Raw genomic sequence first — 111,692 nt, 5'->3', positions numbered from 1 at the left:
CGGATGGGCAACAGTACTGAAAGCTGACCTTGTCTCAGCCCACCGCCAAGTTCGACCGTCAGTTCAAAAACTCGGTATTCCTCTTCCACCATCGCTAGGGTCAAAGTTCGCAGATCCGCAAGGCGCGAAGCATATTCAAAACCGATCAGGCACATGCGGTCACTCGTCGTTTCGACAAGTGATGCCGCGCGGGACAGCCCCTCTTCGATCCAAGGGGACACCATGGCCGCGTCCGTATCGGTGAACCCCCGCGCAGAAGGCGCTTCGGGCATCACCTCGCCTATTGTCTGAGCCTGCACGACAGCCGACACTAACCCTATATCCATGCAGATCGCAGCCAAGCTGCTGTCTGAGCCTGAAAAGAGCAGCAATATCCAATCCTCATCCAAAGACTGTGTCAGCCCACCTGGTGGCCGACAGGATTGTTTGGCGCCAATAACCGACAACGGCATCTGCAAACGATCTTCTGCCGCGCGCGCAAAAGCCAGACGCAGCGCACGGAGGATCGAGCGAGGCTTGTCACCCTTTTCCTCCTGACTGATCGAAAGCTTGCGCGCCAGAGCCGCGCTGACAGATTGCGTCATGCCTAAAACCGCTGATTGTTCCTGCATTCTCTTTCAGGTCTAACCCGGCGATAGTTACCAACCTGTTTATACAGCCGTCACTGCGCAGCCTGTCGGTAGGCCTGTGGCAGCCTGACCCGGAACGCAGCCCCACCATGGCCGGGCAAGTAGCTGATATCGCCCCCCAGTCTTTGCATAATCTCACGGCAGATCGCTAATCCCAGCCCCGCACCACCTGCCTTGTCGCCTCCGACGCGGGCAAATTTCTCAAAAACCATCTGCCGGGCATCCGGGGGAATGCCGGTGCCGTTATCAGCAAAATCAATGACGACCTGTCCGCCGACATCATGCGCGGAAATCGTCAGAACTGGTTCTTTGGCATCACAATACTTCTGAGCGTTCGAAATCAGATTGATAAACACCTGCCCCAGACGGTCCAAATCCGTATGCAGGAGAACGCGTTCGGAGGTTTTAGACCGCCGAACGGTCAGTCTTTGGCTGTTTCCAGCCAAGGCGCTGGACACGGCACGGTCCAAGACCGACCGCAGGGTGTCACCGCTCTTGTTCAAATTGACTCGTCCACTTTCCAGAACGCTCAGGTCCAGCAAGTCATCCAGCAGCCGTGTCAACCGAAGCGCCTCGTCATGGATGATGGCAGCGTAACGCGTTCTTTCTTCGCTGGTCAGACCTTCGGTATCCCGCATGATCTCGGAAAATGCTCGGATCGAGGTCATGGGGGTTCGCAATTCGTGGCTGACTTGGCTGAGGAACCCGTCCTTCTGTTCGGAAATTTGCGTCAGCTTGGTGTTCGCCTCACGCAACTGACGCGCCGTACGGCTGAGTTCAGCGGATTTCGCTTCCAGTTGGCTGGAGTATTCCAACATCTGCGCGGATTCGTCAGCCACAGCGAGCAAATCCTCGACCGAAACGGAGGAACCACCAACAATCTGCCCGATCATCGCATGCGCTGTCGCCGCCCCGACCGAGCCGCTGAGTTCACGTTCCAACCGCTCCAAAAACCCTGGCGTAGGTTCGGGCAGGCTGGACCGCCCACCCTGCTGTTCGGCCTGTGCCTGAAAGAACTCTTGCGCCGGACCTGCGCCCAAAATGCGCTGGGTCATGATCATCAGGTCTTCGCTTTGCGCTACCGATCCGGTCCAACCGCGCAGCGCGACCGAATGGTCGAATACGTTGACGAATTGCGCCCCTTGCAAACGTTCGAGCGGGCTTGGAAAACTCAGCAAAGAGGCCGCGCAAAATGCCAATGTGTTCAGAGAAAGCGACCATAACACCGCGTGCACCATCGGGTCCATTCCGTCGATCCCGAACAAGGCCTGCGGGCGCAACCAGCCCCATCCGAACGGTCCGTTCTGCAGGACACTATCCGACATAATCGCGCTGCCCATGCCGGGCAACAACAGCGTGTAGATCCACAACAAGAACCCGACCGTCAGCCCGACCAAAGCGCCTGTTCGCGTCGCCCCGCGCCAGAACAGCCCCCCAACCAGCGAGGGCAAAATCTGGGAAATCCCGGCAAAGGCCACCAGACCGATCGACGCCAGCGCAGCCCCGCCGCCGGAGATGCGGTAATACGAAAACCCAAGCACCATGATCACGGCGATTGAAATCCGCCGGGACAGCAAAACCACATTGCGGACATCACCGGATACGGCGCCAGCGCCCTCCTGCCGGCTAAACCAGATCGGCATCACGACGTGATTTGACACCATGGTCGATAGGGCCATTGCCGTGACAATCACCATCGATGTGGCGGATGAAAAGCCGCCAATAAAGGACAGCATCGCCAGCCATTCATTGCCCTGCGACAGGGGCACCGTCAGCACGAACAGATCCGGATTCGATCCTTCGGGCAAAAGGTCCAATCCTACGACCGCGATTGGCACGACAAAGAGACTCATCAACAGCAGATACAGGGGGAAGGCCCATGCGGCTGTCCTCAGATGCCCTTCATCGGCGTTCTCCACCACCATCACCTGAAACATCCTCGGTAGACACACAAAGGCCGCAGCCGATAGAAAAATAAACGTGGTCCAGCGTCCGGCATTCACATTCCACTGCCCGATCTCAGAGGCATCGATGCGGTCCATCATCGGACTGACTCCTCCGGCTATACCCCAGACAACGAAAATGCCCACGGCCAGCAGCGCAAAAAGTTTAACGACAGATTCCAATGCGATGGCCGTGACAACGCCATGATGGCGTTCGTTGGCATCCAGATTGCGGGTACCGAACAGAATGGCGAACACCGCCAGCCCCGCCGCAACCCAGAACACACTGGACCCTTCGCGGTAAAGACCGCTTGGGTCGGCCTCGGCAAAGATTGAGAATGACAGCGTAATGGATTGAAGTTGCAGCGCAATATAGGGTGTCCCGCCCAACACGGCCAGAATTGTGACGCAAATCGCCAGAGTGTTCGACTTGCCATAGCGAGACGAAATCAGGTCAGCGATTGAGGTCACCCTCTGGCTGCGGCCAACCCGAACCAGCTTGCGCAATCCCCACCACCAACAGATCATGACCAGCGTGGGGCCCAGATAGATCGTTACGAACTCCAGCCCCGACCGGGCGGCGTTCCCTACCGCGCCATAAAAGGTCCAGGCGGTACAATAGATCGACAGCGACAGCGTGTAGATCAACGGAGATCGCAGCCACGCCCCCCTGCCCGCCGCGGCCATTCTGTCGGCGGCGAATGCGACGCTGAACAACAGCACCACATAGCCCAAACAAACCAGGATCAGCACGTTCAGCGTTGCCATCAGTCTTGACCTGGCTCGGAATCATCGCCGGTTGATATGCGTCTTGCGGCGAACCCAAAGAGGACGCTGGCAACGATCAAAACCGCCCAGCATGTGAAGATATAGAGAATCGCAGAAGACAGCGGCACTCCGTCCGCTGCATCGCCCCCACGCGGCCACAGCAACGGAATCGCAATCAGCGCGGCCCCCAATATGGGCAATAAACGGGCGGCGTCGGTTAGCCTGCGTCGGCGGTAACTTTGACGCTCAAGAAACAGCGACGGCCGCGCACCAGATGGTTGGCGGTCGTCCTGCATGCTCATGACCGCGAGGCCTGCGCATGCAAATCGCGGACGGCGGTCAGAACTTCTGCATTGGAAAACGGCTTTGTCATGAACCGGCTGACCCCTGCATTCTCGGCCATCTCACGATCTTTCGATTGGCCACGAGCCGTTAGCATCAGAACCGGAAGATTTCGCAGCTCTTCGAGTTCGCGCAAGTCGCGCAAAATCTCCATCCCGCTTTTGCCCGGCAGCATCACATCCAGAATCACAAGATCCGGCTTCGCGCCCTGTATCACCAGCAGCGCATCCGTCCCTTCAGCATGCGTTTCAACCTGCCATCCCTCGCGGGTCAGCAAAAACCGAATGGCTTCAGCAATGTTCGGCTCATCCTCGATCAACAGAACCTTTCGGCTCATATATTTCATTCCTCCCCGAGACGGGCTGCACCACTGTCAACCTGTCCGAAACAGCTTATGCGCAGTGTCACGAAACTGTCAAAAACCTTCGCTCAAAATCGAGGGCTCTCGGCGCGATTCACAGTCCTTATTGGGGCAGACCCGGCAACTTGGGCCAACATGGGCAACCGCCTGACTGCCCTGAGGGCTTTCTTCGACGGATCGAACCAGCATGACCGAACGATAAACCGGCGCATCTTCATAGCCGGAAATGGATTGCGGCCAGGCATAGGCATAACAATCGAATTCCGCGGCCGTTCGCCCCAACTGAACGATCCGTTTTCGGATCGGAACCAGCGGCCGGTTCAGCGCCTGAAACAGCGGCCACAGAGGACACGCCTCGCCGAACCTGGGCATGGCAAAACCGGGCACCGATTTGCTGAACAAAATGCTGCCTGAGGCATCACATATCACCAGCCCGGTCGGGCGCGACAAATACCCTTTGGGCAAGGCGGCCAGCCGCCTCAGCACGGTGGCGATGTCGACTGAATACTCTGTTGCCAAAAGCAAAGGATCTGTAACTCCCCGATCCAAAGCCCCTTTGAGCGCATCCAGAGGCAAAAGCCGAGCGTCGGATTCGTAAACGTCCAGAATATCCCGCGCCACTTTTCGCGCGGCAGAGGAATCAATCTCATTCAGATTAACATCTGCGCTTCCGCCTCCGGATTCGATTTCCGGGAAATGGTGATCATGCCTGTCAAAAAATGCTTCGACATCTTCCAGAGGGACCCCGCGACGATCCTCGGCCCCCTCGGAATCATCCAGATAGGCCACCAGCGATTTGGAGCTATCGGCCAGGCGTTCGGCATCCTGGTGCAGGTTCCGGTGGAATCGGTCTTGCCACTCGGGTTCAATCTCTTGCGTTTCAGCAAGAATGGCAGCGGTGGAACGAATCGCGGCGGCTGTCGAAAGGACCTCGTGCATGGATGCCGCCAGATGCGGATCGTGGGTCAAACGATCCGACAGGGTTTCAATCGTTCGCTCTAACGACACCACTCGGCTGTGCATTTGCGCCAAAACGCCCGCCCACCCTGGAAACCTACTTGCGAACTCCTCAAGCCCGTCCACTTCGGCTTTCTGGCCAACTGCATCTGCCGCAGCCTCGCGCAGCGCAGAAATCAGCGTCGCCTCGATCCCCTGGGTTAGCACCGAAGGCTCAACGGTCAGGGCCGCAGCGATATCCACCAGCAGCTTTCCTCCGATCCTGCGGCGGTTATGCTCGATCAGGTTCAGATAGGATGCCGAGATTCCAACCTGCCGTGCAAGCTGGGCCTGACGCAATCCTGCGATCTGCCGCCTTTCGCGAATACGGCTGCCTGTTAACGTGTCCCGCAAAATTTCCTCTTTTTCCGCTGCCTCCTTTGGTCAACCTCAGAAGCATTTTCAAAACTATTATTTAAATATAAGTCTTTAGCAATTAGTTTTCTTGAGCAATTTACTTTCTTCACAAACGCATCCCGCAGTTCCAAACACCCGGACCACGGTGTAACCCATTTGCATATTTCGAAAATCACAGGCCTTCCCCTTCTATTTTCGGAAAAACACCTGCACCATGGACATATGAGCGACCCAGCCTTTGAATATGCGCCGATCGGATTGGTCGAGTTGGAGAACCGCGTGATCCGCCGGTGCAATCTGCAGTTCGCACGCACTTTCGGCGGTGAAGAGGCCGATTACCGCAACATGCCCCTGCTACACCTCTACCCTTCTGTCGCAGATTGGGAACGTATCGGCGCACGGAGCCTGCAAATCATGCGCGACACCGGATATTATACGGATGAGAGGGTCATGCGTCGCCGCGATAGCGACTTATTCTGGTGCCGCGCGCGTGGACGTTCGCTAACGCCTGAAGATCCATTCCGCCATGGCATCTGGAGTTTTTCGGATATTTCCGAGGAACGCCCTTTGGTCGAGCTAACCAGCCGTGAGCGCGAGGTTGCCATTCTGTCCTGCAAGGGCTTGTCGGCCAAGGAAATCGGTGCGGAACTAAACCTGAGCTATCGTACAATCGAAGCCTACCGTGCGCGGCTGCTTGAAAAATTCGGGGCACGTAAACTGCCTGAACTGGTTGCGAAACTCTCCGGAATGCCGCTGTAACGCTGTTTACCACTGGTAATCTTCAGCAAAACCCCCATCTGACAGGCCGAGACTGTGCTTTTCATGGCCGTACGCTTAGCTTATAACGCTGCGTAATCAGACCAAAGCCCGCGCGAAACAGACGGGCCAAAGGGGAACCGTCGAGGACACTCATGACAGATACCAAACACGAAGCGGATGTGGCGTTTATCAAGGCACTGGCCGAACTGCTGCGGGAAAACGACCTGACCGAGTTGCAGGTAAAGCGTGATTATGGCGAAGATGACAGCTTGAACGTACGCGTTAGCCGCATGTCACCCGTCGCCGCTCCGGTCCAGGTTGCGGTCCCGGCGGCCGCGCCAGCCGCAGCCCCGGCAGCCGCACCAGCAGCAGCTGAAGCACCCACAGCAAGTGACGATCCAGCCAGCCATCCGGGCGCTGTGACTTCGCCCATGGTCGGCACCGTGTACATGCAGCCCGAGCCGGGTGCGCCGTCCTTCATCTCCGTCGGTGCCAGTGTTTCCGAAGGCGACACGCTGCTGATCGTCGAAGCGATGAAAACCATGAACCACATCCACGCGCCTAAATCCGGCACTATCAAGCGTATTTTGGTGGGTGATGGCGATGCTGTGGAATTCGGCACTCCTCTGGTCATTGTTGAGTAAGGCGGCCCCATGTTCGACAAGATCCTGATTGCCAACCGAGGCGAGATCGCCCTGCGCGTCATCCGCGCCGCCCGCGAGATGGGGATTAAGACAGTCGCCGTCCATTCAACCGCAGACAGTGACGCGATGCATGTACGCATGGCGGACGAATCGGTCTGTATCGGCCCCCCGCCCAGCCCTCAAAGCTATCTGTCGGTGCCTGCGATCATCTCAGCCTGCGAGATCACTGGCGCTCAGGCGATCCACCCGGGCTACGGCTTTTTGTCTGAAAATGCCGAGTTTGTGCAGATCGTCGAAGATCACGACATCACCTTCATTGGCCCCACCGCTGAACATATCCGCGTGATGGGGGACAAGATCACCGCCAAGGACACGATGAAGGCCTTGGGCGTTCCCTGTGTGCCTGGTTCAGATGGTGGCGTGCCGGATCTGGCCGCAGCCAAGCGGATCGGTGAAGAATTCGGCTATCCTGTCATCATCAAGGCCACCGCCGGTGGCGGCGGACGCGGCATGAAAGTCGCGATGAGTGCGGATGAGATGGAAAGCGCCTTTATGACCGCGCGCGCCGAAGGCAAAGCCGCATTTGGTAATGACGAGGTCTATATAGAGAAATACCTGACCACACCGCGCCACATCGAGATTCAGGTCTTTGGCGATGGCAAGGGCCAAGCGGTTCATCTGGGCGAGCGCGACTGTTCCCTGCAGCGCCGCCACCAAAAGGTATTCGAAGAGGCACCCGGCCCCTGCATCACCCCCGAAGAACGCGCAAGGATCGGTAAGGTCTGTGCCGATGCGGTTGCCAAGATCAACTATATCGGTGCAGGTACGATCGAATTTCTGTACGAAAATGGCGACTTCTATTTCATCGAGATGAACACCCGCCTACAGGTCGAGCACCCGGTCACTGAGGGCATCTTTGGCGTAGATCTGGTGCGCGAACAAATCCGCGTTGCGGCTGGTCAGCCAATGTCATTCGGTCAGGATGATCTGAAAATCAATGGTCACGCCATCGAGGTTCGGATCAACGCCGAGAAATTGCCAAACTTCTCGCCCTGCCCCGGAAAAATCTCGGCCTACCATGCGCCGGGCGGTCTGGGTGTGCGGATGGATTCAGCGTTGTATGACGGGTACACGATCCCGCCCTACTACGACTCACTGATCGCCAAACTGATCGTGCAGGGCCGCGACCGGCCCGAAGCACTGGCCCGTCTCGAACGCGCATTGGGTGAGTTGATCGTGGACGGAATCGACACGACGGTTCCCTTGTTCCACGCACTTCTGCAAGAAAGTGACGTCCAAAGCGGTGATTATAACATCCACTGGCTGGAGCACTGGCTTGCGGAGAATATGGCCGACTAACTCTGCTGGGTCGGAAGGTTACCGCTTTCCGACCCTGAGGCGCCTGGCATGAGCCTTTCCCCGGAATTACTGCTCCATGGATATTCCATCGGTATCTTCCCGATGGCTGAACATCGCGATGATCCGGACCTGTTCTGGGTTGATCCTAAGTTTCGCGGCATCTTCCCTCTGGACGGATTTCACATCTCACGCAGCTTGGCCCGCAGGATTCGGAACTGTGGGTACACGGTGTCAATCAACAGGGATTTTGCCGGCGTTGTTGATGGCTGCGCTGATCGCACGGATACCTGGATCAATCAGGAACTTCGCACCCTTTACCAAAAGCTGAACCAATCCGGTCACGCCCATTCACTGGAAATCTGGGACGGCCCGAATTTGGTTGGGGGCGTTTATGGCGTTACTCTTGGCGCTGCCTTCTTTGGTGAAAGCATGTTTTCCCGACGCAAGGATGCCTCAAAAATTGCACTGGCTTATCTGGTCGACCGGTTGCGGTCCTGCGGGTTCAAACTGTTCGATACACAGTTTTTAACCGCGCATCTCGCCTCGCTCGGCGCGATCGAGGTGCCGCGGGCACAGTATCGGAACGCGCTGGAAGAGGCAGTGACTATTGCAGCAGATTTCTCTGCTGATCTCGATCAATCGCCGGATGGCGTGATACAGCGGATCACCCAGACGTCATAGCGCGAATGATCAAGCGCATTCAGGGCTGGCGATGTGGCAATCATCCACCCGTCAAACAGCTGATCCGTTCCGCCTTGTTCCCAAATGGTCAGGTAGGCAAACGCGTCCCCTGTTGGGTTATCTGCAGGATAGCGGCAATCACCCAGCGCGACATCCAGCCCAAAGACTGTCTTGGATTGGCCGTTTTGCAGTTCGACATCAACGGTCTGGCCATTGACCTTATCCAGCCCTCTGAGCATTGCACCCGGTCCAGATTGAACCTTTTGCTGTGCCGCTACCCCAGAGGCTGCCAGTATTGCCGCGATCAGAGCATATCGCTTCATTCGCCGCCATCTCCGGCGACGAACTTAACCAAAAGCGAAATCAGGCTGACTGCGCCCTGTGTATCCTCGACCTGATCGCCCGGTTCAAAGTTAAAGAGCGATCCGCCTGGCATGACTTCTACAAAGTTACCACCCAGCAACCCTTCGGATGAGATCACGATAGCACTGTCATCGGGGACTAAAATTCCATCAGAAATCGCAAAAGTCGTGTCCGCCCGGTAGGTTTCCGGGTTCAGGGCCACTCCTGTCACGGTGCCGATTTTGACCCCGGCAAGCCGCACGTCCGTTCCGACGCCGACGCCTTCGAGCGAGCGGAAAGAGGCGTTAAGCTCATAACCAGAACCGCCCTGGGACAGGCCTGTCGACTGGCTCGCATAGACGCCAAACGCTATTGCCCCGGCCAGGACGGCGCCTCCGACCAAAACTTCTGAAACTTTGTAAGATGACATTGCTCGCCTCGTCTTATTCCGGGTTCCAGGCCTCATAATCCGAACGCTCGACCGGATCCGGGCGGCGCAAAGACCCCGCCGGTGCATAAGCAAGCGCGGTTCCTGTCAGGTTTTCCTGATGCGGTTTTTCCCAGGATTTATGTGCCAGAGGTTTATCGGTTGGCGGTTCGTCCCAGGTGCGGTGCAACCAACCGTGCCAATCGGGATCAACCCTGCTGGCCTCGGCCTCACCGTTGAAGATCACCCAACGCCTGCTGTCATCCGCGGTACGATAAAACATATTGCCTTCATTATCTTCACCGACTTTCACGCCTTTGCGCGCGGTGTAAATCTGGGTGTTCAGGGTGGCCCCGTTCCACCAGGTCACGGCGCGCAAAAGACTGTTCAGGATTCCCATCGGCTGCCTCCGGCATTTTTGTCTCTGCAGATATGGACCAAAGGTCCGCCAAGGTCCAGTGCTAGGGTAACGTTGCGCATCAATCCGGCAAAACTGCGGTCACTTCAATCTCGATGCGGTCCTCTGGCGTGATCAGGTTGCATTCGGTCACTGTCGCCGCCGGCGGGTTTTCACCAAATGCCTCAACCAGCAAGGGCCAGCACAGTTCAAATTCCGACATGTCCGGAAGGTAGTAGTTTACCCGAACCACATGCGCCAAATTTGATCCAGCCTCATCCAAGGCCTTTTCAATCGCCTGCAGCGCGGATTTGCACTGTCCGACGATATCTTTGGGAATGATTTCGCCTTGTGCGCAGGTTCCGGCAACAAAGACAAAACCGTTTGCAACCACTGCCCGGCAATAGCCGACTTTGGCCTCATATTGACCGCCCGAGGAAATTCGCCTTATCGTCATCCTGCCCTCCCAAACACAAAATGGCGCGGGATCACCGCGCCATCTGTTGCAATTCAAATTCAGTGATTACCCGGCCGAAGCTGATTCCGCCGCATCCGCATAGATGATCAGCGGCTGCTTGTCCGAAGAAACAGCCTCTTCATTAACGACAACTTCGGTCACGTTCTTCATGCCAGGTAATTCGAACATCGTGTCCAGAAGGATGTCTTCAAGGATCGAGCGCAGCCCGCGTGCACCTGTCTTCCGTTCAATGGCGCGTTTGGCGATAGCCTTGAGCGCATCGTCGGTAAAGCCCAGCTCGGCATCTTCCAGTTCGAACAGACGCTGATACTGTTTGACCAGCGCGTTCTTGGGTTTTGTCAGAATGGTGACCAGCGCATCCTCGTCGAGATCCTCAAGCGTGGCCAGAACTGGCAGACGTCCGACAAATTCCGGGATCAGACCGAATTTCAGCAGGTCTTCAGGCTCCAGCTCTTTGAAAATCTCACCGACGCCGCGGTCATCATTGTCCCGCACATCGGCACCAAAGCCCATGGCCGAGCCTTTGCCGCGCTGTGCGATAATTCTATCCAGACCCGCAAAGGCACCACCGCAGATGAACAGGATATTCGTCGTGTCCACTTGCAGGAATTCCTGCTGCGGATGCTTGCGTCCACCTTGCGGCGGAACACTGGCGACGGTGCCTTCCATCAGCTTCAGCAGCGCCTGCTGCACGCCCTCGCCCGACACGTCGCGCGTGATCGAGGGATTCTCGGATTTGCGCGTGATCTTGTCGACCTCATCGATGTAAACGATGCCGCGCTGCGCGCGTTCGACATTGTATTCGCTGGCCTGCAACAGCTTGAGGATGATATTTTCCACATCCTCTCCCACATAACCGGCTTCGGTCAGCGTGGTCGCATCGGCCATGGTAAAGGGCACATCCAGAATGCGCGCCAGAGTTTGCGCCAACAACGTCTTGCCGCAGCCTGTCGGGCCGATCAACAGGATGTTGGATTTGGCCAGCTCGATATCGCTGCCGGCCTTCTGAGCGTGATTCAATCGTTTATAGTGGTTGTGAACCGCCACTGACAGAACCCGCTTGGCCGTAGCCTGACCGATCACATAATCGTCCAGAACTTCGCAGATGTCTTTCGGCGTCGGCACTCCGTCAGAAGATTTCAGCCCGTTGGCTTTCGTCTCTTCGCGGATGATGTCCATACACAGCTCGACGCATTCATCACAGATGAACACGGTCGGACCTGCAATCAGCTTACGCACCTCATGCTGGCTTTTGCCACAGAAGCTGCAGTAGAGCGTGTTTTTGCCGTCACCGCCTGAATTCGTCGCCATGATCTACCTTTCGGGCTCCATCCTATGCCCCTTGCGGGGCCGCGCTTGCGCCTGTTCGTGCAGCTTAGGCCAGCACTGTGGCGGCTACAATCTCAAAATACCCCCCGTATCGGCGACACGAGGGGTCTGGGCTTAGCCCTCTTCGCCGCTCATCTTGGCGCGGTTTTCAACGATCTCGTCGATGTGACCCCATTCCTTAGCCTCTTCCGGGCTCATGAAGTTGTCACGGTCCAGCGCCTTTTCAACGGCCTTTTTGGTCTGTCCAGTATGGCGTACATAGATATCATACAGGCGATCCTTCAGCTTTTGCGTCTCAGCTGCGTGGATCATGATATCGCTTGCCTGCCCCTGATATCCGCCACTGGGCTGGTGCACCATGATGCGGCTGTTCGGCAGGGAAAAGCGCATGCCCTTCTCACCACCGGCCAGCAGAACCGACCCCATCGAGGCCGCTTGACCGATCACCAATGTGGAACATTTCGGCTTGATATACTGCATTGTGTCGTAAATCGACAAACCGCTGGTGACTACGCCACCCGGCGAGTTGATGTAGATCGAGATTTCCTTGTTCGGGTTTTCCGCCTCAAGGTGCAGCAGCTGAGCAACCACAAGATGGCTCATCCCGTCGTGGATCGGGCCGTTGATAAAGATGATCCGCTCTTTCAGAAGGCGCGAGAAGATATCATATGCGCGCTCACCCCTGCTGGTCTGCTCAACGACCATTGGGACAAGCGTGTTCATGTATGTGTCAACGGGATCGAACATAAGAAACCTGCCTGCTTTGCTATGGATCGGGACACTACCCGAAAATCTGTTACCTGAGTCTTAGTATCGCCACAGTGGGGCTGCAAGGGGTGCAGGAAACTTCATGCCCTGCAAATGCAAATAGATATTCAGCGGTGACTAAAGCGATACGCTCTTCAAAGTCGAAATCTGCGTCGAACTCTCACAAGTTCCCCTTTTCCCCTCACCTCATTTTGATTCATGCATATGAGAGTAAATGTTCATAACTAGCTGACTTGCGACCTTCTCCAGGCAGCAACACAAACAGGCGCCCAAAGTGTGGGCTGGTAAGGAAACAGAGGATGGCCCTTCCACAACTTTCTCAGGAAACATCTCCGGAAAATTTCGACAAAATGGTTGAAAATGCAACGCATGCTGCAAATTTCCTCAAGGCCATCAGCCACGAAGGGCGTCTCATGATCCTGTGCCACCTGGTATCGGGAGAAAAGTCAGTAACAGAACTGGAAGAGCTGCTTTCGGCGCGGCAAGCCGCTGTTTCGCAACAACTGTCGCGGTTGCGACTTGAAGGGTTGGTGACGCCTCGCCGCGAAGGCAAGGCGATCTTTTATAGACTTGCCGATGAACGGCCACGCCGGATGTTAGAGGTTGTCTACGAACTCTTTTGCAACGAAGAATAAGAGCAATCCGCTATCCCGGCTACTTACGACTTACTTTTGGAACAGTCTTGATAGCCGGCGGACATGGCCATTAGCAAACTGTCATAGTGCGAAATTCCCGTGTCAAAACTCACGCCTACGGGGTCCAATTCAAAGATCGTGGCCCCGGTTCCTTCGATCGCTGTCCGTACCAGCCTTGTGTCAAATTGCGGCTCAGAAAAGGCACAAACAATTCCTTCATGCTCAACCTTTTCACGCAAAGCCGCCAATCGCGCCGGCCCGGGAGAGGACGCATCGCCAAGACTGACTGCGCCGGATGACTCCAGCCCAAATCGCTTTTCGAAATACTGATAGGCATCATGAAACGTTATGAATGACAGCGTCTGCATATCTGTCAGATCTGTCATAATTTTTTCTTTCAGCTCAACCAGTTCCCGATCTGCGGTTGCAGCGTTCTGCTGATAAGTTTCGGCGTTTGAGGGGTCCGCCTGTGAGAGTGTTGCAGCAATCACTTGAACCCAGATACGCGCATTCTCGGGATCCAGCCAGGCATGAGGATCGATCCCTTTGTGATCATGGTCATGTTCGTCGTCATGATCTGCGTGGTCCGCATGGTCGTCATGATCTGCGTGGTCCGCATGGTCGTCGTGATCTGCATGGTCATCATGATCCGCACCATCGGTCGCATCGCGAAAATCATAGAGTATCGTTCCATCGGCATCCAACAAAGAGACATGCAGTGCATCCGGCGACAGCGCACCCAAGGGTTTAGCCAGCCAAGGGGTCAGCTCTTCTCCAGTCCAGAATACGATCTCGGCGGACTGCAAAGACCGCGCCTCAGAAGGCCGCATCGCGTGATCATGCGGAGACGCGCCGGGTGGAATGATCAAGCTGGGCTCACCCACGCCGTCCATCACCCGGGCGACCAGCGAATGGACAGGCGCAATATCGACGGCCACGCTTGGCGCCTCGGCGATTGCCTGGCCCGCAAACGCAAGTGAGCACACATATAGTGTAGATCGGAACATTTTCCCTCCAAATTGATATGTTATTACATTCGTTGAGCGCTTGTTAATCCGGACGTTATTACATATCAAGTTCAAAATCATTGGAGCCCCGTCATGAGCACCGTTGGATTCAGACAACACGATCACGCCCACTGCGTTCACACTGCGCTGTCTCAGGCCGAAAACAAGTGCAGAACAAAGCGCCTGCAGTTCACCACTGTCCGACGCCGTGTTCTTGAGATCCTGTTGGAAAAGCACCGGGCAATGGGCGCATATGATATCCTGGCTGTGCTAGCTGCAGAAGGGCTCGGGTCGCAACCTCCGGTCGCGTATCGTGCACTGGATTTCCTTGTGCAAAACGGGTTCGTGCATCGTATCGAGCAACTGAATGCCTATACAGCCTGCGCCCACCCGACCCATGACCATGTCCCCGCGTTTCTGATCTGCAGGTCCTGCAAAGCAGTGGCTGAAACGGAAACCGAGCTGACACAGGGTCGATTGGGCGCTGCGGCGAACACCTCGGGGTTTCAAATCGAACGAGTAGTGGTCGAGGCCGAGGGCCTATGTCCCGAATGCGTAGGGTCGGCGGCATGAATACCCCCCTTATTTCATTGAAAAACATGTCCATTCGGATCGACGGCCGCACGATCCTTGAACATGTGAATGCGGCAGTTTCCGAAGCAGAGATCGTAACCATTGTGGGGCCCAACGGATCTGGTAAGTCGACTCTTTTACGGGCGATCATTGGGGCCATTACCCCATCAGAAGGCCAGGTAAGCCGCGCACCCGGCCTGCGCATCGGTTATGTCCCGCAAAAACTGGCTTTGGACGCCGCTTTACCGATGACCGTGCAACGTTTCCTGGGCTTACCCAAACGGATCTCGGCCCGCAAAGCGCTGGATGCACTAGAACGAGCGGGCGTCCCGGATCTGCGCAACCGGCAAATGACCCAACTTTCGGGCGGTCAATTTCAACGAGTTCTGCTGGCGCGCGCACTCCTTGATGATCCTCAGGTCTTGCTTTTGGATGAAGCGACGCAAGGCCTGGATCAACCGGGTGCAGCTGCCTTTTATCAACGCATTGAGCAGGTCAGACGCGACCTTGGTTGCGCGATCGTGATGGTCAGTCACGATCTGCACGTTGTCATGGCGGCCTCAGACCGTGTGCTATGTCTGAACGGACATATATGCTGCGAGGGGTCGCCTCATACCGTCGCGGACGCACCCGAATACCGGGCCCTATTTGGCAGCGGAACCAAGGGCATGATGGCCCTTTACCAACATCAACACAGCCATTCGCACGACCATGACCACCACCACGATCAGGAAACAACCAACTCATGTTAGACGATTTTATGGTTCGTGCGGCGCTGGCGGGTATTGGTGTTGCACTCGCGGCGGCCCCTTTGGGGTGCTTTGTGGTATGGCGCAGGATGGCCTATCTGGGCGAAGCCACAGCGCACGCGGCTGTTCTGGGTGTGGCACTGTCTCTGGCATTTTCGCTTCCGATGCTGCCGTCGATTGTGGCGTCAGCGCTTGCCATGGGGCTTACCGTCACGCTTTTGCGTGGCAAGGGGTTGGCGATGGATACATTACTAGGCGTAATAGCGCATACAGCCCTGGCCGCAGGGCTAGTCACAGTCGCCTTGCTGTCCGACGTCCGGCTGGATTTAAATGCCTTTCTGTTTGGTGATATCCTGGCTGTCACCAAAGGCGATTTGGCAACCATTTGGGGTGGCGGCGCGTTGATCCTGGCAGTCATGATCTGGCGCTGGTCAGCCCTACTTGTCGCCACGCTGAACCCGGACATGGCCTATGCATCCGGCATTGACCCAAAGCGCGAGGAGGTGTGGTTGACGCTGACCATGGCGCTGGCCGTTGCCGTGGCAATCAAAGTGGTAGGGGTTCTGTTGATTGCCGCCCTGCTCGTCATCCCGGCAGCCGGCGCGCGGTCTTTGGTGAAAACACCTGAAAATATGGCGTTCGGGGCCGCCATCATCGGATCAGCTGCCGCCCTTGCCGGGCTGTGCGGTGCGTATCTTGCCGACACTCCGGCCGGGCCCAGCATCGTCTGCGCCGCAGCTGTGATCTTTCTGGTAACCGCCGCCATCGGGCCGCTTTTTCGTAAAGAATAGATTGCCGGTTCAAAACTCTGGTTCACCATTAGCAAAACTGCTACGAAAATCGGGACTTATACAAAAGGAGAGACCTATGATCCGAGCCGCACTTATTGGACTGGCCCTTTGCACACTCGCCGCATGTGAAACCGCTAAAGGCGCCGGTAAAGATATTGAAAAAGCAGGTGACGCAATTCAGGGCGCAGCCACCGAGGTTCAGGAAAACATCTGATTCCTTTCGGAATGTAGCGATTAAAATCGGGCGACATACAAGATATAGTTGCCCTCTGCACCCGCACCCGCTATCCTTGCGGACACAGGTGCATAGACGCGGCATTGCATTTCTGACACGATCACGGGGTTCTTGCTTAAACGCAAGAACCCCGTTCCCGTTTTAGGGGGAATTAAATTGCTGCCTGTATGAATCCGGGGCCCGGAAAAAGGAAAAGGCGTCAGGTGCGCAGACGCGGTCTTTGCACGTGCCCAAAGGACACCCCTGACGCCTTACCGGTTCGACACGCCCGAGGGACGTCCCGATCCAGTTGCTTTGTCCCCCTAAGGGGCCACAGCCGCTGAACAGAGCCCGAGGGCCCCGCACAGCACGCATTAACCTTCTGAGAGCTTGATCACCTGTTTCAAACTTGACGCCCAAATCAGCGGATCACGCACCGGTAAGTCTATGCAGTAGAACAAAATCCTAAGATTTCCCTTCACCGCAGCGACCCCCTTGGCCTTTGCGTCCCACCCAGGATCCTAAGAACCTCTGCGGTAACCTGACTGTTACATCGCGGTCATAATCGGGCAAGAAAATAGCACTGCAGCATAAAAAATAGTCGGGGATAAACTGTTGATATCTCGCTGGAGAGTGATGTGGATAACTCTAGATTTTACGTTCCTGCGCAGAGTTGCGATTGGACAAGTGAAATTGCGTGCTTGCCCCGGGGTTTTGGACTCTTTCTGCAGGCGCAAACGGGCTGCACGACCCTTCTGGGGGTTTTGGTGAGCGATTGCGCCGATCCGATCCCTGATATTTCGAATCAAACCCGCCGTGAACGGGTCGCTCTTTGGCCACGGCCTCCGAGGACCGAGGCATTTTCTGACCAATCAGGGCCACCTGCCCGCATTTTGCGCTGAAAGCCTGTTCTGAATTTGAGAAGCGCTCCGACCCGGTTGAGTTACCTACTAAGCGCTGCGGCAATTCGCAGCCAGTACCCCCTAAATTCCAACCGGACCAGAGACGCTTCAGTTCACCTGGAGACCAGAGACGAGCCCGGAACTCGTTCGATCGCGCAGGCTACGCAAATTCAAGATTACATACAGCCCAAGGATCTTGCGCCAGCCCACGCAGCCAACCTAAATGAAGGGGCATTTACCGCTTCGATAGTTGAATTTGCTGTCACTGGCTCACCTCCTGCACTGGGCCTTTCGCTGGCCTTTTATACAGATTGGGTGGCTGAGGGCCGGTTGCAACTTACCTAAAGGAAGCTTCATGAAGGCTTTAAAAAAGCCTAACCAGATTGTCGCGCTTAGGCCCAGGCCAGCGCGGTGCCGATCACGACCAGGGAAATGCCAAACACTTCGCGATGCGAGAAGTTTTCGCCAAACAGAAAGAATGAGGCGATGGCGATCAGAACGACCTCGGCCCCCAGAATGCCGGTATAAATGATGCCCAACCGTTCGTCGCGCAGGGCGGCGAGTTCCAGCGTGGCCCCGGCCAGCAGGGTCGCGACGATCAGCAGGCCAAGCCCCAAGCCGGGGATTTTCCACCAGAACTTCATCGCGACCATGGCAACGGAATAGAGACCCGCTGACCCGAGGGCAATGAAGGGGATCATGGATGTGGACATCTGCGCCTCCTGCTAGGGTACCGCAGGGTAAACTCTAGCAGGCCAGCCGGGATGCGGCTGTGAGGTTGGTCACAATGGGTCGAACAGGCCTTATCCCGCGATCTTTCGGGTCACCAGATACGAAACCGGAAACGCCGCAATAAAGCCAGCTCCGGCAGCGATCAGGATAGGGTATAGCGTCGTATACCCCATCGACAGAACCGCAATGACAGCGGACCCGGCAAAGGTGGAGCCAAGGAAGATATGTACGATCAACATCAGGGGAAGCATGGGGGCCTCATATCAGGGATTCAACTTCCGCGGATCCTAGGATTGAGCGCACACGCGGTCTTTGATCTGGGTCAGAGTGAGGTCCGCCTTGGAATTCTTCATTGAACCCAGGGCAGTTAGGTCAAACAAAGAATGAGGGCGCGGTCGAAGCTGTGGGGTTGGTCTCGTTGGATGAACGATTTTCAACCCACCAAACTTTATCCTGTGAAGCGAAAGTCTTGTATTTAATCTACTCTCTGCGTTTCCGCCGGTAATGAAAATAGCAAGCCCCAAACCCGACAAGAGCACAGATACTATCTGCGATGTACCAAGGTTCGTAGTGCGCCCACCGGTATGCAACGATTGCAACCAGTAGCAGGCAAGCGACAATGAACTCAATTTTTGGATCGTACCTAAACATCTTCGCTATAGGTTCGGTTACCACAATGTAAATTGCAACGGTCGATCAAAAAACTGAGGGCCGCGCCGCCACATGGGGGCGGGTCGGCGAGGTCCGGCGGTGCCGCCGGGCGGGTGGGTTGATTAGAATGCGAGATAAAATATACGGGTTACAGCAAGTTCTTACGGCAGCTAATCTTTTCACAACCAACCAGTTTTTGACACAGCAACAGTTCGAGCAAATGTATGAACGATCATTTTCCTGAAAGAGGCACGGCTATGGAAGGATTACTTCCAAAAGAGTTCGCATATGATTTGGGGCTTTATCTACAAACCTGTGCTCATATCGAATTTTTGGCAAGCGCGCTAATCGTTTGCCTTAATGGGTTGAAGCCAGAGGACAATGACTGGTTTGATCGGTACTGCCAAGTGAGAAAACTCTCTACTACAAAACTCATCAAAGAACTTAAAAAGTCTAGTGAGCCCGCGAGAAACTTCGGTTTCGATGAAGACTTGTCAGCCTTGTCAGATTGGATAGCAAAGTTTATTCAAAACCGGCATATGGCTGCACATGGCGCTTTTTTCGGGTCGCCAAACGGATTCCTACGTGTCGACTATGTGATGAACACTGGTCCTAGAAAGGAACCTAACTTCAAGCGTGCTACTAGTGCCGTGACGCAAGAGAACATCGACGAGGTGCTCCAAGACGCAGATCGAATCTACCACATTGTCCTTGGAATGATTGGCCGAATCCGAGAAGATTTGCCGATAAGAATACATCGAGTGATCGTGCCGATAGTTGAACACCCTTCTTAGGAAACTCGCCTGCTCTCCCTGCCTCACACTGTGGGGACGCAGTCACTTGCCGCGTAGCACAAAATAGTACCAATAGCTGACTCCGACACCAATCGCCAAAAGAACTGGATCGATCACAGCGTGCAGATTCCCCGAATGCCAGCGCTGAGCCAAAATCAACAGCAGCACTGCGCTGGTCAATCCAAATTTTACATTCGCGTCATTCCACATAACCGTCAAACCCGCAGGTTCAGGCGAACCATTAGCTGTCCATCTTCAACGCGCTAATAAACGCCTCCTGAGGTATATCAACCTTCCCGAACTGACGCATCTTTTTCTTACCCGCCTTCTGCTTGTCCAGCAGTTTGCGTTTCCGCGTGGCGTCGCCTCCGTAGCACTTCGCGGTCACGTCCTTGCGCAGGGCCGAGAGGGTCTCGCGGGCGATGACCTTGCCTCCGATGGCGGCCTGGATCGGGATTTTGAACATGTGGCGCGGGATCAGGTCCTTGAGCTTTTCGCACATCGCCCGGCCCCGCATCTCGGCCCGGTCACGGTGAACCATGGTCGACAGCGCATCGACCGGCTCGTCATTCACCAGCACCGACATCTTGACCAGCGCGTCCTCGGTATAGCCGGTCATCTGATAGTCAAACGAGGCATAGCCCTTGGTCACCGATTTCAGGCGGTCGTAGAAGTCAAAGACGACCTCATTCAGTGGCAGGTCATAGACGACCATGGCGCGGCTGCCCGCATAGGTCAGGTCCATCTGGATGCCGCGGCGGTCCTGACACAGTTTCAGCACGTCGCCCAGGAATTCGTCCGGCACAAGGATGGTCGCCTTGATGCGTGGTTCCTCGATATGGTCGACCTTTGACGGGTCGGGCATGTCGGCGGGGTTGTGCAGTTCGATCATCTCGCCGTCTTTCATGAAGACGTGATAGATCACCGAGGGCGCGGTGGTGATCAGCTCGATATCATATTCGCGCTCAATCCGGTCGCGAATGACCTCAAGGTGCAGCAGGCCAAGGAAGCCGCAGCGGAAGCCAAAGCCAAGGGCGGCCGAGGTTTCCATTTCAAAGCTGAAGCTGGCGTCATTCAGCGCCAGTTTGTCGATCGCGTCGCGCAGGTCTTCGAATTCGGAACTGTCGACGGGGAAGAGGCCACAGAACACCACCGGTTGCGCGGGTTTAAAGCCGTCCAGCGCGATTTCTGCGCCATTGCGGTCATTGGTGATCGTGTCACCAACGCGGGTGTCGCGGACCTGTTTGATCGAGGCGGTGAGAAAGCCAATTTCGCCGGGACCGAGGCTGTCGACCATCTCCATCTCAGGCCGGAAGACGCCGACGCGGTCGACATGGTGCAGGGTGTTGTTCGACATGAACTTGACGCGCATGCCCTTTTTCAGGGTGCCGTCCATGATGCGGACCAGAACGATGACGCCGAGATAGGCGTCGTACCAGCTATCGACCAGCATCGCCTTGAGCGGTGCATCCAGATTACCCTTGGGGGCCGGCAGATGGGTGACAATGGCCTCCAACGTCTCATGGATGCCCTGCCCGGTCTTGGCGCTGACCTGAATCGCCTCGGACGCGTCGATGCCGATCACATCCTCGATCTGTTCGGCCACGCGGTCACAATCGGACGCAGGCAGGTCGATCTTGTTCAGCACCGGCACGATGTCGTGGTCAGCGTCGATGGCTTGATACACGTTCGCCAGCGTCTGCGCCTCGACCCCCTGGGTCGAGTCCACAACCAGCAGAGAGCCTTCGACCGCGCGCATCGACCGGCTGACCTCATAGGCAAAGTCCACGTGGCCGGGGGTGTCGATCAGGTTCAGCACGTATTGCTCGCCATTGTCAGCGGTATAGTCGATGCGGACCGTGTTGGCCTTGATGGTGATGCCGCGCTCGCGCTCGATATCCATGCTGTCGAGCAGCTGTTCCTTCATGTCACGATCCTTGACCGTACCGGTCTCTTGGATGAGCCGGTCAGCAAGGGTGGATTTGCCATGGTCGATATGCGCGACGATGGAGAAATTGCGGATATGAGCGAGGTCTGTCATGGATTGGGGATATGTATAGATTTTAAGGTTTGGTCAATGGCTGCTGAAACAACAGCGGCGATCAAATTTGAAACAGAGAACAGCTAAGGCGCAAATACATCAGTATGCTCCATCTTGGGCCTGCTAAATCTTACCTAACGCTCCTACCCATGACCTTCGACTAGCTGCAGTTCTTTCATACTTCGTTTGAAACATGCGTCGGGAACCTTGGCATCACTGTCAGCCTCCACGATGATTTCCCAAGTGGACCTAGCAAGATCGCCGGTGACACGCTTACTGGCCCAATAAACTTCGTTCGAAATTACACTTTCCAACGGGCTGCGCGGTGACAATGGCGTCGTAAGGTAACTTCCGCCGGTTGCAGTACATTCCGAAATAGAGTCCGGGCATCGATCTTCACAGAAATTTCGAACCGGCGTCCAAGCTCGGATATTGCCGCTGTGTTTAATTGCCGCTTCACGCGCTTCGCCATCTTCGACCAGTGCGCGTGGCGAGAGATGGCCCCAAGCAAACTCAGACAGTCGGAAATGCTCATTACCAGTCAAAGTTCTAGGAACACTAGCCGATCCTGCATATGGGCTGTCTGAGCCTTGTGAAGCTTGAAAAAGCGCCCATGCCAATAATACATCAGCCTCTTCGGGAAGTTTGTCATCCAGACCCTGCAAGACAGAAACAAGTTCTTCAGCCTCACCATTTAACAGCATAGATTGCGCAGCAATTATTGCTCTCTGCGGCTCGCCCAACTCTATGAGCGTTGCAATTGCCGGAGCCTTCTCTCCTATCTTGGACGCTTGAAGAAGCGCCAGGGCTAAGGCCTCTGAGTTCTGTGCTTCGGTCAGCCAAGATTTACCAGATAGACCGCCGGGTTTGCGCAACAAAGCAATGCGCTCCTTGCGCTCCATATCTGTAGTAACATGAGAGTGGTATTTGCTGCCGCTTGCTATACTCGCCAGCAAGATTTGCGCCGCAGTATTGCCTTGTTGCGCCTGTCCAGCCAGATTTTGCAATGCGACCAAATCATCGCCATCCAACCATGCTTGAACCGCCTCGTTGAATTCCGGCACGTCTTCGCCTTGCAGAGAACCAGAATCTGACAAAGCTGCTATCGGAGACAAACAGACTGCGATCGAGAAGAAAAACGTTTTGATCGAAACCACAAAATTGCTCCTTGAATAAGCTGCTTTTATTCATTTCCGACGCACCTCAGTGCGTAGTTGTGCCCTCGTCAAATCAACACCGTTTGATTTGCCTGTCAAAACAATTGATCCCTCCCCCCGTTTGATTCATAATCCGCCACAGACCGAGAGGGGCATCAGACCCGTCCGGGCAGGCAAAAACGAGGCAAGAGCATGAAACAGTTCCTCTTAATCGCATTCTGCGCGGCATCGCTGACGGCAGTGACTCCGGTTGCGGATGCAGCGCAGATCAAACGGGCGTGTCTGGCGTCGGACCGGTCGGCGGCTACGCGGGCACGGTGCAGTTGCATTCAGCGCGTCGCAGATCAGGCGTTGACGCGGGGCGATCAGAAGACCGTCGCCAAGTGGTTCACCGACCCCCATCAGGCGCAGGAGTTGAAGATGTCGCAGACTTCGCGCGATGATGCGCTGTGGGATCGGTATAAGAACTTTGGCCAGATGGCGCAGGCAATCTGCAACTAAGCCGGTCACGCTGCTTGACCTGATGCGCACTGCACCTCAGAAATGGCGCAGCGAAAGGTGTATCAGATGGTAATGAAAGGGCTGACCCTGCGGGGCCTTGAGGTGTTCGAGGCTTTGGCGCGGACAGGATCTGTGGCACAGGCCGCCGAGATCACGGGGCTCAGCCAGCCTTCGGTTTCTCAGCAGTTGCGCAATCTGGAAAAGGCATTGGGCACTGATCTGGTCGATCACGGGCGACGACCAATGCGTTTAACGCAAGCCGGCCGCAGCTTTCTGGCGCGGGCCGAGGTCGTGCTGGCCGAACTGCAAATGGCCCAAAGCGAACTGACCGTGATGGATCTGGGGCATCTGACCACCCTCTCCATCGGTTTGATAGACGATTTCGACAACGATCTGACCCCGCGGCTGGCGACCTTGCTGGCCGACAGCCTGACCCGGTCGAAATTCAAACTGATCACGTTGCCCAGTCTAAACCTGTTCGCCGAGCTGGAGGCGCAGAGGCTGCATATGGCTGTATCCGCGCATTCCGGAGAGGTCCTGAAGGGTGTGATTGAATACCCTCTGGTTCAGGACCCTTTCATTCTGGTGACCCCAAAGGGTATGGGGAATTCAATACAGGACCTGCCCTTTCTGCGATACGCCCGAGATCAGCTGATCAGCCGCCAGATCGAGGCGCATCTGGCGCGCCAGCAAATGGAGTTCGAGGAACGGTTTGAAATCGGCTCGCACCTGGCGCTGATGGCAATGGTCGCACAGGGGCTTGGCTGGGCGATCACAACACCACTGGGATATATGCGTGCGACGCGGTTTCATGACGGGATGGAGGCGCATCCGGTCCCGTTCGGTGACTTCGCCCGCACAATTTCGCTTTTCACCCGCTCTGACTGGTCAGACCAAGTACCCAAAGAGGTTGCAGACATGATCCGACGGCTGATGCGGAGCCAGATTGTTGATCCGGCAGTCGCGCAGGTGCCGTGGCTGGGCGGGCAGTTGAAGGTGATGAGTTAGTGTAGGGCACCGCAGATATTGGAAGCATATTTACTAACGCGCCGTGTGTTTCTGCCACCAACTTCATACAGAACTGAACCAGGGTTAGCTTTGCGAACCGAAGCAACCGCTCGACGAATCTCTGCTACAGCAGTCGCAAACCTGTGATAGCAAATTGGAATGGCAACGATATCAACACAGACGAGACCAACTATTCCCTATCCGATTGCGGTTGCCGGCGTTCTTTTCGCCTCAATTTGTTTCGGGTTGGTTCCCTTTTTTAGCCGAGGGCTGACCGAGCAAGGCGTCGCGCCTTATGCCGTCGCGTTCTATCGCTACATCGTTACGGCAATTCTGCTGCTGCCTGTTCTTATTATACACCGAAACGCTTGGCGCGAGATTGCTTGGGGGCTTTCGGCAGGCGCGGTAATGGGCCTTGGATGGATTGGATATGTGACGGCGCTGGAGACATTGCCCGCATCGACTGTGGGCGTTCTCTATATGACCTATCCGGTTTTCACGCTGATCATTGCCTGGGCTTTGTTCGCCGATACACCCACAAGGCGCGCATTGTTCGCCTCGGGCCTCATTACGTTGGCGGCACTCATTGCAGGATCGCCCGCATCTGTTCCGATACAGCACATACCAACGCTTCTGATGTCGCTGGCAGCCCCAATCGGGTTCGGCTTCGGCATATGTGTCTTGGTTCACAGGTTGTCCCGCATCGCACCGCTTGCGCGCATTGCTTCGGTTTCCTTGGGATCGGTTCTCGGGCTGTTGCCGCTGATGTTGAACGCCGATGTTGCCAAGTTGCTCCCGCAAGGGCAATCCGACTGGATTTTGATCGTCGGAATTGGCCTGGTCACAGCGCTTGTGCCACAGCTCATTTATACGATCTGCTCGCCGTTGATCGGCGCTTCTCAAACTGCGGTCGTCGGCAGCATTGAATTGCCGACAATGTTTGCTGTGGGCTTTCTTGCCTTTGGCGAAGCAATCACAACACCACAGGCCGTAGCCTGCGCTTTGGTTTTGGGTGCGATTGCGATCACCAGAAGCCGGACGACACGCACCTTATCCACTGTGATTGCGAAAGAACCAAACAGGTGAGCTTGGCCCCGATGCAGGCGTCGATTGATTTTACACCTGAATGTCGAAGACATCAGAGCGTCTACAACTAAGCCCTCAGATGTGCGTCAAGACCTGCGACGGCCTTTTCGATCAAATCCAGCGTGCCCTCGAAATCACGGGTGTAATACGGATCGGGCACATGATCCGCGCCTGTCTCAGTAGCGAAATCAGTCAGCAAGCGAACCGGAGTTTCGTTGCCACGGGGGCGCAAGTTTTCGATATTGATAAGGTTCTCTGCATCCATTCCGATGATCAGGTCAAAGTGGTCAAAATCTTCGGCCACGAATTTGCGCGCGCGCAGATCGCTGATGTCGATACTACGGTCATGAGCAGCCTGCTGCATTGGGCCATAAGGCGGGTCTCCGATGTGCCAGCCAGAGGTTCCGGCGCTGTCGGTGGCATGATGCGGCGCACGGGCGCGAAAGGCACCTTCGGCGGCCGGAGACCGGCAGATATTGCCCAAACAGACGAAAAGGATACGGTGTGTCATACAACCGGGTGTAACGCGTGAGGCGGAAATGGAAAAGATCGTCATTCTGACCGGTGCCGGGATTTCCGCCGAAAGCGGGCTGGGCACATTCCGCGACGAAGGGGGTCTGTGGGCGCAGCACAGGATCGAGGATGTCGCCACGCCCGAAGGCTTTGCCCGCAATCCGGCGGTGGTGCACAAGTTCTACAACGCGCGCCGTGTGCAGGCTGCACAGGCGCAACCCAATCCGGCCCATACCGCGCTGACCCATCTGCAACGCAACTGGCCCGGCGAGGTTATCATCGTGACCCAGAATGTCGACGGCCTCCACGAAGCCGCAGGATCCGAGAATGTGATCCATATGCACGGCACCCTCGCTGGGGCCTTATGCACCACCTGCGATCACCGCTGGGTCGCCCCGCCCGAGATGTCGGTGGGTGAACCCTGCCCCGCCTGCGGTGGCCCAACCGCCCGACCCGATGTTGTATGGTTCGGTGAGATGCCCTATTTTATGGACCTGATCTACGATCACTTGGCCAATGCTGCAATCTTCGCTTCAATCGGCACCTCGGGTCAGGTCTACCCCGCCGCAGCATTTGTGCACGAGGCGACAATGTCAGGCGCACGAACCGTCGAGTTGAACCTAGATCCGTCATCCGGCGCCTCGAGTTTCGATCAGGTGATACTTGGCCCTGCATCCGAAACCGTGCCACGCTGGGTTCAAAAGCTGTTGCGCGAATCTTAGCCCGCCAGACCGGCACCAAAATTATTGACACGACAATCGAAATAAGAGGCTCCCATGACCGACCCCCACCACACGCGCGAAGAAATCCTGGACGATTCCAGTATGGAGGGCCGCGATACATTTGGCGACCAACTGGCAAATCTGTGGTGGACCTTCCTGTTGCGCGGATGTCTGGCCGGAGCATTGGGGATCGCCGCGCTGTTTTGGCCAACGGGCAGTATCTCCTTACTGTTGCAGCTGGTCGGCCTGCTTTTGGTTCTAGATGGCGGCCTGACCCTACTAGGCTTTGGACGGCGCGGATTGATCGGCGGCGTCGGCATCGGGGCGCTGTTGATCGGACTTGTCCTGTTGATCTGGCCCGAGGGTGTTGCGCGGCTGACGTTTTTCCTGCTGGGTGCTTGGGCGCTGATCGTCGGCATCGGTTCGTTGCTGGCATGGCGGCAGATACCCAGCAACAACCCGGATGCCGTGATGGTGCGAAACTCGGGGATCATTGCGCTGATCATTGGGTTGGTGCTGTTGTTCTGGCCCGGCAGTGGCATGGTCGCACTAGGGTGGGCCATTGCCTTTTCCGCTCTGGCTTTCGCCGCCGTGATGTTCTTTCTGGCAGTGCGCTTCAAACGGGCGCATGACCGCGTTTCGATACGGGTTGTTAACCGTTGAAGCGATAGGCAAACAGGCCGGGCAAAGCCCGGCCTGACGCGTGGATGACGGCTGCATAGCGGCTTGAAGGATGACGTGACCTTAGTTCGAGTGTGCGCCCATGTCTTTTCGTTCCATATCAACCGGCACGTCGATCTCAACCTCACCGGCTTTTTCAAAAACCAGCGTTACAGGCACAGTTGCACCATGTTCAAACGGAGCAACCAATCCCATGAACATCACGTGATCGCCCCCGCGCTTGAGCGCATGCGCACCACCGGCAGGGATGACGAATCCCTCTTCGACATGGGTCATCTGCGCCACGCCATTGGCATCGATCAGATGCGTGTGCAGCTCAACCCGTGCAGCCGCCTCCGATTCCGCGCGAACAAGACGGTCATCCGCCTCGCCCGTGTTCTGAATCACCATAAAGGCCGCGCCCGCTTTCGCCGTTTTGCCGGCGGAGCGCGCATAGGCATCTTCTAGTGTGATGGTTTCCTGCGCCATTGCAGTGGTGGCAAATGCGGCCGCAGCCAGGGTTGCCAAAAGTTTGGAAGTGAGGGACATTACGCATCTCCTATGTCAAGTGTCTGAAAAATTTAAATTTAATCAGGCTCTTGCAGGTGGCGCGCGGGCGGGCTGAAACGGAACGGGCGCTGCTATTAGGCTCCTGTCGCCGCGCTCTAAAAATGGCCCGGCACAACTCGGTGCATCGGGCAGCACATGTGAAACGACAGCAATAGCACCCAGCAACGTCAGCGCATAGTCGGGGCAGAAATGCGGGGGCTTTGCCGGTTGCCCCTCGGCATCCATATAGATCAAAACAGGACCAACACCAGTACACAGCACCATCTGCCCGACTGCGGTATCAACGCCACGCGACGCAGCCACCCCCTGACCGGTCAGAATGACCAGCAGCGACAGGGCAAATGATAGAAATCTGTTCCGAAAGTGTTTCATCCTGCCTTCGGTATACGCCCGAGACAAAAAGGGCTTCAAGCACAATCGAATGCGCCAGAAGCCCTCGGGTCATTTTGGTCAGTACGAGGTCAGTTGTCCAGTCCGGGACGTTTGACAGACCCTTTTGTCAGGCTGGTATGCAACCTGTTCACCTGACGCTGCATCCGCACACATGTCCCAAACGTCTTGCCAAAAAAGGCCGCCAACAGGGAGAGGGAATCAAAGGATTTGAAAGACATGAGATCGAACTCCGCCAATAGAATATGAACAAACATATTCAAACATCAGAACACTGTATGTGAACAAGATCACGCTCTGACGGCGAAATCGTCTAAACTCAATCAGACAAAAGAAAAGACCCTGCACCGTTCGGGTACAGGGTCGAAATCTTTGATGAAAAAGAACGTTTAGACCGCAGCTTGAGCCTTGGCGATTTCTTTTTTCACTTTCAGTGCGTTGGTGGACAGCTCGTCATCCTTGGCTTTGGCCAGGAACGCATCCAGACCACCACGGTGGTCAACTGAACGCAGGGCAGCGGCCGAGATACGCAGCTTGACGCCACGACCCAGGGTTTCCGACTGCAGGGTTACGTCGTTCAGGTTGGGCAGAAAACGACGACGAGTTCTGTTTTTGGCGTGGCTGACATTGTTGCCAGTCATCGGGCCTTTTCCGGTCAGTTCGCAACGGCGCGACATGGTTTCTTCCTTTGTATCTGCGGGCTGGGTACAGGACCCGTGGCCAAATCACAAGGGGCGCAACCCGAAGTCGCGCCCGAAAACTGGTTGGATGCGTTTAGTGGGAATCTCAGGAAGGGTCAAGACGGGCTGTGCGAAATCTTTGCACCCATCTTAAACTCTATAAGACCTAGGCGCCATTGCGTTGAAGCAAGGGTTTGTTGTTCTTCAAATGCCGCTGGATCAGGTGGGACTGTTGGCGTCCACATGGTATGAACCGGGCCGGGTTTTCACCATGATTTTCGATCAGTTCCGGAAAGATTTCGAAAATTTCTTGCCGCGCCTCCGATCCGAGGGATTTCAGGGCCTCGACTCCGGTGAACAGGCTTTCGGTTGGGGCATCTTCGGCAAAGATGACATGATGGCGATCAAATAGCAGGTGAAAATACTCAACCGATTGCACGGCCTCATCGATATAGATTCCCGGCAGTGAGGTCAGTTTGATCGCCGGAATCAGAACTTCGGTGGTGCCGAACATGCGTTCCGCGATTCTGGACTGCACCAGCATCCTGTGCTGGCGTGAGACCAGAAGATCGCGATGCGGCAAACCCTCGCCCAGCGCACCTGCAAGGATTCGTACCGGCAAGAGCCTGGGATTTACCAGCAAGGCGGCGCGGTCAAACTGTCGACGACCGATCCAGCGTATAGGCTGAGGGTCGCACCCCATGGTCGGGACCATGTCCCCGATCCGCAGCGCTTGGATTGCTTTCATGCCGTCCTGCGTCAGGATGTGCGTGTCACGGGTAAAACAAGGAACGCCACTTCCGTTCTCAAAGGCAGAATATGTGACCGTGATACCGGATGGTAGGGTGAATGTCCCGCTGGACAGGGTATAGCCTACGCCATCTACGACGTTAATGACGCCAAAATTGGTATCGGTGATGACGGTACCCACAGGTAAGTTCAACGTGTCGGTCCCGCCGCCACCCCGCAAATCGCCACTGACGCTGGTGCTGGTGAAATTCAGGGTATCGTTGCCGCTCCCCAGCCGGATGTTTCCAACACTCGAGCCACCGATATCGACAGTGTCGTCATCCGACCCACTGGCAATCCTGCCACCAATGGTGCTACTGGTGACGGTGATCGTGTCGGAGCCGGCATTCCCGATGACATTCCCGGTAATCGTGCTGTTATTGATGTCGACGTCGTCGTCGCCACTCCGGCCGCGGATATTATCAATCGGAGTTCCAGCCGGTGAACCGTTCAGGGTCCCCGTGTCATTGTTAACGTCGATATCGTCGTTGCCGTTGGTCCCAGTAATATCGGGCATAGCTGACGGTTCCCGCATATCCGGCCTGGCGACAGATGCGCGGCCTTAACCTGAGTTTGCATCAAGTTTGGGTCAACTTGCAACCTATGGGCGATAACCCACCGATCCGAAATCAGAAAGGGAATGAGATCAAAGGCTTGAATAAGGCCTTAGCCAGCGACTAAAGCAGACAACATATGTTCCGCCGCAACCGACGGACTGAGCTGACCAGTGCTGACCTGCGAGCCCAGACGCTCCATTTCCGAGCGCGCTTGTGGAGTCGCCAGGCGTGCCAGAAGGGCAGACCGAACCTCTTGTTCGAACCAATATTGTGCTTGCGTGGCGCGGTTGACCTCCCAGTGGCCATTTTCACGGCGCCATTTGCTGAGGGACTGCATCTCCTCCCAGGCTTGAGCCAGCCCATGTTCCTCGACCGCTGAGACAGTCATCGCCTTGGGAAACCCTTCCGGGTCCTGGGGTCGTTTACGCAACAGACGCAGCGCCCCGGAATAGTCGGCGCAGGTGCGAGTGGCAGCAGATTTCAGGTCACCATCCGCCTTGTTGACCAAGATCATGTCGGCCATTTCCATGATACCGCGCTTGACGCCTTGCAGTTCGTCACCGCCCGCCGGGGCAAGCAACAGCATAAACAGATCCGACAACTCGGAGACAACCGTCTCCGATTGCCCGACACCAACTGTTTCGATCAAAACAACATCGAACCCAGCGGCCTCACATAAAGCGATGGCCTCACGTGTGCGGCGGGCAACGCCGCCCAGGTGCGACTGGCTGGGTGATGGACGGATAAAGGCGTTTTTCTCGCGGCTCAGGCGTTCCATCCGGGTCTTGTCCCCCAGAATGGACCCGCCCGACCGAGTTGAGCTGGGATCTACTGCAAGAACTGCAACACGCAGCCCCTGCCCTGTCAGCATCATACCAAAGCTTTCGATGAACGTGGACTTGCCAACGCCGGGCGTTCCTGACAATCCGATCCGCAGGGCCTGGCGGCCCTCTTTGGTCAATCTGGTCAGCAGTTCCGTCGCCTGCGCACGATGATCGGCGCGACCGCTTTCCACCAGCGTGATACCACGGGCCAGCGCGCGCCGGTCTCCGTTCAAAATCCTGTCACTCAGGCTGTCCAGTTCCATTTCGCCCCCAATCAGTTGCGGCAGTTCTAGTTGCCGTCCCAACGAGGGGTTTGTCCAGACCAGAGCGCACAAGAATTTACCTCTGGGATATGCGCTCTTCGGGCATAAGAGACGGAACTGGACCTTGTCGTACCGTTGGCTGATAAAGCCCGCATGATACGCCTGCCCATCGACGACGCCATTCCTGACCTTCTTGCCGCCCTAAAGGCTTCGGGCCGCGCAGTGCTGCAGGCACCTCCGGGCGCGGGGAAAACAACACGAGTGCCGCTGGCGATATTCGAGGCGGGGCTATGCGATGGCAAGATCGTGATGCTGGAACCCCGCCGCTTGGCGGCCCGGGCTGCTGCTGAGCGCATGGCCGATACGCTGGGACAGCGCGTGGGCGACACAGTTGGTTATCGCGTGCGGGGTGAGGCGAAGGTATCGAAATCGACCCGGATCGAGGTCGTCACCGAAGGTATCCTGACCCGGATGCTGCAAGTCAAACCCGATCTGCCCGGCATTAGTGCGGTGATTTTCGATGAATTCCATGAACGGTCCCTGAACGCGGATCTCGGCCTGGCCTTGTGCCTTGAGGTCGCCGGGGCATTGCGGGACGATCTGATCCTGCTGGCAATGTCGGCAACGCTAGACGCTGAGCCTGTGGGACGGTTGATGGAGGCCCCCGTTGTTACGTCCCAAGGGCGCAGTTACCCGGTCGAAACACGTTGGCTGGACCGACCGCTAGGACAACAGGCGCGAAAGCTGGACGCATTGGTTGATCTTGTGGTTCAGGCCGAGCGCGAAACAGAAGGTGGGATGTTGGTGTTCCTGCCCGGAGAAGGCGAAATCCGCCGGGCAGAGGCCGCCTTGGCTGGCCGGCTATCCAGCAAAGCTACGGTGCGACCACTATTCGGCGCGATGCCTTTTGCTGCCCAGCGCCAAGCGATTGCACCGGTCGAAACCGGTCGCAAAGTGGTTTTGGCTACGTCCATTGCCGAGACCTCGTTGACCATTCCAGACATTCGCGTGGTCTTGGACATGGGACAGGCTCGGCGGGCGCGTTTCGATCCGGGTTCGGGTATGTCCAGACTAGTGACCGAGCGGGTGACGCGCGCCGAGGCAACGCAGCGCGCTGGCCGCGCTGGTCGTGTCGCCGACGGCACGTGCTATCGCTTGTGGTCCAAGGGCGAAGAAGGCGCGCTGGCGGCCTACCCCCCGGCCGAGATCGAGGCCGCTGACCTGACCGGGTTGGCGCTGGAACTGGCCCTTTGGGGGGCTGAACCTGACGACCTGTCCTTTCTGACCCCTCCACCCGAGGGCACGATGGCAGAGGCCCGCACGTTGCTGACAATGCTGGGCGCGCTGGATGGGAAGGGACGGATCACCGACCACGGGCGGTCACTAGCGGCGCTACCTCTGCACCCGCGATTGGGACATATGCTGGAACAGGTCGGCCCCGGCGCTGCGCCCTTGGCCGCCCTGATGGCCGAACGCGACCCCATGCGCGGTGCGCCGGTGGATATGCTGCTCCGGCTCGAAGCCATGCGGGATGTGCGCGCCTTTCAGCGTAACCGTGTCTGGCAGGTAAACATTGGTGCGTTAGAACGGATAAAAACCGAGACCAAGCGGCTGCAAACCAAAGGCAACCTGTCCGACTTCAGCCCAGCGGCAACAGCTGCACTCGCCTATCCCGATCGCATTGGACAACGGCGCAAAGGGGATGAGCCGCGTTATGTGTTGTCAGGAGGGAAGGGTGTTGTGCTGGATGGCAGCGATACGCTGGCTGCCGCGCCTTATCTGGTTGTGACCGATACCGATGGCAACCCCCGCGAAGCAAAGGTGCGCATGGCCGCACAGATCTCGGAAAAGGAAATTCGTGACCTGTTCGAGGATCAGATCACCTGGATCGAGGTCTGCGACTGGTCAAAACGTGACCGCCGTGTCGTTGCGCGCAAACAAGAACGGCTAGGCGCAATCACGTTGAGTGATCGTGTTTGGAAAGAGGTTCCGGACGAAGCAGTTGCATTGGCGATGCTGGATGGCGTCCGTGATCTTGGCCTGCGATTGAACGGGGCCGCTGCGCGATTGGCGGCACGGGTGGAACTGGTCCGGACCGAAGGCGCAGAGCTGCCTGATTTCTCGATCGAGGGGTTGACCGACACGCTGCAAGACTGGCTGTTGCCGATGCTTTCCGGCGTCCGCAATGCTGAAGACTGGAAACGGTTCGACCTGTTGCCAGCGTTGCGCGCCCGACTGGACTGGGCCCAGACGCAGGAACTGGACCGGCGCGCTCCAGGGTCGTTTGAAACTCCTCTGGGGCGAAAGGTGCCGATAGATTATGGCGGTGCAGTACCGGAAATCTCGGTGCGGCTGCAGGAACTGTTTGGCGTCACGCACCATCCGGTCATCGGCGGCGAGCCCCTTAAGATCACGCTTCTTTCCCCGGCCCAACGACCCATCCAGATCACGCGCGACCTGCCCGGTTTCTGGGCTGGGTCATACGCGGATGTGCGCAAAGATATGCGCGCGCAATATCCCAGACACCCTTGGCCCGAAGATCCGACCAAGGCCGACCCCACCCTGCGCGCAAAACGTCGAAATTAGGCGGCCGTCGGGAATTTTCGTCGAAAATTCTTGGCATGAAGATGCGGAAAGCACGGCGATTCCGGGCGTTCATTGAAGATTATCTGTTTCATTGCTATGTGGGCTGCTCAGGTAAAACCCGGGTACGCGAACGACAAACATGACAAAATGGCTGCGAAATATTTGGGAAGAGGTCGCCCGGCCTCTGTTCCTGCGCCCCCATCGGGTGCAGTTTGGCGCCTTGTGCACCCGCGAAACACAGGACGGGCTGCAGGTTCTTTTGATCACCAGCCGGGACACCGGACGCTGGATCATCCCCAAAGGTTGGCCGATTGATGGCCTGGATGGCGCCGAGGCTGCCCGGCAAGAGGCCTGGGAAGAAGCCGGCGTGCGCGCCCAATCCCTATCCAAAGACCCAGTTGGGCAATATACTTATGACAAGATCCTGAAAGACGGGGCCAGCCAGACTGTGGTGACCAATGTCTATCGGATCGAAGTGCAGGAACTGGCCGATATCTACCCCGAGGCCGAGGAAAGGACCCGCGAGTGGGTTTCGCCCGTGATAGCGGCCGGACGTGTTCAGGAGCCCGAACTGCGCGCTTTGCTGCTGCAGCTGTGACACCTCCACAAAAAGTGATGACGCCACGGTTGCTCGTCTGAGCGAAACCGTATAGCCGCGGGTGTTCTTTTGGAAACCGCCCGCAATAGCCTGATGTCGAACCCAAGCTCCAAACCCCGTTGGCAATCGCTGGACAGCGATCTGGCGCGCATCTCACGCGTTGAGTATGCCAATGCCCATGTGGCACGCCCCATGCTGGCGCCGGGTATCGCCTTCGCCTTTATTGCGCTGGCCGGGCTGACGGCCGCAGTGGTTTTTGGGCGGGCTGATGGCGGGTTGATCGTTGTCGCGGCAGCGGGTTTTGGGGCCTATATGGCCATCAATATCGGCGCAAATGACGTTGCCAATAACATGGGCCCCGCTGTCGGGGCCAACGCGCTGACCATGACCGGCGCAATCGTCATCGCCGCCATCGCAGAAAGCGCGGGGGCCTTGCTGGCAGGTGGGGATGTCGTGTCGACGATTTCGAAAGGGATTATAGACCCGGCATCGGTTCACGACAGCACCGTCTTTATCTGGGCGATGATGGCGGCCCTGATTTCTTCGGCCATGTGGGTCAACTTGGCCACCTGGGTCGGCGCGCCGGTGTCGACCACACACTCTGTCGTGGGGGGCGTCATGGGTGCGGGCGTCGCAGCAGCTGGCCTAAGCGCGGTCAGTTGGACCACGATGAGCGCCATTGCCGCCAGTTGGATCATCTCTCCTGTGTTAGGTGGAACTATTGCCGCTGGCTTTCTGGCTTTGATCAATGCCAAAATTCAGTATCAGGACGACAAGATCGCCGCTGCCCGCCGTTGGGTGCCGATACTCGTTGCTGTCATGGCTGGTGCCTTTACCACCTATTTGGCCGTCAAAGGCCTGAACAAGCTGGTCAAAGTTGAGCTTGAAGTCGCTTTGCTGTTCGGTCTGGCCACCGGATTTCTGACATGGCTGGTGACAGTCCCTTGGGTGCATCGTAGATCAGAAGGACTAGAAAACAGAACGAAGTCTCTGAAAACGCTGTTTGGGCTACCACTTATTATTTCAGCAACATTTCTTAGCTTTGCCCACGGCGCCAATGACGTGGCAAATGCGGTTGGTCCGTTGGCGGCAATCGTGCATACGGCGCAGTTCGGGGATTTCGCTGCACAAATCGCAATTCCAACCTGGGTGATGGTGATCGGAGCGCTGGGAATTTCCTTTGGGCTGTTCCTGTTTGGCCCAAAATTGATCAGGATGGTCGGCAGTCAGATCACCAAGCTCAACCCAATGCGCGCATTCTGTGTCGCCCTTTCTGCGGCGATCACTGTGATCCTGGCCAGTTGGCTGGGCCTGCCCGTCAGTTCCACCCATATCGCAGTGGGCGCGGTCTTCGGAGTGGGCTTCTATCGCGAATGGCATGCCGAGCGGCGCAGAAAGAACGCGAACCACCAACGCCTGCCCGAGCGGCGCCAGGCACAGGAAGAGAAAAAACGCCGGAAACTCGTCCGTCGCTCGCATTTCATGACGATCGTGGCTGCCTGGATCATAACGGTCCCCGCTACCGCAGTGTTATCAGCCGCTATCTTCTGGACACTGACGGCTTTTCTCTAGCCCATCAGATTCGGATTTGCTCGGGAGTAAGCGGGGATTTTGGGTTCTGTGCAATCTTTTCGCGAACCTGCGCGCAGATTGGGGTCGCAATGCCTTGCCGCTCGCCCAAACGGATGATCTCGCCTTGCAGACTGTCGATTTCCGTTGGGCGCCCTGCCAACAGGTCATAGGCCATAGAGGTGCGCGCCGAGGGGTCAATGGTCAGCATCCGGGAGGCAACCCGCGAAAACAAGGGCGTCGGCAGGCGCAGGATATACGGTGTCATCCATGCGGGCAGCGGCGTCATTGACACAATCGGTTGGCCGGCGGAGTGCAGCACGGTCAGAGCCTCGGACATCTGATCTGCCATCAGTTGGCGCCAGTTGCGGTCCAGCAACTGCTGTTTCAACGTCAACCCGGACAGCGCATTCAGCGCGTTATTGAGATTGATCACCAGCTTGCCCCATTGGACGGCTTCGATCTGGTCACTCTCTGACACCGGTAGGTCGGGGCCAGTCAGCTTTGCGCCCAAATCGCCGAGGCCGGATTGGATAACGATTTCACCAGAAGTCGCGCGATGAAATCCGCCAGTATCTGTTGGTACGACGTTGAACGGCACCATACCGGCGCGGACATCGTGGTGCGGAAGCATCGTATGTAAGGTGCCTGCATTTTCCAACCCGTTCTGCCAGGAAAGGATCACAGCCATTGGTGCATATTTTCCGATTTGCTTCGCCATCTCTTCCGTCGCGCCGGTCTTTACCGTGACAATGACTATTTCAGCATCACTCAGTTCCGCCGGATCTTCGGTCAGGGACAGGTTGGTCACATGACACCGCAGGCCTGAAAAATCTGTGACCATCAGCCCCTTATCCCGGATCGGGTCGAGAATTCGTGCCCGCCCCAACAGGGTGACATCGTGACCGGATCGGGCCAGCAAAGCCCCGCAGTAACATCCAATGCTGCCCGCCCCCGCGATTGCGATCCTCATGACGCCCCTCCCCTTCGGTCAAAGATTGCCGCGATCCGCCTGTCAGACAAGGCCAACTGACGCCAGGTCAGCGCGCGCGCCTCGGACGGGTGCGTTCAAGGTCTTCTGAAATCGGGATGAAGTCTTGATCGTCCCCCGGAGGCAGTTGAAAAGCTCCTTTGGCCCAGTCCGCCGTTTTCCATTCGCGGGTGGCTGCTTCTATCTTTTCCTTTGAGGACGACACGAAGTTCCACCAGATATAACGATCCTCGTTCAACGTCGCACCTCCAAGCAACATTAGCCGCGCACCCTGCGGCCCTGCCTGAACGGAAAGGCGATCCCTTGGCCGAAACACCATCATACGACCTTGGGTGAACTGATCCCCGGCGATCTCAACCGTTCCTTCCGTCACATAAACACCGCGGTCTTCTTGATCATCAGGCAAAGGAAAAGAGGCCCCGGGGGCAAGCTGCACGTCCAGATAGAAGGTTTCAGACAGTGTCGTGACCGGGCTGCTTTCACCATAAGCCGAGCCGAGGATGAGACGAGCGCTGACCCCAGCATCCTGAATATGGGGCAGCGCAGATTGTTTATGATGTTCGAAGTCCGGTGCAATATCTTCCTGGTCCTCTGGCAGCGCGATCCAGGTCTGAATGCCAAAAAGACTGTGTCTTTTGCTGCGCGTTTCCTTGCTGGTGCGTTCAGAATGGGTCACGCCACGTCCTGCAATCATCCAGTTGACCTCACCGGGATAGATCATCTGATGGGTGCCCAAGCTATCACGATGCTCAAATTCCCCTTTATACAGGTAGGTGACCGTGCCCAACCCGATATGAGGGTGAGGCCGGACGTCTATACCGCCTTCTGTGATGAATTCTGCAGGGCCGACCTGGTCAAAGAAAATGAACGGGCCAACAAGCTGTCGTTTGACCGAGGGTAGCGCGCGGCGCACCTCGAACCCACCCAGATCACGTGCGCGAGGAATGATCAGTGCCTCTAAAGACGGGTTCTCAGTCAAACGATCGGGGTTGTGAGACGGGTTCCAGCTCATTCCAGTTTCTCCCTTTTTCGGCAGGCAACGGTTCGCCCCTGCAAGATGCAGGCCGCTGCACCTGAAAGAAACCTCAATAATTGCACAACTCCGGTGGATTTTTGTCCGTTATGACATATCATTAATGTTATTACATAACAATTCTAACAGAAATTCCACCTGAGAAAAGAACCATCCAAACAGCTCGCTACCCGATCACCTGTTTGACAGGGAATGCAGGGCATTTTTGCTGCCCTGCAAAGGAATGTTGCTTACGACTAAAGAAGGTGTCAGTCGCCGTGCTTCAGATAAACAAATTGCCAAACACAATCACGCCAGGCGTTTGGCATAAGACGCACGGTTCAGTTCGACCTCTTGCACCGTGATGCTGCCAACCTCGGGCATGGCAACAGTCAGAACATCCAAAACGGTAGCGTTCAGTTCAGCTCGCGTGGCCTCATCCCGGCCCTGCATCAATAAAAGCGTCGCATGGACAAAGGTCTGCGGTTCGGTCCCGATCCGAAAATAGGTGACCGGATTGGCACGGATCTTAAGGGCCGGTGCATCAAACTCAGCATGTTCAGAAAGCACCGCAAACAACTTCTCGCAGACCGCATGGAAATCATGTTTCTCTTCAAGGCCCTGAGAGAATTCGAGGACTATATGGGGCATTGTGCACTCCGGAAATCATGAGAGAGCACGCGGCTCTCTCTTGCCATTTTCATGTGTTCAGACACCCAGGCACCAACGCATAACGGCCTTCTGGGCGTGCAGTCGGTTTTCGGCCTCGTCAAAAATGACCGAGTTCGGCCCATCCATGACATCGGATGTCGCTTCTTCTTCGCGGTGCGCAGGAAGGCAATGCATGAACAGCGCATCGGGTTTGGCATGGGCCATCAATTCGGCGTTTACCTGATAAGGACGCAGCAGGTTGTGGCGCCGTTCTTTCGCGGATTGAGAGTCGTGCATCGAAACCCAGGTATCGGCGACAACCAGATCGGCCCCATCTACAGCCTTGTAGGGGTCCCGTTCCACAACAATCTTGGACCCTTTTTGACGGGCAAAACCCATGAAATCCTCTTCGGGGTCGAATTGCGCCGGGCCCGTAAAAGTCAGATCAAACCCGAACTGGCCCGCCGCGTGAAGGAACGAGGCACACACATTGTTACCATCGCCAGTCCAAACGACTTTCTTCCCGGCGATCGGGCCACGGTGCTCTTCGAACGTCAGAACATCGGCCATGATTTGACAAGGATGGGTGCGATCGGTCAGGCCGTTGATCACCGGCACGTCCGAGTATTCCGCCATTTCGGTTAGGATGGTTTCGTCAAATGTCCGGATCATGATCATATCGACATAGCGCGACAGCACGCGGGCGGTGTCTGCGATGGTTTCGCCGTGGCCCAACTGCATGTCCTTGCCCGAAAGGACCATCGTCTGACCACCCATCTGGCGCACGCCCACATCAAAAGACACGCGCGTCCGGGTTGACGGTTTTTCAAAGATCAGGGCGACCATGCGGTCTTTGAGTGCCAATTCGTCATCCGGTGCCGCCTTTGGCTGCCCCAGACGCGCCTGCTTCATGGCAGCAGCCTGGTCGATCATGCCCCGCAAAGCGGCGGCATTGGTTTTGTGAATGTCGAGGAAGTGCTTCATGTCGTTTCGCTTTTCTAATCGGTTGGGCTCAGGCAGACGCCAGATTGCTTTCGACCTGCGCAGCCGTTTTCTCCAGACGAATAACCGCCTGTGCAATGTCGTCCTCTGTCAGGGTCAAAGGCGGCAATAGGCGGATCACATTGTCAGCGGCGGGAACGGTGATGAGGCCGTTATCATATCCCGCATTCACCACGTCCAAGTTGGTCGCCTTGCATTTCAGACCCAGCATGAGCCCTGCGCCGCGCACCTCTTCGAACACGTCCGGATGATTTGCAATCAATCCTTCGAGCTTCTGGCGCAACATGCCCGCCTTGCGATTGACCCCGTCCAGAAAGGCGGGGGTTGCAACCTGGTCGATCACCGCGCAGCCCACCGCGCAACCGAGAGGGTTTCCGCCATAGGTCGACCCGTGCGTACCTGCCGTCATGCCGCTGGCCGCGTCTTCGGTGGCCAGCACCGCACCCAGAGGGAACCCTCCACCGATGCCCTTGGCGACCATCATGATGTCAGGCGTGATGCCTGCCCATTCATGGGCAAAAAGTTTACCGGTACGCCCAACGCCGCATTGGACCTCGTCGAGGATCAGCAACAGGCCATTGTCGTTGCAGATTTGACGCAGCGCTTTGAGCTCGGCATCAGGGACGGGGCGAATACCGCCCTCGCCCTGAATGGGTTCGATCAAGATCGCCGCGGTTTTGTCCGAGATCGCATTGGTGACTCCGTCAAGATCACCAAATGTCAGGTGTACAAAGCCGGGCAGCAGCGGGCCAAAGCCTTTGGTCATCTTCTCGGACCCCGCAGCGGCAATGCCTGCCGAGGACCGACCGTGAAACGAACCGTCAAAGGTGATGATGTCGACCCGATCGGGCTGATCTTTATCGTAGAAATATTTGCGTGCCATTTTCACAGCCAGCTCGCAGGCTTCCGTGCCTGAATTGGTAAAGAACACCGTGTCGGCAAAGGTATGTTCAACCAGCTTATCAGCCAGCGCCTGCTGCTGAGGGATATTATAAAGGTTCGACACATGCCACAGCGCGTGGGCCTGTTCCGTCAGCGCGTTCACCAGCGCCGGATGCGCATGGCCCAGTGCATTCACCGCAATCCCCGCGCCCATATCCAGAAAACGTCGGCCATCCGCCTCGGTCAGCCAAGCGCCTTCGCCCTTCACAAAGGTCAGGGGCGCACGATTATAGGTCGGCAGAACGGACGGGATCATCGGATCATCCTTTTCGATATGTTGAGCCCCGTGAGTGATACACGAGGGCCATGTTCGTCAACTGATTTGGTGGGAGATGCGCCGATTTGGACAGCGCATAAGGATCAAACGGGCCGGTTACGCGGCAAAGCGTCGGCGTCGAAGTCGCAGGATATCAGCGTGTTTGATCATGGGTGCCGTATAGCGCCGAAGTTTTGCGATGAAAAGGGCTTTGTTGCTGCAACGCTGCTACCCCCGTATCAGCCTTCGCTCCAGCGGTCTAATCGACCCATACCGCGCGTAAATGCCCAGGCCAGAATGCGGGGCATGCCCTTGTTCACCAGCGCATCCAGACAATGGGACTGAAATTCCTCGAACGAGGCATCGGGATGTCGAAACGCACCGTCAGCGTAACAGAGTGAACAATACCGTGTGCTGCGGGTTCCGTCCGCTTCGCTGCCGCCCCCTTCAGTATCCTTGCTAAGAGGCATGCCGCAGCTTTGACATTTGAATCCCATCATCTTTCCCCTTGCAGGCTTTGACCACGAGCCATAAGATCAAAACCATAGAGTATAGTCAATGGTTTTACATATGCGTATCGGAGAACTGTCCCGCCGAAGCGGGCTGCCCCGCGACACATTGCGGTTTTACGAGCGGCACGGATTGATTGCCTCGCGCCCCGGGCCAGAAGCGACAAACAGCTATCGCGACTATCCGGATGACACGCTGATCACGCTGGAACAGATCGGCGATGCACAGGCGGCGGGGATCAGTATCGCGCAACTTGCAACCCTGCTGGGGCAACTTGGTGCGGCTGATCCCGAAACCTTTGACGGCGTAGCATTTCTTCAGGAACGGATCGAAGAGGTTGAGGCGCGGATCGAGCGCGCAAATCGTTTTCTGGACAGCTTGCGACAGGCCAAACAGGCTCTTGCTACACCGTCGGGACAGCCCTGACCGTTTTACCTCTTGCCTTTCGTCCACCCGTACATCACCGCTTACGCATGTTCGTTCCCAAAGCGCATAACCCGCCCCTTGCGGCACTGTTGATTTTTGTCGCCAGTGCATTCCTTGCGGCAACCACCCTGCTGGCCAAAGCTTTGGGGACAGATACGCTAGGTGCTCCTTTGCATCCAATGCAGATCAGCCACGGGCGGTTTCTATTCGCCTTCCTGGTCATCGTTTCGGCAGTGGGCATCATGCGCCCTAAACTGCGGCGGCCCCATTGGGGGCTGCATATCGGTAGGACAAGCTTTGGCTGGCTGGGAATCACGCTGATGTTTGCATCGGTCGCGTTCATACCGATGGCGGATGCGACGGCGATTTCGTTCTTGAACCCGGTCTTTGCGATGGTTCTGGCCATTCCCTTGCTGAAAGAAGGCGTCGGCCCCTGGCGCTGGCTGGCGGCGGCGGTGGCCCTGATCGGGGCAATGGTTCTGCTGCGCCCGACACCTGCGAGCTTCCAACCTGCGGCGTTACTGGCGCTGGCAGCGGCGGTCGTCATTGGGATGGAGCTGATCTTTATCAAAAAGCTGTCAGGGCGAGAGAGCCCGATCCAAATTCTATTGGTGAACAACGCGATGGGCCTGACCATCGCATCAGTCGCGGTGAGTTTCGTGTTTCAGATGCCCAACCCGGCGCAATGGGCGGCCCTTGCGGGGATCGGCGCATTGATGGCTTGCGCACAGGCCTGTTTCGTTAACGGCATGGCGCGGGCAGATGCGTCTTTCGTAGCGCCGATAAGCTATGCGACACTGCTGTTCGCTGCGCTATATGATTTTGCGATATTCGATGTGGTCCCCGACGCGGTCAGCCTGATTGGATCTGCCATCATCTTGGCCGGAGGGCTGATTCTTGTGTGGCGCGAGGCGCGGCACCGTCAGGCCTTGAGCCGATAGCCCGTTCGCAGCATCTGCCAGGTCAGTGCACCGACCACCAGTGTTGCAGCCGTGCAGATCAACATCCCAAGGTAGGGCGAGCTGTCTGAAACCCCAATCATACCATACCGCAGCCCGTCGATCAGATAGAAAACCGGGTTGGCGTGGCTTAGCCGGTACAAAACCGGCGGCAATGCCTCGACCGAGTAAAAGGTTCCAGAAAGAAACGCCAAAGGCGTGACGATGAAGTTGGTAATCGCAGCCATCTGGTCGAACTTATTGGCGAATATCCCGGCAAAAAGGCCCAGCGCGCCCATAAAGGCCCCTCCCAGCACTACAAAGATCATGGCGATCAGTGGGTTCTGCGGGACAATACCCAGCACCAGCGCCAGCGCGGTTGCAACGACAACAGCGATCAGAAAGCCACGGGCAATGCCGCCCGCAAGGTATCCCAGCAGAATCTCTAACGGCGAAAGCGGCGGCATAAGGGTATCGACGATGTTGCCCTGTACTTTCGAGATCACCATCGAGGACGAAGTATTGGCAAACGCATTCTGGATCACCGTCATCATCATGATGCCCGGCGCCAGAAAGGTCAAAAATGGCACGCCCATCACATCAGACCGGCTGGGCCCGATAGCGATGTTGAAGATCAGCAGAAACAGCCCCGCAGTCACCAGCGGTGCCAAAAGTGTCTGCGTCCACACCGCCATAAACCGCAGAGTTTCCCGCCGGGCCAGCGTATAGAGACCCATCCAGTTCACCGCACCAAAGCGGCGTGCCTCCTGATCCATGAGATTCTGCATGATCTGCCCTCTACCTGATTCGAAGACCGCTTGTAACTCGGACCGCAGTGTTTAAAATAGGGGGCTGAGACGAATTCCCAAGGCGGCCCGAATCCGGGGCCGCTTTCCGCTTTTGAAAGGCAAATGATGTCCTGGACTGACGAGCGTGTAGAGCTGCTTAAAAAGATGTGGGGCGAGGGCCAGTCGGCCAGCCAGATCGCCAAGGAACTGGGCGGTGTGACCCGCAATGCGGTTATCGGCAAAGTCCACCGGCTGGGCCTGTCGAATCGCGCAACCGGCGCGACCCCCGCCAAGGCTGAGCCAAAGGAAAAACCAGCGCCCGCGCCCAAGGCCGAGGCCAAGCCCAAACCCACGCCCAAAACGGAACCGGCACGTCCAGCCGCAGCGCCGGCAGCCGAGGCCAAGCCCGCTGTTCCGGCCCGCCGTCAGATCATCCCGGCCGGTCAACCGCTGCCGCCGCAACCTTCAGCGAACGAGATCAGCCCCGAGGCGCTGGCCAAGGTCAACGAGGTTGAGAAGAAAGCCAAAAAGCTGACGCTGATGGAACTGACCGAGAAGACCTGCAAATGGCCCGTCGGCGACCCCGCGACCGAGGATTTCTGGTTTTGCGGTCTGCCCGTTGAGGCAGGCAAACCTTATTGCGAAGCGCATGTGGGTGTGGCGTTCCAGCCTATGAGCTCACGTCGCGACCGGCGGCGGTAAGGCTTTGACGACGGCAGGCACCTAGCAACAGAACGCGGTGCCCGCAGCAGGCCGGAATGTAGGCAATACACCTGTTTTGGCTCTGCGTCATCTAAGAGCGATCACACTGGAATCGAAGAAGAGTCGTAATCTGCCAAAAGCGGCCGCCGGTTCCGTGCATGCCGAGCGATCAATCGCTTTTGCCGCCCCCCCTCTGGGATTTTGTAGTTGGTCTTTTGCATCGGGGTTTCGACAAGATCGGGGAACAGCGTAAAAAGCTCTTCCATGGCTGCTGCCGGTAGAGATTTCAGTGCTTCATCGCCAAGCAAAAGGCTCTCGGTCGGGGCGCCATCTGCATAAATTACCTCATGTTCAGAAAACACCAGGTGGAAATAAGTAACTTCTGTAATTCTGTCGTCGACGTATATCCCCGGAAGCTCGACCAACTTTATAGCTGAGACCAGAACCTCGGCGCACTCAAACATGCGCTTAACGATCGCCGAGGATATCAGCATCCGGTGCTGACGGGACACGAGCAGGTCGCGTCTGGGCAGGCCCTGCCCTAGCGCGCCAGCGCAAATGCGTACTGGGTAAAGCTTGGGATTGCGGCGCAAATCCCGCACACTGACATGTCGCCGAATGATTTGTGACAAAGGCTGCGTGCAGCCATGATCCGTCAAGACACGATCACCTTGCTTCAAACTCTCGATCAAAACTGGGCCCTGATCGGTCGCAATCAACGTTCCTGCCGTCAGGCACGGTATGGTGCCCGGTGTCGGAGTGGTGTTCAGAGTATAGGTTCCACCATTGTCGGTGGAAATAAGTGAATCTCCCGCCCCGGCCTCGCCGATAACCGTCGAGCTCATCCCATTGGCGGGGCCAGCTGTCGCCGTTATCGGGCCGGGGCTGGGGGGATCGCTGAAAGAGCTGAACTGATAAACCGTTGACCCGTCGGATAAAGAGATACCATTGGTTTTACCGAGCCCGGTAAAGGTGGCGGAACTGGCTGAATCAATTACATAGACGTCCCGGCCTGCGACTGTCGTCGGGGTGATCCCATCAAGCGTGTTAGTGCTGCGGATAGATCCGTCAGAGTTGTAGATCGTAACAACAAGCCCAGAAACATCTGCACCCGCGTCAACAGCGACCTCGATAAAGTCCTGTGGTGGGCCTCCAAGGTACTTGAGTTCGGAAAAATATGGGTCTGCCATATGTCAATTCGACTTTGTGTTCGGCGTGAGTATGATGATCCGATACTTGTTTCAATATATGAGTACTAGGGTCTCACTAACCAGTAAATGTTCCCAGTGATTTTTGTTCGCAGCTGGAACCGAATTACTGCGCTGGATGCGATGGCAAATCCAACATCGGCACCCAACCGGGCAGTTCGTTTGGCGAAACCGAGACATGCAGCCGCTCGGATCGGTCGCGGCCTACTTTGCGGTGCTTGCGCAGTAGGAAAATCTTACCCCAACCGCGCCATGTGCCGACCGAACGCGCATGAGGGTCGATCACAAAGCGGTCTCTCCATCCCTCCGGCAATGGCAGGCCGTGCAGCTCTGCCTTGTCCAGCATCCAAACCAGCGAGATGTTGCTAAGGGGGCGGGCTTCTTCAAACCCGTTCAACTGGCCACCCACATCGCCATGAGTGCCTCGGAACCAGACTTGCTCGATATGGCCTTTAAAATCGGGGGTACATTTCCACAGGACCGGCTCGAATACCTCGCGCGTTTCATCCAGCGCCATCGCGTGGTAGCCGTGGCGTGTAGCGGGACCAAGCTGATGGTTGTGGAAGGCGTGGCGATCCTCGGCCCAACGCCAAAGCAGCGGTAGACGCAAGCCCAGCGCTTTTACTGTATCCCACACGCCGATCATTTCGATTGCAACATCTTCATGGCAGAACTGCCGGCGAAACGCAGCGGCAGCGCTACCATTGGCATTGCATTCATAGTGGCGGTAGGCCTGTTTGATATTCCTAACGGTCGCGTGCTCGGCCTTGAGCAGGCCAATCATGTCGATAACACCCGCAAGGCTGCGCACACCGTAGGCCCCACGTGAGTAGCCGATGAAATAGATACGGTCGCCGGGCTTATACCGCGAGGCCAGATATCCATAGGCCCGGCGTATCTGGCGATTGATCCCCCGCCCCATCATCACATCCAACGAGGACTTCCAGCTTTCCCATTGCACACCGGCCTCATAGAAGACGGATACCTTGCTTCCCATCTCGCAGCACAGCCGCAGCGCCTGCCCCGCATGAGTTTCATATCCGGGCTCAAGCGTCGACATGGTGCCGTCTAGAATGATGACATGGCTGACAGGTTCACGATGGCGCGTTTCGGCCGAATGCTCGGATCGCAGCGGCCGTCCAAGCCACCCCAGTACCTTTCTACTCAGCCGCGACAGTTGCATCGTTCAGCAGTTCCCATACTTTGTGCGGCGTAAAAGGCATATCGGCCTGCCGCACCCCGTGATCCCAGAGCGCATCCTGAACCGCATTTGCCACTGCAGCCAGCGCGCCCACGGTGCCGGCCTCTCCGCATCCTTTCATTCCCAACGGGTTAGAGGTTGACGGTACCGGCGCCGAGGTAAACTTAATCATGGGTATCTCGGTTGCGCGGGGCAAGGCGTAATCCATCAACGATGCCGTGAGCAGTTGCCCCTGCGCATCATGGACAACATGTTCGGACAGCGCCTGACCGATGCCTTGTGCGACACCACCATGAACTTGCCCCTCGGCCAGCATCGGATTGATAAGATTACCGAAATCATCGACCACAGTATAGCGGTCTACCCATGTTTCGCCGGTACAAGGGTCAATCACGATTTCGGCAACATGTGCCCCGTTGGGATAGCTACGGTCGTCCAGCGTGATGCTTGCCTGATGCTGCAACAAATCAACGCGCCCGTCGGCACGGGCCATATCCGCGGCCTCGGTCAAAGTGGGCGTCAGGTTTGATCCCGGCGCGCGGAAGGTTTCAAAATCAAAGCGCACGTCGCTTTCCTCCACCCCCATCTTATCTGCGAGATAGGGCGTGAATGCGGCAACCATGACGTCGATCGTGGCAAGCGTCGCTGTACTTTGCACCGTAACTGATCGCGATCCCCCGGTTCCCCCACCATTCGGAAGCTGGTCGCTGTCACCTTGAACTACGATGATACAATCCAGGGGAACCCCGGTTTGGTCAGACAGGAACTGAGCATAGACCGTTTCGTGCCCCTGCCCGTTGGATTGGGTTCCGACAAAAAGTTTCAAGGTGCCATCCTCAACGAACTCGATCTTTGCGTTCTCGGAAGGGTCGCCCAAAATACTTTCGATATAGTAACAAATCCCCTGCCCCCGGAACAAACCGCGTTCAGCATCGGCGATCTTGCGGGCGGCAAATCCGCTGGACTGTATTTGGCTTTGGGACAGAACCATGTCGAAATCGCCGACATCATACGTTTCGCCGGTCGCGGTCTTGTAAGGAAATGCCTCAGGCCGGATGAAATTCTTGCGCCTCAACTCCCAGGGATCTACGCCCAGTTCTCGAGCGGCGCGGTCGATAGCGCGTTCAAGGACATATATGGCCTCGGGTCGCCCTGCGCCGCGATAGGCGTCAACCTGCGTTGTATTGGTAAAGAACCCCTCGACCCGCAGATAGGTGGTTTGTACATCATAGGCGCCCATCAACACTTTGCTGAAAAGATTGGTTTGTATCGCCTGGCCGAAATGGCTGTTATAGGCCCCGAGATTTACCTTGCTGTGCACCCGATAGGCGGTGATCCGGTGATCGCTGTCAAATGCCAGCTCGGCCAGCGAAGACAGGTCGCGGCCATGGTGATCGGACAACATTGCCTCGGAACGGTCAGACATCCAGTGAACAGGCTGGCCCAACTTCATCGCAGCTACGGCCACACAGAAATATTCGGGATAGGGCATGACCTTCATGCCGAACCCGCCACCGACATCCGGGGTCGTGACGCGGATATCTTCGGGGTTGAGTCGCAACTTTTGCGCCAGCTGACCACGCATGGCCCAAACCCCCTGCCCGCCATAGGAAAAGTGCAACCGCCCATCAACCCAATGCGCCTGACAGCCCCGCGGTTCAATCGACGTGATGATCACTCGATTGTCTTCCACATTCAGTGCAACGGTATGAGCCGCCTGCTGAAACGCAGCAATAGTTGCCGCCTCATCGCCCAGCGCCCAGTCAAATGCCCGATTATCCGGAGTTTCCGCGTGCAGCGTTTCTCCGCCCGCACACACGTCCAGTTTTACGGGCAAGTCTGAGGTTTCGACCCAGATCAGCTCGGCCGCATCGCGGGCCTGTAAGGCGGTGTCGGCAATGACTACAGCGACGGGTTCTCCGACAAACCGTATGCGATCCGCGGCCAGCATATGCCGGTCCGGCGCAACGGCTTTCGAACCGTCTCGGTTATTCAGGATGGCCGCATTCATACACGTGTCGATCCCGGCGGCCTTCAGGTCGTCCAGCGTCATGATGAGCCGCACCCCTTCGGCCGCGTGCGCGTCATCCAGATCCAGCGCCCCAATCACCCCATGTGCCACCTGGGATCGCACGAATACCGCATGCAAAGCCCCGTGCGGCAGGACATCGTCCATAAAATGCCCCTGCCCGGTCAGAAACCGCTGGTCCTCGGTCCGTTTGACGGGCTGGCTTTTGCCAAACTTTTCCACCGCGCGCTCCTGTCTCTGCCTCTAGGCGACATTAGGCTGCGATGCATCATTGTCCATAGCCCCGGCGCTTGGCCCTTTCCCTTTTGCTATCCTTTCGATATTGCAAGCGCTAACCCGAATTTGTTGACGCAGGACGCATCCAATGGCGATGGAAAAGACATTCAACGCGGCCGAGGCCGAGGCCCGCATTTACGAGGCCTGGGAACAGGCCGGAGCCTTCAAGGCGGGCGCGAACAGATCGCGCGATGAAAGCTTTACCATCATGATCCCGCCACCCAACGTGACGGGGGCGCTGCATGTGGGACACGCGTTCAATAACACGCTGCAGGATATCCTGACCCGCTGGCACCGGATGCGCGGCTTCGACACGCTTTGGCAACCCGGTCAGGACCACGCAGGCATCGCCACGCAGATGCAGGTTGAAAAGATGCTGGCGGCGCAGGGCAACGAAGGGCGGCGTGAACTCGGGCGCGAGAAGTTCCTTGAGAAAGTCTGGGAATGGAAGGGTGAATACGGCGGCACGATCATTGAACAGCTCAAGCGTCTTGGCGCCAGCTGCGATTGGTCGCGCAACGCGTTTACCATGGCAGGTGCACCGGGTGACCCGCGCACAGGGCATGAGAATTCTGCAAATTTCCACGATGCCGTCATCAAGGTCTTCGTAGAAATGTACGAAAAGGGCCTGATCTATCGCGGCAAGCGTCTGGTCAACTGGGACCCGCATTTTGAGACCGCAATCTCGGATCTTGAGGTCGAGAATATCGAAGTCGCGGGCCATATGTGGCACTTCAAGTACCCGCTGGCGGGTGGTGAGACCTATACGTATGTCGAAAAGGATGAGGACGGGAATATCGTGCTTGAGGAACAGCGCGACTATATCTCAATCGCCACGACACGGCCCGAAACAATGCTGGGCGACGGCGCGGTTGCGGTTCATCCGTCAGATGAGCGCTACGCGCCAATCATCGGCAAACTCTGTGAAATTCCTGTTGGACCAAAGGAACATCGTCGCCAGATTCCGATCATTACTGATGACTATCCCGATCCCGATTTCGGCTCGGGCGCGGTGAAGATCACCGGCGCGCATGATTTCAACGACAACATGGTCGCCAAGCGTGGCGGTATTCCGATGTACCGTCTGATGGACACGCGTGGCGCAATGCGGGCCGATGGAGTGCCTTACGCCGAGGAGGCGGGCAAAGCGCAGGAATACGCACGCGGCAAAGCATTCACCGAGAATGAGATCGACGCGATCAACCTAATCCCCGACCACCTGCGCGGGCTCGACCGGTTCGAGGCGCGCGCCAAGGTTGTCGAAGAGATCACCGCCGACGGTCTGGCCGTCATGACCCGCGCCGATAATCCGGTTCTGGGCACAAAGCTGGGTGAGGACGACGACCCGGCTGCACTCGTCCCGCTGGTCGAGAGCAAACCGATCATGCAGCCCTTTGGCGACCGCTCGAAGGTCGTGATCGAACCGATGTTCACTGACCAGTGGTTCGTGGATGCCGAAAAAGTCGTCGGCCCCGCGCTGGACGCGGTCAAGGACGGCACGGTCAAGATCATCCCGGAATCGGGCGAGAAGACCTATTACCACTGGCTGGAAAACATCGAGCCCTGGTGCATCTCGCGCCAGTTGTGGTGGGGGCATCAGATTCCGGTTTGGTATGGTCTCGACCTGTCGGCCGAAAACTTCAAAGATGACGAAAACGACGGCAACCTTGATCTGGTCGAATTGGGTCGTTTGCTGAACGAAGGTGGTATGTTGCATCGTGGCAATGTCATGGAATGCGCGTCGAGTCTGGAGGCAGTGACTGAAAAATTCCTGGACGATAATGCAAACATTCCCAGCCCGCTAAGCCACGCAACTGTAATCGAAGTTGCCGATAAGCAAGAAGCGATCCATCAATTCGCCGAAAGCCTTGCTCAGTATGCAGTTGAACAAGACCCGACGAAGCTGGTTTATCCGGTTTGGCGTGACCCCGACGTTCTCGACACCTGGTTTTCCTCCGGCCTCTGGCCCATCGGCACGCTGGGCTGGCCCGAGCAGACCGAGGAGCTGGAACGCTACTTCCCCACGGACGTTCTGATCACCGGCTTTGACATCCTGTTCTTCTGGGTCGCCCGGATGATGATGATGCAACTGGCGGTGGTCGATCAGATCCCGTTCCACACCGTCTACCTGCACCAGCTCGTCCGCGACGAGAAGGGCAAGAAGATGTCCAAGACCACCGGCAACGTCATCGACCCGCTGGAGATCGTGGACGAATTCGGCGCCGACGCGCTGCGCTTTACCAATGCCTCGATGGCGGCGATTGGCGGCGTGTTGAAACTGTCTCGCGAACGCATCACCGGCTATCGCAACTTTGGTACAAAACTTTGGAACGCTGTTCGCTTTGCCGAGATGAACGAGGTCTTCACCGACGCCGTACCGCAACTAGACGTCGCCGATCTGAAACCCAAGGCCGCCGTAAACCGTTGGATCATAGGCGAAACTGCCCGCGTACGGGCCGAGGTCGACGCCGCACTGGAAAGCTATCGTTTCAACGATGCGGCCAACGGGCTTTACACCTTTGTCTGGGGTAAGGTCTGCGACTGGTACGTTGAACTCTCCAAACCGCTGCTGCAGGGTGACGATGCCGAAGCACAGGCCGAGACCCGCGCTACCATGCGCTGGGTTCTGGACCAGTGCTTGGTCTTACTGCACCCAATCATGCCCTTCGTTACCGAGGAACTGTGGGGCCTGACAGGCACGCGCGCCAAGATGGTCGTGCACGCCGACTGGCCGACTTACGGCACCGAACTGGTCGACCCAGAGGCGGATCGCGAAATGAACTGGGTGATCTCGGTGATCGAGAACACGCGCTCAGCTCGTTCGCAGATGCGGGTGCCAGCGGGGCTGTATGTGCCAATGCTGGTGACAGAGATTGACGCGCATGGCCAAGCTGCATGGGACCGTAACGAGGCATTGATCAAGCGGCTGGCGCGGATCGACAGCCTGACCAAAGTAGACGCATTTCCCAAGGGGACGATCTCGATTGCCGCGCCGGGTGCGACGTTCGGTTTGCCGCTGGCGGATATCATCGATATCGGCGCCGAAAAGGAACGACTGGAGAAAGCCAAGGGCAAACTTGCCAAGGAATTGGGTGGTTTGCGCGGTCGTCTGAACAATCCGAAATTTGTGGCCTCGGCCCCGGAAGAGGTTGTTGCCGAAGCCAAAGCCAACCTCGCCGCCCGTGAAGAGGAAGAGGTAAAACTGAACGAGGCGCTGGCACGTCTGGCCGAAATCGCCTGATCTTCGTCTGCTCCAAACCGTTCAAGATACCAGACCCCGCCACGCCCGCGTTGGCGGGGTTTTCGTTCCCCGGCCCGGATTTCGCCCTGTTCACCTCCGCTTACGATTGCTAGCAAGTGCGGGTTGATAACGCTGAGGGCAAGATGACACGCGCATTTCCACCAATGCAGACCATCTCAACCGGATTGGTTGTGGCCATCGTCGGCTTTTTCAGCTCGTTCCCCATTGTATTGCAGGGGCTGGATGCGATGGGCGCGTCACCGGAGGAGGCCGCATCGGGCCTGATGACCGCCGCCATCGCCATGGGGCTGGCCGCCATCGTGCTGAGCTTGCGCTACAAGTTGCCGATCAGTGTCGCCTGGTCCACGCCGGGTGTCGCGCTGTTGGCTGTATCCGCTACACCTGTCGAGGGGTTCTCAGGAGCTATCGGTGCGTTCCTGTGCGCTGGCGCTTTGACGGTTGTGGCTGGGTTGTGGAAACCGCTGGGAAGGTTGGCAGCTGCAATCCCGACCACGTTAGCGCAGGCAATGCTTGCCGGGGTTCTGATGCCGCTATGTATCCTCCCGTTCAAAGCGGCCGTCGAGATTCCGTGGCAGGCGCTACCCGTAATCCTGACATGGTTCATCGCGGGGCGGTTCAACCGGCTGTTTGCGGTTCCCGCGGCAGTGATCGCAGCAGCCGTTGTAGTCATCCTGAACGCCGGGGATACAACGATCATGCCCGAGCGTCTGGTTGCGGCACCGATCTGGGCCATGCCTACATTCTCGCTGGCCTCGGCCATAGGGATCGGAATGCCGCTGTTCATCGTCACTATGGCGACACAGAACATCCCCGGCATCGCGGTGATGCGCAGCTTTGGCTTTGCGCCCGTGCCGGGCAAATTGTTCTCGGCCGTCGGAGGGGCCAGCCTGCTGTCCGCCCCGTTCGGAGCCCCCGCCACCTGCCTTGCCGCCATCACTGCCGCGATGTGTTCAAATCAGGATAGTCATCCCGATCCTGCGCTGCGCTATTGGTCGGCCATCATGGGTGGCGTATTCTATTGCCTGTTTGGTATTTTTGCCGTGGCCATCACCGGATTTGCCGCCCATGCCGATCCGTTGCTGATGGGGACGCTGGCCGGGGTCGCACTGATCGGTGTGCTGGCAAATGCGATCCACGCTGCGCTGGAGGTTGTGGCCGAGCGTGAGGCGGCGATCCTGACTTTTGCTATCACTGCGTCCGGTATCACAGTCTTCGGGCTGGGGGCCGCGGTCTGGGGTTTGCTGGCTGGTGGCATTGCCTATCTGGTGACTAACCGGCTGCGATAGCCGCTTTGCCCAGAGGCCACAGCCAAAGCAAAACCGGCTTAAATTTGGATCATTGGGAACTCTGGTGGAACGCCGGATCAAGAAAGCACAGACCTAAGTCCAACCCAGAGAATTCGTTTCAAGTAACGCTGGATCAGATGCGCAAAGCCTACACCCCACTGCCTGACACGCAGGTCCGCGATGCCCATCGGGATTCATGTGGTGACTACTTGAACTTGGGCTTACGGCCCTGCATCTGCGCCATGACAACCTCCATCTGATCGGGTTTGCCGATCAGCTCCACCTGTTCGGCAGATTCGGCCAGCAGAACGTCGGCTCGCGTACGGGTTTCGGCCACGTCGATCAGGCGCTTGGCGGCACGGATGGCTGAAGGGCTTTGGCCTGCGATGTCTTCAGCCAGAGCCAGCGCCTCGGTCAGAGGATCGTCCGAGAGTTTCGTGACCAGCCCCCAATCAGCCGCCTGCGGCGCGCCTATTGGACGTGCAGTATACGTCAGCAAGCGCAGCACGTCCGAGCGCACAAGCTCGGGCAGCAGAACCATGCCGCCCATGTCGGGAATGATACCCCATTTCATCTCCATCACCGCCAATTTCGCCTCGGGGTGGGCAATGCGGATATCCGCGCCCAGTGCGATTTGCAGACCACCACCATAGGCCACACCCTGAATGGCACAGATGACTGGAACGGGGACACGGCGCCAGATCAAGGCAAGCTCCTGCATTTCGTTGGCGTCGTCATGGCTGCGGTTCATCAGCCATTCGGTTGGGTCCTTGTGGGCCATGCTGGCGAAACTGGCCATGTCGAGACCGGCGCAGAAGCTTTTACCCTCACCCGACAGCACCACGGCGCGGGCGTCGGAAACAGCCACCTCTTGCCCGGCAGACAGGATCGCCTTGATCATGGCTTCGTCCAGCGCGTTCATCTTGTCGCCACGGGTTAGCGTGACATGGGCGATATGGTCTTTGTATTCGATGGAAACGCGAGACATTGGTCCCTCCGGAAATCAGTGTTGCGTCAACCATGCCAGCAAGACGAGGGCAGTGCCACCACGACGTCAGGGCAAATCAGCGACGGGCATCCGGCCATACCACGGCGAATCCAGCGTCATGACATAGAACAGGTCACCAACGACCTGACCCGCCGTGGTGATGCCCAGCCGCCCGCCGGGGTCCTGCAAGGTTTGCAGGATTGTGCCATCCCCGTCGAATTGGACGATCATGCCGCGATGAATCGGCGCCGGTCGCACAAAGGGACCCAGCCGCCAGATCACCTTGCGCAAAAAGGGATAGGGCATCAAAGCTTCACTCGGCACCCGCGGGCTGGCGAAGGCCATCCAATAAGTGCCGTCGCCCTGCGCCGTGAGGTTATCGGGGTATCCCGGCAGGTTTTCCATCAACACCTCGCGCTGCCCAGCACTCGGCCCAGTTAGCCAGAGCTTGTGCACCCGCGCACGGCCAGTTTCGGCGATCAGCAGAAAATCCATCTGCGGGGAAAGCGCTACACCATTGGTATAGACAAAGCCCTCGGCCACCTTTTTTGTTGTGCCATCAGGGGAATAGCGGGCCACGTATCCCGTATCCGACTGCTCCCAGATGGTCAGGACCGAGGTGGCTTTGGTACCGCCCATGGTTTCGGGATCGAACCGATCAGACGAGTTCGAGAAATAGACCGTACCGTCCGGAGCCACGTCCAACTGATTGGCATAGACCACCGGAGACCCGCCAATCTCGGACACAAGGGATACCAGCGTGCCGGGCCCGGTCCAGCGCATCAGCCCCCGGTAGCTATCTGCGATATATAGCGCGCCGTCCGGCCCAGCTTGCAGACCCAAAGGGCGCCCACCCAGGTCGTCGATCTTGACCGGGCTGTCGCCGTTGATCCGATAAAGCGCGCCGGACATGGATGTCGTGTAGATCGTGCCATCCGGCATGATCGCGATGTCTTCCGGGCCTTCCTCGCCATCCGGCAAAGAGATCAGTTCGAGGCTGTCCAAAGCGTTGTTCTCGGCAAACGCGCCGGTAAAGCCCGGAGCTTCGGGCGGCTCCCAGGCCACTGGGTCCACGTCAACAGGCCAAAATATCAAATAGGCAAGCCCCACTAAAGCCAGACCAATCACGATGCGCATGTACACTCCTTTGTTTCTATTGGTGCCAGACTGTGGATACTGTGCAGGCAAAGCAAGGTTGCCTGTCGGATGACCTTGCGTTTATCTGTCTGCATGACCAATCCACGCTATACCCCGCTTGCCCAATCTCTTCCTGCTTCTGTGCCTTTTGTCGGCCCTGAAACACAGGAACGACAGCGCGGTGCACCATTTGTGGCCCGGCTGGGTGCGAATGAGAATGTCTTTGGCCCTTCGCCACGCGCTATCGAGGCCATGCGGAGGGCAACTGGCGATATCTGGATGTATGGCGATCCGGAAAACCACAACCTGCGCCACGCCCTGGCTGAATACCACGCCGTCTCACCCGAAAATATCGTGGTTGGCGAAGGCATTGATGGGTTGCTGGGCTATCTGGTGCGCTTACTGGTTGGGCAAGGAGATACGGTTGTGACCTCGGACGGGGCCTATCCGACCTTCAACTATCACGTCGCCGGGTTTGGCGGGGTGATACACACGGTTCCCTATCGCGACGATCACGAAGACCCTCAAGCACTCTTTACCAAGGCCGCTGAGGTCGAGGCTAAGCTGGTCTATCTGGCCAATCCTGACAACCCTATGGGCAGCTGGCATTCGGGCACTGATATCGTGGCTGTATTGGATGCGCTGCCCGATGGCTGTCTGCTGGTTCTGGACGAGGCATATGTGGAATGCGCCCCCGACGGGACTGCAGCGCCGGTTGCCGCAGATGACCCGCGTGTGATCCGGATGCGCACGTTTTCCAAAGTATACGGAATGGCCGGCGCGCGTGTCGGCTATGCCATTGGGGCGCCAGACCTGATCGCGGCGTTCAACAAGGTGCGCAACCATTTCGGTATGAACAAGGCTGCACAAGCAGGCGCGTTGGCTGCGTTGCAGGATGAGGTTTGGCTGTTACAAATCCGTGCCCGCATCTCAGATGCGCGCGAGAGGATCAACGCGATAGCGTTGGAGAACGGGCTGCACCCTTTACCCTCAGCCACCAATTTCGTGGCCATTGATTGCGGTCAGGATGGGGTGTTTGCCAAGGCTGTTCTGGAGTCGCTGGTGGCGCAGGGGGTTTTCGTTCGGATGCCCTTTGCCGCGCCTCAGAACAGGTGCATTCGAGTGAGCTGCGGCGATGCCTCCAATCTAGGGGCTTTTGCCGCCTCTTTGCCAAAAGCGCTTGCTGACGCCCGGGCGCTGAACGTCTGAAGCTCTCGCTTATGGCCATCGGGACGGGGGGGCTGTCTGCCCCCATCGCGCCGTTTGCGCGATTCCCCCCGAAAGTATTTTGAGTCAGGTGAATATACAGATTAGCACTGAGATCGGGAGCTGGTCTCAGGTCACAAGCGCGGTGGCGGCGGCTTCTAACGCACCCGTGCCGCGCGGAATATCAAGGGCGGCCATGGCAGTTTCCACGCCGCCAAGCATCGCCATGACCATCTGTGCATTGATGTGACCCATATGGCCCAGGCGAAAACAGGCGTCCCAATCTTCCATCCCGAGGCCTATTCCCAAAGTCAGGCCCAGCGATTGTTCGGTATAGGACCGCAATGGGGTTCCGAGCCCTCCACTCAGGCGCAGCGCGGTGACCGCATGACTTCGGTCGGCGCGGTCGGCTACATTCAACGACAGCGCACCGCCCTGTGCCCAGATTTCGCAGGCGGTCCAGATTGCCTGAGCGAGGCGTTGATGGCGCGCCCAGACATTTTCGATCCCTTCCGCGTGGATCAGGTCGAGCGCGGCCCGCAGCCCATAGAGATGATGGGTCGGTGCGGTACCATCGAAGTATTGGTAGAATAGCTCGGGATTGGCTCGTGGCTGCCAGTCCCAATACCGGGAAACACGCGGCATTGCTGCCCGTTTTGCCTGCGCCTTGTCGTTGAAGAATACAAACCCCATGCCCGGTGGGGTCATCAGCCCTTTTTGACAGGCGGTAACAGTCACGTCGACACCCCAGGCATCCATCTCGAATTGCTCACATCCCAGCGAGGCGATGCAGTCCGCCATCACCAGCGCCGGGTGACCCAGATCATCCAGCAACGCGCGCAGCGCCGGGAGGTTGTTGCGAATTGAGCTCGAGGTATCCACGTGAACTGCAAGTATAGCCTTGATATCATGCGATGAATCAGCACGTAGCACCTCGGCAATGCGATCGAAATCCCAGACCGAGCTGGTTCCGAAATCAATCACATCCACCTTGGCGCCGATCCCTTCGGCCATTTCGGCCCATCCATGGGTAAACCGCCCCGATGCGGGTGCAAGCACTGTCTCACCTGGCGCGATGGTGTTCGACAGTGCCGCCTCCCACGTGCCATGGCCGTTGGCAATGTAGATGGCCACGTTATGGGCCGTGCGGGCAACGCGACGCAGATCGCGGATCAGATCGGGCATCATCTCGATCAATTCGCCGTCGTAGATATTAGGTGACGGTCGGTGCATCGCCTGCAGCACTGCGTCAGGCATGACCGAGGGGCCTGGAATAGCCAGATACTCGCGCCCACGCGCGAGGGAGATTGGATGTGTCATGGGATCAACCTGTTTGAATTGGCCCTACCCTAACGTGGCCAATTTCGGCGTCAATCCATCAGCTTGGCGGCATCCCGGGCAAGCGTTTCGATCCCGGACCAGTTGCCTTCTGCGACCATCTGTTTGGGTGCAACCCAGCTGCCGCCTGCACAGATCACGTTGGACAGAGACAGGTAATCTCGGGCATTTGAAGGCGATACACCGCCCGTTGGGCAGAAGGTGATTTGCGGCAAGGGCGCGCCGATAGCCTTGAGCGCAGGCGCCCCGCCCGAGGCCTCGGCCGGGAAGAATTTCAGCATGTCATAGCCTTTTTCCAGCAGGGCCATCGCCTCGGTGGCGGTTGCGGCGCCGGGCAGCAGAGGCAGGTCTTGGGCATCGCATGCGGCGATCAGGGCGTCAGTGGCACCGGGCGAGACGCCAAACTGCGCGCCAGCCTCTTTCGCGGCGCGCACGTCATCAGGCGTGATCAATGTACCCGCCCCGACGACGCCACCGGGAACCTGCGCCATCGCCCGGATCGCATCGAGCGCTGCCGGGGTGCGCAAGGTGACTTCGAGCGCAGGAAGACCGCCCGCGACCAGAGCTTCGGCCAGAGGTCGTGCGCTGGCGGCGTCGTCAATTACAAGAACCGGGACAATCGGGGCAAGGGCACAGATTTCACGGGTGCGTTGTGTCTTGGACATAGGTCTTACACTCCGAAGATGCTGGCGCCGGTATCCGCGGTGCCGACAGCGTTGCGAAACGCGCCGAACAGATCGCGCCCGACACCATGTTGGTTGGCAGAAAGGTCAGCCGTGGCCGGAGTGCGATCTAGCACACCTGGGGTGAGAATTTCGAGCGCGCCGTTTACGGCGTCCACGCGCAGAATGTCGCCATCCTGCAAATAGGCGATCGCGCCGCCATCCAGAGCCTCGGGGCAGATATGAATGGCAGCAGGAACCTTGCCAGATGCACCGGACATACGGCCATCGGTCACCAGCGCCACCTTTTGCCCCCGGCCCTGAAGGATCGACAGCATCGGCGTCAATGAATGCAATTCGGGCATGCCATTCGCCTTGGGTCCCTGAAAGCGCACAACGACGATGACGTCATCCGTGAACTCTCCGGCTTTGAACGCCGCCTTGACCGCATCCTGAGTTTGAAACACCCGTACCGGGGCCTCGACCACCTGATGCTCGGGGGCAACCGCCGAAACCTTCATCACTCCGGTACCCAGATTGCCGCTGAGCCGCGAGAGACCTCCTGTAGGTTGGAACGGGTCTTTGGCGGGGCGCAATATCTTGTCATTCAGGCTTTGGCCTGCGCCGTCCTCCCAGGTCAGATCGCCGTCTTTCAGCTTGGGTTCTTTGGTATAATTGTGCAGCCCCTGCCCCGCGACGGTCAGCGTGTCGGGGTGCAGCAACCCGTCTTCGAGCAGCGTGCCAATGCAATAGCCCAGCCCGCCCGCGGCGTGGAAATGGTTCACATCGGCCAGTCCGTTGGGGTAGACCCTCGCAACCAAAGGCACCACGGCGGAGATTTCGGAAAAATCCTGCCAATCCAGCACGATACCGCCCGCGCGCGCCATCGCGATCAGGTGGATCAGCAGGTTTGTCGACCCGCCAGTGGCCATCAGACCGACGATGCCGTTCACAAAGGCACGTTCGTCAAGTATCTGGCAGACCGGCGCATAGTTGTTGCCCAGCGCACTGAGCGACAGAGCACGGCGCGCACCTTCTTCTGTCAGCGCATCGCGCAGCGGTGTGTTTGGATTGACAAAGCTGGATCCCGGAAGGTGCAGGCCCATGAACTCCATCAGCATCTGGTTGGTATTGGCGGTGCCATAAAAGGTGCAGGTGCCGGGGCCATGATAGGCGGCCATCTCGGCGGCCATGAGCTCGGCGCGGTTGATCTCTCCGGCGGCGAATTTCTGGCGGATCTTGGCCTTTTCGTCATTTGGCAAACCGCTGGTCATCGGGCCTGCGGGCAGGAATACAGCTGGCAGATGGCCGAACGCCTGCGCGCCGATCACAAGGCCGGGCACGATCTTGTCGCAGACCCCCAGAAACACGGCAGCGTCATAAGTGTTGTGGCTCAGCGCCACGCCTGTAGCCAATGCGATCACATCGCGCGAGAACAGCGACAGTTCCATCCCCGCCTCGCCCTGCGTGACGCCGTCACACATTGCCGGTACGCCACCTGCCACTTGCGCGGTTCCACCTGCGGTGCGGATCGCATCGCGGATCAGGCCGGGATAGCGCTCGAACGGCTGATGGGCTGACAGCATGTCGTTATAGGCGGTGACTATGCCCAGATTGCCCGCCGTGCCAGTGGCCATCGATTGTTGGTCATCGCCTGCGCCGGCATAAGCGTGGGCCTGACCGCTGCAGGACAGATGCGCCCGCGCCGGGCCTTTGGACCGAGCCTGTTCCATCCGCTCGAGATGCGGGCCACGCAAATCGGCGCTGCGCGCTATAATCCGTTGCGTGACGTCGGTGATAACTGAGTTAACCATGTCTAACCTCCGATCTGACGCCAGCGGCGCCCGTCGCGATGCATCAGCATCAGAGCTTCTTCGGGCCCGGAACTGCCCTGATCATATTTCGATGGCCGGTCGCCCCGGTTTTCCCAACCCTGAATAATAGGGTCAACCCAAGCCCAGGCGGCTTCGGCCTCGTCGCCACGCATGAACAGGGTCTGGTCACCGCGGATCACATCCATCACCAGCCGTTCATAAGCGTCCTGAGCCCGCGCATCTGCGCCCAGCGCCTCGGCAAAACTCATATCCAGCGACACATCCGACAGCCGGAATCCGCCCGGACCGGGATCTTTGATGGTGGTGCGCAGGGTGATCCCTTCGTCCGGTTGCAGACGGATCACCAGCACATTTCCATGCAATGGCCCTACATTGGGGAAGATAGTGTGTGGAGGATCCTTGAAGTAGACGGCGATTTCCGACTCGCGCGCACGCAAACGTTTTCCGGTGCGCAGATAAAAAGGCACCCCAGCCCAACGCCAGTTACCCAAATGAACCTTTAGCGCAATATAGCTTTCTGTCCGGCTTGCAGGGTTGCCGACATGGTCCAGATACCCGTCACCGCCCTCGCCCGTGCGGTATTGACCGCGGGCGATATCCGCAGGCATCACCGGCTCAAGCGCCTCGATCACTTTGACCTTTTCATCGCGAACCGCGTTGGGAGAGAACTTGGACGGCGGCTCCATCGCTGTCAGGCACAGCAGCTGTACCAAGTGGTTCTGGATCATATCCCGCATTGCACCCGACTGATCGTAATAGGCCCCACGCCCCTCGACGCCGACGGTTTCAGCCACGGTGATCTGGACGTGGTCGACATGTGTTGCGTTCCACAACGGCTCGAACAGGGAATTGGCAAAGCGCAGGGCCATCAGGTTCTGCACGGTCTCTTTGCCCAAATAGTGGTCGATCCTATAGATCTGATGTTCTTCGAAACAGGCGCGCAGCCCTTCGTTCAGCGCCTTGGCCGAGGCCAGATCATGACCAAACGGCTTTTCCACAACGATACGACTGTCAGGCGTTGCAAGATCGTGATCGTTCAGCCGTTTCGCAATGCCCGAGAACAAGCTTGGGCCGACAGAAAGGTAAAACGCTCGCACAACGTCTGGGCGCAATGACTTGGCCAGATTGTCCCAGCCCGCATCACCCAAGGCATCAACCTGTACATATTCCACGCGTGACAGAAAGCGGTCCAGAACGTCTTTTTTGAATTCCGGCGCGAACTCTTTCATCGAGGCGCGTATCTGATCCCGAAACGCGTCGCTATCAATGGCGGATCGGGCAGACCCGATAATCCGGGCTTCGTCTGGCATCTGGCCGACTTCGAAACGATGACACAAACCCGGCAGGATTTTTCGCTGCGCCAGATCACCGGTCGCGCCAAACAGCACCAGATCGAACGGGTTAACGGGAATTACGCGTGAAACCATCGTCGGGCTCCTTCAATCCTCTGCTGAACCACAATAGCACTTAAAGCTGACAGCGCCGGTGAATAGAAAATGTTATCGCTAACATTCACTATTTCCTTAGGCAAAGCGAGAAAAGAAAGCAAGGGTGGATTTGACGCACTACCCCTGGCTGCGCAACCATTCCATCACAGCCGGTCGCACGGATTGCTCTCCGCGATGACGAGCGTCCGATATGATCTTGCGCACTGCTTGCAGATCTGCCCGCAACAATACGCTTTTGACCGGCCCAATCGATGCCGGGCGCATCGACAACGTCCGGATTCCCATCGCGGCCAGACACAGCGCCTCGACCGGGCGTCCTGCGTCTTCACCGCAGAAGCTGAGCGGCGTATCCGAGATGTTGCAGCGTTCTACGATCCGTTCGATAAAAGTCAGGAAACTGACATTCAGCGAGTCATAGCGGCGGCGGACCAACTCGTTTTCACGGTCGGCAGCAAAGAAGAACTGTTTCAGATCATTGCCACCAATCGAAATGAAATCGACTTCGTCAAAAAACTTCTGCGGTGCAAAAGCGAGTGAGGGTGTTTCCAACATCGCTCCGACTTCAATACTTTCAGGCAGGGCATGGCCCAGACGTTTCTCGCGGTCGATGGTCTTATTCACTTCCCATCGCGCTTCATAATACTCTTCCGCTTGTGCCACGAATGGGAACATGACCGTCAACGGACGACCATTGGCGGCCCGGATCAGAGCCTGCAGCTGCATCCGCATCACGCCGCGCTTATCCAGGCCAACCCGAATTGCGCGCCAGCCTAAGGCCGGGTTCGGCTCCTCGATATGTTTCATGTAGGGCAGAACTTTGTCGGACCCGATATCCAGCGTGCGAAATACCACGCGCTTTTTATCGGCCGCATCCAGAACCCGCTGATATTGCGTCACAAGCTCGGAACGCTTGGGCATCTTATTGCGGATCAGGAACTGGAGCTCGGTACGAAACAGGCCCACGCCTTCGGCACCGGAATTGTTCAGCGAAGGCAGGTCCGCCATCAGACCCGCGTTCATCACCAGATTGATCCGCTCTCCATCCCGCGTCACCGTTGGCGTTTCGCGGATCGAGGCATAGCGTTCCTGCGCCTTGGCCTGCATCGCGACCTTATCACGGAACGCGCTGACCACGGTATCTTCTGGTCTGAGCTGCACAGTGCCCTGATCGCCATCAACCAGAATATGGTCTCCGTTCAGAGCCTCGGTCGTAATGCGTCCAACATGGACCACCAGTGGTATGGCCAAAGCACGGGCAACAATGGTGGCATGGCTTCCGACCGAGCCCTCTTCGAGCACGATGCCTTTCAAAGACCGGCCATATTCCAGCAGGTCACCTGGACCGATATTCCGGGCAACCAGGATTGGGTCCGGTGGCAGGTCGGCACTGTTTGTCTGCCCTTGCCCGGTCAAAATGCGCAGCAGACGGTTGCTGAGATCGTCCAAATCCGCCAATCGCTCGCGCAGATAGGGGTCGGAGACTTGGCTCATGCGCGCGCGCGCCTGGGATTGTTCCTTTTCCACCGCAGCTTCGGCGCTAAGCCCAAGTGCAATGTCCTCTTCCATTCGGCGCATCCAGCCCTTGGAGTTGGCGAACATGCGATAGGCTTCCAGAACCTGAAGCTGTTCCTTGTCGCCGTTCTTGGATATCTCGAGCATCTTGTCGACACCGACGCGCAATTCTTCGACCGCCTCGGTCAGACGCTCCTGTTCGCGGTGCGGGTCATCGGCAATCGGGTTGGTAACAACAACGCGCGGTTCGTGCAGCCAGACATGGCCTTCGGCCGAGCCCTCTTGTGCAGGGCCGCCTGTAAACTGAACCGGTTGCTGGTGGCGTGGCGACAGGGCCGCGCCCTCGCCAACGAATGCTCCCAGTTCAGCCATTTCGGCCAGAACCATTGCAACCACTTCCAGCGCATAAACTTCATCCGCAGAATATTCGCGCGCGTTGCGGGACTGAACAACCAGAACGCCAAGCTTTTCACCCAGCCGCTGAATCGGCACACCCAGAAAAGACGAGAAACGCTCCTCACCCGTTTCCGGCATATAGCGAAAGCCCTTGGCTGACGGCGCATCGGGCGTATTCACGATTTTGCCGGATTTCGCGACGCGCCCCACCAGTCCTTCGCCCATGCGCATACGGGTCTTATGAACAGCCTCGGGCGACAGGCCTTCGGTCGCACAAAGTTCCAGGGTTTCTTCGTCGCGGAACAGATAGATCGAGCAGACCTCGGCCCGGATACTGTCTGCGATCAGGTGAGTGATCCGGTCAAGACGTTCCTGACCGGCAGCTTCGCTCGCCATCTCTTCACGCAGCCGCACCAGCAGCTTACGGGATTCTGTTTCAGTGCCGTCTGCCATAGCCCAACCAGTCTAAGGTTTCAGGCGTGACCCTTGGCTGAATTGCTCAGGCCGCCTTGTCCAATTCAAAGGCATCATGCAGTGCCTGAACCGCAAGTTCCATGTATTTCCTGTCCACCAAGACGGAAATTTTTATCTCAGAGGTTGTAATGACCTTGATGTTGATACCCTCATCCGAGAGTATCTTGAACATTTTTGCCGCAACACCCGATTGCGAACGCATTCCAATCCCGACCACAGAAACCTTGCAGACATCATTATCTGCGACCAGGTCGGCATAGTTCAGCTCTCCTCGGTCTTTCACAGCCAACAGCGCCTTTTCGGCGCGCGTCACCTGATCCGTGGGGCAGGAAAAGGTCATATCCGTGCGCCCTTCGTCCGAGATGTTCTGAACGATCATATCCACATTCACGCCCGCGTCGCTAAGCGCCGTGAAGATGATCGAGGCGATACCGGGGCGGTCCGCCACGGAAACGACGGTCATCTTGGCCTCGTCACGAGAATAGGCCACACCGGCCACAACATTGGATTCCATGATATCCTCCTCGTCGCAGACCAGCGTACCGGCCTCGTCGGATTGTTCTTCAAAACTTGAGAGAACGCGCAATTTCACTTTATATCGCATCGCCAGCTCAACCGAGCGGGTTTGCAGCACCTTAGCCCCAAGCGAGGCCAGTTCCAGCATTTCTTCGAATGAGATCCGATCCAGCTTACGCGCTTTTTGGCAGATGCGCGGGTCGGTCGTGTAAACGCCGTCTACATCGGTATAGATGTCGCAGCGCTCGGCCCCGAATGCAGCAGCAAAGGCCACGGCAGTGGTATCCGACCCGCCACGGCCCAGTGTCGTGATACGGCCTTCGGGGCTGAGACCCTGGAAACCCGCCACAACGGCCACTTTCATACCCTCGCCGAATTTCTGGTTCAGGTTGTCGGTCGGGATATCCTCGATCCGGGCCTGGCTGTGGGCGCTGGTGGTCAGCAACGGCACCTGCCAGCCCTGCCAACTGCGGGCTGGTATGTCCATCTCTTGCAATGTCAGCGCCATAAGGCCGGCGGTGACGTTTTCCCCCGAAGACACCACGGCGTCATATTCGCGCGCATCAAACAGTGGCGAGGTTTCGTTGACCCAGCCCACCAGCTCGTTGGTCTTGCCCGACATGGCCGAGACGATGACGATCACGTCATAACCCTTGGCCACCTCAACGCCGATGCGCTTTGCAGCACGGCGGATACGGTCCAGATTTGCGACGGATGTGCCGCCGAATTTCATCACGAGTACGGGCATGGGGGCTGATGTCTCCGCGCCTTGGAATTCAGATCCCGTGCGTCTTATGCGAGGGGGGCCGCAAGAGCAAGAGTGCAATACCGCATCAGTCAGGGCCTAGCATCGCTTTACAACCGCGTATGACGGTGTAAGCCTGACGCATCAAATTCACTACGAGGTATTCAATGCACCGTCTTGCCCTTGTCCTTGCCCTATTTTCCACACCTGCGGCGGCGCAAGTCGCCTCGCTGACCGGCACCGACGGTCAAAACGCCTTGGGGAAGGTGCCCTGTGCGACCAGCCCAGGCGAGGCGATGCGCACTTGCAACGCCGAAATGCGGCGCCGTGACGACGGCAGCTCTACGCTTGCGGTTGCGATGGGAAATGGCGAAGTCCGCAACATCTATTTCACCGATGGCATCCCGGATTCAACAAATTCGGCAGCTAAGATCACCTATGAAAACCGAGGCGATGTTATGGTGATTTTCGTTGATCCCGGTGAGGTATATGAGATCCCTAAAGTCGCTCTTGCCCGTCAGTAAGGGTGCGACTGGCCTTCATAGGTTTCAAAGCACCCGGTACTTTCAAGTGACAGAGTATCGAAACGGTTGATCAGGCCCTGAACAGCCTTATCAACCGTGATATCAGCCCCGGTCCCACCCATATCCGTCTGAACCCAGCCGGGGTGGTAAATGCCTACTGAAATGCCGTCGCCGCGCAGGTCCACAGCCAGATTGCGCCCCAGGTTTAGAACCGCCGCCTTGGACGAGCGGTAGATATAGCTGCCACCAGGTGCCCGCGTGTGCGAGGCCATCTGCGAGGATAAAATCGCAATCTTGCCCTGTGCCGCGCGCAGATTGGGCAACAAGGCCTGAACTGTCAGAAAGACCCCCGTCACATTGGCAGCGAAACTCTGCGCCCACATTTCGGCGGGGTAGCCATCGATGGTTTGGGATTTATCCAGATATACACCGGCATTGCAGACCAGCAGATCAACAGGGCGCATTGCCAGTTTTTCCGCCATCGCTTTATGTTGTTTCGGGTCTGTTACATCCAGCGCCACCTCCGCGCTGCCATCCCGAGCCGTGCCCGTTACGTCGCATCCTTGCGCACGATACCTGTCCGCCAGAACCTTTCCGATCCCCCGCCCAGCACCGGTGATAACAACATGCATCGGCTAGTTCGTCTTGCGCGAAGGTACGAAAGGCAGCGGCGCAACAGGTACGCCGTCATCGATCAATGCCCTGGCTTCTTCTGGCTTGGCCTCGCCATAGATCGCACGTTCCGGCGCGTCGCCCAAATGAATCTTACGGGCCTCTTTGGCAAAATCCTTGCCAACGTAATCCGAGTTGTCCTCGACTTTGCGCCGCAGCTCGGAAAGGGCTTTCTCGACATCAACGCTTGGCGTTGCCATGTTGACGACCTCATCCCGAGATGCCGGGACCGTGGTACGAGATTCGACCGTACGTCCGGGGCGGACACGCGGGGTCATGATTGCTTTTTCAACTTGCGGATCACCGCACACAGCGCATGTCACCATGCCCGCGGCGGCAAGTTTGTCGTAAGCGGCGGCTGATTGAAACCAACTGTCAAAGCTGTGACCGCTATTACATTTCAACGCATATTGAATCATGTTCTGTCCAAATGTCGGATGCCAAATAGATACCAACCACTATTGCAATGGCAAGCCCCTGAGGGGGACATCAGTGATACAAATGCTCTACATTGCGTAACAATGATGCAAGATCGGGCGAATTAACCCGAGAGGCGGCATGTCCCAGCGAAAACCACCTGCGCTTGCGCTCTTGCCATTCAGGGTATCGCGCGGCCAGGGATTTGACCACCAGCGGATAGACATCGACCAGATAAACCGCTGATCCTTTCTTGTGCCGCCGCTTGTAGTGCAGGAACTGCCCAAAGGCATTTGGGGTACATGTACCGGTCACACCAGCCTCTTCCCAGGCCTCTTGACTGGCCGCACCGGAGGGCGAAAGGCCATCAATCAAATTCCCCTTGGGTATGATCCAGCGACCGGAACCACGCGTCGTAATAAGCAACACCTCTGGCGTGCCGCTTTGGACACGATAGCACAGAGCCGCCGATTGCCGTACGACTCGTACAGTGCCCGCTTGATGCAGGTTGAGTTGCCTTTGCTCGATCACGTCCTGCTGCCTCTTCAGGGAACGTTGTATATGCCCGCCCGATGCGCTTTTGCGCTTATTTAGCGGGCCCGCATCTGAAGAATGCCATATGAAGTGTTATTTTTCAATCCCTTGCATCCGCGCCTCAAGTTTGCGGACCAGAACCTCATGCGGGATATCGGCATCTACCGACAGCCGCCTGAGGCCAAAGTGGACGCGGGCAATCTGTTGGTAATAGCGGGTATAGACGTAATTCGTCCCGCCACCGGCAATGGCGCCCAACACAGGCACGGATTGCGCAGCCAGTTTTTGCCCCAAAACCACCGCCAGTTTCGGGGCAACGGCAGATATCAGCTTTTGCAAAGCTGGGCCTGTCAGGGTCAGACGCGCCGAAAAGAAACCCAGATCCGCGCCGTCATCGAAAGACATCGGACCAGCGGCTGACAATACCCGGACACAGTCGAATTTGACACCAACCTCTGAAGGGTCAAACCCTTCGCGCGCCGCAGCGCCCTGAATTGAACGCAGCAGCATGGTCGTGGTTGCCGGTAACTCCACCAATGCGGTCGGAACGCCACCGATACCGCCTGCAGCTCCCATGGCTGTCGTCAGGGCAGTATTGACCCATGGCAACTGATCGGGCACCGCCCTACGCGACCCTTCAGCCGCGTTCATCGCAATCCAAAGCGCCTTTTCTGTCGCCCCGGTTAGGGCTTCGCGCACAGATGGCGGCAGCTGTTCTAGCAACGACTCTGCCGAGCCACCGACACTGTTCAACAACTTGACGCCCGGCCCTCCGGCGGATTGGTAGTATCCGGCCAAACGGTCCAGTTCCGCTTCGGCATTGAGTTTTCCGACAAGAACCATGTCCTGCATAAGTACCCTCCTGCCCCTAGAACATCGGCACTTACCGCAGCGGTTTCAATAGCTCAGCGGCTCCAGCGGGTTACCGGACCAGTTATTCCGTCCCATCCGCCGGGTATCAGGTCCACGCCCAGAACCCGATCCGGGTTGGTTGGCGGGGGCATCTCGACCCCGGTCAGACGGGTGAATCCAAACCGAGCATAATAGGGTGCATCCCCGACCAACATGACCCTGTCCCAACCAATGGTTCGCCCGGCCCGCAATCCTTCGTGGATCAAAAATCCACCCAATCCTTCACCTTGATGGGTCGGGTGGACGGCCACAGGGCCCAAAAGCAGCGCGTCCTGATCGCCAACATGCACGGGCCAGAATCTTATTGCACCGGCCAGGATACCCTGTCCGTCCCGCACCACCTGTGACAAGCCTGACATTGGCGGGACATCATCGCGCAGGCGATACGAAGACAGCGCTTCGCGCCCGGGCGCAAAGCACAAATCGTACAAAGCCTCGACTTCCCACCAATCGTCCGGCTCCTCCGGCCTGATCACGAATTGCTGCACCCTGCCCTCTTTTCCTAGCTGGAATTCGCCCTAGCACTTCGTTACGCCTTGGGCAAACGCTTGGAGACCTTATGTTCTATCGCCCAGAAGACGGCCACGGCCTGCCACACAATCCGTTCAACGCCATTATCACCCCGCGCCCGATCGGCTGGATATCAACCCGTGGCGCGGATGGGACCAACAACCTGGCGCCCTATTCGTTCTTTAATGGTGTGGCCTACACACCCCCGCAGGTCATGTTTGCCTCGACCGGAACCAAGGCCGATCAGGACGGTGGAAAGGACAGTATCGCCAATATCGAGGCAACAGGCGTATTCTGCGTGAACGTTGTCGCCCACGCCCACCGCGATGCAATGAACGCCAGTTCAGCCGCGCTGCCCAAACATGTCGACGAGTTCAAACACGCCGGCCTTACCGCAATCGAATGCGAGACCATCCCCTGCGCCCGTGTCGAAGGTGCCCCAGCCGCATTAGAATGCAAGCTCACGCAGATCGTGACCCTGCCCGGACAGGCGAACCGGGTTGTGTTCGGCGAAGTGACAGGAGTGCATCTGCACGACGACCATATGCGGGATGGCAAATTCGATGTGACGTCTTTCAAACCACTGGCACGGCTTGGCTACCGGGATTATTCGGTCGCGTCCGAGCTGTTCAGCCTTTCAAGACCGGATGACTAATGCATTTACCTGACGCATCGCGCCGATACCCAATCACATTGCCTGACGGCTCGGACCACCCGGGTACGGTTTTCCTGTCTCAGGCTATCGACCACCCCAGAATAGAAGCCGGTGAATACAGCTATGCGTCGGATTTCGACGCACCAGAGGATTGGGCGCAACGCCTTGCCCCTTATCTGTTCCCGTTTTCCCGCGAAAAACTTGTCTTGGGTAGATTCTGTCAAATCGCCCACGGGGTCCGGTTCATCACTTCATCGGCCAATCACGCCATGAGCGGGGCGACATGCTATCCTTTTCCCGTTTTCGATCCCGAAAAGCTGTTGGAATATCAACCTGACAGGCGCGATACCGTGATCGGAAATGACGTTTGGATCGCATACGGTGCCTTGATCATGCCTGGCGCTAAAATCGGAGATGGCGCCATTATCGGTGCAGGATCCGTCGTGCGCGGAACAGTACCGCCTTATGCAATCGTGACAGGCAATCCTGCAGAGGTACGACGGTATCGGTTTGAGGCCGGTACAATCGACCGGCTGCTTGCTTTGAAGTGGTGGGATTGGCCAACTGATCTGATTACCGAAGCCGAAAGTGCTCTGCTGTCCGGAAACGTCGATATGCTGGAGCGTTTAGCCCCCTAAAAAAGGCGGCCCATTTGGCCGCCTTTCACAATCAGTGCCCACCCAGAATGCCGGTGCGAACAGAATAATCGACCGCCAGCGCGTAATCGGGGTCATCGTCGCTGTCGACCATCAAATGGCCTGCCTTGTTCAGCAGTTTGTGACAGTCACGGCTGAGGTGGCGGAGCATGACGCGCTTTCCTGCGGCTTCATATCTCGAAGCAATGTTCTCGATGGCCTGCAATGCCGACTGATCCACCACACGGCTTTCGGCGAAATCGACAATCACGGTTTCCGGGTCGTTTGAAACGTCGAATATCTCAACAAATCCCTCGGACGAACCAAAGAACAGCGGCCCTTGAATCTCGTAGACCTTTGCGCCTTTTTCCGTCAGTGAATCGCGGGTGATTGCATGGATACGCTTGGCGTTGTTCCAAGCATAAGCCAGGGCCGAGACGATCACACCAACAACAACCGCTACCGCCAGGTCCTCCATCACGGTCACGACAGTCACCAGCACGATGACAAACGCGTCCATCAAAGGCACTTTGCGCATGATCTTGAACGAGTTCCAGGCGAAGGTCCCGATCACCACCATGAACATCACCCCGACCAAAGCGGCCAATGGAATCTGCTCAATCAGCGGGGAGGCGAACAGGATGAATACCAACAGGAACAGCGCCGCTGCGATACCGGCAATGCGCGTGCGCCCACCTGATTTCACGTTGATCATGGACTGACCTATCATGGCACAGCCGCCCATGCCTCCGAAAAAGCCAGTGGCCACATTGGCAAACCCTTGGGCGATACATTCTTGCGAGGCACCACCACGTTTGCCGGTGATTTCGCCAACAAGGTTCAGCGTCAGAAGCGACTCAATCAGGCCGATCGCTGCCAATATGACGGCGTATGGCAGGATGATCTCAAACGTCTCCCAGTTCAGCGGCACCATCGGGATGTGGAACGGCGGCAAGCCACCTTCGATCGAGGCAAGATCGCCCACCCGTGGGACGTCCAGTCCAAAACCAATCACCAATGCTGCGACGACCATGATCCCTGCCAAAGGCGCCGGGACAATGCGTGTAATGCGCGGCACGATAAGGATCACCGCCATAGTCAGGCCGACCAGACCCAACATAGTAAAAAGCTGAATACCGGAAAGCCATTCGCCACCGCTCATGCCATGGCCCGTGTTTTCCATGCTGCCGGGAACTTTGAACTGGCCCATCTGGGCCAGAAAAATCACGATGGCCAATCCGTTCACAAACCCAAGCATCACTGGATGTGGTACCAGCCTGATAAAACGCCCCCAGTGCATCGCCCCTGCGATCAGTTGCAGTATTCCCATCAAAACAACTGTAGCGAAGAGGTATTCGACCCCATGTTCTGCCACCAAGGCAACCATCACCACGGCCAGGGCCCCGGTTGCGCCCGAAATCATACCCGGACGCCCACCGATCAGTGCAGTAATCAGCCCCACCATGAACGCAGCATACAAACCAACCAAAGGATGCACGCCCGCGACAAACGCAAAGGCCACCGCCTCAGGGACCAAAGCAAGTGCAACCGTTAGGCCGGACAGCAGCTCGATCCGAAGGCGCGAGACGGTCAGGCCCTCATCCGGAACCCAACGAAGATCAGGTTTGGCGATACGATTGGCAAAGCTTGCCAGCATAGCTCGGGGCATAGGGCGTCCTGTTGGTTTATGGGTTCGCGCGAAAAAGGGACTTCTATCTGTGAACCGGTTTTTGAGCCACCGCATCAGGCGGGAGGCTGATATGCGCAGCACGCATAGCACATATCTCGCGAATAGGTGAATTGATGTCGGTTCGTTGCCGTCACACCTTGGCTTGACGCTCTGCCTGGCTCGGATAGCAACGACCCGAATCCCTGCGAAAAAAGTGACAGAACCACCGGGCGATCACCCTTGTCAAACCATGCAGCGCAGCGCACAAATCGCTGAACAGGCACCAAAATCGGAGAAAACCAGTGACCCAGACCAAGATTGCCGTCATCGGCGGATCAGGCATTTACGACATCGACGGATTGGAGAATGCGCAATGGGTCTCGGTTGAAACGCCTTGGGGTAAGCCTTCGGACCAAATACTGACCGGCGCGCTGAACGGGATCGAGATGGCGTTCCTGCCTCGCCACGGGCGTGGCCACATTCATTCGCCGACGGACGTGCCCTATCGCGCCAATATTGACGCGCTGAAACGTCTGGGGGTTACGGATGTGATCTCGGTCTCGGCCTGCGGATCGTTCCGCGAGCATATGGCGCCCGGCGATTTCGTTGTCGTCGACCAGTTCATCGACCGCACCTTTGCGCGGGACAAAAGCTTTTTCAGCTCCGGCTGCGTGGCCCATGTCAGTGTCGCCCACCCGACCTGCCCACGTTTGTCAGATGCTTGCGAGACGGCTGGCAAGGCCGCCGGCATCACCATTCATCGCGGCGGCACCTATCTGGCGATGGAGGGGCCGCAGTTCTCGACACTGGCGGAATCCAAAATGTACCGCGAGCATTGGGGCTGCGATGTGATCGGAATGACCAACATGCCCGAAGCGAAACTCGCCCGAGAAGCCGAGCTTTGTTATGCTTCGATCGCGATGGTCACCGACTATGACAGTTGGCACCCGGACCATGGCGAGGTCGACGTGACCGCCATTATCGCCACCCTGACCGGGAACGCCGAAAAAGGCCGGGCGCTGGTCAAGGGCTTGCCAGAGTTGCTAGGGGCAGAGCGCCTGCCCTGCCCGCACGGGTGTGACCGGGCGCTGGAATACGCGATCCTGACCGCGCCAGAAAAACGTGATCCGGCGCTGCTGGCGAAACTGGACGCAGTCGCGGGGCGGGTGCTCTAGCGATTGGTATCAGCGCCTATTCCGGTCGGCCGCATCAGTACTTAACCGAAAGGCAGCCTTTTAAGTTCGGTACGGGCGGCAGGGAACGAAGAGGATAGGAATGAAACGGCTCGAGGCCCTGGACGCCGCACGCTTTATGGCATTTTGCGGCATGGTGCTGGTGAACTTTCGCATCGCGGCGCAGGTCAAACCGGCAGATGACTGGGCATCGGCGCTTGTCGATGCACTGGAAGGTCGTGCTGCTGCATTGTTTGTCATTCTGGCCGGGATCGGTATTGGCCTGTCCAGCCCTTCTGCTGGAATTCTGTTACGACGGGCTGCATTACTGTTCGTACTTGGCCTGATCAACATGACCATGTTTGAGGCCGATATCCTGCATTTCTATGCATTGTATTTTGTTGTCGGCGCGGCGTTTCTGTCCTCGTCCATCTTTGGTTTGTGGCTTGGCGCATGCAGTGTCGTTGTCCTGGCCGTTCTCGCCAATCTTATCTTTGACTATGATAAGGGATGGGACTGGGTTTCCCTGACCCATACCGACCTGTGGACGATACCGGGCTTTGTACGAAACTTGCTGTTCAATGGTTGGCACCCCGTTCTACCTTGGGCAGCGTTCTTGCTGATCGGTATGGCGATTGGGCGATCGCAACTACAGACGGTCTGTGTTCAGCACCGGTTGATCATGTGGGGATTTGGCGCAGCCGTTCTGGCCCTGTTTCCGCAAAAGCTGACAACCGATCCTGACCTGGCCGCCTATCTGGGCACTCAATCCATCCCTCCGGGGCCGTTTTACATTTTGGCCGGGGCTGGAACCGCCTGTGTGGTGATCGGCCTGTTGCTAAAGCTCTGGCCGCGGATTCAAGGGCTGGGCGCCGCGATGGCGCTGACTGCGCCTGGGCGGCAGAGCCTGACGCTGTATATCGCACATATCGTGATTGGGATGGGCATTCTGGACGAGGCCGACCTGCTGGACGGATCGCTCAGCGCGCCACAGATCGTTGGCTACGCCTTGGGTTTCTGCGTGCTGTCCTCAGGATTTGCTCTGCTATGGTTCCTGCGCTTCAGACGCGGACCACTTGAGGCGTTGATGCACCGTGTGACGCGCCCATCGGGGGCTTGACGTTTGCCCGTCACCAAAGCTTGATACCCGCGTATCATAATCGGAGATCACATGCCCTTTGACATCTGGCTGGCTTTTGTGGCTGCATCCACCGCTTTGCTACTGATCCCCGGCCCCACTGTTCTGCTGGTGCTCAGCTATGCGCTCTCCAAAGGCCGCAGCGTTGCCGTAGCCTCGGCCACCGGGGTGGCGGTTGGCGATTTGGTGGCCATGACGGCCTCATTGCTGGGATTGGGGGCGTTGGTGCTGGCCTCAGCTACGTTGTTTTCTGTCCTAAAGTGGGTCGGCGCGGCCTATCTGGTCTGGCTGGGCATCAAGTTACTGCGCAGCGCACCGTCGGCGGGGCTGCAGGCGGTTGAACCCGGCGCAGATATCACTGCGCGAGGCGTCTTTGGTCACGCGGCCGCTGTAACCGCCCTGAACCCCAAATCGATTGCGTTCTTTATCGCCTTCGTGCCGCAATTCCTGCGCCCAACTGAACCTTTGGGCCCTCAATTCGCGATCCTGATAGGCACCTTCGTCGGGTTGGCCTGGTTGAATGCATTGGCCTATGCCCTTTTGGCAGATCGGCTGCGCCATATGATCGGCCGCGCAAGCACCATTCGCGCATTGACGCGTTTCGGGGGATTGACCCTGATCGGCATGGGGATCGCCACATCAATCCTGCGTCGCCCGGCCTGAGGGCCTATTCTGCAGTGTGATCATTCATAAATCCGCGAATAAACCGCCTGATTTCTCGCGCCGCCGACGTGTCGAGTTCCCTGCACAGCTCTACAAAAGCATCGCGCTCGCCACGATCCAGCCGCAGAACCAGCTGGCTGTCCTTTTTGGCTGAAACCTTACGATCTGTCCCTGACATGCACTTTGTCTCCAAAAGACCTCAGAAGGAATGAAACGTATATACTAAGTATATAGAAAACATATGATGGGCAGCTAACAACCTTGCGGAATCTTTGCAAGTAGCCTGTGTTCAATTCAGGTAATTCTTTTTCGGAACCAACGCATTGGCTAAAAAAGACGACGTCTTGGGAAACCTATCTGGTTTTTTCGGTGAGATAGGCAATCGCACGTTCTAGGAAGATTGCAAGCCAGCACATTCATTCTGTTCTTGCATGACCGTCCCCGATGGGCCAAACAACCCAGCGTGTTTTGACGCCAGAAGGGGATGGTCATGTCAAGAAACAAGTCGGTCAAGGATTACATCCGAACCATCGTCGACTTTCCGCACGAAGGGATCATGTTTCGGGATGTCACCACCTTGTTTGCGGACCCGCGCGGGTTTCGTATGGCGATTGACCAAATGTTGCACCCCTATGCTGGCGAACAGATCGACAAGGTCGTGGGACTTGAGGCGCGCGGTTTCATATTGGGCGGCGCCATCGCTCATCAGCTGAGCGTCGGTTTCGTCCCCATCCGCAAAAAGGGCAAGCTGCCCGGCACAACAATCAGCCAGGATTACACGCTGGAATACGGCGAGGCCATTGTCGAGATTCACGATGATGCCATCCAACCGGGTGAGAAAATTCTCGTCGTGGATGACCTGCTGGCCACCGGAGGCACCGCCGCCGCCGGGATCAAACTGATCGAACGGCTGGGCGGCGAGATCGTGTCATGTTCCTTCATCATCGACCTGCCAGAACTGGGCGGGCGCAAGGTTCTGGAAGAGATGGGCATGGATGTTCATGTCCTGTGCGAATTCGAAGGACTCTGATCGATCCCACAGTTACAGCCGCAGGACCGCGCCGGGGTTCATGATCCCTTTGGGGTCCAACGCCGATTTGATCGCCCGCATCGCGCTCAATTTGACCGGATCGCCATATCGCTCCAGATCTTCGGTCTTCAATCGCCCGATACCGTGCTCTGCGCTGACGGATCCCTGAAACTCATGCACAAGGTCATGAACGGCCCTTTTTACCTTCGCACTTTCGGCGTCATACTCTGACCGGGAATGCCCGTTTGGCGGAAACACATTGTAATGTAGGTTCCCGTCGCCCAGATGCCCAAAACAGTTCACCCGATACGGACCAAGCGTGGCCACAACATCTGCACCACGCCGGATAAATTCTGGGATGGCCGAGATCGGCACCGAGATATCGTGGCTTGAGACCGACCCGATCAGCCGGTTTGCATCCGGAATACGCTCGCGCACGGCCCAAATGTCCTGCCGCTGCGCCTCGCTTTGTGCAATCACCGCATCGGTGACCAGCCCACGTGCGTCAGCGGCCTCGTACAGCACCTCAAACGCGGTTTCAGGTGATTGGCCCATCGACAAGCCAATCTCGATCAGCACAGACCATTCGGGCGGCTCGGCAAAGGCCTGCCGCGTCTCTGGCAGAACCTCACTCAGGAACAAAAGCCCCTGTTGGTGAATCAGTTCAAATGCGCTGACGCTGTCCCCCATGAGGTCCCGCGCCAGCGCCAGCAAATCAACCGCCGCTTCGGCAGAGGTGACCTGAACCATGGCCGTTCCAACCGCCTCAGGACGGGGAAACAGCTTGAGTGCCGCCGCAGTGATGATCCCTAGCGTCCCTTCGGCCCCAATCAAAAGATTGCGCAGATCATACCCGGTATTGTCCTTTCGCAACCGGCTGAGCCCATGCCAGATTTCGCCGCTTGGTAAAACCGCCTCAAGGCCCAGACACAGGTCACGGGCGTTTCCATAGCGCAACACGTTTACCCCCCCTGCATTTGTCGACAGGTTCCCTCCGATCCTACATGACCCCTGTGAGGCAAGGGAAAGTGGAAATAACCGGTTCGCGCCTTCGGCAGCCGCCTGCACATCTGCAAGGATCACACCACCTTCTGCAATCATCACATTCTCTGTCGGATAGACAGCCCGGATCGCTGTCATCCGCTCTAGCGAGATTAGCAAAGGCGCAGGCCCGTCCGACGTCACCTGACCGCCAACAACACCGGTGCCGCCCCCATATGGCACCACCGGGACCGATGCCTCGGCAGCCAATCGGATCAGAACCGCTACCTCTTCGGCCGTTCTGGGCACCGCAAGCACCCCCGCCTGCCCGGAAATCCGACGGCGCGGCTCCTCGAGATATCGCGCGGTGACCGGTCGCAGCACTTCATCCGGCAAGGCGGCGCGAATTGATTGGGCGAATTGATCGTCTGCGGGATTCAGGGTCATGCCCATTCCTTGCCCAAGGCAACGGGTCCCGACAAGCCCTATTCCAACTCGATCAGGTATTGCGGCTCTAACACAACCACCGTTGGCCGGTCCGGAAGTGAGCGCAGGGATACGGTGATTTCCGACACGCCATCGCGTTCAACAGGGAAATCCCCCCTGATATCCGCCAGAAACCGATCCAGCGAATAGTCCGAAAACCAATGCATCGGAATGATGACCGAACTCTTCAACCGTTTCAGAACTGTAATCATTTCGGGCAGCGGCATGGTCGTCCCACCATCCACCGCTGCCATAACAACATCCAACCGTCCAAGGGCCGCAAATTGCGCGTCCGACGGAATGTGGTGCAGATGACCCAGATGCCCAATGCACAACCCGGCAACCTCAAACACAAAGATCGAATTGCCACGTTCTTCGACCCCGCCATAGACGGACCGGATATCGGTCGAGACATTGCGCACCAACATCTCTTCCAGATCCAGATGATGTTCGATCCCCTCCCCGAACACGCCCCACCCTTCCAGCACATGCGGAATGGCAGGATCGGGATGCGCGGTCCAATGCGTGCCATGGGCGTGGTTCATCGTCACCACATCGGGAATCAAACTGGCCCCGCCGATGAAGCCGGTGAAATCTGTCACGGCGTTCAACCCGCCCGGTGTCTGGATCAGAAAAGAAGCATGCGCGACATAGCTGATCCGGACGGAATACTCCGGCACCGGATCTTGCCACCCCGCTTTATGCAGGTATTCGATCCCTGGTGCCGCATCCGCAATGGCGATGCAATGGCTTGGCCGCCGCTCCTGTGCCACAGCCCCGCCCGAGATCACCAAAAATGCCAAAACCACCCAGCGCATGACGTGATTGTAGCGCAGAGCAACGTTGAGTCACGACTGCAAAGTTAAATTGAACTTTCCGCGGGTTGAAGTGCCTTAAACCACGATGCACTTACGCAGCTTGAACGGGCGTGAGACCTTCGCCGCACGCAAGGCCGGTGCCAATGCGTCGCTCACAAAAAACGCGTCTCGCATTTGTGTGTCGATCCAGTTGTCGGGCCCATCCAACGCAGACACGCTCACGGCGATGTCCTTGTCTTGCATTGCGCCGGGCGGCTGCCAGATATCATAATTTGGGTAAGGCTTTGTGAAGCGCGGTGATTGATCAGTCAGCACTGCTGTTTTTTGCGCCCCAAAGTTCAAGCAGAAATACTCGCCCTCAACCGGTGTGGTGCGATCGTGTTGAAACAGTTTGACTGGATAGAGATTTCCGTCACCAAGGTCGAATTGACGCAGAACAGACGCACAAGCGGAAGACACGGTCCAAGTCCCTCCAGCATTAAATAGGTCGGGCTGTTTCTTTTCCTTTTTGTCCTTGTATTCCGCGTACATTTCCTTGGGAAAGCGATTTTCCGGCAAGGGCTCACCAATGTTGTTCCGCTTCATAGAATCGACAGCAAGTTCGTTGTCTTTGAGATAGTTATCTTGATCAAACCCTTTGATACTAGAGGTGCTTACCATCGCACGGCTGATCCAAATCATTGGCTGTTTCGCCCGCGCCATGGTCCTACCCCGCTTCTGTCTTCCCGCGCCGGTCCGACCGCAGACAGGCATATAACACATGCGTTCGCCAGCGCCCGTCAATCTGCAGATAGGACTGCGCCACGCCTTCGTATTTAAAGCCCGAGCTTTCCAGCAATCCGCGCGAGGGTTTGTTTTCGGGCAGGCAGGCCGCCTCGATCCGGCTCAGGTCTAAACGCGTGAAGGCATGATGGACCACCGCGCCAATAGCCTCGCGCATATACCCGTTGCGAGCAAAGGCTTGGCCCGTCCAATAGCCCAGGGTCCCCGCCTGTGCTGGGCCACGGCGCACATTGTCCAGGGTGATCGCACCGACCAGCAGGTCATCAGATCGCCGGAACAGAAATAACGGAATCGCCGTCCCACTCGCAACCGAGCGCTGCGCCCAGTAGACCCGGTTGGTAAAGGACTTCCGGCTCAGATGATCCGAAGCCCAGATCGGCTCCCACTGGGTCAAAAAATCTTTGGACGAGCGTCGCAGCGCCGCCCAGTCGTTAAAATCGGAGTGTACGGGCGGGCGCAAGCTGAGCCGCTCGGTTTCAAGTTTCAGCTTGCGTCTGCCCAGAAGCATCACGCCGCGCGCCTCTCCTGCAAGTCCGCGAGTGTGGGTGCACCTGATACCGGACCATACAGCGCCAGCGCCGCTGGCGCTTGTGCTGCTATCTGTTCGGCAAAGCTGCGGACATCTTCGGTGCTGACCGCGTCAATCTTGGCGACTGTATCCTCAAGCGACGGCACCCGTCCCCAGATCTGCACCAGACGCGCCAGACGCTCGGCCCGGTTCGAGGGGCTTTCCAGCCCCATCAGCATTCCGGCCTTCATTTGCGCACGAGCACGGGCGACCTCTTCGGGGCTCATATCCTCGGCGGCACGTTTCATTTCGTCAATGGTGATCGTCGCCAACTCACCGATCTGATCCGCAGATGTGCCCGCGTAGATCGTGGTTGTCCCGGTGTCGGCATAGGCGCCGGCCTGGGCAAAGATCGTATAGCAAAGCCCGCGTGTTTCCCGCACTTCCTGAAACAAGCGCGAAGACATACCCCCGCCCAGCGCGGTCGAATAAATCTGCGCGGTATAGATCGCGTCGTCGCGATAGCCGGGGCTTTCCAGCGCCAAAGCGAAATGAGCTTGCTCCAGTTCTTTCTCCTGCCGCGCCTCACCACCGGTAAATCGGGCCACTTCAGGGATCAAACCCTTTCGTGGTTGCAGGTGACCAAACATCTCTTCCGCCGTTTTCATCAGTGCATCGTGATCCACCGCACCAGCAGCGGATAGGATCATCTGTTCAGGGCCATAATGCTCGGCCACGAAACCCGACAGATCCTCGCGCGAGAATGCGCTGACGCGTTCAGTGGGGCCAAGTATGGTCCGGCCCAAGGGCTGATCGTGATAGCTTTGCTCTTGCAGCCAGTCAAAGATTACATCGTCGGGCGTGTCATAGGCCTGACCGATTTCCTGTAGGATCACACCGCGTTCGACCTCAATCTCGCGCGGATCGAAGATCGGGTTCAGGACGATGTCACCGATGACATCCATCGCCAGCGCCACATCGTCTTTTAGAACGCGCGCGTAATAGGCCGTCACCTCGCGCGAAGTATAGGCGTTGATATACCCGCCCACATCCTCGATCGCTTCTGCAATTTGCAGCGCGGATCGCCGTTTGGTTCCCTTGAACGCCATATGCTCAAGGAAATGGGCTATGCCATTCTGTTCGATCCGCTCATTGCGCGCACCGGCGGTTACCCAGATGCCTATGGCCGCAGATTGCAGCCCCGGCATATGTTCACTGACGATACGGAAGCCGTTCTTCAGTTGGTCTTGTCTGACAGTCACTCGGCGATATGCCCTTTGATATGATCCTCAAGGGCGCCCAGATCATTGGCGATGCGGGTCACCCGTTCTGGACGTTCATACAGATCAGACATGCGAGAGGGAAGAGGCGGATGTACGCCACTCGCCTTCTCGACCGCAGCCGGGAACTTGGCCGGGTGTGCGGTCGCCAAAGTGATCATCGGGACGTTCGCGTCGCGGTGCTCCTCGGCAACTTTGATACCCACGGCAGTATGGGGGCAGACCAGTTCGGTGCTGCGGGCCAGCGTGGCTGTGATCGTCGCCAGCGTTTCCTCTTCGGACACGCGGCCCGAGTCGAAGCTTTCACGCAGCGCTTCCATCGCACCCTGGCTGACGTTGAAGCCGCCATTCTTCAGCTCGCCCATCAGCTGAGCCACAGAATTGCCATCCTCGTCATAGGCATAATACAGCGCCCGTTCAAAGTTCGAGCTGACTTGAATATCCATCGAAGGGCTGATCGAAGGGATCGTGTTTCCCTTGAAATACCCTTCGCCTGCCAGGCACCGATGCAGAATGTCATTCTGGTTGGTCGCCACTACCAACCGGTCAATCGGCAAGCCCATGCGTTTGGCCAGATAGCCCGCAAAAATGTCGCCGAAATTGCCTGTCGGCACGGTAAAGCTGACCTTGCGATGCGGTGCGCCAAGGCTGACGGCGGCCGAGAAGTAATAGACGATCTGTGCCAGCACGCGGGCAAAGTTGATCGAGTTCACCCCCGCCAGTTTCACACCGTCACGGAAGTCGAAATCGTTGAACATATCTTTCAGCGCGGCCTGACAGTCGTCAAAGTCCCCGTCGACGGCCAGAGCATGCACATTGCCGTCCGCAGGTGTGGTCATCTGACGACGCTGCACCTCAGATACACGGCCATGCGGATACAGGATAAACACGTCTACCGCATCCAGCCCCCGGAACGCCTCAATCGCGGCAGAACCGGTATCACCGCTGGTCGCGCCCACGATAGTCACCCGATCCCCGCGACGCTTCAGCGCTACCTGGAACAACTGACCGATTAGCTGCATGGCGAAGTCTTTGAAGGCCAGTGTCGGGCCGTGAAACAACTCCAGCAGGAAGTGGTTCTCGTTCAACTGCTTCAACGGTGCGCGGGCGTCATGGCCGAACCCTTTATAGGCGCGGGCAATGATCTGTTTGAACTCATCTTCCCCAAATGATCCGCTGACATAGGGCCACATCACGCGAAAGGCGATGTCCTCATAGGACAGGCTGGCCAAAGCAGCGATGTCATCCTGGCTCATCACCGGGATCTCGGCGGGCAGATACAGGCCGCCGTCGCGGGCCAGCCCGGTCAGCATCGCCTCTTCAAAACTCAGTTCGGGCGCCTGCCCGCGGGTTGAGACATATTTCATTGCGCTTCACTTTCTGATGGGGCGCGACCGCGCCACAGGAAATAACCAGTCATCGCAGCCCAGACCAAAGCCAGGCCAAACCATGTGATCGCGTATCCCAGATGATCATTCGGGATGCCCGCAGTGTCCACTGGCAGAGGGGTCACATTCGGATCGGTTTGGGACCGTGCGATCAGCAGAACCGGGTCGGTTCCCAGAGCTGCGGCAAGAGCGGGAACATCGCGGGCAAACCAGATATTAGCAGACAAATCGGGTTCGGGCGTATAGCCGTCGATCTCATCCGGCCAGTGCAGATTGCCCGTCAGTTCGATCTGCCCGGTTTGTCTTTCAACCTGTTTGGCAGTGGTTGGGATAAAACCGCGATCGACCAGAATAGTCCGGTCGCCAGTATCGAAAGCTTGGATAACTCGATAGCCAGCGCCTACTTGTTTCACCGAAACCAGAACATGGATTTCACCCGGCTGCATCTCACCCTGGACGAAAACCGGTAAGTACTTGTCCCGTGTCTCGGAAGGCTGCTGCGGCAGGGAAACAGGTTCGGCGGAGATCCGGTCGTTAATCTCGGCCAACACGTCTTGTTTCCACCCAAGCCGCTGTACCTGCCAGACGCCCAGCGACACAAGTACGCCCAGACCGGCGAGCCCGAAGATCAGCAGGAAAGTTATGCGGCGCATGGCGGGGTCAAACCTTGTTGCAGAAACCGGCGTCTTGTTAAGGGCGGTGTGAACTGAATTGCAACCACCCATTTGTATCGGGTGCAATCTTGCACCCTGATAGAGAAAAAGCCGCCCTTGGGGGCGGCTTTTGCAATTTTGTTACCGGTCCGGCGTCAGATCAAAGGGGCTTGTCCCCAGATATAGACTGCGAAGAACAGGAACAGCCAGACAACGTCAACAAAGTGCCAGTACCAGGCCGCGGCCTCGAAACCGACGTGCTTTTCCGGCGTGAAATCACCCTTCAGTGCCCGGATCAAACAGACCGACAAGAAGATGGTGCCGATAATCACGTGGAAGCCGTGAAAGCCGGTTGCCATGAAGAAGTTCGAATAGAACTGATCACCACCGAATTTCCAGCCCTCATGGGCCAGCAATTCGTAGTACTCAAAGCCCTGCAGAGCGGTAAAGGCGATGCCCAAAACGATACCAATAGCGAGGCCGTTGATCAGCGCCTTGCGGTCATTGTCATGCACCAGCGCGTGGTGCGCCCAGGTGATGGCACAGCCCGAAAGCAGCAGGACCAGCGTGTTGATCAGCGGCAAGTGGAACGGGTCAACCGCGTGGATATCCGGCTGGATGTATTCGGTGCCCGCATAGTCGTACATCGGGTACATGCGGTGTTTGAAGAACGACCAGAACCAGGCGAAGAAGAACATCACCTCGGACATCACGAATAGGATGAACCCATAGCGCAGGCCAATGCGCACGACCGGCGTGTGATCGCCTACACGGCTTTCGGCCACCACTTCGGACCACCAGGCGAACATGGTGTAAAGAACCGCGACAAGACCGGCCCAGAACATGTAGGAGGTGACGCCGTGCATCCAGAGGACGGCTCCGAACAACATCACAAAGCCGCCCGCAGCGCCGATCAGTGGCCAGATCGAAGGGGTCAGAATGTGGTAATCATGATTTTTTGCGTGTGCCATCAGCGTCCCTCACCTACAGGCGTTAGTTCTTGTTTGTATCACCCTGAACATCAAGGGCGGCATAGCCCTCGGGCAGGTCAATTTCGTAGAATGTATACGACAGAGTGATCGTATGCACATATTTGGCTTCCAGATCCTCGACCATTTCGGGATCGACGAAAAAGCTCACCGGCATCTGAACCCGTTCTCCGGGTTGCAACACCTGTTCTTCAAAACAGAAACAGGCGATCTTCTGGAAATACCCACCGGCCGAATAAGGCGCAACGTTGTAAGACGCCTGACCGGCAATTGGGCGGTCCGTGGGGTTATATGCCTCATAGAAGGCCAGGCCCGTTTCGCCGATGCGGATTTCCATCTGGCGCTCGACCGGCTTAAATTCCCAGGCCATGTCTTTCGCCTTTGAGGCGTCAAAGCGAACGGTAACAGTGCGCTCAAGGATGTCCTCTGGCGCGGCTTCAGCCACTCCGGTTGTGCCGCCATACCCGGTGACCCGGCAAAACCAGTCGTAAAACGGCACCGAAGCCCAGGCGAGGCTGCCCATCAGAACAACAACGCCGACGGTTTGCACGACGGTTTTTTGCGGCCCTGTGAGCGCCATCAGTTCTGCACCTCTTGCATGGCCCTGTTAAAATCGGTCCCTGAGACTTTGACGATCGTCAGCCCAAAGATCAGCACGATGAATGCAGCAAGCGTCAGGCCAACGCCCAGATTTCGGCTGAACCGACGTTGATGCAACTCATGGCTTTTGCGCAGGCTCATGCCCAGCCTCCCAGCCCGTAAGGCTTCAGCAGTGCTTCGGCAAGGATCGCGCCGAAATGCAGGAAAAGATACAGCAGCGAGAGCTTGAAAAAGCCACGCTCAACTTTGAAGTTGTCAGCCTCGGAATCATCTTCGGTCCGACGCGAGATTGCCCATGCTCCGCGCAGGAACAACGCGTTCAGTACAATAGCGACGGTCAGATAGATCGGGCCGCCGATTGCCGAAAAGCCGGTTCCAATCGCAAGCACTGCCAGCAGAACGGTGTAGACCAGAATATGCCAGCGCGTCGCCCGCCGACCATGGGTTACCGTCAACATCGGCACACCCGCATCGTCGTAATCCGACCGCATAAACAGGGCCAGCGCCCAGAAATGCGGCGGCGTCCACATGAAGGTGAGGGCAAACATCAGCCAAGGTTCGACGGACATGGATCCGGTTGCAGCGACCCAGCCGATGACCGGCGGGAAAGCCCCAGCTGCGCCGCCAATCACGATGTTCTGTGGCGTCGAGCGCTTGAGCCACATCGTGTAGACAACGACATAGAAGAAGATGGTGAAGCCCAGAAAGGCTCCGGCGAACCAGTTGGTTGCAAGACCCAACATGATCACCGACAGGCCGGACAGTGCCAGGCCCAAGGCCATCGCTTCGCCCTCTTGTACCTTGCCCGACGGTATGGGGCGACCTTTGGTGCGCTTCATAACGCGGTCGATATCTGCATCCCACCACATGTTCAGCGCGCCGGATGCGCCACCTCCGATGGCAATGAACAATATCGCGCAGAACCCAACGAACGGATGTACCGGTACCGGCGCTGCCAGCAGACCAACAAGCGCCGTGAATACAACCAGCGACATCACGCGCGGCTTCAGCAGGGCGAAGTAATCGCCAAAGCTGGCCTCATTCGCATACGCTTGGGCGGTCGTTTGGCTTGCATTGATGCTTGCGTCGCTCATCTCGGGTCCTTTTGGGGCGAAGGCTGTGCGATCTCTCGCACAGCCTGCATCTTGTAGCAGGCGGGACGCATCCCGTCCTTACTGAAATCAGTTCGAAGCGACCTGATAGTTCTGCGGCAGGCCTGCATACTCGTCGATCGCACCTTTCAACCACGCGTCATACGCCTCTTGGCTGACAACTTTGACAGTGATCGGCATATAGGCATGGTCTTTGCCGCACAGTTCCGAACACTGGCCGAAATAGATGCCTTCCTTTTCGGCCTCAAACCACAGCTCAGCCAGGCGTCCGGGTACACCGTCCTGCTTCACACCGAAGGACGGAATGGTCCATGAATGGATCACGTCGGACGCAGTAACTTGCATCACGATGACCTTGCCAACCGGGACAACTACCGCTGTGTCGGTGGCCAGCAGCCACTCATCGTCGCTATACCCTGCGTCTGCCAGCTTGGCCCGCATCGCGTCATCCAGGACAAACGCCGTCACGTCCGCATCGGCGGGGCGGGTACCTTCGTCCAACGTGGCCGGATGGCCAAGCAGATAGCTGTCGAATGCAAAATCGTGATCGACATACTCATATGTCCAATACCACTGGTTGCCGACAACCTTGATAACGACATCACCTTCGGGAATTTCCTGCTGCTTGAACAGAACCGGCAGAGAGAAAGCACCGATGAATACTAGAATCAGAATCGGACCCAACGTCCAGACGATCTCGACCGGAGTATAGTGCGAGAATCGCGCTGGGGTCGGGTTGACGCGTTGGTTATAACGCATGATGCAGTAAACCAGCAGGCCCGCAACGAATATGCAGATCGCGGTGATAATCACCAGAATCATATTATCCAGGCGATGAATCCCCTCGGCAAGGCTTGTGGCTGCAGGCTGGAATCCTATGCCGCCGTCAACCGGCTGACCAATAATCTCAAGCTCCTGAGCCATGGCGGGAAGGCTGGAGAGGGCTGTCATAAGCCCCGAAAGCTTTAAAGCGTTCTTCATTTTCTGTCCTGATCGTTTGATCTTTGCGTCCCTGGCGAAAAGGTGTGAATCGGCCACACCTCACCCGTTGTCTTTGGCCGCGTTAAAAACCATATTCCTGCGGGTAGATAAAGCAAAATGCTTGCGTCAAACAGACGCTATTTTTGATCTGGATCAAACTCGAAAGGTCCCAAGAGATGCCCAACGACCCGTTTCGCCCGTTTGAAAGCGCTCTTCCACATGACGAAGCGCTAGCGGTACTGCAATCCGCCACCGCCGGGGCCGAGGACGGAGAACTGTACGTTGAACGCCGGAAATCCGAGTCTCTGGTCTTTGATGACGGGCGCTTGCGGACCGCTTCTTATGACGCGTCCGAAGGTTTCGGCCTGCGCGCCGTGCAGGGCGAAGTGGCAGGCTATGCGCATTCAACGGACGTCTCGATTCCTGCCCTGAAACGGGCCGCCGAGACCGCGCGGCTGGCGGTCGGTGATGGTGGCGGAACGCTAGCTGATGCCCCCCGGGCCACCAACAAGCGCCTTTATACAGACGAAGACCCAATCGAATCTGCCAGCTTCCCCGTCAAAATCGAAACATTGCGCGAGATTGACGCCTTTGCCCGTGATCTTGATCCGCGTGTAGTACAGGTCAGCGCCACTATTGCTGCTGCGGTGCAGGAGGTTGAGATTCTACGCCCTGACGGCATTCTGGTCCGCGATGTCCGCCCCATGACCCGGTTGAATATCTCGGTCATCGTAGAACAGAACGGCCGTCGTGAGAGCGGCTCGACCGGTGGAGGTGGCCGGATCGGCCTGGACGGGCTGATCGACCCAACCGACTGGCAGGATAAAGCCCGCGAGGCCCTTCGCATCGCCATGGTCAACCTCGAGGCTGTTCCCGCCCCTGCGGGCGTGATGGAGGTCGCACTGGGCCCTGGCTGGCCCGGCATCTTGCTGCACGAAGCGATTGGCCACGGCCTTGAAGGGGATTTCAATCGCAAGGGCAGTTCCGCCTTTGCCGGGCTGATGGGTCAACAGATCGCGTCCAAAGGTGTTACGGTCGTTGATGACGGCACAATCGCAGACCGGCGCGGGTCAATCAGCGTCGATGATGAGGGCACACCCAGTTCGCGCACTGTGCTGATCGAAGACGGCATCCTGACCGGATATATGCAGGATCGCCAAAACGCCCGTCTGATGGGTGTTGCACCAACCGGGAATGGGCGGCGTCAAAGCTATGCCCATAAACCAATGCCACGGATGACAAATACAATCATGCTGGGTGGCGATGCCGATCCCGCCGCTTTGGTAGCCGATATAAAGGATGGCATCTGGGCGGTTGGCTTTGGCGGCGGCCAGGTGGATATCACCAATGGCAAGTTCGTGTTTTCCTGCACCGAGGCATACCGGGTTGAAAACGGCAAAATCGGCGCGCCGGTCAAAGGGGCAACATTGATTGGCGATGGCCCCTCTGCCCTCAAACGCGTTCGCGGGTTGGGCAACGACATGGCCTTGGATCCGGGAATGGGCACGTGTGGCAAGGATGGCCAATGGGTGCCCGTGGGCGTCGGTCAACCTACGGTCCTGATGGATGGGCTGACGATTGGAGGATCGGCGGCCTAAGTAGAATCGGTCACTGCTTCCAAAGCGCAGGGTTAACGCCCCGCTTTGGATATGCATTGATACTTTGCGGAGAGGCGTTTTCCGACTTCCGACTCGGCTGTATTTTTTGCCGTTGTTTTTCAACAACCTACGCAACTGAGACAACTGAGACTCGAAATATATCCGGAAAATTTGACGGGATTCACACGCTGTTAACCCTGGCAGCCGTAAACCAGTTCTGCAATCAGACGGAGCAACGGATGACCGAAGAGCAGCTTTCTTCCAATCACCCCACACTCCCACCCACCACGGAAGAGGATCGGTTTTCCTGGCTTCGTCTGTTGCGTTCTCGCAAAGTGGGCCCGGCGACGTTTCGGCGGCTGCTTCGCGAACATGGCTCGGCGCAGAATGCGCTGGCCGCGCTGCCGGAAATGGCACGCGCTGCCGGAATAGAAGGGTATGAAATCTGCCCGCCCGGCGTGATTGAGGCGGAACTCAAGGCCGCAAAAGCTGCCAATGCGCGGCTTTTGTGCCTAGGGTCCGCCGATTTCCCATCCGCTTTACATGATCTGAATGATGCTCCGCCAATGTTGTGGGCAATCGGTGACACCTCTCTTTTACAGCGCCCCTCGGTCGCTATGGTCGGTGCCCGCAACTGCTCATCTCTGGGCGCGCGAATGGCGCGCGGATTGGCGACCGATCTGGGAAAACAGGGGTATGTGATCGTTTCTGGCCTGGCCCGCGGGATTGATACCGCGGCGCACCTAGCCACGGTTGAAACAGGCACCATCGCCGTTATGGCGGGGGGGGTCGACGTGGTTTACCCTGCTGAAAATACCGATCTTGCCGCTGAAATCGCAGGTTCCGGGCTGCGCGTCTCAGAGCAACCCATGGGCGTCACGCCACAGGCGCGCCATTTCCCGCGTCGCAACCGGATCATCTCGGGCCTGGCAAAGGCCGTTATTGTGGTCGAAGCCGCCGCCAAATCCGGCAGCCTGATTACAGCGCGCGACGCCTTGGACCAGGGGCGCGATGTTCTGGCTGTGCCCGGACACCCGTTTGACGCGCGTGCGGCTGGCTGCAACCTGCTGATCCGCGACGGTGCTACTTTGATAAGGTCTGCAGAAGATGTGATCGAAGCGCTACCGCAGCAAGCGAACCTATTCGAACCCCAGCAAATGCTCCAAAAGAATTTACCCCGCACACCATGCTCAACCAATGACCTGGAACGCCTAATTCTGACCCGGCTCGGCCCCTCTCCTATCGCCGAAGACCAGTTGATCCGCGATGTTGAGGCAACGGCGGGTGAAATTGCCCCGGTTTTGGTCGATCTGGAACTGGACGGACGTATTCAACGCCAACCCGGGGGTCTTCTGTCATTGACCGCCTGAGTGTTGGATATCCAATCTTACACATGTATCCCATTGTAATCGCGTATAAATCCTTGCCTTCAAAGGAACGCATTGACAATTCGCTCTTGCCCTACACATCTTGCACACTCATAGAAGGCGCCAATTCCGTCGAGCGAGGTTTCCCCTTAAATGCCTGTAGTTGTTGTAGAATCCCCTGCCAAGGCCAAAACAATCAATAAATATCTTGGCCCGGACTACACGGTTCTGGCGTCTTACGGCCATGTTCGAGATCTGCCGCCCAAAGATGGCTCGGTCGATACCGAGGATGAGTTTGCGATGAAATGGGAGGTCGGGAACGACAGCCGCAAACATGTCAAAGCCATCGCCGACGCGCTGAAAGAAGACAACGCCCTGATCCTCGCCACCGACCCCGATCGTGAGGGTGAAGCGATCAGTTGGCATTTGCAGGAAGCACTGACCAAACGCCGGTCGATCAAAAAGGATACGCCTGTCAGCCGGGTGACCTTCAACGCCATCACTAAGGACGCAGTGACCGAGGCAATGCGAAACCCCCGTCAGGTGGACATGCCACTTGTCGAGGCCTATCTGGCCCGCCGTGCGCTGGATTATCTTGTGGGGTTCAACCTGTCGCCCGTCTTGTGGCGCAAACTGCCTGGTGCAAAATCCGCAGGCCGCGTGCAGTCTGTCTGCCTGCGCCTGATCGTCGAGAGAGAGATGGAAATCGAGGCGTTCAAACCGGTGGAATACTGGTCGGTGCGCGCCCTGTTCGAAACACCCCGTGGTCAGACCTATGAGGCACGCCTGGTCACACTGGCCGGTAAAAAGCTGGACAAGCACGATCTGTCCAACTCAACCCAGGCTGAACTGGCGGTGCAGGCGATCACCAGCCGCGCGCTCAGTGTCACTTCGGTCGAGGCGAAACCCGCCGCTCGAAATCCCAGCGCACCCTTCATGACCTCGACCCTGCAGCAAGAGGCCAGCCGCAAGTTCGGCATGGGTGCGCGTCACGCGATGCAAGTGGCACAGCGCTTGTATGAGGCCGGCTACATTACCTATATGCGAACCGATGGCATCGACATGGCCCCTGAGGCCGTGGCGGCTACGCGCGAGACCATCGCCGACCGCTATGGCGCGGAATATGTGCCGGACAGCCCTCGCATCTATAAGAACAAGGCAAAGAACGCGCAGGAAGCCCACGAATGCATCCGGCCTACGGATATGACCCGCGATGCCAAAGCGCTGAAGGTAACGGACGACGATCAGCGCAAGCTCTATGACCTGATCTGGAAACGCACCATTGCCTGCCAGATGGCCGCTGCCCGGCTGGAACGCACAACTGTCGAAATCGGAAGCGAAGATGGGCAGGTTGGCCTGCGCGCGACCGGTCAGGTGGTGATGTTTGACGGGTTCATGCGTGTCTATGAAGAAGGCCGCGATGATGTCGCCGATGAGGATGACAAACGCCTGCCCCAGATCATGCAGGGCGACCCTGCACGGTTCTCTAAAACCACGTTGCGGGATCAGTTCACCAAAGCGACAAGCGATGGCACGGACCGGGCCGCGAAAGAGGCCATTCTGTCAGACAATGAATCAGTTCTGGCACTGCAACATCACACTCAACCGCCGCCGCGCTATACCGAGGCGACGTTGGTCAAGCGGATGGAAGAGTTGGGGATCGGGCGACCGTCGACCTATGCCTCGATTGTCACAACGATTCAGGACCGGGAATATGTACGCAAGGACAAGAACCGGCTGATCCCCGAAGAAAAGGGGCGGATCGTCACGATTTTTCTGCTGAACTTCTTCCGTCAGTATGTCGGTTATGAATTCACCGCCAATCTGGAAGAACAGCTGGACGATGTGAGTGCAGGTGATCGGGACTATAAGGATCTGTTGGGCAAATTCTGGCGCGACTTCTCGGCCGCGATTGGCGAGACATCGGAACTGCGCATTTCCGAAGTGCTGGACAAACTGGACGAAGCACTGGCACCGCAGCTCTATCCGCCACGCGAGGATGGATCTGACCCGCGTGTCTGTCCGAAATGCGGCGCAGGCCAGTTGCACCTGAAAACTTCACGCACTGGCGGGTTCGTCGGCTGCGGCAACTATCCCGAATGCACCTATACCCGTCCTATCGCCGGTGAAGGTGCCGAGGGTGAAGAGCGCCTGCTGGGTGAAGATTCGGGTGATGATATCTGGCTGAAGACCGGCCGGTTCGGACCTTATGTTCAACGTGGAGAGCCAACGCCCGAGAACAAGAAACCTCCGCGCGCCTCGCTGCCACGTGGCTGGAGCAAGGATGATATGGATCTGGACAAGGCGCTGACATTGCTATCCCTGCCCCGCCAGATTGGTGAGCACCCCGAGGGCGGTATGATCAGCTCGAATTTCGGGCGGTTCGGACCATATCTGATGCACCAGCTGGCGGACGAGGCCAAACCGGTTTACGCAAACCTCAAAGACCCCAATGACGTGTTCGAGATCGGCATGAACCGCGCGGTCGAATTGCTTGCTGAAAAGCGCTCCAATCCGGGGCGCGGACGCCGGGCTGCGGCCAAAGCGCTGAAAGAACTGGGGGAACATCCCGATGGTGGCGCCATGCAGGTTCTGGATGGGCGCTATGGTCCATATGTGAAGTGGGAAAAGGTCAACGCGACCATTCCCAAAGACATCAAACCCGAGGACGTAACGCAGGAAATGGCCATCGAACTGGTCAATGAGCGCGCGGCCCTGAAAGGGACCAAGAAAAAGGCGGCGCCCAAGAAAAAAGCCGCCAAGAAGACAACCAAGAAGGCCGGTTAGGTAGAAATACCACCCTTCGCCCGGTTTCATTGACTTCCCCGTGACGTGACGGCACAACCTGCCCAACACCATCTCATTGGGGGAGTTTTCCATGAAGAAAATCTATGCCAATGCCAACGAAGCGCTCGATGGCGTGCTTTCGGATGGCATGTTGATCGCCGCTGGCGGGTTTGGCCTGTGCGGGATTCCCGAGCTGCTGCTTGAGGCAATCAAGACCTCGGGTGCCAAAGACCTGACCTTTGCCTCGAACAATGCGGGCGTGGACGATTTCGGTATCGGTATCCTGCTGCAAACGAAGCAGGTCAAAAAGATGATCAGTTCATATGTGGGCGAAAACGCCGAATTCATGCGTCAGTACCTCAGCGGTGAGCTTGAACTGGAATTCAACCCTCAAGGCACCCTGGCCGAACGGATGCGCGCAGGTGGTGCCGGGATCCCGGGTTTCTACACAAAAACGGGCGTAGGCACTGTTATTGCCGATGGGAAAGAACACAAAGACTTCAACGACGAGACCTATATTCTCGAAGAAGGTATTTTTGCAGATCTGGCGATTATCAAGGCGTGGAAAGCCGACGACACCGGCAATCTGGTGTTCCGCAAGACCGCCCGAAACTTCAACGTGCCCGCCGCCACTTGCGGCAAGATCTGTGTGGTCGAAGTTGAAGAGATCGTGCCCCGTGGCTCTCTGGACCCTGACATGATCCACCTACCTGGAATTTACGTGCATCGCATCATTCAGGGCAATCACGAAAAGCGCATCGAACAGCGCACCACCCGCAAGAAGGAGGACGCATAATGCCCTGGGACCGCAATCAGATGGCCGCCCGCGCAGCGCAAGAGCTCGAAGACGGCATGTATGTAAACCTCGGCATCGGTATCCCGACGCTGGTGGCAAATTATGTTGGCGACAAGGATATCACCCTGCAATCCGAAAACGGAATGCTTGGTATGGGTCCCTTTCCTTTCGAGGGCGACGAAGACCCGGACCTGATCAACGCAGGCAAGCAGACGATCACCGAACTGTCTCGGACTGCTTATTTCGACAGCGCTACGTCTTTCGCCATGATCCGGGGCGGCAAAATCGCTGCGGCAATCCTGGGTGCTATGGAAGTGGATGAAAAAGGCGATCTGGCCAACTGGATGATTCCCGGCAAGCTGGTCAAAGGCATGGGCGGCGCGATGGATTTGGTTGCAGGTGTCGGACGTGTGATCGTGGTTATGGATCACACCAACAAACACGGTGAATCGAAAGTGCTGAAAGAGTGCACCCTGCCGCTGACGGGCAAGGGTGTTGTGGATCGCATCATCACCAATTTTGGAGTTCTGGATGTGGTCGATGGCGGCCTGAAGATCGTAGAGCTCGCAGATGGTGTCAGCGAAGATGAGATGCGCGCCGCGACACAGGCGACGATTGTCGACTGATCAATTCACCTAATGGCAAGGCCCACTTCAGTGTGGGCCTTGGTCAATTAAGAGCCTGAAACACGCACCCGTCAGAAATCAACTCGGGCGGTGTCGAACACAGCGCTCGCGCCACCTGAAAAGCCGCGAGAACCTTGGGCACATAGTCCCGTGTTTCCGCATAAGGCGGTACACCACCATGTTTGCGAACCGCACCCTCGCCCGCATTATATCCGGCCAGGACCAGGATCGGGTCGTTTCCAAACTCTTCCATCAGCCAGTTCAGGTATTTCACTCCGCCCGAGATGTTCTGCCCCGGGTGAAGGCTGTCCTCGACCCCAAATCGTTTCGCGGTCGCGGGCATAAGCTGCATCAGCCCCTGCGCTCCGGCCGAACTTTCCGCCTTTTCCCGGCCTGCAGATTCAACCGAGATGACGGCCAGCACCAACGCAGGCGACACATTTGTCCCTACGGTCGAGCGTAAAATGTCGATCCCCTGCCGCTGAGCAATATTCTGAAGCGTCTGCAATCGGGGCGAGGCTACGTTTATGGCGGCAAGCGCATTTATCGAATCCTGCAAACGACCCGAACTGGCCTCATCTATCCCGGGCGAGATCTTGTCCCAGAACGCTTTATATGACCCGACGGGTTTGTTTTGCGGCGTAATTCCCGGAAGCCCCGGAGGCGTAACACGTGTCCTCGCGATAATCTCAGGAACTACGATCTCAGCCCCTGTGCTGGGCGCCGAAGGTGCTGAGGCATGTTCTGTAGGCGATATCTGAACGGTAATGCGCGGACGTTGGCCGGGTTTAGGTGCTTTGATCCGTTTATATACGCCACGCGGTTCGACTTCGTTGGCGGGGACAGACACAGGTGCCGACACCACTGCCAGCGCCAAGCCGGCGCAAGTTATTGCGTTCCGGAGATTCATTTGCCTGCCTCACGTTCTCTTTTGCGTCAATTTGAACCCCGAATCTGTCTGTAAGGCCAGAAAAACAATGTGAATTGGGGCAATTTCGCCTCATTTGGCGCCATTTTGCATCGGGTTTTATCGGTACTCGTACGAAGGGATTATTTTTATTTCTTTAATTTCAATTAGTTAATCGGAAAGCTACCAAAAAGTTAAGCTGAGGCACAAAAATTTGGGGTTTGGCCCAATTCCTGCCACGCCCAACAGGCAAACATAATGCCATACCGAGACGATCGGGAGCGGACTGAGAGACGAAGCTCTGGAAGACGCCGAGGTTCATTAGACTTATTAGATCCTTTAGGAGGGACGTAACATGATCAAGTTCATCAAGAACTTCACCACTGACGAAGACGGCGCCGTAACAGTAGACTGGGTCGTTCTGACCGCAGCTGTTGTTGGCCTGGCCGCTGTTGCTTGGACACAGGTTAGCGACGGTGTCGACGATCTGGCTGGCGACATTGACACCGCCCTGACGGGTGTTGTTGTTACTGCACCTAACGCGGGCCCAACAACCCCGTAATTATTTAGATAGAATTTTGAAGGGGGCTGCGCTCGTCAGATCGCGGCCCCCTTTTTTATAGAAAAAAGACGAGGTCCTGCGATGAAGGGTATTTCAAAATTCTTATCCGGGGAACATGGCGCAATCACCGTTGATTGGGTGGTGCTTACTGCTGCGCTGGTCGGCCTTGGACTTGTCACCGTATTCAATTTGACGGGCGGGGTACAACACGTCGATACCGAGACGGGTAACGCACTTCGCGGTATAGAGGTCTATTCTGCGAATCAGGAACAGGCATCGGAATCAGATTGATCAATCTGGCACTAAGGACACGGGCGTCAAAAAAATACTTCATTGTCCCCCTTTTCGACACAATTCTCCTGTAACCAATAGTCAGTTGAAGTCGTATTCCCTATGACGACTGACATCGCATACAAATAAATGAGGGAACGCGCATGCGTGCAGTATTTGGACTTGTCCTGATTGTTGGGGTGGCTCTGGCAGGAGGAGCTGTTTATATGGCGCGGGACTATATTTCTCAGTATCAGGCGGAATTGGCCAGAGAACGTTTGGCGGCTCAGGAAGCATTGGCAAATGTTAAGTCCGTCCCGACGGTGGACGTTCTGGTTTCGAACCGTGCTCTTAAATATGGTGAGCGTCTGGCCGCTGAAGATGTGCGGATCGTGAAATGGCCTGAGGATGCAATTCCCGAAGGAAGCTTCCTTGAAATGGCCGTCCTGTTTCCAGAGGACGCCAGTGGCGACCGCTTCGTTCTGAGGACCATGGAAAAAGACGAAGCCCTGATGGAGGTCAAAGTAACCAAACCAGGCGAGGCAGCGGGTCTGACATCACGAATCGCGAAAGGTAAGCGCGCATTTGCAATCAGCGTGGACGTTGCCTCGGGCGTATCCGGCTTCCTTCGCCCTGGGGACAGTATCGATGTTTATTGGACCGGTTCGTATGGTGGCGGAATCGATGGGTCGCGCGGTGAAATCACCCGCCTGATTCAAACCAGCATTGAGTTGATCGCTGTTGACCAGAGCGCCGGGTCCGATCTGACCGGAGCCACGATCGCGCGCACCGTTACGGTCGCTGCTACTCCAGAACAAATCGCGGCACTGGCTCAGGCTCAGAACACCGGCCGCCTGTCTTTGGCGCTGGTTGGCGTGCAAGACGACACAATCGCAAGCGCGGTCGAAGTTGACCAAAGAAAACTTCTGGGCATTAAAGATGTCGTCCCCGTGGCACCCAAAATCGCGGAAGAGGTCTGTACGGTCAAGACGCGCCGCGGTGCCGAGATCGTCGACACGGGAATAGTAACACCCTGCACAAATTAACAGAAAATCAGTGCGTTACATGACCGGGGCCGCGCGAATTGCGCGGCCCTAATTTGTTCGCATGTTGCGCATTGTCCACATAAGGAAAATTCCAGAAACCATTGATTATTGCAATAAATTCTCAATTCGCGCAGTGTTATCAGACATAAGGCAGTAGCCGCAAAAAACGAGGCGTGATCGGAGAGGCAGGTCACATGAAAAGAAGTTCCTGGATAAGCGCAGCCCTATTGGGCTTGGCGCTCGTAGTTGGCCCAGTCGGCAATGCTGCCTGGGCTGAAACACTTCGCGTGGTAAAGAAGGGTACAGCGGAAACGCTTGATGTGCCAATGAACCGCGCAATAGTTGTAGAAAGTGAGCAACCGTTTGCCGAACTCAGCATCGCCAATGCAGGCATCGCTGATATTTCGTCGCTTTCGGATCGTACTATCTATGTTTTGGGTAAGGCTCCTGGCCTGACGACCCTGACATTGTTCGACGGTGCAGGTAATCTACTTGCTAATGTTCGGGTCCGTGTGGCACCGGATGTTACCGAGTTTAAAGAACGTCTGCGCCAGATTTTGCCAACCGAGCCTATCGAAGTTCGCACCGCCAATGACGGTATCGTTCTTTCTGGCACAATTTCTAGCGCTGCCAAGTTGGCGCGGGCATTGGAGCTGGCAGAGCGCTATGCACCGGAGCGCGTATCGAACCTGATGTCGGTTGGCGGCGTTCAGCAGGTCATGCTGAAAGTGCGCTTTGCCGAGATGAATCGGTCGGTGGCTAAAAGCCTGACTGCATCGCTTGGTTTCGGCGGCAGTGATGTGACTGGCGGTATCAACACGCTGAACAATGCTGGTGCTTTGGCAAATGCCCTGAACAACAACATTCCGGCGGTACAGACGAATACCGGCGCAATTCTGTTCGGCTTTGGCGCAGGCTCCACACAGGTTCGTCTGCTGCTGGAGGCACTCGAGTCCAAAGGACTGGCGCGCAGCCTAGCAGAGCCTAACCTATCCGCACTTTCGGGTCAGGAAGCGACGTTCCTTGCAGGTGGTGAAGTTCCTATTCCGGTACCGCAGGACGACGGCGTAATTGCGATTGAATACAAAGCCTTCGGTGTTGAAATCGACTTTATCCCCCGCGTTGTGGATGGTGATCTGATCAACCTTGAAATGGCTGCTGCCGTGTCAGCTATCGATGGTTCGTCGAACTTCACCATTCAAGGTGATAATGTTCCATCTTTCATCACACGCCAGACCAGCACAACGGTTGAGCTGCGCGATGGTGAAAGCTTTGCGATCGCTGGCTTGATCCAGGATGATTTCACCGACCTGAACAGCCAGATTCCTTGGTTGGGTGACGTCCCGGTTCTTGGCGCCCTCTTCCGCAGCGCGGAATATCAGCGTCAGCAAAGTGAACTGGTGATCATCATCACAGCCCACCTTGTGTCGCCGACACGTGGTGAGGCACTGGCTCTGCCTACGGATCGGGTCAAACCACCCAGCGAATTTGATCTGTTCGTTAATGGCAAAGTCGGTCGGACTGAACGTCTGGGTGCCGGTGCAGCTTCGGAAGTCGCGAATCAGGACTTCGGTAGCTCGTACGGCTACGTCCTGGATTGATTAGGAGGATAGGACCAATGCAGAAGTGGATCATCACACTGGGTCTTTCGGTCGCTGTCGCCGCATGTACGCGTGAGGCCGGATACGAAGCCGATCAGGGCGCGTTCGGGAATGCGACACTGAACAACATTCAAGTAATGAATGGCGAACTGACATATGCCCAGATCCTGGGCCAACGGTTCGCAGCCGAAGTGCCGACCCAGATCAACTTTGATTTCAACAGCGCTCAACTGGACGAAACAGCTCAGCGAGTACTCTTGCGTCAGGCGAACTGGATCAAACAGTTCCCCGAGGCACGGTTCCGGGTCTATGGCCATACGGATGCTGTTGGATCAACGGCATACAACCAAAGCCTGGGCCAGCGGCGCGCGAATGCGGCTGTTGCGTTCCTTACGCGGCAGGGTATCTCTCGCTCGCGGTTGGAGGCGGTTGTTTCATTCGGTAAGTCTCGACCTCTCGTGGCTACGCCGGATCGAGACCGTCGCAACAGGCGCACCGTGACCGAAGTATCAGGCTTCGTTGATCGTGCACCCCAGCTACTCGATGGCAAATACGCCGCTATCGTCAATCGTGAGTACGTGGAAAGCGCGGTTTATGAATCCCAGCTGCGCCGCGAAACCGCTATTGGCGATACAAGCGAACAATAAACTGTGATTGGGCGGCATCGTCGCCCAATTCCCTACAATTGGTTCTTTTGCGCCTAATTCTTGCCTAAGTTCCAAGCCACATTTTCAACAATTGGGTGACCTGCGTCCGAAAATGGCCGCAATAGGGTGACAGCAAGCCAATCCTGTCCTCTGGGCCAGGATGGTTCGCCTACCCTTCGACGAGGATTGTGTTAATGACAAGCGCCACGCCGCAAAACGAAGAGACCGCAATTCTGGCCTGCACGATCAGTCGTGATGTCCAGAATTTCGATCTGCTTATAGAAGATATGGAAGGCGCTTTGGGTGAGCGTTGGGGCGATCTCGGCTTTGCCGAAGCCCTGACATTTTTCAACCAACCCGAGGCGAATTCACTGCAATTTGTCGCGTTGGCCATTGATGGCGAGGATGAAGACAACCTGTCACTGATGGGTGAAATCATCACACAGGCAAAAGACAAAAATATCAAAATAGTTCTGATCGCCGAGGACGTGACCCCGGCTTCGCTGCATCAGTTGTTGCGCAAGGGCGCGGACGAATTCGTCCCCTACCCTCTTCCAGAAGGTGAATTGCAAGAAGCAATCGACCGGATGAACAAACCCGAACCCGTCGCCGTTGCCCCCGGATCAGATGCCGCACGTGCAGCTGGCGACTCTAAAGAGGGTGCTTTGTTTGTGATTCAGGGACTTGCCGGTGGGGTCGGGTCGACGACTATGGCCGTCAACCTAGCTTGGGAACTGGCAACGGTCTCTGACAAAGAGGCCCCTTCGGTTTGTTTGATTGACTTGGACCTGCAATACGGAACGGTTTCGACCTATCTGGATCTTCCCCGTCGAGAAACTGTATTCGAGATGCTGTCTGATACGGCGGCAATGGATGATGACGTCTTCAACCAGGCGCTTCAGTCCTATGAGGACAAGCTGCAGGTGCTAACTGCGCCTTCGGATATGGTGCCTTTGGATCTGATTACGCAAGAAGATATCGAACGGGTGATCGAAAAGGCACGAAAGCACTTCGATTATGTGATCGTCGACATGCCAACGACATTGGTTCACTGGTCGGAAACTGTACTGCAGGCCGCCCATGTTTACTTTGCCCTGATAGAACTGGACATGCGATCGGCTCAGAACGCATTGCGCCTCAAGCGCGCTTTACAGGCCGAGGAACTACCCTTCAATAAGTTGCGTTTCGCTCTCAATCGCGCCCCGAAATTTACCGATCTGAATGGTAAGGGCCGGGTCAAGCGCATGGGTGAAAGCCTGGGTATCTCTATTGATCTTCAACTGCCGGATGGCGGCAAACCGGTGATGCAAAGCGGTGATCACGGTCTGCCATTGGCCAACGCTGCGGCCAAGAACCCACTGCGCAAGGAAATCGCAAAGCTTGCGAAGTCGCTGCACAGCCTGGGCAGCAGTAGTGCCGAAGCCGCATAACACAATCCCACAGGGAGAGCCGCCGTGTTTTCAAGATATAAAAAACCAGAAGCACAACCGGTCCAGGCACCGGCTAAATCGCCCGAGGCCACACCTGCACCTGCAGCGGAGCAAGCATCAACCGCTACTGCAGTTGCCCGGCGACCCACCCCCAAAAAGGCGGCCGAGGTTGTAGGGGCGGACAAGGAACGCAAGCGCAAAGAGCGTCTGGGCGAAATCAAGATCGAACTCCACCGCGAGCTTCTTGAAAACCTGAACCTAGCGGCCCTTGAGAAAGCTGGAGAATCCGAGCTGCGCTCGGAAATCAGTGCGATTGCCAGTGAGGTTCTGGAATCCCGCAACATCGTTCTGAACCGCGACGACCGGCAGCAGCTGAACAAAGAACTGTATGACGAAGTAACCGGTCTTGGCCCTCTCGAGACCTTGCTTCAGGACGACTCTGTCAGCGATATTCTGGTCAACGGCCCGCAGCAAATTTTCGTTGAACGGTTCGGTAAGCTAGAAATTAGCGACGTTACATTTAAAGACGAAAAGCACCTGATGCGGATCATCGACAAGATCGTATCCGCCGTGGGCCGCCGTGTTGACGAATCCAACCCCTATGTGGACGCCCGTCTGGCGGATGGCTCGCGTTTCAACGCCATGGTGCCACCGATTGCCGTTGACGGCTCGCTGGTATCCATTCGTAAGTTCAAAAAAGATAAGCTGGCCATTGATGACCTGGTGAATTTTGGTGCCTTCACCGAAGAAATGGCCGCCTATCTGCAGGCTGCTGTATCTACACGCCTGAATGTGATCGTTTCGGGCGGTACCGGTTCCGGTAAAACTACCACGCTAAACGCATTGTCCAGCTTTATCGACGACGCCGAGCGTATTCTGACCATCGAGGATACAGCGGAACTCCAGCTGCAACAGTCTCATGTTGGCCGGATGGAAAGCCGCCCGCCCAACGTCGAAGGTAAGGGTGAAGTCAGCCCCCGCGACTGTCTGAAAAACGCCCTTCGTATGCGTCCCGACCGTATCATCGTGGGTGAGACACGGGGCTCGGAAGTTATCGACATGCTACAGGCCATGAACACTGGCCATGATGGCTCGATGACAACGATCCACGCGAACTCGGCCCGAGACGGGATTTCGCGTCTTGAAAACATGATCGCGATGGCCGGGATCGAAATGCCGATCAAGGCCGTCCGTAGCCAGATCTCCAGTGCTGTGAACCTGATCGTTCAGGCAAGCCGCCTGCAGGACGGCTCGCGGCGCATGACTTCGATCACCGAAATCACTGGTATGGAAGGCGATGTGATTTCCATGCAGGAAATCTTTCGTTTTCAACGCGTTGGGTTAACACCCGACAACAAGATCATTGGCCATTTTACCGCGACAGGCGTTCGCAGCCACTACTCCGAACGCTTCCGTCTGTGGGGTTATGATCTGCCCCCTTCGATTTACGAACCAACGACTATGTAGGAGATCTTGAAATGCAACTGCCTATGGAGGCACTGATCTACGTCGCGATCTTCGTAGGCGTACTTGCGTTGGTGGAAGGAATCTATCTGGTTGCCTTCGGAAAATCCATCAGTCTGAACAGCCGCGTGAACCGCCGTCTGGACATGCTGGATAAAGGCGTCGGGCGCGAACAAGTTCTGGAACAGCTGCGCAAGGAAATGCAGCAGCATATGAAGTCCCAGAGCATTCCGCTCTATTCCCTGTTGGCGGACAAGGCTCAGAAGGCCGCCATCGCCTTCACACCCCGTCAGTTGATCCTGATTATGGTGTTGGTGACAGGCTTTGCCTTTATGGGGCTCAGTATTGCAACGGGAACGGAAACCATAATGCGGGCCGCTATTTCGGTCGCAATCGGTGTTGGCGGTGTCTATGCGTGGGTAAACAACAAGGCCAAAAAGCGTATGGCAATGCTGGAAGAACAGTTGCCAGATGCTGTGGAATTGATGGTTCGGTCGCTTCGCGTCGGGAACCCTTTTGTGTCCACCATTCAAATCGTCGCAAATGAAGTCCAGGATCCACTCGCCACTGAATTCGGGGTTATCGCTGATGAATGTGCCTATGGCCGTGACGTCGGTGAATCTCTCAAAGATCTGGCACAACGACTGGATATGCAGGATCTACGGTTTTTGGCAGTGGCCGTCGGCATCCAACAGCAATCCGGTGGTAACCTGGCCGAAATTTTGGCCGGTCTGGCCAAGGTGATCCGGGCCCGTTTTCGACTTTTCCGGCGCGTCAACGCCATCACAGCTGAGGCAAAATGGTCAGGAAAATTCCTATCTGGATTTCCACTGTTCTGCCTGGGATTCATTTTGGTGAACGACCCCGGGTACTATGACGAAGTAATGGATCACCCATGGTTCATTCCTGCCTGTTTCTTTGTCGGCATCATGCTGACACTGAACCTGATCGTCATGCGCATTCTAACCGACATCAAGGTCTGAGGACACCACCATGGAAATCCTGACCCGAATAAACGACTTTCTAACCGAGCTCCTTGGCCCCTTCGGTCCACTGATCGTGGTTGGTGTACTTGGACTGTTCATGATCTTGATCACCGTCCCCTTGATCCTGAGCCAGCCAGAAGATCCCCTGAAGAAACTGCAGCGTTCTAATGCAGCCCCTCGACAGGATAAGAAGGTCAAAAAGGACAAGCTCAGAACCAGCGGGCGAAACGAGCAGCTTGAGAAATTTGCCAACTTCCTTGAGCCACAGAATAAGGAAGAACTGTCTGCCATGCAGCTGAAACTGCGGCAGGCGGGGTACCAGTCAAAGGACGCAGTTCGGTTTTTCCACTTCGCTCAATTTTCCTTGGGCATCATCGGAATTGTGATTGGTGTTTTGCTGGTCACTGTCCTTTCCGATGGTCAGGAATTTACCGCGCAGCAGATGATAATACGAGTTCTTGTCCCTTCGGCCGCCGGGTATTTTCTGCCGCGCTATTGGATCACCCGAAGGGTCGCAGAACGGCAAGAAGCGATCACCGCAGGCTTCCCCGATACTCTTGACCTGATGCTGGTCTGTGTCGAGGCTGGCCAGTCGCTGGACCAGGCCATCGTTCGCGTCGCACGCGAAATGAAAGCCTCCTACCCTGAGATTTCGCTTGAATTTGAAGTCGTCGCCCACGAATTGAAGGCCGGTAAGGACAAGGATACGGTTCTTCGCGATTTTGGTACGCGCTGTGGCGTTCAGGATGTTAACTCATTTGTGACGGTAATGATCCAATCGGCAACATTCGGTACATCCATCGCCGAAGCCTTGCGGGTTTACGCCGGCGAGATGCGAGATAAGCGCGTGATGCGCGCCGAAGAGGCCGCTAACAAGTTGCCAACCAAAATGACACTCGCCACTATGATGCTGACGGTGCCACCGTTGCTGGTCATTCTGGTTGGACCCTCGGCCAAAGGCATCGCTGAATTCGGCGGAGGCTAATAGCCTATGAAATTGAAACCCAGGTGCATCCAAACGGGGATACGCCGCGTGTTACAGGCCACCGTGGTTCTTGCCACGGTGGCTTCTTGCACGGAAACGGGGTCCTCTGGGGATCTGGATGCACCTGGCATTGATCGTAAAGCCCCGGCCGAGGATCAGATCGCAGTTGGTAACCGGCTGATGGCTTCGGGTGAATACGAGCTTGCGTTGGATGCCTTTATCCGCGCAGCGCTCAATCAGGGAATGACAACGCAGATCCTGACCTCGATGGGGACGGCAAATCTGGGCCTTCGGAGGCTTGGACAGGCGGAAACACTGCTGCGCCGTGCGGTTGAAGATGACCCCGAATGGTCTGTCGCCTGGAACAATCTGGGTGTGTTGCTGATGGAAATCGGAGAATATCCCGAGGCCGCTCAGGTCTTTCGCCGGGCCTATGCTCTCGATAATGGCGAAAGTGACGCAATCCGGGACAATCTGCGGTTAGCTCTCGCAAAAATGGAAAATACTGATAATAATACCCCTCAAGAACAAGAATACACACTGGAGCAGCAAGGCGACGGGCAATTCATGCTGCGCAAGCTCCCGTAACATAGGCAAGAGCAGTAAGGGACGCAAAAATGCGCCAACAATTCTTGATTCCGTCTATCGCAATCTGCGGGCTGATCCTCTCAGCCTGTGAAAAAGAGTCCGAAGAAGAAAAGGTCGAGCGTACATTTCAGGAGGTGAACGTCATTGATGAAACCAACCTGAACGACGTTCTTCTGTCGGCCGCCGACCCAAACGAAGCCGTTACCTATTTCCAGGGTGCCGCCGCCAAGAACCCGGGTCGTATAGACCTGCAACGTGGACTGGCGATTTCACTGGCGCGCGCTAAACGGACGACCGAGGCAACCGCCGCCTGGAAAAAAGTCACTACGATGAGCGGTGCGACCAATGTAGACAAGATCGAATACGCAGACTCTCTGGTACGTTCCGGGAACTGGTCACAGGCCAAATCGACATTGGATTCGATCCCGCCGACTTTTGAATCTTTCAAACGCTACCGCCTGGAAGCCGTCGTCGCGGATTCGCAAAAAGACTGGAAACGCGCGGATCATTTCTATGAAACCGCCGTGGGTCTGACGACCCGCCCCGGTGGTGTAATGAACAACTGGGGATATTCCAAACTGACGCGCGGCCAGTACGACGAAGCCGAACGGTTATTCACCGAGGCCATTCGACAGGATAACTCTCTATTCACGGCAAAGAACAATCTGGTCCTCGCCCGGGCTGCACAGGGCAATTACAGCATGCCTGTCGTTCCCATGTCTCAGGTCGAACGCGCGATGTTGTTGAACACAATGGCCATCTCGGCGGTGAAACGCGGTGATGTGGCGACGGCCAAGAACCTGTTCCGCGAAGCGATCGCCACCCATCCGCAACATTATGACGAAGCCGTTCGATCCCTGCGCGCGCTTGAGGAAGCCTGATACATGCATATTCCAGCGGGTGCTGCGGCCTGGTTTTTGCCGTTCGTACTGCCGATCTGCTATTACGTAGCCTTCACCGACCTGCGTGACATGCTCATCAAGAATCACGCCGTAGTAGCACTGGCTGCGGTATTTGCGGTCATCGGTTTGTTTGTCCTGCCGCCCTGGTCGGATGGTTGGATTTCTGGCCCGTTTTCTGTGTCCCTCCCACCCTATTTGTGGCAGCTGTTACATATAGTTGTAATGCTGGTCATCGGCATTCTGCTCAACGCAGCCGGCATTATGGGAGCCGGAGACGCAAAATTCATAGCCGCGGCCTCAGCCTTTGTTTGGATGGGCGATTTCACATTGGTATTGTTGATCCTGATGTCGACCACCTTGGCGGCCTTTGTCACGCATCGATTGGCCAAACATACCGCCCTCAGAGCTATTGCCCCAGATTGGGAAAGCTGGCGTCGGGACAAACAATTTCCAATGGGTTTCGCGCTTGGTGCAACCCTGGCCATCTACCTGATACTTGGAACTGTTTACGGCTCGTAAACTATCATCAGTCCGCCTTGTCCCCGCCTTGGAACTGACACAAAGCCCGGCCAAATTTTCGTCAAAGGGCCCTTTTCAGGGCTATTGGCGTGAATACTGAATTAGACGGGCAACGCTCATGAATATGCAGACAACCTCGGTAATGGCCCCCCCTACCCCAAAGGGGTTGGGCGATATGCAGCTTCCTATTGTTATGATGCGGGATATCCTGCTGAAAACTATCTTTCGTAAAACCGTAGATACAGTTTCCGAAGTTGCCCAAGCGATCTGCTTGCCGGGTTCTGTCACACAGGAATTGATCGACCTTGCCCGCGAACAAAAGCTGCTGGAAGCAACCGGTACTTTGAACGCCAACAGCGGCAATGAGATGGGGTATCAACTGACCGATGCGGGCAAAGCGCGTGCATTGGATGCGCTGAGCCAGTCCGAATATTTCGGCGCCATGCCCGTCCCGTTGGATGTGTACCGCGAGCAGGTAAAACGCCAGTCGATCCGGAATATCCAGGTTTCCCGCGACCAGTTGACCGGGGCAATGGGCCATCTGGTTCTGCCTGACAGCCTGCTGGACCACCTTGGACCCGCGGTCAGTGCAGGCCGATCAATCCTGATGTATGGACCTCCGGGTAATGGTAAATCCTCTATCTCGAACGGTATTCGGGATGCTTTGGGCGATAATGTCTATGTCCCATATGCCATCGAATACGCTGGTCAGGTGATCACGGTGTATGACCCGATTGTACACACAGCCATCGAACAAGAAGCAGATGATCCCAATAGCTTGCGCCGCCGCAAGCGGTTTGATTCGCGCTATGTCCAATGTGAAAGACCAACTGTTGTGACTGGCGGTGAACTGTCACTCAGCATGCTCGATCTGGTTTATAACCCTACGGCGCGGACCTATCAGGCCCCGCTGCAACTGAAATCGACGGGCGGCATCTTTATCGTTGACGACCTTGGCCGTCAGCAGGAACCACCTCAGGCCCTGATCAACCGCTGGATTGTTCCACTGGAAGAGAACAAGGATATCCTTGGCCTGCAATCGGGTGAAAAATTCGAAGTGCCCTTTGACACGCTGGTCATCTTTTCGACCAACTTTCACCCCAACGAGATCTTTGACCAAGCCGCTTTGCGCCGGATCTTCTTCAAGATCAAGATTGACGGTCCGAACCAAGAAAACTTCCTGAAAATCTTCGCCATGGTGGCCCGCAAACGCGGGATGCCTCTGGACGAGGCCGCATTGGTCCATCTGCTAAAGGTCAAATACCCGACCATCGACAACATCTATGCGAACTATCAGCCGATATTCCTGATTGATCAGATGATCTCGATCTGCGAATTCGAAGGCATCCCCTATCAGATGAGCCCCGATCTGATTGAACGCGCTTGGGCCAACATGTTCGTCAAAGATGAGAAAATCGTCAAATAACCTAATGCCATTTCGCTGACGGGCCGGGTAATCTGCCTTTATGACGCAGATTCCCGCCCGGATTACTGACTGGTTTGAAGACAAAGGTTGGTCCATCCACCCGCATCAGCAGGACATGTACGACCGGGCCCTTGAACCGGCGACGTTGCTGATAGCCCCCACCGGCGGGGGCAAGACAATGGCCGGATTTCTGCCCACGCTGGCCGATCTGGCAGAGCGGGACCATGATGGCCTGCATACAATCTACGTCTCCCCTCTCAAGGCGCTGGCGGCAGATATCCGGCGAAACCTGCGTGGCCCAGCCGAGGAAATGGGCCTGGCCGTCCGGATTGAGGACCGCACCGGAGATACCTCAGCCACACAGAAAAAGCGTCAGCGGGTTGACCCACCGCAGATCCTTTTGACCACACCTGAAAGCCTGGCCCTGCTGACCTCTTACGAAGACGCCGGGCGGATGTTTCAGGGCGTGCAACGGGTGGTTGTCGATGAAATCCACGCCCTGGCCGAGAGCAAGCGTGGCGACCAGCTGATGCTGGCGCTGGCCCGTTTGCAGGGGCTCTGCCCGGACCTGCGCAGGGTGGGCCTGTCTGCAACGGTCGAAGACCCCAATGCGATTGCCCGATTTCTGGCACGTCACCCTGATCCCTGCCGGATCGTTGAGGCCGATCCTGGGCCTGACCCCGATATCCAAATGTTGGAAACGCCGGAAATGCCTCCGTGGTCGGGCGGTGGAGCGGCCTATTCCATCCCTGCCGTTCTGGACCAGATCCGGAAGCATAAGACGACGCTTATCTTTCACAACACCCGCGCACAGGCCGAGATTTTCTTTCACAACCTCTGGCTTGCCAACGAAGACGGGCTGCCGATTGGCATTCATCACGGCAGTCTGGGCAGGCAGCAACGCGAACGTGTCGAGGCCGCAATGGTTCGCGGTGAGCTGCGCGCAATCGTCTGCACAGGCAGTCTGGATCTTGGTATTGATTGGGGCGATGTCGACCTGGTCATTCAGATCGGGGCGCCCAAAAACGTCAAAAGGCTGGTTCAGCGCATCGGGCGCGCAAATCACAGATACAACGCCCCCTCCAAAGCATTGTTAGTGCCCGCAAACCGCTTCGAAGTTGTGGAATGCATAGCGGCACTTGAGGCTGTGAAAGCTCATGATCTGGACGGTGATCCCCGCGGCGCAGGTCCACGCGATGTGTTGTGTCAACATATCCTGATTGCCGCAGCATCCGGGCCATTCTTGGCCGATGACCTGTTCCGGCAAATGACCGCGGCGGGCCCCTATGCCGGGTTGACCCGAGCAGAGTTCGACGCCTGTTTGGACTTTTGTGCAACCGGGGGCTATGCGCTGCGCGCCTATGATCGGTGGCAAAGGCTGCAGCTACGGCCAGATGGTCAATGGCAGCTACGTGACCCCCGTGCTGCGCAGCGTATCCGCATGAACCTTGGCACGATTCAGGACACCGATACGTTGAAAGTCCGCCTGAAACGCAATCGAGGGGGCAAACCTCTGGGAGAGGTCGAAGAAGCCTTTGCTGCCTCGCTGACCCACGGAGATACCTTTCTGATCGGCGGCCAGATCGTGCGCTATGAGGGATTGCGCGAGATGACGGTCGAAGTCAGCCGCCGAGCGGATAAGAAGCCCAAGATCGCAACGTTTTCAGGCACCAAATTTGCGACCTCGACGCAGCTGAGCGACCGTATCCTGCGGCTGTTTGCACAGCCCGATTGGCCCCAGTTACCCGCGCATACCGCGGATTGGCTGGCCTTGCAGCGCGATATCTCGCGCCTGCCTCAGCGTGACAGGTTACTGATCGAAAGTTTCCCCAACGATGGGCGCGAAAACCTGTGTGTCTATGGTTTTGCGGGTCGCAACGCCCAGCAGACGCTGGGGCTGTTGCTGACCAAACGGATGGAAGAAACGGACCTTGCACCGCTGGGCTTTGTTGCCACCGACTATGCAACCTTGATCTGGGGGTTGGACGCGGTGATAGACCCGCGTCCGCTATTTCAGCCCGACGAGCTGCGCAACGGCTTGGAAACCTGGCTGGCGGGCAATGCCGTAATGAAGCGCACCTTTCGTGCCTCGGCCACGATTGCAGGGCTGATCGAACGGAACATGGCCGGTCAGCGCAAAAGTGGTCGGCAGGCCACGTTTTCCTCAGATATCCTCTACGATACTTTGCTGAAATACGATCCCGATCACCTTTTAATGCAGATCACCCGAGAAGAGGCCATGCGCGGTCTCGTCGATTTCGGGCGGATCGATGCACTGATCGAGCGGATCGGGGGACGTATAGATCTGATGCGATTGGATCGGGTTTCACCTCTGGCTGCACCACTGTTTCTTGAGGTTGGCAAGGTACCCGTCAAAGGTGCTGCTGAAGAACGCCTGCTGGCGGAAGAAAGCGCGCGCCTATTGCAAGAGGCTGGGCTGAAATCCTGCTAAAGCCTCTTGCGCGCGGTGGCGGAACGTCGCAAAGAACGTAACATGAACGAAGTTTCGATCTGTTTAGCCGGGCAAAATCTGCTGGCGCTTGGGTCTGGTGCCATTTGGTGGCCCGACAAAAGCGTGCTTTGCGTGTCCGATCTGCATCTGGGTAAATCCGAGCGTTTGGCGCGCCGGGGCGGCACGACATTACCCCCCTATGACAGCCAGGACACCCTGGCCCGATTGGCCGCAGATATCGAGCGCACGCAGCCTGACATCGTTATTTGCCTTGGGGATAGTTTTGATGATCTTGATGCCCTAAACGCCTTGAGTGTGCCCGACAGGCTGCAGATTACGGCGATGCAGGCCGGTCGCCGCTGGGTCTGGATCGAAGGAAACCATGACCCCGGCCCGGTAGATCTGGGCGGAAGCCATCTGGCCGAATATGCGGTTGACCCTCTGGTCTTTCGTCATATTGCGCAACCCAAGGGCAAGGCTGAGGTTTCGGGACACTACCACCCCAAGGCGCGCGTGCGGGTTCGCGGTCGTTCCATCACCCGCCCCGCCTTCCTGATGGATCAGGCGCGTCTGATCCTGCCTGCCTATGGGACTTATACTGGTGGGCTCTTTAGCTCGGATCACGTTCTGGACGCCTTGATGAGCGATCAGGCAATGGCGATCTTGACAGGGAAAGTCCCGCAAATGATCCCAATGCCCAGATAGGGCGTCTCAGATCAGGCCATCTTCTTCTAGGAACGGACGGTATTTCCTGCTGACCGGAACAAGCTCGTCGTTCTTCAGGCGCAACATGGTCTTGCCACCCTTACGTTCGACCCCAGCAATGGCGTCATCGACAACCCAATGCGATCGGTGCGTGCAATGGCCCGGTATAGGTTCCATTTCCTCTATGGCGTCGGTAAAACGCGACCGGATCGTAAACGTGCCCTCAGAAGTCACCACATCCACATAGTGGTCTTGGACCGTCAGGCGATAGACCCGACCCTGAAAGGATCCCGGCAACCGCTTGTACATGCGCGGCAGCGGAATTTCAGCATATTCGGATTGAGGTTTCGATGCCTCACGCCGCACCAGGATCAAGCCCACCGACAGCAAGGCGCCATAAGATGTTACGGATAACATATCCGGGCACGGCAGTCCGTTGGCCGAAAACAGCAACCAGACCATCAACCAAAGGCTTGGAACGAAAAGGACGAAAACCAAAGATATCAGCACAAGGTCGCGCCCAGAAAACTCGGTCTCAGCGAACAACCTGCGCAACAGTCTTCTTGCGACGCAGGTCACCCCTAGCGCCAGCCCCATCACCCCGATCCAGAAGGCCAAGCGCCAAGGAAAGGTTACTTCGATGGCCTGAAATGGTTGGAATACGAAGGACAATAGCAGAAGGAAAACCAGCCCGGCAATCAACCGGTACCCTACTATTTCGGCGAAAACTGGGCGCAGTTTCGTGAACATAAACACTCGACAACAACTCTCCGGGTCCAGCCAATACTACCGGGGACTTGCCATATTACAACGTAACCGGCTGGAATAGAAAGTTTATCACCAATACAGGCACATTCAATGCCCGTAATCTCACACTTAGTTTACATATTAACAAATTTTAGGCCGGGGAGTACCCCGGCCCTGAAAATCTACATGCACGACTGTCCGCTATGGGTCACACAGTCAGGCCTTCTGGTTCTGGGAGTTTGTTTGCGCGGCATGCGGCGGTCAGGGTGTTGGCCAGCAGGCATGCGATTGT

The 111,692-nt window shown here is 57.0% G+C and carries 112 protein-coding genes (1 of these 112 running past the window's edge); 51 read left to right on the top strand and 61 right to left on the bottom strand.

From position 1 onward, the window contains the following. From AC2FH6_RS19900 to AC2FH6_RS19880, 5 genes are all read right to left on the bottom strand, one after another. Nucleotides 1-611, bottom strand: partial view of a FliM/FliN family flagellar motor C-terminal domain-containing protein gene (locus AC2FH6_RS19900; RefSeq protein WP_496704031.1) — the 5' portion only. It extends 508 nt beyond the left edge of the window; the window shows 611 of its 1,119 coding nt (coding positions 1-611); it begins with the start codon at nt 609-611; the stop codon falls past the left edge of the window. Between the two features lie 50 nt (nt 612-661). Then, nucleotides 662-3,340 carry an ATP-binding protein gene (locus AC2FH6_RS19895; RefSeq protein WP_496704030.1) on the bottom strand — a complete coding sequence of 893 codons (2,679 nt, stop codon included), beginning with the start codon at nt 3,338-3,340 and terminating at the stop codon, nt 662-664. Further along, entirely contained in the window at nt 3,340-3,642 is a 303-nt protein-coding gene (locus AC2FH6_RS19890) for a hypothetical protein (RefSeq protein ID WP_281973229.1), read from the bottom strand. The genes AC2FH6_RS19895 and AC2FH6_RS19890 overlap by 1 nt, the downstream gene beginning before the upstream one ends. After that, entirely contained in the window at nt 3,639-4,019 is a 381-nt protein-coding gene (locus AC2FH6_RS19885; RefSeq protein ID WP_142638139.1) for a response regulator transcription factor, read from the bottom strand. The genes AC2FH6_RS19890 and AC2FH6_RS19885 overlap by 4 nt, the downstream gene beginning before the upstream one ends. A gap of 78 nt (nt 4,020-4,097) precedes the next feature. Then, nucleotides 4,098-5,396, bottom strand: coding sequence for a helix-turn-helix domain-containing protein (locus AC2FH6_RS19880; RefSeq protein WP_281973282.1), 1,299 nt, complete (start codon nt 5,394-5,396; stop codon nt 4,098-4,100). Nucleotides 5,397-5,618: 222 nt separating this feature from the next. Here AC2FH6_RS19880 and AC2FH6_RS19875 point away from each other — a divergent pair, with 222 nt between their 5' ends. The 4 genes from AC2FH6_RS19875 to aat all read left to right on the top strand — a co-directional run bounded on the left by AC2FH6_RS19875 (nt 5,619) and on the right by aat (nt 8,839). Continuing rightward, complete coding sequence (locus tag AC2FH6_RS19875; RefSeq protein ID WP_142638135.1) at nt 5,619-6,155, top strand: helix-turn-helix domain-containing protein; 537 nt, start codon at nt 5,619-5,621, stop codon at nt 6,153-6,155. Between the two features lie 152 nt (nt 6,156-6,307). Beyond that, a complete protein-coding gene (accB, locus tag AC2FH6_RS19870; protein ID WP_142638133.1) occupies nt 6,308-6,799 on the top strand; it encodes an acetyl-CoA carboxylase biotin carboxyl carrier protein in 492 nt (163 codons plus the stop codon). A gap of 9 nt (nt 6,800-6,808) precedes the next feature. Continuing rightward, a complete protein-coding gene (accC, locus tag AC2FH6_RS19865; RefSeq protein WP_271950374.1) occupies nt 6,809-8,158 on the top strand; it encodes an acetyl-CoA carboxylase biotin carboxylase subunit in 1,350 nt (449 codons plus the stop codon). A gap of 48 nt (nt 8,159-8,206) precedes the next feature. Continuing rightward, the gene (gene aat, locus AC2FH6_RS19860) at nt 8,207-8,839 is read left to right on the top strand and encodes a leucyl/phenylalanyl-tRNA--protein transferase (RefSeq protein WP_496703390.1); all 633 of its coding nucleotides are present in this window, start codon (nt 8,207-8,209) and stop codon (nt 8,837-8,839) included. Here aat and AC2FH6_RS19855 read toward each other — a convergent pair. The 6 genes from AC2FH6_RS19855 to AC2FH6_RS19830 all read right to left on the bottom strand — a co-directional run bounded on the left by AC2FH6_RS19855 (nt 8,794) and on the right by AC2FH6_RS19830 (nt 12,559). Further along, nucleotides 8,794-9,162, bottom strand: a complete 369-nt coding sequence (locus AC2FH6_RS19855) for a DUF2155 domain-containing protein (protein ID WP_142638127.1) — start codon at nt 9,160-9,162, stop codon at nt 8,794-8,796. The two genes, aat and AC2FH6_RS19855, sit on opposite strands and share 46 nt — an antisense overlap. Then, nucleotides 9,159-9,611 (bottom strand): outer membrane lipid asymmetry maintenance protein MlaD, encoded by a 453-nt coding sequence (mlaD, locus tag AC2FH6_RS19850; RefSeq protein WP_496703388.1) that lies wholly within the window; start codon nt 9,609-9,611, stop codon nt 9,159-9,161. The genes AC2FH6_RS19855 and mlaD overlap by 4 nt, the downstream gene beginning before the upstream one ends. Before the next feature lie 13 nt (nt 9,612-9,624). Next, on the bottom strand, nt 9,625-10,008 hold the full coding sequence (locus AC2FH6_RS19845) for an NADH:ubiquinone oxidoreductase subunit NDUFA12 (protein ID WP_271950379.1): 384 nt from the start codon (nt 10,006-10,008) through the stop codon (nt 9,625-9,627). 79 nt (nt 10,009-10,087) lie between these two features. After that, nucleotides 10,088-10,462, bottom strand: coding sequence for a Rid family hydrolase (locus AC2FH6_RS19840; RefSeq protein WP_142638120.1), 375 nt, complete (start codon nt 10,460-10,462; stop codon nt 10,088-10,090). 66 nt (nt 10,463-10,528) lie between these two features. Beyond that, nucleotides 10,529-11,794 carry an ATP-dependent Clp protease ATP-binding subunit ClpX gene (gene clpX, locus AC2FH6_RS19835; protein ID WP_142638118.1) on the bottom strand — a complete coding sequence of 422 codons (1,266 nt, stop codon included), beginning with the start codon at nt 11,792-11,794 and terminating at the stop codon, nt 10,529-10,531. A gap of 132 nt (nt 11,795-11,926) precedes the next feature. Further along, nucleotides 11,927-12,559 (bottom strand): ATP-dependent Clp protease proteolytic subunit, encoded by a 633-nt coding sequence (locus AC2FH6_RS19830; protein WP_142638117.1) that lies wholly within the window; start codon nt 12,557-12,559, stop codon nt 11,927-11,929. A 320-nt stretch (nt 12,560-12,879) separates the two neighbouring features. Between AC2FH6_RS19830 and AC2FH6_RS19825 the strand changes: the two genes are divergently transcribed. Continuing rightward, complete coding sequence (locus AC2FH6_RS19825) at nt 12,880-13,215, top strand: ArsR/SmtB family transcription factor (RefSeq protein WP_142638116.1); 336 nt, start codon at nt 12,880-12,882, stop codon at nt 13,213-13,215. A 23-nt stretch (nt 13,216-13,238) separates the two neighbouring features. Here the strand turns inward: AC2FH6_RS19825 and AC2FH6_RS19820 are convergent, their stop codons facing one another. Continuing rightward, nucleotides 13,239-14,222 carry a zinc ABC transporter substrate-binding protein gene (locus AC2FH6_RS19820; RefSeq protein WP_496704029.1) on the bottom strand — a complete coding sequence of 328 codons (984 nt, stop codon included), beginning with the start codon at nt 14,220-14,222 and terminating at the stop codon, nt 13,239-13,241. Nucleotides 14,223-14,315: 93 nt separating this feature from the next. Here AC2FH6_RS19820 and AC2FH6_RS19815 point away from each other — a divergent pair, with 93 nt between their 5' ends. The 4 genes from AC2FH6_RS19815 to AC2FH6_RS19800 all read left to right on the top strand — a co-directional run bounded on the left by AC2FH6_RS19815 (nt 14,316) and on the right by AC2FH6_RS19800 (nt 16,549). Then, entirely contained in the window at nt 14,316-14,795 is a 480-nt protein-coding gene (locus AC2FH6_RS19815) for a Fur family transcriptional regulator (protein WP_142638114.1), read from the top strand. Further along, entirely contained in the window at nt 14,792-15,547 is a 756-nt protein-coding gene (locus AC2FH6_RS19810; RefSeq protein ID WP_496704028.1) for a metal ABC transporter ATP-binding protein, read from the top strand. Before AC2FH6_RS19815 ends, AC2FH6_RS19810 begins: the two co-directional genes overlap by 4 nt. Continuing rightward, nucleotides 15,541-16,335, top strand: coding sequence for a metal ABC transporter permease (locus tag AC2FH6_RS19805; protein WP_496704027.1), 795 nt, complete (start codon nt 15,541-15,543; stop codon nt 16,333-16,335). The genes AC2FH6_RS19810 and AC2FH6_RS19805 overlap by 7 nt, the downstream gene beginning before the upstream one ends. 76 nt (nt 16,336-16,411) lie before the next feature. After that, on the top strand, nt 16,412-16,549 hold the full coding sequence (locus AC2FH6_RS19800) for an entericidin A/B family lipoprotein (RefSeq protein ID WP_142638111.1): 138 nt from the start codon (nt 16,412-16,414) through the stop codon (nt 16,547-16,549). A gap of 1,294 nt (nt 16,550-17,843) precedes the next feature. Here the strand turns inward: AC2FH6_RS19800 and AC2FH6_RS19795 are convergent. Further along, nucleotides 17,844-18,164 carry a hypothetical protein gene (locus AC2FH6_RS19795; protein WP_142638110.1) on the bottom strand — a complete coding sequence of 107 codons (321 nt, stop codon included), beginning with the start codon at nt 18,162-18,164 and terminating at the stop codon, nt 17,844-17,846. A 90-nt stretch (nt 18,165-18,254) separates the two neighbouring features. After that, entirely contained in the window at nt 18,255-18,434 is a 180-nt protein-coding gene (locus AC2FH6_RS19790; RefSeq protein WP_142638109.1) for a CTP synthetase, read from the bottom strand. Between the two features lie 624 nt (nt 18,435-19,058). On the opposite strand from AC2FH6_RS19790, the gene AC2FH6_RS19785 reads away from it, so the two are divergent. Continuing rightward, entirely contained in the window at nt 19,059-19,628 is a 570-nt protein-coding gene (locus tag AC2FH6_RS19785) for a hypothetical protein (RefSeq protein ID WP_496704026.1), read from the top strand. Between the two features lie 241 nt (nt 19,629-19,869). Here AC2FH6_RS19785 and lepA read toward each other — a convergent pair whose 3' ends face one another. Together lepA and AC2FH6_RS19775 are read right to left on the bottom strand one after the other, a co-directional pair. Then, nucleotides 19,870-21,669: a translation elongation factor 4 gene (gene lepA / locus AC2FH6_RS19780; protein ID WP_142638105.1), complete on the bottom strand. Its 1,800-nt coding sequence runs from the start codon at nt 21,667-21,669 to the stop codon at nt 19,870-19,872. 143 nt (nt 21,670-21,812) lie between these two features. Next, nucleotides 21,813-22,826 carry a hypothetical protein gene (locus AC2FH6_RS19775; RefSeq protein WP_496704025.1) on the bottom strand — a complete coding sequence of 338 codons (1,014 nt, stop codon included), beginning with the start codon at nt 22,824-22,826 and terminating at the stop codon, nt 21,813-21,815. 192 nt (nt 22,827-23,018) lie between these two features. Between AC2FH6_RS19775 and AC2FH6_RS19770 the strand changes: the two genes are divergently transcribed. The 3 genes from AC2FH6_RS19770 to AC2FH6_RS19760 all read left to right on the top strand — a co-directional run bounded on the left by AC2FH6_RS19770 (nt 23,019) and on the right by AC2FH6_RS19760 (nt 25,421). Further along, nucleotides 23,019-23,327 (top strand): hypothetical protein, encoded by a 309-nt coding sequence (locus AC2FH6_RS19770; protein WP_496704024.1) that lies wholly within the window; start codon nt 23,019-23,021, stop codon nt 23,325-23,327. Nucleotides 23,328-23,393: 66 nt separating this feature from the next. Then, nucleotides 23,394-24,335 carry a LysR family transcriptional regulator gene (locus AC2FH6_RS19765; protein ID WP_282022114.1) on the top strand — a complete coding sequence of 314 codons (942 nt, stop codon included), beginning with the start codon at nt 23,394-23,396 and terminating at the stop codon, nt 24,333-24,335. A 159-nt stretch (nt 24,336-24,494) separates the two neighbouring features. After that, entirely contained in the window at nt 24,495-25,421 is a 927-nt protein-coding gene (locus AC2FH6_RS19760; RefSeq protein ID WP_496678342.1) for a DMT family transporter, read from the top strand. A 67-nt stretch (nt 25,422-25,488) separates the two neighbouring features. Here AC2FH6_RS19760 and AC2FH6_RS19755 read toward each other — a convergent pair whose 3' ends face one another. After that, nucleotides 25,489-25,932 (bottom strand): low molecular weight protein-tyrosine-phosphatase, encoded by a 444-nt coding sequence (locus AC2FH6_RS19755; protein WP_496692854.1) that lies wholly within the window; start codon nt 25,930-25,932, stop codon nt 25,489-25,491. 28 nt (nt 25,933-25,960) lie between these two features. Between AC2FH6_RS19755 and AC2FH6_RS19750 the strand changes: the two genes are divergently transcribed. After that, nucleotides 25,961-26,656, top strand: coding sequence for an NAD-dependent deacylase (locus AC2FH6_RS19750; RefSeq protein WP_496704023.1), 696 nt, complete (start codon nt 25,961-25,963; stop codon nt 26,654-26,656). A 54-nt stretch (nt 26,657-26,710) separates the two neighbouring features. Continuing rightward, nucleotides 26,711-27,319, top strand: coding sequence for an HdeD family acid-resistance protein (locus tag AC2FH6_RS19745; RefSeq protein ID WP_496704022.1), 609 nt, complete (start codon nt 26,711-26,713; stop codon nt 27,317-27,319). An 81-nt stretch (nt 27,320-27,400) separates the two neighbouring features. On the opposite strand, the gene AC2FH6_RS19740 is transcribed toward AC2FH6_RS19745, so the two are convergent. From AC2FH6_RS19740 to meaB, 5 genes are all read right to left on the bottom strand, one after another. Further along, nucleotides 27,401-27,865, bottom strand: a complete 465-nt coding sequence (locus AC2FH6_RS19740) for a copper chaperone PCu(A)C (RefSeq protein ID WP_496704021.1) — start codon at nt 27,863-27,865, stop codon at nt 27,401-27,403. 42 nt (nt 27,866-27,907) lie between these two features. Further along, nucleotides 27,908-28,258 (bottom strand): hypothetical protein, encoded by a 351-nt coding sequence (locus tag AC2FH6_RS19735; protein WP_496704020.1) that lies wholly within the window; start codon nt 28,256-28,258, stop codon nt 27,908-27,910. A 407-nt stretch (nt 28,259-28,665) separates the two neighbouring features. Next, nucleotides 28,666-28,953: a 50S ribosomal protein L28 gene (gene rpmB, locus AC2FH6_RS19730; protein ID WP_142638086.1), complete on the bottom strand. Its 288-nt coding sequence runs from the start codon at nt 28,951-28,953 to the stop codon at nt 28,666-28,668. 169 nt (nt 28,954-29,122) lie between these two features. Beyond that, nucleotides 29,123-30,262 (bottom strand): Hint domain-containing protein, encoded by a 1,140-nt coding sequence (locus AC2FH6_RS19725; RefSeq protein ID WP_496704019.1) that lies wholly within the window; start codon nt 30,260-30,262, stop codon nt 29,123-29,125. A gap of 149 nt (nt 30,263-30,411) precedes the next feature. Next, complete coding sequence (gene meaB / locus AC2FH6_RS19720) at nt 30,412-31,389, bottom strand: methylmalonyl Co-A mutase-associated GTPase MeaB (RefSeq protein WP_142638208.1); 978 nt, start codon at nt 31,387-31,389, stop codon at nt 30,412-30,414. A 153-nt stretch (nt 31,390-31,542) separates the two neighbouring features. Between meaB and hrpB the strand changes: the two genes are divergently transcribed. The 3 genes from hrpB (at nt 31,543) to AC2FH6_RS19705 (ending at nt 36,145) form a co-directional block, all read left to right on the top strand. Next, a complete protein-coding gene (gene hrpB / locus AC2FH6_RS19715) occupies nt 31,543-33,975 on the top strand; it encodes an ATP-dependent helicase HrpB (RefSeq protein WP_496704018.1) in 2,433 nt (810 codons plus the stop codon). A 139-nt stretch (nt 33,976-34,114) separates the two neighbouring features. After that, on the top strand, nt 34,115-34,573 hold the full coding sequence (locus AC2FH6_RS19710) for an NUDIX hydrolase (RefSeq protein ID WP_282027762.1): 459 nt from the start codon (nt 34,115-34,117) through the stop codon (nt 34,571-34,573). 93 nt (nt 34,574-34,666) lie between these two features. Continuing rightward, entirely contained in the window at nt 34,667-36,145 is a 1,479-nt protein-coding gene (locus tag AC2FH6_RS19705) for an inorganic phosphate transporter (protein WP_496704017.1), read from the top strand. 4 nt (nt 36,146-36,149) lie between these two features. Here AC2FH6_RS19705 and AC2FH6_RS19700 read toward each other — a convergent pair whose 3' ends face one another. The 6 genes from AC2FH6_RS19700 to AC2FH6_RS19675 all read right to left on the bottom strand — a co-directional run bounded on the left by AC2FH6_RS19700 (nt 36,150) and on the right by AC2FH6_RS19675 (nt 41,493). Further along, the gene (locus AC2FH6_RS19700) at nt 36,150-37,115 is read right to left on the bottom strand and encodes a 2-dehydropantoate 2-reductase (protein WP_496704016.1); all 966 of its coding nucleotides are present in this window, start codon (nt 37,113-37,115) and stop codon (nt 36,150-36,152) included. Nucleotides 37,116-37,182: 67 nt separating this feature from the next. Beyond that, the gene (locus AC2FH6_RS19695) at nt 37,183-38,145 is read right to left on the bottom strand and encodes a pirin family protein (protein ID WP_282027759.1); all 963 of its coding nucleotides are present in this window, start codon (nt 38,143-38,145) and stop codon (nt 37,183-37,185) included. 309 nt (nt 38,146-38,454) lie between these two features. Continuing rightward, nucleotides 38,455-38,796, bottom strand: coding sequence for a 5-carboxymethyl-2-hydroxymuconate Delta-isomerase (locus AC2FH6_RS19690; protein WP_496692861.1), 342 nt, complete (start codon nt 38,794-38,796; stop codon nt 38,455-38,457). Between the two features lie 57 nt (nt 38,797-38,853). Further along, nucleotides 38,854-39,780: an ornithine carbamoyltransferase gene (argF, locus tag AC2FH6_RS19685; protein WP_271950442.1), complete on the bottom strand. Its 927-nt coding sequence runs from the start codon at nt 39,778-39,780 to the stop codon at nt 38,854-38,856. 28 nt (nt 39,781-39,808) lie between these two features. Next, complete coding sequence (locus tag AC2FH6_RS19680) at nt 39,809-40,996, bottom strand: aspartate aminotransferase family protein (protein ID WP_496704015.1); 1,188 nt, start codon at nt 40,994-40,996, stop codon at nt 39,809-39,811. A 239-nt stretch (nt 40,997-41,235) separates the two neighbouring features. Next, nucleotides 41,236-41,493 (bottom strand): zinc ribbon domain-containing protein, encoded by a 258-nt coding sequence (locus AC2FH6_RS19675; RefSeq protein WP_496704014.1) that lies wholly within the window; start codon nt 41,491-41,493, stop codon nt 41,236-41,238. 61 nt (nt 41,494-41,554) lie between these two features. Between AC2FH6_RS19675 and AC2FH6_RS19670 the strand changes: the two genes are divergently transcribed. Together AC2FH6_RS19670 and AC2FH6_RS19665 are read left to right on the top strand one after the other, a co-directional pair. Next, the gene (locus AC2FH6_RS19670) at nt 41,555-41,932 is read left to right on the top strand and encodes a MerR family transcriptional regulator (RefSeq protein ID WP_496703360.1); all 378 of its coding nucleotides are present in this window, start codon (nt 41,555-41,557) and stop codon (nt 41,930-41,932) included. Between the two features lie 47 nt (nt 41,933-41,979). Beyond that, nucleotides 41,980-42,873: a DMT family transporter gene (locus tag AC2FH6_RS19665; protein WP_496690153.1), complete on the top strand. Its 894-nt coding sequence runs from the start codon at nt 41,980-41,982 to the stop codon at nt 42,871-42,873. Here the strand turns inward: AC2FH6_RS19665 and AC2FH6_RS19660 are convergent. Beyond that, a complete protein-coding gene (locus AC2FH6_RS19660; RefSeq protein WP_142638062.1) occupies nt 42,855-43,658 on the bottom strand; it encodes an ABC transporter permease in 804 nt (267 codons plus the stop codon). The genes AC2FH6_RS19665 and AC2FH6_RS19660 overlap by 19 nt on opposite strands. A 126-nt stretch (nt 43,659-43,784) precedes the next feature. On the opposite strand from AC2FH6_RS19660, the gene AC2FH6_RS19655 reads away from it, so the two are divergent. Then, nucleotides 43,785-44,360 (top strand): GcrA family cell cycle regulator, encoded by a 576-nt coding sequence (locus AC2FH6_RS19655; RefSeq protein WP_142638060.1) that lies wholly within the window; start codon nt 43,785-43,787, stop codon nt 44,358-44,360. A 101-nt stretch (nt 44,361-44,461) separates the two neighbouring features. Here AC2FH6_RS19655 and AC2FH6_RS19650 read toward each other — a convergent pair whose 3' ends face one another. The 3 genes from AC2FH6_RS19650 to AC2FH6_RS19640 form a co-directional block, all read right to left on the bottom strand. After that, on the bottom strand, nt 44,462-45,550 hold the full coding sequence (locus AC2FH6_RS19650; RefSeq protein ID WP_496704013.1) for a Hint domain-containing protein: 1,089 nt from the start codon (nt 45,548-45,550) through the stop codon (nt 44,462-44,464). A 124-nt stretch (nt 45,551-45,674) separates the two neighbouring features. Continuing rightward, a complete protein-coding gene (locus AC2FH6_RS19645; protein ID WP_142638056.1) occupies nt 45,675-46,751 on the bottom strand; it encodes a T6SS phospholipase effector Tle1-like catalytic domain-containing protein in 1,077 nt (358 codons plus the stop codon). Then, entirely contained in the window at nt 46,729-49,020 is a 2,292-nt protein-coding gene (locus tag AC2FH6_RS19640) for a xanthine dehydrogenase family protein molybdopterin-binding subunit (protein WP_496703354.1), read from the bottom strand. The genes AC2FH6_RS19645 and AC2FH6_RS19640 overlap by 23 nt, the downstream gene beginning before the upstream one ends. A gap of 142 nt (nt 49,021-49,162) precedes the next feature. Here AC2FH6_RS19640 and AC2FH6_RS19635 point away from each other — a divergent pair, with 142 nt between their 5' ends. Both AC2FH6_RS19635 and AC2FH6_RS19630 read left to right on the top strand, forming a co-directional pair. Beyond that, nucleotides 49,163-52,315: a valine--tRNA ligase gene (locus AC2FH6_RS19635; RefSeq protein ID WP_496704012.1), complete on the top strand. Its 3,153-nt coding sequence runs from the start codon at nt 49,163-49,165 to the stop codon at nt 52,313-52,315. Between the two features lie 143 nt (nt 52,316-52,458). Further along, complete coding sequence (locus tag AC2FH6_RS19630) at nt 52,459-53,622, top strand: benzoate/H(+) symporter BenE family transporter (RefSeq protein ID WP_496704011.1); 1,164 nt, start codon at nt 52,459-52,461, stop codon at nt 53,620-53,622. A 205-nt stretch (nt 53,623-53,827) separates the two neighbouring features. Here AC2FH6_RS19630 and AC2FH6_RS19625 read toward each other — a convergent pair whose 3' ends face one another. Together AC2FH6_RS19625 and AC2FH6_RS19620 are read right to left on the bottom strand one after the other, a co-directional pair. Beyond that, the gene (locus AC2FH6_RS19625) at nt 53,828-54,610 is read right to left on the bottom strand and encodes a crotonase/enoyl-CoA hydratase family protein (RefSeq protein WP_496692870.1); all 783 of its coding nucleotides are present in this window, start codon (nt 54,608-54,610) and stop codon (nt 53,828-53,830) included. A gap of 66 nt (nt 54,611-54,676) precedes the next feature. Further along, nucleotides 54,677-55,747, bottom strand: a complete 1,071-nt coding sequence (locus AC2FH6_RS19620) for an SMP-30/gluconolactonase/LRE family protein (RefSeq protein WP_496704010.1) — start codon at nt 55,745-55,747, stop codon at nt 54,677-54,679. A gap of 93 nt (nt 55,748-55,840) precedes the next feature. Between AC2FH6_RS19620 and AC2FH6_RS19615 the strand changes: the two genes are divergently transcribed. Continuing rightward, nucleotides 55,841-56,956 (top strand): pyridoxal phosphate-dependent aminotransferase, encoded by a 1,116-nt coding sequence (locus AC2FH6_RS19615; RefSeq protein ID WP_496703345.1) that lies wholly within the window; start codon nt 55,841-55,843, stop codon nt 56,954-56,956. A gap of 126 nt (nt 56,957-57,082) precedes the next feature. Here the strand turns inward: AC2FH6_RS19615 and AC2FH6_RS19610 are convergent, their stop codons facing one another. The 6 genes from AC2FH6_RS19610 to AC2FH6_RS19585 form a co-directional block, all read right to left on the bottom strand. Then, nucleotides 57,083-58,273 carry a pyridoxal-phosphate-dependent aminotransferase family protein gene (locus AC2FH6_RS19610; protein WP_496704009.1) on the bottom strand — a complete coding sequence of 397 codons (1,191 nt, stop codon included), beginning with the start codon at nt 58,271-58,273 and terminating at the stop codon, nt 57,083-57,085. A gap of 50 nt (nt 58,274-58,323) precedes the next feature. Continuing rightward, nucleotides 58,324-58,956, bottom strand: coding sequence for a bifunctional 4-hydroxy-2-oxoglutarate aldolase/2-dehydro-3-deoxy-phosphogluconate aldolase (locus AC2FH6_RS19605; RefSeq protein WP_496703341.1), 633 nt, complete (start codon nt 58,954-58,956; stop codon nt 58,324-58,326). 5 nt (nt 58,957-58,961) lie between these two features. Continuing rightward, nucleotides 58,962-60,767, bottom strand: coding sequence for a phosphogluconate dehydratase (gene edd / locus AC2FH6_RS19600; RefSeq protein ID WP_496698031.1), 1,806 nt, complete (start codon nt 60,765-60,767; stop codon nt 58,962-58,964). Nucleotides 60,768-60,769: 2 nt separating this feature from the next. Beyond that, on the bottom strand, nt 60,770-62,215 hold the full coding sequence (zwf, locus tag AC2FH6_RS19595; RefSeq protein ID WP_142638040.1) for a glucose-6-phosphate dehydrogenase: 1,446 nt from the start codon (nt 62,213-62,215) through the stop codon (nt 60,770-60,772). A gap of 138 nt (nt 62,216-62,353) precedes the next feature. Next, the gene (gene ptsP / locus AC2FH6_RS19590; protein WP_496703337.1) at nt 62,354-64,597 is read right to left on the bottom strand and encodes a phosphoenolpyruvate--protein phosphotransferase; all 2,244 of its coding nucleotides are present in this window, start codon (nt 64,595-64,597) and stop codon (nt 62,354-62,356) included. A gap of 46 nt (nt 64,598-64,643) precedes the next feature. Continuing rightward, nucleotides 64,644-65,882, bottom strand: a complete 1,239-nt coding sequence (locus AC2FH6_RS19585) for an aspartate kinase (protein ID WP_496703335.1) — start codon at nt 65,880-65,882, stop codon at nt 64,644-64,646. A gap of 164 nt (nt 65,883-66,046) precedes the next feature. Between AC2FH6_RS19585 and AC2FH6_RS19580 the strand changes: the two genes are divergently transcribed. Next, on the top strand, nt 66,047-66,403 hold the full coding sequence (locus AC2FH6_RS19580; RefSeq protein ID WP_142638033.1) for a hypothetical protein: 357 nt from the start codon (nt 66,047-66,049) through the stop codon (nt 66,401-66,403). Here the strand turns inward: AC2FH6_RS19580 and AC2FH6_RS19575 are convergent. The 5 genes from AC2FH6_RS19575 to AC2FH6_RS19555 all read right to left on the bottom strand — a co-directional run bounded on the left by AC2FH6_RS19575 (nt 66,397) and on the right by AC2FH6_RS19555 (nt 69,426). Continuing rightward, nucleotides 66,397-67,035, bottom strand: coding sequence for an SDR family NAD(P)-dependent oxidoreductase (locus AC2FH6_RS19575; protein ID WP_281973265.1), 639 nt, complete (start codon nt 67,033-67,035; stop codon nt 66,397-66,399). The genes AC2FH6_RS19580 and AC2FH6_RS19575 overlap by 7 nt on opposite strands. A gap of 3 nt (nt 67,036-67,038) precedes the next feature. Further along, nucleotides 67,039-67,494, bottom strand: coding sequence for a DUF1178 family protein (locus AC2FH6_RS19570; RefSeq protein ID WP_271950473.1), 456 nt, complete (start codon nt 67,492-67,494; stop codon nt 67,039-67,041). 70 nt (nt 67,495-67,564) lie between these two features. Further along, nucleotides 67,565-68,023, bottom strand: coding sequence for an NUDIX hydrolase (locus AC2FH6_RS19565; RefSeq protein ID WP_496703331.1), 459 nt, complete (start codon nt 68,021-68,023; stop codon nt 67,565-67,567). A gap of 96 nt (nt 68,024-68,119) precedes the next feature. Beyond that, nucleotides 68,120-68,878 carry an EcsC family protein gene (locus AC2FH6_RS19560; protein WP_496704008.1) on the bottom strand — a complete coding sequence of 253 codons (759 nt, stop codon included), beginning with the start codon at nt 68,876-68,878 and terminating at the stop codon, nt 68,120-68,122. A gap of 53 nt (nt 68,879-68,931) precedes the next feature. After that, nucleotides 68,932-69,426 carry a GNAT family N-acetyltransferase gene (locus tag AC2FH6_RS19555; RefSeq protein WP_496704007.1) on the bottom strand — a complete coding sequence of 165 codons (495 nt, stop codon included), beginning with the start codon at nt 69,424-69,426 and terminating at the stop codon, nt 68,932-68,934. Nucleotides 69,427-69,497: 71 nt separating this feature from the next. On the opposite strand from AC2FH6_RS19555, the gene AC2FH6_RS19550 reads away from it, so the two are divergent. Together AC2FH6_RS19550 and AC2FH6_RS19545 are read left to right on the top strand one after the other, a co-directional pair. Next, complete coding sequence (locus tag AC2FH6_RS19550; protein WP_142638022.1) at nt 69,498-70,103, top strand: flavin reductase family protein; 606 nt, start codon at nt 69,498-69,500, stop codon at nt 70,101-70,103. Next, nucleotides 70,103-70,741 carry a CatB-related O-acetyltransferase gene (locus AC2FH6_RS19545; RefSeq protein ID WP_496704006.1) on the top strand — a complete coding sequence of 213 codons (639 nt, stop codon included), beginning with the start codon at nt 70,103-70,105 and terminating at the stop codon, nt 70,739-70,741. The genes AC2FH6_RS19550 and AC2FH6_RS19545 overlap by 1 nt, the downstream gene beginning before the upstream one ends. A gap of 31 nt (nt 70,742-70,772) precedes the next feature. Here AC2FH6_RS19545 and AC2FH6_RS19540 read toward each other — a convergent pair whose 3' ends face one another. After that, on the bottom strand, nt 70,773-72,407 hold the full coding sequence (locus AC2FH6_RS19540) for a SulP family inorganic anion transporter (RefSeq protein WP_496704005.1): 1,635 nt from the start codon (nt 72,405-72,407) through the stop codon (nt 70,773-70,775). A gap of 302 nt (nt 72,408-72,709) precedes the next feature. Between AC2FH6_RS19540 and AC2FH6_RS19535 the strand changes: the two genes are divergently transcribed. The 3 genes from AC2FH6_RS19535 (at nt 72,710) to AC2FH6_RS19525 (ending at nt 75,380) form a co-directional block, all read left to right on the top strand. Beyond that, nucleotides 72,710-73,582, top strand: a complete 873-nt coding sequence (locus tag AC2FH6_RS19535; protein WP_496704004.1) for an S-methyl-5'-thioadenosine phosphorylase — start codon at nt 72,710-72,712, stop codon at nt 73,580-73,582. 100 nt (nt 73,583-73,682) lie between these two features. Then, on the top strand, nt 73,683-74,699 hold the full coding sequence (locus tag AC2FH6_RS19530; RefSeq protein WP_496704003.1) for a DUF418 domain-containing protein: 1,017 nt from the start codon (nt 73,683-73,685) through the stop codon (nt 74,697-74,699). Between the two features lie 51 nt (nt 74,700-74,750). Beyond that, complete coding sequence (locus AC2FH6_RS19525) at nt 74,751-75,380, top strand: LysE family translocator (RefSeq protein ID WP_496704002.1); 630 nt, start codon at nt 74,751-74,753, stop codon at nt 75,378-75,380. 4 nt (nt 75,381-75,384) lie between these two features. On the opposite strand, the gene AC2FH6_RS19520 is transcribed toward AC2FH6_RS19525, so the two are convergent. Next, complete coding sequence (locus AC2FH6_RS19520) at nt 75,385-75,558, bottom strand: hypothetical protein (protein ID WP_281995766.1); 174 nt, start codon at nt 75,556-75,558, stop codon at nt 75,385-75,387. 312 nt (nt 75,559-75,870) lie between these two features. On the opposite strand from AC2FH6_RS19520, the gene AC2FH6_RS19515 reads away from it, so the two are divergent. Next, nucleotides 75,871-76,410 carry an adenine phosphoribosyltransferase gene (locus AC2FH6_RS19515; RefSeq protein WP_142638010.1) on the top strand — a complete coding sequence of 180 codons (540 nt, stop codon included), beginning with the start codon at nt 75,871-75,873 and terminating at the stop codon, nt 76,408-76,410. Nucleotides 76,411-76,422: 12 nt separating this feature from the next. Here AC2FH6_RS19515 and AC2FH6_RS19510 read toward each other — a convergent pair whose 3' ends face one another. The 12 genes from AC2FH6_RS19510 to coxB all read right to left on the bottom strand — a co-directional run bounded on the left by AC2FH6_RS19510 (nt 76,423) and on the right by coxB (nt 86,989). Beyond that, nucleotides 76,423-77,838, bottom strand: coding sequence for an FAD-binding oxidoreductase (locus tag AC2FH6_RS19510; RefSeq protein ID WP_496704001.1), 1,416 nt, complete (start codon nt 77,836-77,838; stop codon nt 76,423-76,425). A gap of 38 nt (nt 77,839-77,876) precedes the next feature. After that, on the bottom strand, nt 77,877-78,695 hold the full coding sequence (locus AC2FH6_RS19505; RefSeq protein WP_496692885.1) for an MBL fold metallo-hydrolase: 819 nt from the start codon (nt 78,693-78,695) through the stop codon (nt 77,877-77,879). A gap of 75 nt (nt 78,696-78,770) precedes the next feature. Next, on the bottom strand, nt 78,771-79,397 hold the full coding sequence (locus AC2FH6_RS19500; RefSeq protein WP_496704000.1) for a hypothetical protein: 627 nt from the start codon (nt 79,395-79,397) through the stop codon (nt 78,771-78,773). Between the two features lie 4 nt (nt 79,398-79,401). Further along, entirely contained in the window at nt 79,402-79,986 is a 585-nt protein-coding gene (locus AC2FH6_RS19495) for a GNAT family N-acetyltransferase (protein WP_496678290.1), read from the bottom strand. Continuing rightward, nucleotides 79,986-81,248: a M16 family metallopeptidase gene (locus AC2FH6_RS19490; protein ID WP_142638002.1), complete on the bottom strand. Its 1,263-nt coding sequence runs from the start codon at nt 81,246-81,248 to the stop codon at nt 79,986-79,988. Before AC2FH6_RS19490 ends, AC2FH6_RS19495 begins: the two co-directional genes overlap by 1 nt. Beyond that, nucleotides 81,245-82,633 carry a threonine synthase gene (gene thrC / locus AC2FH6_RS19485; protein ID WP_496703999.1) on the bottom strand — a complete coding sequence of 463 codons (1,389 nt, stop codon included), beginning with the start codon at nt 82,631-82,633 and terminating at the stop codon, nt 81,245-81,247. The genes AC2FH6_RS19490 and thrC overlap by 4 nt, the downstream gene beginning before the upstream one ends. Then, nucleotides 82,630-83,307, bottom strand: a complete 678-nt coding sequence (locus AC2FH6_RS19480; protein ID WP_496703998.1) for an SURF1 family protein — start codon at nt 83,305-83,307, stop codon at nt 82,630-82,632. Before AC2FH6_RS19480 ends, thrC begins: the two co-directional genes overlap by 4 nt. A gap of 155 nt (nt 83,308-83,462) precedes the next feature. Then, a complete protein-coding gene (locus AC2FH6_RS19475) occupies nt 83,463-84,278 on the bottom strand; it encodes a cytochrome c oxidase subunit 3 (RefSeq protein WP_142637996.1) in 816 nt (271 codons plus the stop codon). Between the two features lie 22 nt (nt 84,279-84,300). Next, nucleotides 84,301-84,876: a cytochrome c oxidase assembly protein gene (locus tag AC2FH6_RS19470; RefSeq protein ID WP_496703997.1), complete on the bottom strand. Its 576-nt coding sequence runs from the start codon at nt 84,874-84,876 to the stop codon at nt 84,301-84,303. After that, nucleotides 84,876-85,037 carry a cytochrome c oxidase system small membrane protein gene (locus AC2FH6_RS19465; protein ID WP_185956706.1) on the bottom strand — a complete coding sequence of 54 codons (162 nt, stop codon included), beginning with the start codon at nt 85,035-85,037 and terminating at the stop codon, nt 84,876-84,878. The genes AC2FH6_RS19470 and AC2FH6_RS19465 overlap by 1 nt, the downstream gene beginning before the upstream one ends. Then, nucleotides 85,034-85,990 carry a heme o synthase gene (cyoE, locus tag AC2FH6_RS19460; protein WP_142637992.1) on the bottom strand — a complete coding sequence of 319 codons (957 nt, stop codon included), beginning with the start codon at nt 85,988-85,990 and terminating at the stop codon, nt 85,034-85,036. Before cyoE ends, AC2FH6_RS19465 begins: the two co-directional genes overlap by 4 nt. Before the next feature lie 87 nt (nt 85,991-86,077). Then, the gene (coxB, locus tag AC2FH6_RS19455) at nt 86,078-86,989 is read right to left on the bottom strand and encodes a cytochrome c oxidase subunit II (protein WP_142637990.1); all 912 of its coding nucleotides are present in this window, start codon (nt 86,987-86,989) and stop codon (nt 86,078-86,080) included. Nucleotides 86,990-87,165: 176 nt separating this feature from the next. Here coxB and tldD point away from each other — a divergent pair, with 176 nt between their 5' ends. From tldD to AC2FH6_RS19430, 5 genes are all read left to right on the top strand, one after another. After that, nucleotides 87,166-88,587 (top strand): metalloprotease TldD, encoded by a 1,422-nt coding sequence (gene tldD, locus AC2FH6_RS19450; RefSeq protein ID WP_142637988.1) that lies wholly within the window; start codon nt 87,166-87,168, stop codon nt 88,585-88,587. A 239-nt stretch (nt 88,588-88,826) separates the two neighbouring features. After that, nucleotides 88,827-89,957: a DNA-processing protein DprA gene (dprA, locus tag AC2FH6_RS19445; protein WP_271950505.1), complete on the top strand. Its 1,131-nt coding sequence runs from the start codon at nt 88,827-88,829 to the stop codon at nt 89,955-89,957. Nucleotides 89,958-90,107: 150 nt separating this feature from the next. Continuing rightward, a complete protein-coding gene (gene topA / locus AC2FH6_RS19440; RefSeq protein ID WP_281995759.1) occupies nt 90,108-92,741 on the top strand; it encodes a type I DNA topoisomerase in 2,634 nt (877 codons plus the stop codon). Nucleotides 92,742-92,832: 91 nt separating this feature from the next. Continuing rightward, nucleotides 92,833-93,537, top strand: a complete 705-nt coding sequence (locus AC2FH6_RS19435; protein ID WP_281973275.1) for a CoA transferase subunit A — start codon at nt 92,833-92,835, stop codon at nt 93,535-93,537. Continuing rightward, nucleotides 93,537-94,163 (top strand): 3-oxoacid CoA-transferase subunit B, encoded by a 627-nt coding sequence (locus tag AC2FH6_RS19430; protein WP_142637980.1) that lies wholly within the window; start codon nt 93,537-93,539, stop codon nt 94,161-94,163. Before AC2FH6_RS19435 ends, AC2FH6_RS19430 begins: the two co-directional genes overlap by 1 nt. 43 nt (nt 94,164-94,206) lie before the next feature. Here AC2FH6_RS19430 and AC2FH6_RS19425 read toward each other — a convergent pair whose 3' ends face one another. Then, nucleotides 94,207-95,073 (bottom strand): lytic transglycosylase domain-containing protein, encoded by an 867-nt coding sequence (locus AC2FH6_RS19425; protein ID WP_496703308.1) that lies wholly within the window; start codon nt 95,071-95,073, stop codon nt 94,207-94,209. 352 nt (nt 95,074-95,425) lie between these two features. Here AC2FH6_RS19425 and AC2FH6_RS19420 point away from each other — a divergent pair, with 352 nt between their 5' ends. The 15 genes from AC2FH6_RS19420 (at nt 95,426) to pdeM (ending at nt 110,653) form a co-directional block, all read left to right on the top strand. Continuing rightward, a complete protein-coding gene (locus tag AC2FH6_RS19420) occupies nt 95,426-95,632 on the top strand; it encodes a hypothetical protein (RefSeq protein ID WP_142637976.1) in 207 nt (68 codons plus the stop codon). A gap of 81 nt (nt 95,633-95,713) precedes the next feature. Further along, nucleotides 95,714-95,923: a hypothetical protein gene (locus AC2FH6_RS19415; RefSeq protein ID WP_142637974.1), complete on the top strand. Its 210-nt coding sequence runs from the start codon at nt 95,714-95,716 to the stop codon at nt 95,921-95,923. A gap of 143 nt (nt 95,924-96,066) precedes the next feature. Further along, nucleotides 96,067-96,948 (top strand): Flp pilus assembly protein CpaB, encoded by an 882-nt coding sequence (cpaB, locus tag AC2FH6_RS19410; RefSeq protein ID WP_142637972.1) that lies wholly within the window; start codon nt 96,067-96,069, stop codon nt 96,946-96,948. 194 nt (nt 96,949-97,142) lie between these two features. After that, nucleotides 97,143-98,549, top strand: a complete 1,407-nt coding sequence (locus AC2FH6_RS19405) for a type II and III secretion system protein family protein (protein ID WP_142637970.1) — start codon at nt 97,143-97,145, stop codon at nt 98,547-98,549. Nucleotides 98,550-98,566: 17 nt separating this feature from the next. Further along, nucleotides 98,567-99,196 carry an OmpA family protein gene (locus AC2FH6_RS19400; protein WP_282027744.1) on the top strand — a complete coding sequence of 210 codons (630 nt, stop codon included), beginning with the start codon at nt 98,567-98,569 and terminating at the stop codon, nt 99,194-99,196. A 194-nt stretch (nt 99,197-99,390) separates the two neighbouring features. Further along, on the top strand, nt 99,391-100,626 hold the full coding sequence (locus tag AC2FH6_RS19395) for a CpaE/TadZ family protein (RefSeq protein ID WP_281973278.1): 1,236 nt from the start codon (nt 99,391-99,393) through the stop codon (nt 100,624-100,626). Between the two features lie 24 nt (nt 100,627-100,650). Then, nucleotides 100,651-102,093, top strand: coding sequence for a TadA family conjugal transfer-associated ATPase (locus AC2FH6_RS19390; RefSeq protein ID WP_282022130.1), 1,443 nt, complete (start codon nt 100,651-100,653; stop codon nt 102,091-102,093). An 11-nt stretch (nt 102,094-102,104) separates the two neighbouring features. Continuing rightward, nucleotides 102,105-103,073 carry a type II secretion system F family protein gene (locus AC2FH6_RS19385; protein ID WP_142637962.1) on the top strand — a complete coding sequence of 323 codons (969 nt, stop codon included), beginning with the start codon at nt 102,105-102,107 and terminating at the stop codon, nt 103,071-103,073. A 10-nt stretch (nt 103,074-103,083) separates the two neighbouring features. After that, nucleotides 103,084-104,061: a type II secretion system F family protein gene (locus AC2FH6_RS19380; protein WP_282022131.1), complete on the top strand. Its 978-nt coding sequence runs from the start codon at nt 103,084-103,086 to the stop codon at nt 104,059-104,061. A gap of 6 nt (nt 104,062-104,067) precedes the next feature. After that, entirely contained in the window at nt 104,068-104,649 is a 582-nt protein-coding gene (locus AC2FH6_RS19375; RefSeq protein WP_185956705.1) for a tetratricopeptide repeat protein, read from the top strand. A gap of 29 nt (nt 104,650-104,678) precedes the next feature. Beyond that, a complete protein-coding gene (locus tag AC2FH6_RS19370) occupies nt 104,679-105,530 on the top strand; it encodes a tetratricopeptide repeat protein (protein WP_496692898.1) in 852 nt (283 codons plus the stop codon). A gap of 3 nt (nt 105,531-105,533) precedes the next feature. Beyond that, a complete protein-coding gene (locus AC2FH6_RS19365) occupies nt 105,534-106,070 on the top strand; it encodes a prepilin peptidase (protein WP_281973279.1) in 537 nt (178 codons plus the stop codon). Between the two features lie 118 nt (nt 106,071-106,188). Further along, nucleotides 106,189-107,496, top strand: a complete 1,308-nt coding sequence (locus AC2FH6_RS19360) for a DUF8689 domain-containing protein (RefSeq protein WP_142637954.1) — start codon at nt 106,189-106,191, stop codon at nt 107,494-107,496. 40 nt (nt 107,497-107,536) lie between these two features. Then, nucleotides 107,537-109,948, top strand: coding sequence for a ligase-associated DNA damage response DEXH box helicase (locus AC2FH6_RS19355; RefSeq protein WP_496703996.1), 2,412 nt, complete (start codon nt 107,537-107,539; stop codon nt 109,946-109,948). A 42-nt stretch (nt 109,949-109,990) separates the two neighbouring features. Beyond that, a complete protein-coding gene (gene pdeM, locus AC2FH6_RS19350) occupies nt 109,991-110,653 on the top strand; it encodes a ligase-associated DNA damage response endonuclease PdeM (RefSeq protein WP_496703300.1) in 663 nt (220 codons plus the stop codon). A 6-nt stretch (nt 110,654-110,659) separates the two neighbouring features. Here pdeM and AC2FH6_RS19345 read toward each other — a convergent pair whose 3' ends face one another. Continuing rightward, nucleotides 110,660-111,403, bottom strand: a complete 744-nt coding sequence (locus tag AC2FH6_RS19345) for a LytTR family DNA-binding domain-containing protein (protein WP_496692901.1) — start codon at nt 111,401-111,403, stop codon at nt 110,660-110,662. Between the last annotated feature and the right edge of the window lie 289 nt (nt 111,404-111,692).

This window comes from Ruegeria sp. CDSC045, from assembly GCF_059610725.1.
This window is presented reverse-complemented; position numbering and strand designations above follow the sequence as displayed.

What these genes read in the sequence shown, in the direction of transcription:
- AC2FH6_RS19895 (WP_496704030.1), bottom strand. Translation starts at nt 3,340, where the DNA reads ATGGCAACGCTGAACGTGCTGATCCTGGTTTGTTTGGGCTATGTGGTG.
- AC2FH6_RS19890 (WP_281973229.1), bottom strand. Translation starts at nt 3,642, where the DNA reads ATGAGCATGCAGGACGACCGCCAACCATCTGGTGCGCGGCCGTCGCTG.
- AC2FH6_RS19885 (WP_142638139.1), bottom strand. Translation starts at nt 4,019, where the DNA reads ATGAGCCGAAAGGTTCTGTTGATCGAGGATGAGCCGAACATTGCTGAA.
- AC2FH6_RS19875 (WP_142638135.1), top strand. Translation starts at nt 5,619, where the DNA reads ATGAGCGACCCAGCCTTTGAATATGCGCCGATCGGATTGGTCGAGTTG.
- accB (WP_142638133.1), top strand. Translation starts at nt 6,308, where the DNA reads ATGACAGATACCAAACACGAAGCGGATGTGGCGTTTATCAAGGCACTG.
- accC (WP_271950374.1), top strand. Translation starts at nt 6,809, where the DNA reads ATGTTCGACAAGATCCTGATTGCCAACCGAGGCGAGATCGCCCTGCGC.
- aat (WP_496703390.1), top strand. Translation starts at nt 8,207, where the DNA reads ATGAGCCTTTCCCCGGAATTACTGCTCCATGGATATTCCATCGGTATC.
- AC2FH6_RS19855 (WP_142638127.1), bottom strand. Translation starts at nt 9,162, where the DNA reads ATGAAGCGATATGCTCTGATCGCGGCAATACTGGCAGCCTCTGGGGTA.
- mlaD (WP_496703388.1), bottom strand. Translation starts at nt 9,611, where the DNA reads ATGTCATCTTACAAAGTTTCAGAAGTTTTGGTCGGAGGCGCCGTCCTG.
- AC2FH6_RS19845 (WP_271950379.1), bottom strand. Translation starts at nt 10,008, where the DNA reads ATGGGAATCCTGAACAGTCTTTTGCGCGCCGTGACCTGGTGGAACGGG.
- AC2FH6_RS19840 (WP_142638120.1), bottom strand. Translation starts at nt 10,462, where the DNA reads ATGACGATAAGGCGAATTTCCTCGGGCGGTCAATATGAGGCCAAAGTC.
- clpX (WP_142638118.1), bottom strand. Translation starts at nt 11,794, where the DNA reads ATGGCGACGAATTCAGGCGGTGACGGCAAAAACACGCTCTACTGCAGC.
- AC2FH6_RS19830 (WP_142638117.1), bottom strand. Translation starts at nt 12,559, where the DNA reads ATGTTCGATCCCGTTGACACATACATGAACACGCTTGTCCCAATGGTC.
- AC2FH6_RS19825 (WP_142638116.1), top strand. Translation starts at nt 12,880, where the DNA reads ATGGCCCTTCCACAACTTTCTCAGGAAACATCTCCGGAAAATTTCGAC.
- AC2FH6_RS19820 (WP_496704029.1), bottom strand. Translation starts at nt 14,222, where the DNA reads ATGTTCCGATCTACACTATATGTGTGCTCACTTGCGTTTGCGGGCCAG.
- AC2FH6_RS19815 (WP_142638114.1), top strand. Translation starts at nt 14,316, where the DNA reads ATGAGCACCGTTGGATTCAGACAACACGATCACGCCCACTGCGTTCAC.
- AC2FH6_RS19810 (WP_496704028.1), top strand. Translation starts at nt 14,792, where the DNA reads ATGAATACCCCCCTTATTTCATTGAAAAACATGTCCATTCGGATCGAC.
- AC2FH6_RS19805 (WP_496704027.1), top strand. Translation starts at nt 15,541, where the DNA reads ATGTTAGACGATTTTATGGTTCGTGCGGCGCTGGCGGGTATTGGTGTT.
- AC2FH6_RS19800 (WP_142638111.1), top strand. Translation starts at nt 16,412, where the DNA reads ATGATCCGAGCCGCACTTATTGGACTGGCCCTTTGCACACTCGCCGCA.
- AC2FH6_RS19795 (WP_142638110.1), bottom strand. Translation starts at nt 18,164, where the DNA reads ATGTCCACATCCATGATCCCCTTCATTGCCCTCGGGTCAGCGGGTCTC.
- AC2FH6_RS19790 (WP_142638109.1), bottom strand. Translation starts at nt 18,434, where the DNA reads ATGCTTCCCCTGATGTTGATCGTACATATCTTCCTTGGCTCCACCTTT.
- AC2FH6_RS19785 (WP_496704026.1), top strand. Translation starts at nt 19,059, where the DNA reads ATGAACGATCATTTTCCTGAAAGAGGCACGGCTATGGAAGGATTACTT.
- lepA (WP_142638105.1), bottom strand. Translation starts at nt 21,669, where the DNA reads ATGACAGACCTCGCTCATATCCGCAATTTCTCCATCGTCGCGCATATC.
- AC2FH6_RS19770 (WP_496704024.1), top strand. Translation starts at nt 23,019, where the DNA reads ATGAAACAGTTCCTCTTAATCGCATTCTGCGCGGCATCGCTGACGGCA.
- AC2FH6_RS19765 (WP_282022114.1), top strand. Translation starts at nt 23,394, where the DNA reads ATGGTAATGAAAGGGCTGACCCTGCGGGGCCTTGAGGTGTTCGAGGCT.
- AC2FH6_RS19760 (WP_496678342.1), top strand. Translation starts at nt 24,495, where the DNA reads ATGGCAACGATATCAACACAGACGAGACCAACTATTCCCTATCCGATT.
- AC2FH6_RS19755 (WP_496692854.1), bottom strand. Translation starts at nt 25,932, where the DNA reads ATGACACACCGTATCCTTTTCGTCTGTTTGGGCAATATCTGCCGGTCT.
- AC2FH6_RS19750 (WP_496704023.1), top strand. Translation starts at nt 25,961, where the DNA reads ATGGAAAAGATCGTCATTCTGACCGGTGCCGGGATTTCCGCCGAAAGC.
- AC2FH6_RS19745 (WP_496704022.1), top strand. Translation starts at nt 26,711, where the DNA reads ATGACCGACCCCCACCACACGCGCGAAGAAATCCTGGACGATTCCAGT.
- AC2FH6_RS19740 (WP_496704021.1), bottom strand. Translation starts at nt 27,865, where the DNA reads ATGTCCCTCACTTCCAAACTTTTGGCAACCCTGGCTGCGGCCGCATTT.
- AC2FH6_RS19735 (WP_496704020.1), bottom strand. Translation starts at nt 28,258, where the DNA reads ATGAAACACTTTCGGAACAGATTTCTATCATTTGCCCTGTCGCTGCTG.
- rpmB (WP_142638086.1), bottom strand. Translation starts at nt 28,953, where the DNA reads ATGTCGCGCCGTTGCGAACTGACCGGAAAAGGCCCGATGACTGGCAAC.
- AC2FH6_RS19725 (WP_496704019.1), bottom strand. Translation starts at nt 30,262, where the DNA reads ATGCCCGATATTACTGGGACCAACGGCAACGACGATATCGACGTTAAC.
- meaB (WP_142638208.1), bottom strand. Translation starts at nt 31,389, where the DNA reads ATGGAACTGGACAGCCTGAGTGACAGGATTTTGAACGGAGACCGGCGC.
- hrpB (WP_496704018.1), top strand. Translation starts at nt 31,543, where the DNA reads ATGATACGCCTGCCCATCGACGACGCCATTCCTGACCTTCTTGCCGCC.
- AC2FH6_RS19710 (WP_282027762.1), top strand. Translation starts at nt 34,115, where the DNA reads ATGACAAAATGGCTGCGAAATATTTGGGAAGAGGTCGCCCGGCCTCTG.
- AC2FH6_RS19705 (WP_496704017.1), top strand. Translation starts at nt 34,667, where the DNA reads ATGTCGAACCCAAGCTCCAAACCCCGTTGGCAATCGCTGGACAGCGAT.
- AC2FH6_RS19700 (WP_496704016.1), bottom strand. Translation starts at nt 37,115, where the DNA reads ATGAGGATCGCAATCGCGGGGGCGGGCAGCATTGGATGTTACTGCGGG.
- AC2FH6_RS19695 (WP_282027759.1), bottom strand. Translation starts at nt 38,145, where the DNA reads ATGAGCTGGAACCCGTCTCACAACCCCGATCGTTTGACTGAGAACCCG.
- AC2FH6_RS19690 (WP_496692861.1), bottom strand. Translation starts at nt 38,796, where the DNA reads ATGCCCCATATAGTCCTCGAATTCTCTCAGGGCCTTGAAGAGAAACAT.
- argF (WP_271950442.1), bottom strand. Translation starts at nt 39,780, where the DNA reads ATGAAGCACTTCCTCGACATTCACAAAACCAATGCCGCCGCTTTGCGG.
- AC2FH6_RS19680 (WP_496704015.1), bottom strand. Translation starts at nt 40,996, where the DNA reads ATGATCCCGTCCGTTCTGCCGACCTATAATCGTGCGCCCCTGACCTTT.
- AC2FH6_RS19675 (WP_496704014.1), bottom strand. Translation starts at nt 41,493, where the DNA reads ATGGGATTCAAATGTCAAAGCTGCGGCATGCCTCTTAGCAAGGATACT.
- AC2FH6_RS19670 (WP_496703360.1), top strand. Translation starts at nt 41,555, where the DNA reads ATGGTTTTACATATGCGTATCGGAGAACTGTCCCGCCGAAGCGGGCTG.
- AC2FH6_RS19665 (WP_496690153.1), top strand. Translation starts at nt 41,980, where the DNA reads ATGTTCGTTCCCAAAGCGCATAACCCGCCCCTTGCGGCACTGTTGATT.
- AC2FH6_RS19660 (WP_142638062.1), bottom strand. Translation starts at nt 43,658, where the DNA reads ATGCAGAATCTCATGGATCAGGAGGCACGCCGCTTTGGTGCGGTGAAC.
- AC2FH6_RS19655 (WP_142638060.1), top strand. Translation starts at nt 43,785, where the DNA reads ATGTCCTGGACTGACGAGCGTGTAGAGCTGCTTAAAAAGATGTGGGGC.
- AC2FH6_RS19650 (WP_496704013.1), bottom strand. Translation starts at nt 45,550, where the DNA reads ATGGCAGACCCATATTTTTCCGAACTCAAGTACCTTGGAGGCCCACCA.
- AC2FH6_RS19645 (WP_142638056.1), bottom strand. Translation starts at nt 46,751, where the DNA reads ATGCAACTGTCGCGGCTGAGTAGAAAGGTACTGGGGTGGCTTGGACGG.
- AC2FH6_RS19635 (WP_496704012.1), top strand. Translation starts at nt 49,163, where the DNA reads ATGGCGATGGAAAAGACATTCAACGCGGCCGAGGCCGAGGCCCGCATT.
- AC2FH6_RS19630 (WP_496704011.1), top strand. Translation starts at nt 52,459, where the DNA reads ATGACACGCGCATTTCCACCAATGCAGACCATCTCAACCGGATTGGTT.
- AC2FH6_RS19625 (WP_496692870.1), bottom strand. Translation starts at nt 54,610, where the DNA reads ATGTCTCGCGTTTCCATCGAATACAAAGACCATATCGCCCATGTCACG.
- AC2FH6_RS19620 (WP_496704010.1), bottom strand. Translation starts at nt 55,747, where the DNA reads ATGCGCATCGTGATTGGTCTGGCTTTAGTGGGGCTTGCCTATTTGATA.
- AC2FH6_RS19615 (WP_496703345.1), top strand. Translation starts at nt 55,841, where the DNA reads ATGACCAATCCACGCTATACCCCGCTTGCCCAATCTCTTCCTGCTTCT.
- AC2FH6_RS19610 (WP_496704009.1), bottom strand. Translation starts at nt 58,273, where the DNA reads ATGACACATCCAATCTCCCTCGCGCGTGGGCGCGAGTATCTGGCTATT.
- AC2FH6_RS19605 (WP_496703341.1), bottom strand. Translation starts at nt 58,956, where the DNA reads ATGTCCAAGACACAACGCACCCGTGAAATCTGTGCCCTTGCCCCGATT.
- edd (WP_496698031.1), bottom strand. Translation starts at nt 60,767, where the DNA reads ATGGTTAACTCAGTTATCACCGACGTCACGCAACGGATTATAGCGCGC.
- zwf (WP_142638040.1), bottom strand. Translation starts at nt 62,215, where the DNA reads ATGGTTTCACGCGTAATTCCCGTTAACCCGTTCGATCTGGTGCTGTTT.
- ptsP (WP_496703337.1), bottom strand. Translation starts at nt 64,597, where the DNA reads ATGGCAGACGGCACTGAAACAGAATCCCGTAAGCTGCTGGTGCGGCTG.
- AC2FH6_RS19585 (WP_496703335.1), bottom strand. Translation starts at nt 65,882, where the DNA reads ATGCCCGTACTCGTGATGAAATTCGGCGGCACATCCGTCGCAAATCTG.
- AC2FH6_RS19580 (WP_142638033.1), top strand. Translation starts at nt 66,047, where the DNA reads ATGCACCGTCTTGCCCTTGTCCTTGCCCTATTTTCCACACCTGCGGCG.
- AC2FH6_RS19575 (WP_281973265.1), bottom strand. Translation starts at nt 67,035, where the DNA reads ATGCATGTTGTTATCACCGGTGCTGGGCGGGGGATCGGAAAGGTTCTG.
- AC2FH6_RS19570 (WP_271950473.1), bottom strand. Translation starts at nt 67,494, where the DNA reads ATGATTCAATATGCGTTGAAATGTAATAGCGGTCACAGCTTTGACAGT.
- AC2FH6_RS19560 (WP_496704008.1), bottom strand. Translation starts at nt 68,878, where the DNA reads ATGCAGGACATGGTTCTTGTCGGAAAACTCAATGCCGAAGCGGAACTG.
- AC2FH6_RS19550 (WP_142638022.1), top strand. Translation starts at nt 69,498, where the DNA reads ATGTTCTATCGCCCAGAAGACGGCCACGGCCTGCCACACAATCCGTTC.
- AC2FH6_RS19545 (WP_496704006.1), top strand. Translation starts at nt 70,103, where the DNA reads ATGCATTTACCTGACGCATCGCGCCGATACCCAATCACATTGCCTGAC.
- AC2FH6_RS19540 (WP_496704005.1), bottom strand. Translation starts at nt 72,407, where the DNA reads ATGCCCCGAGCTATGCTGGCAAGCTTTGCCAATCGTATCGCCAAACCT.
- AC2FH6_RS19530 (WP_496704003.1), top strand. Translation starts at nt 73,683, where the DNA reads ATGAAACGGCTCGAGGCCCTGGACGCCGCACGCTTTATGGCATTTTGC.
- AC2FH6_RS19525 (WP_496704002.1), top strand. Translation starts at nt 74,751, where the DNA reads ATGCCCTTTGACATCTGGCTGGCTTTTGTGGCTGCATCCACCGCTTTG.
- AC2FH6_RS19520 (WP_281995766.1), bottom strand. Translation starts at nt 75,558, where the DNA reads ATGTCAGGGACAGATCGTAAGGTTTCAGCCAAAAAGGACAGCCAGCTG.
- AC2FH6_RS19515 (WP_142638010.1), top strand. Translation starts at nt 75,871, where the DNA reads ATGTCAAGAAACAAGTCGGTCAAGGATTACATCCGAACCATCGTCGAC.
- AC2FH6_RS19510 (WP_496704001.1), bottom strand. Translation starts at nt 77,838, where the DNA reads ATGACCCTGAATCCCGCAGACGATCAATTCGCCCAATCAATTCGCGCC.
- AC2FH6_RS19505 (WP_496692885.1), bottom strand. Translation starts at nt 78,695, where the DNA reads ATGCGCTGGGTGGTTTTGGCATTTTTGGTGATCTCGGGCGGGGCTGTG.
- AC2FH6_RS19500 (WP_496704000.1), bottom strand. Translation starts at nt 79,397, where the DNA reads ATGGCGCGGGCGAAACAGCCAATGATTTGGATCAGCCGTGCGATGGTA.
- AC2FH6_RS19495 (WP_496678290.1), bottom strand. Translation starts at nt 79,986, where the DNA reads ATGCTTCTGGGCAGACGCAAGCTGAAACTTGAAACCGAGCGGCTCAGC.
- thrC (WP_496703999.1), bottom strand. Translation starts at nt 82,633, where the DNA reads ATGAAATATGTCTCAACCCGCGGGCAGGCGCCCGAACTGAGTTTTGAA.
- AC2FH6_RS19480 (WP_496703998.1), bottom strand. Translation starts at nt 83,307, where the DNA reads ATGCGCCGCATAACTTTCCTGCTGATCTTCGGGCTCGCCGGTCTGGGC.
- AC2FH6_RS19475 (WP_142637996.1), bottom strand. Translation starts at nt 84,278, where the DNA reads ATGGCACACGCAAAAAATCATGATTACCACATTCTGACCCCTTCGATC.
- AC2FH6_RS19470 (WP_496703997.1), bottom strand. Translation starts at nt 84,876, where the DNA reads ATGGCGCTCACAGGGCCGCAAAAAACCGTCGTGCAAACCGTCGGCGTT.
- AC2FH6_RS19465 (WP_185956706.1), bottom strand. Translation starts at nt 85,037, where the DNA reads ATGAGCCTGCGCAAAAGCCATGAGTTGCATCAACGTCGGTTCAGCCGA.
- cyoE (WP_142637992.1), bottom strand. Translation starts at nt 85,990, where the DNA reads ATGAGCGACGCAAGCATCAATGCAAGCCAAACGACCGCCCAAGCGTAT.
- coxB (WP_142637990.1), bottom strand. Translation starts at nt 86,989, where the DNA reads ATGAAGAACGCTTTAAAGCTTTCGGGGCTTATGACAGCCCTCTCCAGC.
- tldD (WP_142637988.1), top strand. Translation starts at nt 87,166, where the DNA reads ATGCCCAACGACCCGTTTCGCCCGTTTGAAAGCGCTCTTCCACATGAC.
- dprA (WP_271950505.1), top strand. Translation starts at nt 88,827, where the DNA reads ATGACCGAAGAGCAGCTTTCTTCCAATCACCCCACACTCCCACCCACC.
- topA (WP_281995759.1), top strand. Translation starts at nt 90,108, where the DNA reads ATGCCTGTAGTTGTTGTAGAATCCCCTGCCAAGGCCAAAACAATCAAT.
- AC2FH6_RS19435 (WP_281973275.1), top strand. Translation starts at nt 92,833, where the DNA reads ATGAAGAAAATCTATGCCAATGCCAACGAAGCGCTCGATGGCGTGCTT.
- AC2FH6_RS19430 (WP_142637980.1), top strand. Translation starts at nt 93,537, where the DNA reads ATGCCCTGGGACCGCAATCAGATGGCCGCCCGCGCAGCGCAAGAGCTC.
- AC2FH6_RS19425 (WP_496703308.1), bottom strand. Translation starts at nt 95,073, where the DNA reads ATGAATCTCCGGAACGCAATAACTTGCGCCGGCTTGGCGCTGGCAGTG.
- AC2FH6_RS19420 (WP_142637976.1), top strand. Translation starts at nt 95,426, where the DNA reads ATGATCAAGTTCATCAAGAACTTCACCACTGACGAAGACGGCGCCGTA.
- AC2FH6_RS19415 (WP_142637974.1), top strand. Translation starts at nt 95,714, where the DNA reads ATGAAGGGTATTTCAAAATTCTTATCCGGGGAACATGGCGCAATCACC.
- cpaB (WP_142637972.1), top strand. Translation starts at nt 96,067, where the DNA reads ATGCGTGCAGTATTTGGACTTGTCCTGATTGTTGGGGTGGCTCTGGCA.
- AC2FH6_RS19405 (WP_142637970.1), top strand. Translation starts at nt 97,143, where the DNA reads ATGAAAAGAAGTTCCTGGATAAGCGCAGCCCTATTGGGCTTGGCGCTC.
- AC2FH6_RS19400 (WP_282027744.1), top strand. Translation starts at nt 98,567, where the DNA reads ATGCAGAAGTGGATCATCACACTGGGTCTTTCGGTCGCTGTCGCCGCA.
- AC2FH6_RS19395 (WP_281973278.1), top strand. Translation starts at nt 99,391, where the DNA reads ATGACAAGCGCCACGCCGCAAAACGAAGAGACCGCAATTCTGGCCTGC.
- AC2FH6_RS19385 (WP_142637962.1), top strand. Translation starts at nt 102,105, where the DNA reads ATGCAACTGCCTATGGAGGCACTGATCTACGTCGCGATCTTCGTAGGC.
- AC2FH6_RS19380 (WP_282022131.1), top strand. Translation starts at nt 103,084, where the DNA reads ATGGAAATCCTGACCCGAATAAACGACTTTCTAACCGAGCTCCTTGGC.
- AC2FH6_RS19375 (WP_185956705.1), top strand. Translation starts at nt 104,068, where the DNA reads ATGAAATTGAAACCCAGGTGCATCCAAACGGGGATACGCCGCGTGTTA.
- AC2FH6_RS19370 (WP_496692898.1), top strand. Translation starts at nt 104,679, where the DNA reads ATGCGCCAACAATTCTTGATTCCGTCTATCGCAATCTGCGGGCTGATC.
- AC2FH6_RS19365 (WP_281973279.1), top strand. Translation starts at nt 105,534, where the DNA reads ATGCATATTCCAGCGGGTGCTGCGGCCTGGTTTTTGCCGTTCGTACTG.
- AC2FH6_RS19360 (WP_142637954.1), top strand. Translation starts at nt 106,189, where the DNA reads ATGAATATGCAGACAACCTCGGTAATGGCCCCCCCTACCCCAAAGGGG.
- AC2FH6_RS19355 (WP_496703996.1), top strand. Translation starts at nt 107,537, where the DNA reads ATGACGCAGATTCCCGCCCGGATTACTGACTGGTTTGAAGACAAAGGT.
- pdeM (WP_496703300.1), top strand. Translation starts at nt 109,991, where the DNA reads ATGAACGAAGTTTCGATCTGTTTAGCCGGGCAAAATCTGCTGGCGCTT.
- AC2FH6_RS19345 (WP_496692901.1), bottom strand. Translation starts at nt 111,403, where the DNA reads ATGTTCACGAAACTGCGCCCAGTTTTCGCCGAAATAGTAGGGTACCGG.